This window comes from Pedobacter vanadiisoli (assembly GCF_042684385.1).
Classification (GTDB): domain Bacteria; phylum Bacteroidota; class Bacteroidia; order Sphingobacteriales; family Sphingobacteriaceae; genus Pedobacter; species Pedobacter vanadiisoli.
Genome location: NZ_JBHULL010000008.1, coordinates 173,015 through 288,357, shown reverse-complemented (window position 1 = coordinate 288,357; position 115,343 = coordinate 173,015). Strand labels below are relative to the sequence as shown.

The following is a 115,343-nucleotide window of genomic DNA, read 5'->3' as shown; positions in this document are numbered from 1 at the left end:
CATAAAGTTTTGCCATAGAACCAGCCTGCGTATAAGGCAAGCCCTGATCTTTCAGCCATGCTGCCTTATAAACCAATAACCTTGCGGCTTCGATCTGCGTGGCCATATCGGCCAGTTTAAAGGCAATGGCCTGGTGCTCTGAAATTGGTTTGCCGAATGATTTACGTTCTTTTGCATATTGTGTAGCCAGCTCAAAAGCACCTTGTGCAATCCCCAAAGCCTGGGCAGCAATACCGATACGACCACCTTCTAAAGTTTTCATCGCGAATTTAAAGCCAAAGCCATCTTCACCTATCCTATTCTCTTTGGGTACTTTTACATCATTAAACATCAAAGAATGTGTATCAGATCCACGGATACCCAATTTATTTTCTTTAGGGCCAACTGTAAAGCCTTCCATTCCTTTTTCTACAATAAAGGCATTTATACCTTTATGTTTTAATTCAGGGTGGGTTTGGGCAATAACCAGGTAGGTTGATGCTGTACTGCCATTGGTGATCCAGTTTTTGGTACCGTTAAGTAAATAATAATCTCCTTTATCTTCTGCCGTGGTTCGTTGCGAGGTAGCATCCGATCCGGCTTCGGGTTCGGAGAGGCAAAAAGCCCCAATCTTTTCGCCAGCGGCCAATGGCTTGAGGTATTTTTCCTTTTGGGCTTCGCTCCCATATTTTTCCAGGCCATAACAAACGAGCGAATTATTTACCGATACCACTACAGAGGCAGAGGCATCGATTTTAGACAGCTCTTCCATTACCAATACGTACGATATGGTATCGAGGCCGCTACCGTTATATTTTGGATCAACCATCATCCCCAGGAAACCAAGCTCTCCGAGTTTTTTAACCTGCTCGGCCGGAAATTTCTGGTGTTCGTCTCTTTCAATTACTCCAGGCTTTAATTCCTGCTGTGCAAAATCGCGGGCCGCCTGTTGGATCATTAATTGCTCTTCATTTAATTCAAAATGCATAACATTTAGTATAAAGGGTTAGTAAATCAAATGTAGCATTTCTGTTCTAAATTACTATGGCTGCATAGTAATTTATTTTGAGAATTTTATAAAAGTAAAGCTGGTATATAGTTAATTTCAATAAGTAGATTCTATATTAATTATTGACTTACCAAAGTACTTACTAATTTTTTGTATCAGAAAAATCCTGAACAATAATAATAGATTTCTCCCCACAGTCATTGGTTTTATCACTAGGATCATCTCTATAACTCTTATATAGTCCTGATTCTTTATTGACCATTTTATTTGACAGATGACTTTTAATTGCATTTCCGTATTGTTCAGACATTTTCATACCCAGACCTCTAGAATAACTGTTAACCGTTATCTTTATATTGGGGTTTTTATCCAACTTGCTAGCCAATTCCTTTAATAATTGTACTGCTTCTGTACTTAAAGTTGGCATTCCCTTTTCAAAATAAATGATATAACTATCTCCTAATCCAACTGATTTGCAGATACTATTTTTATTAATTTTTATTTCAATCCTATTTCCGCAGTTATTTCCAGAAAGTGGGACTTCCATCCCAGCGGCTTTTAACCTAGATGCATTTATTCCATTTTTAATAATATAGTTTATAAAAGAATTTGATAAAGCTTTGGCAAGCTGTAACCGGTAAGCTTCCGTGTTACCAGAACTTACGTAAGCTGTAATCTTAACTTCATTGTCGGGATTATCTCTTAGCAATTTCAACAAATCGTCTATCATTTTTTGATCCTCTGCTCTTATATTACTTTTATCCCGGTCAAAATAAAAAGTGTAGCTGCTGCTGGTTTTAACCGATTTACAACTGTTTTGTGGCAAAGTCAGGTCCTTCAGCCAAACTTTTATAATGTTATTATTTTTTTCCGGTAGGCTCAATTGCAATTGATTTATTTTCATGCTCCCAAGTGTAGAATTTCTGACGATTTTCAATATTGCAGTTGCTTTATCTTTATTATCCCGACGATAGTACCTTACCTCATTGTTCCAATCGAATGCACCCATTACATTTTGCTGTACGTAATAACCCACTGCTTCTAAATCTTTTTTCAATTTATCCGCAATCGCTTTTTGGTCAGCAGCATTATATTGTATCTGTACGGTATCAACAGTTCCCTTTATCCAAACCTCTATTTGATTATTCAAAGTAGCATTAACTTTTTCGGCCTTAATATCCTTACGAAAAAAGACGCCAGCCTGTATTGCTACCATATCCGCCCTATTGGCATCATAACCAGCTGAATATCTTACTACGCTTAAATTCGTTTGCTCACGATCCAGATCAGGAGCCACATTATATCCCTCTTTTATCAACTTATCCTGGAAAATTTTCATACTATCCTTCAGCCTTTCCGGGTAATAGCGAAGATAAACCTGATGATTAGGAGGATCATTCGGAACACAATCCGATCTAAAAATCTGCAAATGGCTTTGTAAGCTGTCTATTTGAAAACTTTCACTAATCGTACCTTTCTTTTCTGAAATCAATCTAAACTCTAACTTTTCTCCCTCTACTTTTTCAAAACCGGTTAAGTTAAGGGTATCGACCTTTGTTTTAGAGGTATCTACAGAAACAGCTGTATCAAGTAACACAGTTCCATTTTTTGATAAGATTAACCGTGAAGGGCTAAATTTCAAATAACAGACATTTTTATTTAATAAAACCTTCCAATTGCTAGCATTGCCTGTTACAACCTCCGTTTTAACAAGTTGTGGCAAATTTGGCTTTGTAAATCCGATAAGGACTCCCAAGAACAATAAAACACCGAGTAAAATCAATGGTATTAAGAGGCTATTCCTTATTTTCCTTTTAACATTGTCGGCTTTGGGCAACACGACCTTATTATTATAATAGTGCAACAGCTTATCTCCGTTATCAGAATCTGTTGATAATGGGTTATCCCAATTTTCAGTATTATTTTTAGGATGAACACCCTGTAAGTAAATTTTTAATGGAATATCACCTATTTTTCCATTTTGATAAAACTTTAAAAACTCCTTTTCTTCTTTTCGATATGCCGGATATTTTAGTGGATTATTGCTGTATAAAACAAACTTATTTACGATGAGCTGCATTATTTTTTCGTTATTTGCAAAAGACTCTTGGTCATTTTCAGAATCTTCTTCAAGTAATCTAATTAGCGCTTCCCTCGTTTTAATTTCATTTTCAAGCGTTAGCTTTTTTAACAGTTCCAAACGAATTTTTGTAGGAAAGGCCCCTTGCCGTACCCAATCAATCCTGCACATTTTTAACAGGTTCTGGTACGTTACCAAACCATTATCCAAGCGGTTACCTATAGCAACAATAACTTCCCAATTAATTTTGGGATAAACGGCAATTGCAGCAATCCATTGAAAAATCTGCTCATCATTTACATAGGCTCTTAATTCTTCTATTTCTTCGAATTCGATAAATTTGGAAGAATAGGTTTGATATAAAGATGTGCCTATAATTTTTTGATTATATACCTCGTTAAGTAAAACCTCAAAAGCATTTATCAAACCTATATTATCTGCAGGCAATACATTAAAAAATGAAGCCAGAATTTTCTCGTTAAGCGACCAATCAGCTGCCGCAATAGGCGTAATAAGCAATCGGCTAGACCAATAAGAGAATTCATTTCTGAACGGAATATATACCTCGGCAAATTGATCATCCAAAAAGTTATACCCGTCGCCAAAAACGATCAACACGGATTGATAGTGTCGGTTTTTCAAATAATTAATGCTCACGGTGTTGTGAGCCTGCTTTTGGAAAAGGTTTAAGGGGCTTTTTATATAATAATATACATTCAATTCAACTTGGCTCCCGAGCAGCAAAGAAACCAAATATTGAAAAAGCTTTACCTGTGGACTGCTAACATAACTTTTATCGATTATAACCAGATAACTTCTTTGTATATTTTTGTTTTGTAGAACCGGCGAGAATAAACCAAAATTTTGAATGGTTGCCTTACTTGTTTTTCTCAGATTTAAGACAAACACTTCCGATTCTATCTTTTTCCTTAAATCAAAAGCCAATTTAACAATTGCATCCTTACCACTGATAAATATATCCTTATTAAAAAATTGGATATCGACGGGCATTTTAGTACCCAAAAAAGTCGGTAATTCAGTAGCCTGTAAGTATTCAGCTTGTTTATTCGGAAAGATTTTTTCGTATAGCTTAAGTTGAGCATTTTCGTATATCCTATATAAGAAAGGTGTAAAATAGCAAAGCGAAACACATAAAAACAGAATCCCAATTATCCAGAACAATATATAAAAAAACGAGGTTAGCTCCTTAAATGTTGATGCCTTTAACTTACCTGTTTGTGTATTAATTATTGAAAACTTATCTAAATCTTTTACGTCAATGTTTTTTTGGTTTACGTTATGGGGACAGATCTGATTTAAATATTTTCCACCAATGAGATATGTTTTTACTGAATCAAAATGGTATCGGAGTATATTGTTTCTGGTAATGGTATCACGTCCGTCAATAGTCCATTTAACGGATTTATTCTGATTATTCCCGGCTTTTAATGTTACAGTATCGCCTTTATTAACAAAATCTTTACCCGAAAAACTTATTTCTGGTAGGGAATCGCAAATCAACAGACTGCTACTCTTTTCTATCTTTTTTCTAACATTGGGGATAGAAAACCAGACTTCGATTTTTTTAGTCCCTGGCTTTGCAAACCGGTATTCAACTAAGTTTCTATTATTAAAGGTAGTATCTTGTAAATTCCAAGTGGTTTTTAAACCAGTAGAATCGAATTTGGGCTTAAATAGTTTTTCTATAAATGTTTGTCTGGCTGCAAATTGTTTGTCTTTTAAGAAATCATCGGCAACCGAAATTTTTAACGGCATGCCAACCGCATGATGATCGGAAATGGAATCAAGCTTAAAATCATCTATCGTTAAGCTTTCAGGTTTAAAAACCGGGGCAAATGTCAAAAATAGAAAGATAGCAATAAGCGTAGCAGAAATACCACAATAAACAAATCGCTTTTTCTTTTTGTATTGCCCTTCTTGCTCCAATTTTTGCTTTCTCAAAAAAAATGCCTCATTTTCACTGAAAAAAGAATCGAACAAAGTATAAAAGTGTCGTTGTTCCTCAGCATTCCGACATATTACTGCAGCCAGCGCAACTTTAATCTCACCCAGTGATTCTTTAACATCATCCACTCCCCTAAGTATTTGGGCAGCTACAACATAATCATCAATATCAATAGAAAATCCCTTCCCATTTAGTGCAACGTAAAGGAACTCTTCTACAAGGGCAGGCGTAATGGTATATTGATTATGGATCGGCATTTTGGTAAGTTAACCTCAAACAGTTAAATTGGTTGTCCCCGGAAGTATATTTTTGAATTCATTTAAATCCCCTTTTTTCTTCAACAGGATCGAAAAAGAATTTTCACACTCCTCACGCCCTTTATCAAGCAGTTTATTTTCCTTTAAAAAATTAATCCAATCTATACACTCGGATATAGAAGGTTTTTTTTCTATGTTTTTTGCTTCTGATATTTTAATAAACCAGGCCATTTTTTCATTAAAACCATTTTCTTCATTTGGAGATAATTCTTCAAGCCCAACACTAAGTTTTTTTAATACTATTGTTTTGAGTTCTTTCTCATCCGGAAAATCTATATAATAAAATATACATCTCCTTAAAAAGGCATCAGGTAGATTTTTCTCGTCGTTACTCGTTAAAATGACAACGATATTTTGTTTTTCTTCGTCGGTTAGTTTAATTGATAAATTAATCTCTTTAATCGTAAATGATAGGTTTTCTATTTCATAAAGTAAATCGTTGGGAAAATCTCTGGGGGCCTTATCTATTTCATCAATTAAAACCACCGATTTTGGCTTTAACTCTTCTATTTTAAACTTTAATTGTGATTGCCTGATAATCCTATCCAATTCCCTATCGTTATTTTCGGTCAGTCCTTTTGCACAAACAATAGCAAAACCCAAAGCCGTTAAAGTAATGTAATCGGCAGCTGTTTTATTATTGTCATCTATTGTTGAGCGGCTTATATTGGCATCCCTAAAATGCGAAACGGCATCATACTCATAAAATAGGTCAGAAAAAATAGAGGTTGATTTGGTATTAAACTGTAAAACAGATTTATTGAAATTATTAGTATCCTGATTGGCGAACCAGTGGGCAAATTGCGTTTTACCAACCCCGGGCTTGCCAGCCAATAACAAAGGCCTACCCAATGAAATAGACATATTTAATACTGCAGTTAACGATTTGGAAGGTTGGTAAGTATTAATATCCTGAGCTTGTGTTAATTTTATGATTTTCATAATTATTTAATTAAAATCGTTTAATGCATCTTCCAATGCTTTTTCTATTTTACCTAATCTCGCAGGCAAACTGATGTTTATCAACGCTAAATTTTTTATTGCTTTTGCTTTTATTTTATCCTGGATTAGTACATCCTGATCGGTCAATTCAGTCCACCTATCAAGATGTTCTTCTCTTATCTCACCTAAAACACTACAATTCTTTACTCCAAACCGCTTCTCGAGATGATTAAAGAGATTCGTTTGTTTAGCATTCTGCTCTTCGCACCTAATTAAAAAATATAGAAATATACCGGCACAACTGGGATCGTTGTGATTGAAAAACAGGTTCAGTATTGTAAAGAAATCTTCTAGGTAACTATCCTCGTAAAGGTGTTCGGAGGTAATCCGGAACGGGATGATCTGCCTGGATATTTTATTTGACCTTAATAATTCATATAATCCATTAATGATCTCACGGCTATCGTTATAGTTGTGGCTTACCGGATCAACTAGGCAAAACAGCCTTTTAATTTCTGCTATAAAATTTGCCAAAAGATGCTGCTCGTTATGATAGCTACTTAAAGCATATAAATCGATATAATCATCTTTGGTTGCACTCATATATGAGCTATTATTCCCCAAAGCCTCTTTATCCAATCTGTAATTAAAATATTGCGGCCGGTCGTATTTGTTGCCTTCGTAAAAAAAAATATTGCAATTCCTGATGGGCAGGCCATTTATCATATTTTTAAAACTTCCAAATTCCCTATCCCTGTTAATCTTGGTTTTCAGCAGATCTGGTGCAATTTTGGCAGTTACGATTTGTTTTGCCTTTTTATCCTTAAATTCTGATTTTATAACGTTGTATAGTGTATTTGCAATAAGCCTTATCTGTGCACGGTTTTGCTTATCCATCTCAAATTCCGACTCCTTCATCGGAAACCAGGGCCTGTTATAAAGGCTTATTGCTTGAAAAGACCTTAGCGCATCATAGTTGTCGCATTCAAATATTTTATCATGTAAAATAAAAAGATCTTTACGTTTAATCGCAACTTCAAATTCCTTATGTTTGATGTATTCTGATTGATGAAATTTCTCACTGATCAAAAACAGCACTACCTGCGCACTTTCAATTTCACATTTTATTCTTTCATCCCATTTATCGCCACTTTTTAAAAAGTAAGTATCTAAGGTAAGCTGGATATCAAATTCATTAAATTCTCTAACAATCTCATCAAATTCTGCCTTTAGGGAGTCAGGAATATACAATGTAGTATCTGTGTGCCCATAAGAAATGAATATTTTAATCGGATCGGCCATATTTTTAAACTAAACTTTCATATGCTCAATATTTTTTACAGATTTTTGCGGTTTCAATGTTCTGATCTGCGTCCAATAGGCCATCAAGAGACACTGTGTAACCGTTTGTACATTGCATATTTTATAATTATTTAGCAAACAGCCTTTAAGTCCATCGGCTGTTATAGCTAGGTTCGGGTTAACCATAAGCATTGCAAATTTTTAATGCATCAATTATTCATATTCTTTAATAGCGGTAAATAATGGTTGGATAGTTACCCAGACTGATTAATGGTTACCCCTCCTTACAAGTGTTCAGATGAAAATCAAAAATGCTCATTTAAAACCTTCGAAGCAGCAGCATACCCAATTTCATAAAGCAATCCCCTATTTTTGGCATTACTCATTTCAACTAAACTTGTAACATCTTTTTTGCTAAAATTTTTTGCCAATCCCAAACCATTCAAATCATTTTCGGTAATGGGGAAGTTGTATCTCAGGTATTTCAACAGTGGCTTTCCGCCAATATAATCATCTTTTAATATGCCTATTTCCCGATCAATTGAATGTGCCGTTGCCGAATTGGATAACCATTGTAATATATGTTGATTTTGCCAACTCGCATCCTGCATTAGCATATCGGGTACATTCTGCGCCCAGGTTTTCATCCAGGCTTCTTCTATTTCGCCTGTTTGTTTCTTAAAAATATTATAACCTGTACCAACCGATACAATGGTCAATTTATCTTCGGCCATTTCCCACCCAAAAGGAAAACCTTTGAGTGTTGCTACCATCAGCAGTGTTAGTGCCGGATTATTGGCCATACTTACGCCCCCATCTACAAAGGCAGCCCTATCTCCACCGCCCACATCAACCATTTGTGGGGCAAAATAGGTTGGCGCAGCACTACTAGCCCTAACAGCTTGCCAAAGTGGTATATTTTTATTTTTATAAAAATATTTCCCTCTCGGATGATTGATTAATGGCCAGGTACTATTGGTATCTGCCCGTTTTGCAACAATGCACAATCCGGTCTTAATACGATCACTTTCTAATGTAATGTTACCAAATGCACTCTTTAGGCTTTCTTCAAGAGCCTTATAATCATAAGATGCCTTTAAGAATTTCCAGGTTTCCAAAGGATTCCAAAAACTATGCTTTTGCCCAAATATCTTCCCGCCTAAATCCATATACAGATCCTTGATCTCATCTACAGATTTCCCAATCGCTAAAGCGGCAGCGATAATAGAACCTGTTGAAGTACCACCGATTAGATCGAAATAATCGCAAAGCAATAAATTTTGGTCTTGCTCTTTTTCTCGGAGAACAGTTTCTATTTTTTTTAAATAGCCTAATGTTAATGCCCCCCTTATACCTCCACCATCCAATGATAAAATTCTTTTGGGTCCATTTTCAGGATCAATGTGTTGAGAGAGTGTTCGTTTCATAATATATTCAATTTGTAACATTATTATAAATTCCAGGTGGTTTTTTACTATACGATAGCCCAACACACTAGTTGTTTCAATAAAACAAGAGCTATTAGGATACATATTTTTTCCACTAATACTTACTATTCGGAAATTCACATGTAATGAAGAAAAACTACTTATACCTTATGCACTTAAAATTTAAAACAAAAGCTTGTTGTTGCCTCTTAGCCAAATTACAATTGGCATATAGATGGCATAGACTAGATTAAAACTGGGGAGGAAAAATATTGACATGAGAGGCTAACATATAAAAATCTGTATCACAAGCATTTAATTAAAGATAGAAACTTTAGATTTAAATCACAAGTAATTTCGGCACTAAGTACCTTTTTAAAAGCGCTCCCTAAATGTAAAAAAAGAGGCGACAAGAATAAAACTTCTACCATCAAAAAATCATTACCCCAGAAAGGTATGGTTAACATATCTTTGGCATTAACATAAGATTGTTATTTTTGTTAAATGGGCTTAGGTCAACAAATATTATTTTTCTTCAGTGCGTTGGGGGCATTTAACGGCTTAATCATCGGAACTTACCTGCTGTTGTTCAAAAAACAGAAATCGGTCCCGGCTTATTTTTTAGGTCTTTTGCTTTTATCCATTAGTTTAAAGATCAGTAAATCGCTGCTTTATTATTTTTATCCGTCTTTACCGGGGATTTATATCCAAATCGGCATTTTAGGAAGCTCATTGGCAGGCCCATCTCTGTTTTACTTTATCCGATCGGCTCTGGCTCAATCAACAAAAATAACAGCCCTACAAAAGGCTAATTACCTATTTTGGATTTCGGCAATCATTATCGCCAGCCTCATTGCTCCCTACAGTAAGCTGCCCGATATCTGGGAAAATTATATCGGAAGGATAATTTCCATACAATTCACCATTTACATCTTATACGCTACCTGGTTACTTAAAGACGTTTTTATTAAACTTTTTACCAAAGGAGAAACGGCTTCCACGTCAGAATTGTTATTGGTTTCGGTGCTTATTGGAAATATCATTGTCCCCACTGTATTTAAACTGCCTGTCTTCTCTTTTTTTAATGGTTCATGCATCAGTGGAGCCCTATTTTTCTCCCTCGTTCTTTATTTCAATACTTTTTTATTTATTACAAAGAGAAAAACAGGCGATTTACTTTCAACAGGCCAGCAGGCTATCCGTTATGCAAACAAAAAAATCTCCTTAGAGCAGGCTATGGCTTTAACAGAAAAACTTGAAAAACTTATCCTGGAGGAGGAACTTTACAAAGACCCCGATCTCAAATTAAACGACCTTAGTAAAAAGATCAATATTTCAGGTCATCAGCTTTCGCAGCTGCTTAACGATAACCTGGGCAAAAGTTTTGCAGCCTACATTAATGGCTTCAGGATAAATGAAGCCTGCAAACTGATCATTAACGATAAAAGTATTAAACTCGAAGCCATCGGTTACGAGGTGGGCTTTAATTCCAAATCTACATTTTACACGGCTTTTAAAAAGCATAAACAAACCACTCCTACCCTTTATAAGGAACAACTTTCTGTTGCTACACTGTAAACCTGTCCGGTTTTATAATTCCGAACTCCCAAATCTGAGATTTAAAACCACGTCATAATACTCGCCTTTTAGTTTTGGTCCATCATAACCAAACACATAAAAGATGAAGTATATCTTATTATATCTGCTCCTAACAGCTGAATTGTTAAATGCGCATACCATTACCGGAAAAATTATCGATAGTAAAAGCAACCAGGGCTTGCCTTCAGTGAGTTTGATATTAACCGATCAGGATCATCCAGCGATTATAAAATATTCCAGCAGCGATACTTCGGGTTTCTTTCAGTTTAACGATATACCACAGGGCAGATACACTTTATCGGTTAGCTTAATGGGCTATCAAAAGGCACAAAAAACATTTACGATCGATAAGTCAAGTACAACGATATTACCGTTAGGCAATATTTTAATTGACGAAGACATCAACCTGCTCAACGAGGTGACTATTGTTGGCGGTGTACCTGCGTTTAGCTCAAAGCAGGGACAGATTACGGTCGGTATTGCCAACAATATCTTATTTAAATCGGCACCTAACCTACTCGAGGTTTTCAGAAAGCTGCCGGGCCTACAGGTTAACCAGGACGGAACAATGCAATTGGCCAGCAGGGCAACCCCAACCTTATTTGTTGATGGCAGGCCGGTAAACATGGGGAATGATGAAATTTTCACCTATTTAAGCAATTTATCGCCTGATATGGTCGAATCAATCGACATCATCAATCAACCATCCTCGAAATACGATGGAGAATATCAGGGCATTATCGATGTTAAACTGAAAAAAAACCTGGCTCTGGGCTTAAGGGGTTCCTACAATGCGCAACTTCAGCAAAATAACTATAGCTTATTCGATCAAAATTTATCGCTGATTTTTAAAACGGCCCGTTTTACTTACGATTTAAAGCTCGGCCAAACCTTAGGAAGTTCATTTTATAAATATTATGCACTGCAATACCTTCCCAACACCAATGGGCTAACTACCGATACGCGAACGGTTACCAACAACAGGAATTTTAATGCGCAGGCAAGGCTCACTTACGAAATTAAAAACGGGCAAACCGTTGAAGCATTTTTACGCAGCTATCAGATCAGGCGGAATGCAGTATCGGGCAGTCAATTGGTTACCCAAACAGCAGATTTAAAGCAAAACATTGCCCATGTAAAAAGTGATAATGATGCACATCCGAAACAATACAATTATGCAGGCGGCATTAATTACGATGCTAAATTCAAAAACAGTGAGTTTCATATTGTTACCTCATTGGCACAGATCGACAACAGGCAAACGGAAGATATACAAAGCCGGAATGTATTTAACAGCGAACTTCAAAATTATTGGATAACCAACTCAGCAAACAACATTACAATACGTGCTGCACAGGCAGACTATATGCAGAATATAGGGAAAGGCAAATTGGAGTTCGGGGGCAAGCTTACCAACAATAGTACCGATAATAACTTACGTTACGATACGCTCGGCAATACGGGCTTTATCTTAGATCCCAAACGCAGCAACCAATTTGATTATCACGAATATATACATGCTGCTTACGTTTCTTTCAATAGCCAATGGAACAAAATTAATTATAGCCTGAGTTTAAGGATAGAAAACACCCGTACCCTGGCCAACTCGATAACCACTGGTACAGTTACAGAAAGGAAATACCTGAAATGGTTACCTAGCATTAATTTAACTTACAATGTTAACGACGCAGATCAGATCAGTCTCAGTTATAGCAGACGGTTAACACGGCCTACTTTTGCAGCGCTAAATCCTTTTCGGTTTTATTACAGTCCGCGACATTACTGGATAGGAAACCCCTATCTTCAGCCTTCAACAACCAATCTTATATCCTTATCTTATAACAAAAAGGTGATGAACATTGCGCTGAATGCAGGCCGCGAAACAGATGTGATTACCCGCTATCCGGAATATAACCCAACAACAAATGAGCTCATTTTCCTGGGCCGAAACATCCCCTACCGGAACTTCGCCAACCTAACAGTAAGTTCACCGGTTAAAATAAACAAATGGTGGCGGATGAACCATAACATCGTCTTCTCCTATAACAGGGAGTTGATGCCCTACTTTGATCAGACCTATAAAATTGCTGTTTACGATTACAAAATTAATGGCAGCCAGGTTTTTACCTTAAAAAACTGGTTATTAGACATTAGTTACCTGTATGAATCGAAAAGCGGCAATGGCCTCTATATTTTCGCGCCAGTTTATGGTATTGATTTCGGCCTGCAGAAAGCATGGTTCAAGAATAAACTTAATACCAAGATTGTGCTCTATGATGCTTTCGACAATATTAAAAGAAGATTTATTTTTAGGGAGAAAAGTATGATCAACAACGATTTCTATCATTATTTCGCTTCCAACAAACTGGCCTTTAGCTTAACTTATAACTTCGGAAATTCTACTTACAAGGCTAAGGAAAACAAGAGAAATGAGGATGAAAACAGAGCTAATTAACTGGATTTTACCGCATCTGTTTTTTTAAACAAAATACAGCTTAAACTAAAACCGCCCAATACCAGGATGAGCAAAACCTGCGAAGAATGGATAATGGTTGAGTAGGCTAGCCCATCCTTAAACGAAATACCGTAAAGCACAAGCGATTGGGCAACCATCCAGTGGAAAACGCCTATACCACCCTGTACCGGTGCTGCCATGGCAAAGCCCGAAAACACAATTGCAGTAAATGCGGCATTAAAATGCAGACCGGCTGTAGCCTGTATTGATGAAAAGGCAAAATACATGGAAAGCGAATAAAAAATCCAGATCCCCAGGGTATAGGTTAAGAAGATGCCTTTTTGCCTGAGCTTCCCATAAGAACCAAAACCCTGGCGCAGGCTCACAAAAATGCGCAGGAATTTTTTACTGAATTTTTTCCGCAGGAAATAAACCGTTATTAAAACCGACAATAGTATGGCAATAGTTAAGCCAACAAGCCACCAATAATTTAAATTGTCCAGTTTTTTAAGAAGATTCAGATAAATGGTATCGTATAAAAAATCCGAAACAATATCGTACTGAAAGGTAACCATGGCCAAACTGGTGAAGAAAAGCATCAGCACGTCAAAAAGCCTTTCGGTAATTACGGTGCCTATGGAGGCAAACATAGGCACTTTTTCGGCTTTATGAATTACCGAACAACGGCCAAGCTCGCCAAAACGCGGCAATGCAAGGTTCGCCAGGTAGCCAATCATTACCGCATGATAGGCATTCCAGAAACTTACTTTGTAATGGATAGACTGATAAAGCATCTGCCAGCGCAATGCCCTTAATACATGGGCAATCCAAACAGCAAAAGCTGAAGTGATTACCCAAAAATAATCTGCGGTTTTAATTTCCTGCCAGATCTTTCCTAAATCCTGACCCCGAAAAGCTAAATATAGTACCCCTATCCCGATTAAAAACAGGATGATGTATTTTAGCGCTGTTTTGAGGTCGAAGGTCACAATTTATTTTAGCAAGTGGTTGTTATCGTCAGGAAAAACAAGGATGGGATTGTATTTTTTGGCTTCTTCTATAGGCAATGCACCGTACGACATGATAATCAGAATATCGCCAAGTTGTGCCAAACGCGCTGTAGCACCATTTAAACAGATGGTTCCGGTACCGCGTTCGCCCTTAATCACATAAGTTTCAAAACGTGCGCCGTTGTTATTATTTACGATCTGCACCTTCTCATTCGCAATAATGTTAGCTGCATCCATTAAATCTTCATCGATCGTAATACTGCCTACATAATTCAATTCGGCCTGTGTTACCCTAACACGGTGTATTTTCGATTTTAATATTGTGATAACCATTTGGCAAAGTTAGTAATAAAGCACTGGATGAAAAAAATGTAAAATGTAAGTGCGATGTAATATGGGAAATGGATGATAGTTAGTATTAATAAAACGGATAATGGTTTATTGTTGAGAACTAACAAGCAGGTTATGAGCTAAACGCCACCATTATCCATCTTACTATTATTTTATAATCATATTATCAATCAGCCTGGTCGAACCTACCTTAGCCGCAACTAAAGCAACCAGGTTGTCTTCATCTTTCGATTTTGCTGGTTCAAGCGTATTACCGTTTGCAATGGTAAAATAATCGAGGACAACACCTTCAACATTGTCATATAGTGCTTTGGCTTTACTTTCGAGCTCAGCGAGTGTGTATTCTTTAAAATGGTCGACTACAAATTGCAGCGATTTACTCAAAACCAGCGAGTGCTTCCGGTCTTCGGGGCTTAAATGAATATTTCGGCTGCTCATGGCCAAACCATCGTCTTCCCTGATAATTGGGCATACAATAATGGTAATGGGCAGGTTAAAATGCGCCAGCATATTCTTAATCATCAGCACCTGCTGAAAATCTTTTTGCCCAAACATGGCCACATCGGGTTCAACCGCATCAAAAAGTTTTTTTACAATCTGGGTTACGCCCTGGTAATGTCCTTTCCTGAAAGCGCCCTCAAGCAAAAATTCGGCACTTCCCAAATCGATATGCCATTTTTCGTTGGCACCATCAGGGTACATTTCCTCCACATTGGGCATAAAAACGCCGTTGCAACCGGCATCCTGCAGCATAGCCAGATCGTGCTCAATCGGACGCGGGTATTTTTCCAGGTCCTTCGGATCGGTAAACTGGGTAGGATTAACAAAAATACTGCAGATAATGATATCGGCATGTTGCTGGGCCAGCTTTATCAGTGAGATATGGCCATTATGCAGCGCACCCATTGTGGGCACTAGTGCTATTTTTTTAGCAGATGCTTTTAATGGCTGTAAAAAAGCCTTAAGTGCTGCTTTGGTTTTAAATATTTCCAATTTGGACAATCTAAATTAAAGCCGTAAAGGTGTAAATTAATCTAAACGAAACCAAACAAATGCTTGCTATATTGATAAATAGTATTATTATGCTTACCTTTGCAGCTCATTATCTTTTATTTAACTTAATATTTTCTTAGAATATGGAGATGGCAAAAACGAAGCTGCTGATTGTTACACACGAAATGTCGCCTTTCCTCGAGCTTACTAAAATTTCTGAAATTACGCGCCAGTTACCACAGGCTATGCAAGAAAAAGGATTCGAAATCCGTATCTTGATGCCAAAATTCGGTAATATCAACGAGAGAAGAAATCGTTTACACGAAGTAATACGCTTGTCTGGAATGAACATCATTATTGATGACAATGATAATCCCTTAATCATCAAAGTAGCCTCCATCCCAGCTGCACGCATGCAGGTTTATTTCTTAGACAATGAAGAATATTTCCAGCGCAAGCAGGTATTTAGAGATGCCAGCGGAAAATTTTTCGACGACAATGATGAACGTACAATTTTCTTCTGCAAAGGCGCATTAGAAACCGTTAAAAAATTAGGTTGGGCACCAGATATCGTTCACTGTCATGGCTGGATGAGCGCATTAGTACCTGCCTACATCAAAACCACTTATAAAAACGATCCTACTTTTAAAAATTCTAAAGTAGTATATTCTATTTATGAGGATGGCTTTACAGAAAAACTGAATGCTAATTTCGCCACTAAAGCAGTAATGTCAAATATGACGGAAGATGACACTAAAGCCTTCTTACCAGCTGATTGCGATAGCATGCACATTGGCGCGGTAACGCACTCTGATGCAGTAGTTTTAGCAGACGAAAACCTGAATAAAGATGTGTTAAAATTTGTTAAAGATTCCAATAAGCCAACATTAGCTTTTAACTTAACCGAGAATTTTGAAAACTTCTATACTTTTTACGAGGAGATTTCGAATGACGAATTGGTTTCAGTAGCTTAATCAGGTATTATTATTTAAAATATGAAATTTACAAAACAAGACTTATTAACCCTGTTGATAGGTCTTTTTCTTTTTGCATCGTGTAAAAACCCCGACGGTGTTGGTTTGGATGTTGATCCGAATGCTGCTATTACCGGAACATTGGTAGTATCTCCTGTTAGCACACAATTGGTTGCGGAAACTGCTGCAAATACTTTAGGACAGCCCCGTTATCCGTTAGGCTACATGGTTGATCCTGTTTTTGGCAAAACAGAAGCTGGTATAGCCATGACGGTATATCCAGTCGTTAACACTGATTTTGGAACCGCTCCTCAGCTTGATTCAGCTGTTTTGGTATTAAAATTCGACGAATCAAGCGCTGTAACTAAATTTTATGGCGATACCATTAATTCCAAATACAGCATTGATGTATTCCAATTGGCTAATAAAGTAACTACCTATAAAAGTTCAGATGTTCAAGCCATTAACAATACTTTATTAGGGAATTTCACAGGCAAATTAGCCCCGAATACAAAAGCTAAAGTATACGATATTGTTACCGGCAAAGCTGATACTTTAAAAACAGTACCGGCACAGGTGAGGATTCCGCTTAACAAAACATTCATCCAGAACAACATTTTAAACCTGGGCACAGCCGGCACTTCATCGAATGCAAAATTTATAGATGCTTTTAAAGGTCTATACGCACAGGTAAACAAATCTTCGGCAACAGGTACGGGCGGCATTGCTTTTTTCAGCTTCTCGGGAACGGATTCTTATCTGCAGTTGGTTTGGAAAAAAACAAATTCATCTAACGGAGTTGATACCGCTACTGTAAACTTTCCTATTGGCGCACTAAACACAAGTGGTCAAATTAGCGGTGTGGCCGCAACTATTAAACACGATTACGTAGGTACTGAAATACAAAAACAAATTGATGTTCCGGCGCCATCAGATCCCACTCAACAATACAACGTAACTTATTTACAGGGGCTGGCTGGGGTTAAAACCAAAATCAGCTTTGATGGACTGACATCTTTTAGAGGCAGTTATGGAAAAGTAGTAGTAAATAAGGCTGAGTTGGTTATAGAGCTTGCCGGGGGTGCACCTGCGTACCCTTTTAACGCCGCACAACGGCTTTCTTTGTACCGCTGGGATATTGCACACCAACCATCTAACATTCCCGATTACACGAATTTTGCTTTAAGCTCTTCAGGTATATCTGCGGCAGGAGAGGCGCGTTATGGCGGATACTTCGATTCAGTTAAAAACCGTTATATCTTTATAATAACCAATTATGTTCAAAGCTTAATTGATGGCACCATAAAAGACGAAGGCACATTTTTAGCGCCAACTTCTTTTAATCTTTTCCAAACCGTGCCAACAGCAATTTCAGCAGAAAGGTCAATTATTGGAACTGGTAATACAAGCACAAATAAAATGAAACTGAATATCTATTATACCAAGATTAATTAGGTATTGATACTATCGATTTCGAAAACTCCTGTTCTTAAAAAAGAGCAGGAGTTTTTTTATGTATACAACGGAACCTATTTAAATTGGATTATTATCAATGACGAAGGCATTCGTCTCGACCAAGCCCCTTATGTAATTCTGAACGCTGTGAAGAATCTTTTAATCGTGGAAGGCCTTACACGGGCCAATCAGCGGCTTGTTTCAGGGAAAGTAAAGATTCTTAGTTGTACTCAGAATAACAAATTTAAATGTGATATTAAACCCGCGCTTCCAAACAAAAAAAGCCGCCATTTGGCAGCTCTCTGAATTTTATTATTTTTTATATTAAAAAGGCAAGTCTCCGCTTTCGTCGGAAGGATCAATGGTGAATTCATCCTCAATTTTAGCTTCGGAACTTTGATTTGCCGGTGCAATTGGACTTTGTTCGAAATCACTTTTTCGGCCTAACATGGTAAAGTTTTCGGCCACAATTTCTGTTACATATTTTTTAACCTTTTCCTTATCTTCAAAGGATCTCGTTCTTAATTTACCCTCTATATAAACCAGTTTACCTTTCTGAAGGTATTTGGAAGCTACTTCCGCTAGGCCACGCCATAACACAATATTGTGCCACTCCGTTTGTTCTACTCTTTTTCCGTCTTTGTTGTATGTTTCAGATGTAGCTAATGGAAAACTGGCTACTGTTACGCCACCATCTAAATGTCGCACTTCAGGGTCTTTGCCTAAATGGCCTACTAAAATAACTTTGTTAATCCCAGACATAAATATTTTTGGTTAGTTGTTTCGTTTTCTAGATGCACACTGAAAAGATGGTAATTATTCCATTTTATCACTACAAAAATATTCCTGAACAAAATCATGGATTACTTTTGGCTGCGGCAGCTCATCTAATTTACTTAAAGAAACCCAATTAAGTTCCTTTTGCTTACTAAAGTTAAATATATAATTTTTTAATGCAAAAAATTGAACGTGGATTATTTGGTGGGTTAATACGTGTTTTTTTGTGCTGATCAGCTCAAAACCTGAAGCGTTTCCGAAGTTTTTTTTCACTAAAGCCGTAAACAGGCTGTTGTCTGCATCTCTAGGCGCGAGCATTTCTATGCTTGGAAAATCGTATAAATGCTGCCAAACATCGCCAGCCTGCCTTTCTCTTACCAGTACCCGTTCGCCATCAAAACAAATAAAATAATTAATATAACGGTGCTTCTGCACCGCTTTTTTTAGCTTAACAGGTAACTCATTTACCATTTTATGGCTAAAAGCGTAACAGGTTTGGTTAAGTGGGCAAATGCTGCAGTTAGGCGATTTAGGTTTGCACTGCATTGCCCCAAATTCCATTATTGCCTGATTATACAGCGCAGGATCCTCCTGGTAAAGCAGCTCGTTTGCCAAGGTAAAAAACTCCTTTTTCCCCGCAGGCGAATTGATTGGGGTATCAATACCATAATACCTGGAAAGCACCCGGAATACGTTTCCATCTACCACGGCTCTTGCTTCACCGGATGAAAATGAAGAAATAGCAGCAGCCGTATACTCGCCGATTCCTTTTAATTTTATTAGCTCATCATGCAGATTTGGGAAGATTCCGTGGTAATCGTTCATCACAGTTTGAGCGGTTGCATGCATATTCCTCCCTCGCGAATAATAACCCAAACCTTGCCAAAGTTTTAAAACTTTAGCTTCGGTAGCCTTGGCAAAATCGTTTACGGTTGGAAAATTCTCTAAAAACTTATTGAAGTAAGGAAGGCCCTGCTCTACCCTTGTTTGCTGTAATATAACCTCTGATAACCAGATGGTATAAGCATCATTGGTATGCCTCCAGGGCAAATCTCTCTTGTTTATCTGGTACCAATTGATGAGTTCATTTTGAAATGTCATTACTGCAAATTACGATCTATTTCTTTGATTTAAAAAAAACTTGCAATTGCCTGATAAGTCTAACGATAAAAAAATCATCTTTTATTTCCCTATCTCATTAAAAAGCAATACTTTTGCAACCCCAAATCAGTAGTAATATTAAAACATAATAATATAATAAATAATAAAATATGACTAAGGCAGATATTATTTCAGAAATATCAACAAAAACCGGAATTGAGAAGGTTGATGTACAGGAAACAGTTGAGGCATTTTTCAAGGTTATCAAAACCAGCATGATTGGCGGTGAAAATGTATACGTTAGGGGCTTCGGAAGCTTTGTTGTTAAAAAGAGGGCGCAAAAAACTGCGAGAAATATCTCAAAAAACACTGCAATAATTATCCCAGAACACTTTGTTCCTAGCTTTAAACCGGCAAAAGTATTTGTTGATAAAGTGAAAAGTAATTCAAAAAAAATTAAGGTAGAAGCCTAAGTCTTATATATGGATAGCAACATCAGATCAAAACAAACCATTATTATTGGAGCGATTGTATTGCTTGTTGCATTCTTATTTACAAGAGACATAAAGGGTTTGGTTAAACCAACGGAAGAAAATGGGAAAATGCCTTCAAGTGGCAGTATGGCTGGAACAGCTTCTCCATCAACAACCTCGTTACTAAACCTCGAAACTTCGTCTACTGCTGCAAAGAATGTAATCAACAAAAATTTGGCTACAGATATTACAGCTTTAGAAAACAGTTACAAAGGCGCAAAGGGTGCAGAAAAGATTGAACTGGCTAAACAACTGGCTCAGAAATGGGACGATGTTGAACAGATTACTCCATCTGCCCTGTATTTAGAAGTTGTAGCCGAAAACGAACCATCAGCAAAATCGTGGTTAGCGGCCGGTAATCAATTTATAAAAGCTTTTGAAAGCACACAAGATAGCATCGCGCAGCCTGCTTTATTGCAGAAAGCAAATGCATCTTACAAAAATGCATTAGAGAAAGACTCTACAAACATTGAAGCTAAAACAGGCTTAGGGGTAACAATAGTAAATGGCTTAGGCGCACCAATGCAAGGTATTGCAATGTTGCTGGAAGTTGTAGCTAAAGATCCTAAAAATGTAAAAGCGAACATGAATTTAGGATTGTTCTCTATTAAATCAGGTCAGTTTGATAAAGCAATTCCCCGTTTTAACACGGTAATTGCCGCTGCTCCAACCCCTGAGGCCTATTTTTATTTAGGCACAGCATTAGAAAATTTAGGCAGAAATAAAGAAGCAGTAAATGCTTACCTATCAAGCAAAAAATTAGCGGCTAATCCAACCTTATCATCTTTTATTGATAAGAAGGTAGCTGAACTAAAGAATAAAAATTAATTAACAGATTAATAAAAACATTTAAAACTTAAAACTATGCCAAGCGGTAAAAAAAGAAAAAGACATAAAATGGCTACTCACAAACGTAAAAAACGTTTAAGAAAAAACAGACATAAGAAAAAATAGTTTCTTATTTTGATAAAGCCGGTTAAACCTCATAGTAAACGCTATGAGGTTTAAACAATTTATATGATTTTTTTATTGTATAGGTTTTGGGCTATATCACTGTTTTTATTTACTATCCATTTGTTAATAGGCGAAAGCCTTAAATCTGTAGCTGTTGGTAAAAGAATTAATTATCAATTCGACTCCTGCCGGAGTTACCATAGCGTTGATTGAAGACAAACAACTTGTTGAGCTTCACAAAGAACAAATCAATACCAACTACGCTGTAGGCGATATTTATTTAGGCCGCATTAAGAAAATTATGCCCGGCCTGAACGCTGCTTTTGTGGATGTTGGTTATGAAAAAGATGCTTTTTTGCACTACTTTGATTTGGGCCCTCAGGTGCAATCTTTAATTAAGCTAACTAAGATCAAGCGTAATGGCTCGGTTACAGGCACATTATTAGATAATTTAAAGCTGGAAGCCGATATTAACAAGGCAGGCAAAATTTCTGATGTGCTCAGTAAAAACATGCTCCTACCTGTTCAAATTGCCAAAGAGCCAATTTCTACAAAAGGACCGCGTTTAAGTTCCGACATTTCGATTGCCGGCAGGTATGTGGTACTGGTGCCATTCTCCAATACCATATCTGTATCAAAAAAAATAAAAAGTAATACAGAACGTAATCGGTTAAAAAAGATTATCGAAAGTATTAAACCTCAAAACTTTGGGGTCATTATCAGAACTGTTTCTGAAGGTAGAGGAGTTGCCGAAATGCAGAAAGATCTTTTGGATCTGATTGCTAAATGGGAAAACTTCATTAAAAAAATACCTTCTACCGAACCTTCAAAAAGAGTTTGGGGAGAAATGGACAGATCATCAACGTTAATCCGTGATATTCTGAATCCTGATTTTACAAACGTTTATGTAAGTACACCAGAGCTGTACGATGATATCCGTTCTTATGTTCACGATATTTCTCCCGAAATGGAAAAGATCGTTAAACTGTACAAACAAAAAGAACCGATCTTCGATCACTTTGGGATAGAAAAGCAGATTAAAAATGCTTTCGGAAAAACAGTAAACTTACCTGGTGGCGCATACCTTGTTGTAGAGCACACCGAAGCACTGCACGTAATAGACGTGAACAGTGGAAACCGTACTGCCAGTAAAGAAAATCAAGAAGAAAATGCTTTACAGGTAAACAAAGAGGCGGCTAAAGAAATTGCCCGTCAACTGCGCTTGCGCGATATGGGCGGTATTGTGGTAATCGATTTTATCGATATGCACAAACCAACAAACCGTAAAATGCTATTCGATTATTTGCGTGAGCTGATGTTATTGGATAGGGCCAAACATACCATTTTGCCTCCAAGCAAATTTGGTTTGGTGCAGATTACCCGGCAGCGTGTTCGTCCGGAAATGAACATTGTTACGGTAGAAAAATGTCCGACCTGCGATGGGACGGGAGAAATTAAAGCGAGTATCGTTTTAATGGATGATATTGAGAACAACCTTAATTATATTTTAAGAGAGCAGAATGAAAAAGGAGTTACACTTTGTGTACACCCTTACATTGAAGCTTATATTACAAAAGGCATTTTCAACCTTCAACGCCGTTGGTTCTTCAAGTATGGCCAATGGATCAAAGTTAAGGCACAATCATCGTATCACTTAACCGAGTTTCACTTCATCTCCTCAAAAGATGAAGAGATTAAATTATAACTCAAAACACGTTTAACAGAAAGCCTGGATTTAAAAATCCGGGCTTTTTTATTTTGCGACAAACCCCAAAGGTTTTTGAAACCTGCGATATTTATCCGCAAGAAAGGTTAAATTCGTAATCTAAAATTTTAATCAATTGGCAAAATCAAAAACCGCATATTTCTGTCAGAGCTGTGGCTACGAATCGGCAAAATGGCTGGGTAAATGCCCGTCATGTAACCAATGGAACACCTTTGTAGAAGAAATTGTAGAAAAAAGCCCAGCTTCTGTTCCGACCTGGAAAAGCGATACGGCCAACCGTAAACTAAATAAGCCGAGCAAGGTTGACGAAATACAATCATCAACAGAACGTAGAATATTAACAGGCGATAAAGAATTAGACCGTGTTTTAGGCGGCGGATTGGTAGAAGGATCGTTAGTGCTCATTGGGGGCGAACCGGGCATCGGAAAATCGACCTTGATGTTGCAACTGGCTTTAAATTTAAAGGGCAAAAAACTGCTCTACATCTCTGGCGAAGAAAGCGAACAACAGATTAAAATGCGGGCAGAAAGGATTCAGGAATCGACATCATCCAACTGTTACATTTTAACCGAAACTTCTACACAGAATATATTTAAACAGATCGAAATCCTCGAACCTGAAATTCTTGTTGTAGATTCTATCCAGACTTTGTATTCCGCTCATATCGATTCAACACCGGGCAGTGTATCGCAGGTAAGGGAATGTACTGCCGAATTGTTGCGTTTTGCAAAAGAAACCGGAGTGCCTGTTTTCTTAATTGGCCATATTACCAAAGATGGAGCCATTGCAGGGCCTAAAATACTCGAACACATGGTTGATACGGTTTTACAGTTTGAAGGCGACAGGCATCATGTTTACCGCATTCTTCGTTCAATTAAAAACAGATTTGGAGCCGCAGCTGAACTGGGCATTTACGAAATGCAGGGAAGCGGCCTCAGGGAAGTCTCCAATCCATCCGAAATCTTACTCTCGCAACGGGATGAGGAATTAAGCGGAATTGCAATAGCCGCAACCTTAGAAGGTGCAAGGCCCATGTTAATTGAAACACAGGCTTTAGTAAGTCAGGCTGCGTATGGAACCCCTCAACGTTCTGCAACAGGCTTTGATACCAAAAGAATGAACATGCTATTGGCTGTTTTAGAAAAACGCTGTGGTTTTAGGTTGAGTACACAAGATGTTTTCCTCAATATCGCTGGAGGAATCAGAGTAGAAGATCCGGCAATTGACCTGGCAGTGCTGATTGCCATTATCTCTTCGCACCAGGATATTGCCATTTCCTCGAAAAACTGCTTTGCTGCCGAGGTGGGTTTATCAGGCGAAATAAGGGCCGTTAACCGTATAGAACAACGTATCGCCGAAGCAGACAAACTGGGTTTCGAAAGCATTTTCATCTCTAAATACAACCTGAAAGGAATTGCTACAGAAAAATACAAGCTTAAGATTAAAGCTGTAAGCAAAATAGAAGAAGTATTCAGCATGGTTTTCGGATAAATAAAAGTGGGGAAAATGCTCAACAAAATTCCACAGTAAGAAGATAATATTCTACGCTTCTATCATATCATTGGATATTGGCAGATCTAGCCAAAAATAAACAATAGTCTGAATATCAAAATATTAACAACAAACAAAATAAAATTTAAACTTTTGGATTTTTGTTTGCCTATAAAAACCAGGATGTGCATAATAAAATGACATCTACACAATTATAGGGATGATTTTCCTCGTTAACGGATGTTAACGAGGATTTTTTGTTTTCACTACTTAAAGAAATTTTAAATAACTTTGAGTAGATCATAACCGGATAATTATAAAAATCATGAAAAAAATCATTCTAAGTTTGGGCTTTTGCCTGTTTACGGCATTTTCATTTGCCCAAACCGCATATAGTGGTCAAAAATTTGGAGAAGAAGTTAAACCAGGTGATGTAAAACCAGCTGCAAAAATGGAAGCTGCCATGGGAGATAAAAAAACTGTCGACATGAAAATCGAGGGCAAAGTGGTAGATGTATGCAAGAAAAAAGGATGCTGGATGACTTTAGAAATGCCTAATGGCGATCCAATGCGGGTAACTTTTAAAGATTATGCATTCTTTATGCCGATGGACATTGTCGGCAAAAAAGTAATTTTAGATGGATTAGCCAAAAAACAAACCATATCAGTAGAAACTTTACGTCACTATGCAGAAGATGCTAAAAAATCTCCTGAAGAAGTAGCCAAAATTACTGAACCTAAAAAAGAACTTGCCTTCGAAGCGAAAGGTGTAGTGATTTTGGATAAGTAAGATATCTTCCTCCTATCCGTCACCCTGAACTTATTTTACAAGTAGAAGTAGTTTTTTCAATTGCCTTGTAGCCACTTCGTGGTCAGGGTCCTTATAGCATGAAAGATGCTGAAATAAATTCAGCATGACGATAATACAAAAAAAGAAACCCCGATACAGAATATGCATCGGGGTTTCTTTGTTATAAAGTTTCAGGTTACAAAACCCAGTTCCACCCAAACTCATCAGGTGCTAAACCATAACGGATATCGTTCAGTTTTTTAGCAATGCCATTAGAAATATGTCTTGTTGATGGATCAGTTAATTTATAAGTCTGACCGTTGTAGCCCAATTCGCCAATATGCGTTACCGTTGCAGCAGTACCCGCGGCAAAAGCTTCGGTTAAACTACCATCTTCAATGCCTTCGATTACTTCTTTAACTGAAACCCTGCGTTCTTCAACTGCTACACCAGCTTCTTTAGCCAGTTTGATAATGGTATCGCGTGTAACACCATCTAATACCGTACTGCGTACCGATGGCGTTATCAATTTCCCATCGATCACAAATAGGAGATTAGCGGTTCCGGCTTCTTCAATAAACTCATGTGTTACCGAATCCGTCCAGATCAATTGATCATAACCTTCTTTTTTAGCCTGTTCGAAAGGATATAATGAACGGGCGTAATTTCCCGCAGTTTTGGCAAAACCAACACCACCATCGTCAGCACGTGTAAATTCAGTCTCGATTTTAACTTTTAATGCACTGCTGTAGTATGGCCCCGTTGGAGTGGTTAATAAAGCAAATTTATAAGTATCAGATGCCTTAACGCCTAAATAAGGATCCATTGCAAACATTACCGGACGGATGTATAAAGAATAATCCTTCTGGTTAGGTACCCATTTCTCATCAACATTGATCAATGCAGCCAAACCTTGCATAAAAATTTCTTCCGGAATGGTTGGCATCGACATTCTAGCGGCCGATTTATTAAAACGTTCGAAATTTTTATCGGCACGGAATACACTGATCCTTCCATCAGGCTGACGATAAGCTTTTAGTCCCTCGAAAATTGCCTGGCCGTAATGAAGTGCAGAAATTGCAGGGCTCACCGGAATCGGACCATATGGAAGAATCTGTAAATTTTTCCATTCGCCGTCTTCGTAATCGGCAGTAAACATGTGATCGGTAAAAACCTTACCGAAAGGTAATTGCGAAAAATCAGTAACAGTCAAGCGTGTTTCGTTCGCTTTAGTGATTTTTATATCTAATGTCTCGGTCATTGTATTTGAATTTTGAATGGGTAGATGATAGAATAATTGGGTATTTTGCCCGCTCATTCCCTAATTTAACAACTCACTCATTCTGTCATTAACTATTTCGTGCAAATTAATAAAAAAGAGGCTTTTTTAATAGTTTTTTCCAATATTATTCTTTGTTTTTGAGTGTTTTAAGTACACTAAGCACCCATCCTTTTCCCCATTCTTCCATCTGTTCATCTGTCCATAGGAACGGATAAAAAATTCTTTTCTGAAAACGCGGGGGTAGGTATTTCTGCCAGTTGGTTCCGCCTGTTGCGGCAACATCGACGGGATCTTTCTCTAAATAGCGTACGGCCGATTTATAGTGTGATAAAGGCCACTCCACATTCACATACAGATCCAGCTTGCGTAATTCTTCAGCAAGTGCTGAAACGTCGGCTCCTTTGCGTTGCAGTTCATGATATAGTGCCGAAAAATTGTTTAAGGACCTATCTTTTGCTAATTGTAAAAACTGGGCAGCATATTTCTTAATAAACTGTTTCAAAGTGAGGGTCTGTTTGCCCGAAGCCAGTTCGGTCGCCCCAAATTTCCAATAAATATGTTCGAACTGCTCTTCGATAGTGGCTGTACTTAATTCTTCCCGTTTGGATTTATCTACCAGGCGGATAAAATCGGTAGCACAGATCTCGATCATCCTGTATTGGCCGGACTGGAATCCACTGGCAGGCAATAAAGACATCCGGAATTTTAAAAACTGCTCCTTCTCCATTCCATCAACCATTACATCGAACGAAGTGGTTAAAGCATTAAAATAAGAATTGATTCTTTTTACACGTGCGGTAAAAAACTCTACGGTTAAATTTTCGTGCTCTGCCAGCTGTTTGCATTCGTGTAAGGCGAGCTTAAAATAAAGTTCCGTAATCTGGTGGTACATGATAAAAATTTCTTCATCCGGAAACGGCGTTTTAGGGCTCTGCAGGCTCAATAAGGTATCCAAATGGATATAATCCCAGTAGGTAAGGAAATCGGCATATAACAAGCCGTCTAGGTACGATGCCATATCCTGACCCATCGCCATGTATTTTTCCTGTAATCGGTTTAGTTTGTCTTTTATTTCTGGTGTGAAATCCATGGTTTAAAGTTAGCTGTACAAAGGTGATAAAGATTTTGCAACAAATAACTAAATTTTATACATTTGAAAAGATGGCGATGGGGTGCCGCCAAAACCGCCCGAACAGGCTGATGACTCCTACGATTTTTATTAAAATTGATTTTAAATGCCTGTTAAAAACATCACAGAAGGGTTTCTTCTGTCTATTAAAGCCTTTATTAAACACGATTTCGGCTTACTTTTAATCAGCTCCGTTAAGTGGCTTTGTGTCTCCTGCCTGCTTGGTGGGATTATTGGCTCGACCTCTGCCCTATTTCTAAGTACCTTAAACTGGGCAACAGACTACCGTGAGCAACACGTCTGGATTATCGTTTTTTTGCCCCTGGCCGGTGTAATGATCGGTCTGGCTTACCATTATTGGGGCACGGCTGTAGTAAAAGGGAATAACCTGTTAATTGAAGAACTACAGTCGCCAAAAAAAATAATCCCCATTATTATGGCACCGCTCATTTTTACAGGTACAATTATTACCCATTTATTCGGTGGATCGGCAGGTAGAGAGGGTACGGCGGTACAAATTGGAGGTGCTTTTGCCGATCAGTTTACGAAATTGTTCAAACTAAAGGCAAGGGACAGAAAAGTTATCCTTATTTGCGGCATCAGTGCCGGTTTTGCTTCTGTTTTCGGCACGCCTTTGGCCGGTGCGGTATTCGGGCTTGAGGTTTTCGTAGTAGGGAGTTTAACCTATAGTTCCATTCTGCCTTCATTTATTACCGCAGTTGTTGCAGATTATGCCTGTAAGGCCTGGGGGGTTGGCCACACACATTATACCATATCCATTATACCCGAAATGGATTGGGTTAACCTTTTACTATCATTGGGCGCCGGCATATTATTTGGCCTTGCCGCGAGGAGTTTCTCTGCTTTAAATCATGCACTATCCAGTCTTTTTTCGAAGATCAAATACCCTCCCCTGAGACCTTTTATTGGCGGGATCATGTTAATTGCAATCATTTACCTGATCGGCAATACACGCTACATCGGGTTAGGTATCCCGGTTATTTCTGAAGCCTTTACACAGCAGGAAGCGTATTATACTTTCGCCATCAAATTATTCTTAACGGCCCTTACACTTAGTGCGGGTTTTAAAGGTGGCGAAGTAACGCCACTTTTCTTCATCGGGGCTACATTGGGAAGCTTTTTAAGTTTCTTTATCCCCTTGCCTTTTGGCTTGTTGGCAGGAATGGGATTCGTAGCCGTATTTGCAGGGGCAGCCAATACCCCCCTGGCCTGTATTTTTATGGGCGTTGAGCTCTTTGGTACCGCACCTGGCATTTATATCGCACTGGCTTGTGTTACGGCTTATTTATTTTCGGGCCACACCGGCATTTATAAATCGCAAATGATCGGGGCGCCAAAACATTTGTTGCTGAAAAGGCGTTAGGCAATAATTGGCTGCTTTGACAACCTTTTAGTGCATTGCAAGGAAGGTTGTCAAAGCTTTCAAAACCACACTATTATTAATACAACACCCTGAATTTTATCGTCTGCTCAATCTTTTTAAGCGATTTAAACAGCTGTTTATCATACTGGGTATTAATATCGGTAATGGCGTAACCAATTTCAGAATTGGTCATTAAAAATTGGCTTACGATATTGATATCGTGTTTGGCAAAAACAGTGTTGATTTTTGCCATAATCCCCGGCACGTTTTTGTGGATATGGATTAAACGATGTGATTTCTCGATTTTTGGTAATTGCAGGTTCGGGAAATTACTGCTCAAATAAGTAGCTCCGGTATTCATAAAATCGGCCACACGTTTAGGGATAAAATCGATATTACGCGGATTGTTTTTTGGATCGTCAAAAACCACAATACCTTGCTTGGTGCAGAGGTTCAGGTCTATTTTATTTTTTGCGCTACCTAAATAACCGATGGTTTTCAGTTTAGCGGCGTTTTTTAACTGCTCTCTATCTATTTTTTCGCCATTAGCCAAAAGGATAATCCCTACATCCTTTACATATTTTTCTTCAAAAGAGGTTTTATGACGGATGGATAAACCATCGTTTTTAAGGATAGAAATGGTTAAAGGATCAACCTCCCCTATTACCAGGCAAAGAATCCTGTTTTTGGGATAAGAAATGGCCCTCGGCAGGTCATTTACATATAAAAACTCGTCAAAACTTGGTGTAACATGGTCGGCTTTTGAAACAATGCTCTCGCGGGCAATATTTTCTGTAAACGCAAAAAACTTATTAATAATGCCACTTTCGCGCAATTGAAAATCAGAGTAACCGTCGCCGATGCCAAATAATTCTCCTTCCAGTTTTAAATGCTGCAGCAGTTTTACTTTTCCGCCTTCTTCACTTAATGGATTGGCATGGTCATAATCAATAATTTTACCATCGCCTGTGGTTACAAAGGTATTGGCGTAGATATTTTCCTTTTTAATGTGATATTGGCTCACTACGGGTGTAATAAATTCTTTAAATCCACCTGAAACAATCAAAACCTCGTCGGCATGTTTTTTAAAGAACTCGGCATTACGTGAGAAAGAGGTTGAAACTTTCTTTTTTAAATGCTTAATGAGCTGTTTTAAGTGATCTTCATTTGCTTCGAGCAGCTTAACCCGCTGTGCTAAACTTTCAGAGAAGGACAGTTTTCCTTCCATGGCAAAATTGGTATAATCTTCTATTTTCTGGAAAATCGCTTCTTTATCGGGGTGGTTCTTGAGCGAAATCCTGGCAAGTTCATCAAGTGCTTCGACCTGCGTAAAGGTACTATCAAAATCGATGATGTAATAGGCTTTTTGTTTGGGCATTATCTTAAATGTTGGGTAATTTCTTTTATGCTTTCGGCAACAGGCTTAAAAACTATTCCAGTTTCCGATTTTACTTTATCGTTGTTATAATAACTTAAGGTTACACTACTTTTTGCGGCATCTTTTGTAATGGAGGGCTCTTTTCCTGTAAAAACAGACACAAATTTCAAGGCACGCCAAGCTATCCCAAGCATCCATGGCTTTGCTTCTTTGGCAGGTGCCTTAACCCCAAAACCCTGTGCAATTTCGCTGAAGAGGGTCTTGTAATGGTAATCATCGGCAGAAATGATATACCGTTCTCCTGAAACCGATGCATCCATTAATAAAATCATTACTCTGGCAACATCTTCAACATCAACAAAACCCGATGCCCCATCGGTATAAAAAGGGAAACCACCCTTTACCAATTTAAAAATGGCACCACTTCCTTCAAAACCTGCATTTTTACCGATAATTACCGATGGATTAACGATGATGGCCTCTAAACCTTCGGTTATGCCGCGCCAAACTTCCATTTCGCCTTCATATTTGGATAATCCGTAGGCATGGGCATTGGCATCGTACTCCCAAAAGTCTTTTTCATTTATTTTTTGACCTTTTTTAGCATTACCGAGCGCAGCAACCGAACTTACATGCAACAACCTGCAATTATTTTCTATACAAAGGTTAACGATGTTCGAGGTGCCTTCGATATTGACGTGAAAAAGCTGTTTTTTATCTTTAGGATTAAAGGATACAAATGCGGCACAGTGATACACTTTGGTAATCCCCCCAAAGGCGTCTTCTAAAGCAGCGGGTTCATTGATATCAGCCACGAACCATTCGATCAGCGATATATTTTGGATCAGTACTGGAATTTTAGAATTTTCCCGCCTTAGCGCCCGTACAGCTAAACCTTTATCAGTTAACTGTTTAATTAATTCAGATCCTAAAAATCCAGTTCCTCCGGTTACCAGTATCATTTTATTTTTTTCGGGCTATATGTGGAAATACGCATTCAAAAATAGATATTTGAGCCGAGAGTTTTAAATATATGTCATTAACGGATTTCTTTTCCCCAATAAACCCCGATCGTTTTACACCCAAACAAGGATTTTTTACAAGTCAGTTGGGGTTAAAAGCACATATTTACACCGAATCGTTTCCCGATTTTGAGGAACACACCTACGATTTGGCTATTTTTGGGGTGCTTGATGGAAGAGGTGCCGTTAATAATGAAGGCACAGCTCTTGCACCAGATTATTTCAGGGAAAAATTTTACAAACTCAATGAAGGTGCTTTTAGCAGCAGGATTGCTGATTTAGGCAACATTAAACATGGTGCTACCATTGCCGATACCTATATCGCTATTAAAATGGTGGTTTCTGAACTGGTCAAAAAAAATATTATCCCGATTATTATCGGTGGTGGGCAGGATTTAACCTACGGCCAGTACCTGGGTTATGAAGATTTGGAGCAGAAGGTGGACCTGGTGGTTATTGACAACCAGTTTGATATAGGCGACGATGACCATGAAGGCATTGCTACCCGATCTGACTGTTACCTGAACAAAATTTTTCTGCACCAGCCCAATTACCTGTTCAATTTTAGCAATGTAGGCTACCAAACTTATTTTGTAAATCAGGAAAGTTTGAGCGTAATGGATAAATTGTATTTCGATGTACACCGTTTGGGCGAATTTGCACAGGATATTACTTTAACAGAACCCATTATACGCAATGCAAACATGATCAGTTTTGACATGGGCGCTATCCGCTCTGCCGATGCTGCAGCAAATGCCAATACTACGCCAAACGGTTTTGACGGGGAAGAAGCCTGCCGGATTGCCCGTTATGCGGGTATGAACGACAAACTAACCTCAATTGGCTTTTATGAATTTAACCCTGCTTACGATAACAACGGACAAACAGCTTTTTTACTTGCCCAAATGGTATGGTATTTTGTTGAAGGATTTTACGCCCGCAAAAAGGATTTCCCATTAACACCAAAATCGCAGTTTATGATTTACCGTACCAGCTTAAAGGATGGCTCGGGAGAGATGATATTTGTAAAGAGTAAGAAATCAGACCGTTGGTGGATGCAGGTTCCTTATCCATCAGGGCAATCTAAAAATGAGCGCTACCACCTGGTGCCCTGCAGGTACGATGATTATCAAACCGCTGTTAACGGAGAAATGCCCGATCTGTGGTGGCGAACCTACCAAAAATTAAACTAAACCCATGCAATTTCAAAGTTAAGCTATGTAATTTCAAAGTTGGCTTTTCGGCATTTGAAATTAAAGCAACGCAAACCATTACATCTGATTTATTCAAAAATCTTGATAAATTTGAGTTAAATGCCAGCCCCCAGAAAGTAAAAAAACATTAATTTATGGTGGCTTGGAGGACCAAAAACGTAGCCAGTATAAAATATTTAAGCTGGAAATCGATAGTATAACAAACTAAAACGGTATAATAATTATGAAAGTGATGTTCTGATACAGAATCTATTATAATTTTACATAGCTATATGCGTTTAAGCGGTACAGATTTCTATATTTGGAGAACGATTAACTTATCCCACATGAAAAAAATATTATTATCAGCAATGGCTTTATTGCCACTTGCAGCATTGGCCCAGAAGCCATTTACAGTTAATGGCGACATAAAGGGCCTAAAAACCGGAGATAAGGTTTACCTTATTTATCAGACAGAGGGAAAAAGCATTACCGATTCGGCAATTGTAGCAAATGGTGCTTTTGCTTTTAAAGGAACGCTTGCTGGCCCTGCTCAAGGAAGTCTTTTCTTAAATAAAAACCCTTACGTAAACCGCCCCGCACAAGGTGAAAAATTAGACGCTTTATCATTATATGTGGAGCCAGGAAATATAAAACTGGCTGCAGCAGATTCTTTAAAGAAGGCAACAATTACAGGTTCTATTGTTAATGATGACGCAAAAAAGTTAAAAACATTAACAAAACCTGTAGCAGATAAACTTGCTGCAATTAATGCAGAATATGCAGCTTACACGCCTGAGCAAAAACGAGATAAAACCGTTATGGAAGCCTTGAGTGCTCGTTATGAAAAAGAAGCCGCAGCGATGCCTCCATTATTACTACAGTTTGCCAACAGCAATCCAAAGTCATTTATCAGCTTAAATTCAATTAACCAGCTGGCTTCAGATCCTGATCAGGCGGCCGCAGCAGAGAAAGCTTTTGAAGCACTTTCGCCTGAGCTTAAAGCCTCTTACACAGGCAAAAAAATTGCCCAAATATTTGAGGCGGGAAGAAAAACAGCTATTGGCGCACTAGCGATGGACTTTAAACAGGCTGATACTACTGGTAAACCCGTAAAATTATCTGATTTTAAAGGTAAATATGTATTGGTTGATTTTTGGGCCTCATGGTGCGGTCCATGCCGTCAGGAAAACCCAAATGTGGTAGCCGCTTACAATAAGTTTAAAGATAAAGGCTTTACTGTTTTAGGCGTTTCGTTAGATCGTCCGGGTAAAAAGGATGCCTGGTTAAAAGCAATTGCTGATGATAAATTAACATGGACACATGTTTCTGATTTAAAATTTTGGGATAACGAGGTAGCCCAAATGTATGGCATCCGCTCAATCCCTGCCAATTTCTTAATTGATCCAACAGGTAAAATTGTTGCTAAAGACTTAAGAGAACAAGCTTTACAAAATAAACTTCAAGAATTATTAGGCAGTAAATCGAAATAAGAATTATTATTAAGATGCCACCCCTGATAAACAGGGTTAACTGGATGAAAATAACAAACCCGCTGATTTTAATCGATCAGCGGGTTTCTTTTATAAACACTTTGGTTAAATCAAATCAAAGCCGATATCTTCCCTGAAATATTTCCCATCGAAATAAATCCGGCCGGCATCAGCGGTTGCCGATTGTAAAGCAGTAAACAGATCTTTTTGTAAACTGGTAATGGCAATTACCCTTCCTCCGTTTGTTTTCACCACATCATTTTCTAACAATGTTCCGGCATGGAATGCATTAGAATGACGCAGGTTTTCGATTCCTGTAATGGCTTTACCTTTTAGGTAATCGCCCGGATAGCCACCTGCTACAATCATTACGGTAGCTGCAGTCTGCTCAGAAATAACCAGATTAACCTGGTTTAACTGTTTGTTAGCCGTAGCTAAAAATAGTTCTACCAAATCGTTCTCGATCCTAGGGATTACACTTTCGGTTTCAGGATCGCCCATACGCGCATTGTATTCGATCACAAATGGTTCTTCTCCAACTTTGATCAGACCAAAAAAGATGAAACCAGTATAATCAATATTATCTTTCTTTAAACCTTCTATTGTTGGTTTAATAATGCGTTCTTCTACTTTGGCCAAAAATTCAGGTGTAGCAAAAGGAACAGGAGAAACCGATCCCATACCCCCGGTATTTAGGCCGGTATCGCCCTGGCCGATCCTTTTATAATCTTTAGCAGAAGGCAGCGTTATATAATTTTCGCCATCAGTTAAAACAAATACCGAAAGTTCTATCCCGCTTAAAAATTCCTCAATAACTACTGTTGCGCCAGCTGCACCAAATTTACCTCCAAGCATCAATTTTAATTCTTCCTGGGCTTCGATAGTTTCGGTACATATTAATACTCCTTTACCAGCTGCCAAACCATCTGCCTTTAAAACAACCGGCAGGGCATGGTTTTGCAGATAAGCCAGGCCATCTTCCAAAGTTTCGGGGGTAAAAGATCTTGAAGCCGCCGTAGGAATGCCATGACGCTCCATAAATTGTTTAGAAAAATCTTTACTTCCTTCTAAAATGGCACCTTCTTTTTTAGGTCCGATTACGGGAATGTGTGCGATTTCTTTATCTGCAAGGAAAAAATCGTGAATACCATTTACCAAAGGCTCTTCGGGACCTACTACAACCAGTTCGATGTTTTCGGTAAGTGCTACTTTTTTAATGGCATCAAAATCATTTACATTGATATTAATATTTGTACCATAAGCTCCTGTACCACCATTACCTGGAGCAATTATTAGTTTATCACAGTGCGAAGACTGGCTTATTTTCCAAGCGAATGCACTTTCCCTGCCGCCTGAACCTAAAAGTAAGATATTCATACCGGCAAAGATAGGATTAGTGTTGGAATGTTGAAATTCTGAACGTTGAAATGTTACAGGTTGAAATGTTGGAATATTTACTTCGCGCTTCTCGTCATTTGCTCGAGCATATCCCACATTTCATTAGGAATAGCTTCCAGGCCGTTCATTTGGCCGGCCCCCTGTAGCCATTCTCCACCATCAATGGTAATGACTTCCCCATTAATGTAGCTCGAAAAATCGCTAACCAGGAATGCAGCTAAATTAGCCAGTTCCTGATGATCGCCAACCCTTTTTAGGGGCACACGGTTTTTAAAATCGAATTTTTTGGCCAGGTCGCCTGGTAATAAACGTTCCCAAGCGCCCTTTGTAGGGAATGGTCCTGGTGCAATAGCATTGGTACGGATACCATATTTGCCCCATTCAACCGCTAACGATCGGGTTAAAGCCAAAACGCCGCCTTTTGCACAAGCAGATGGCACAACATATGCCGAGCCTGTAAAAGCATAAGTAGTAATGATATTTAAAACTGTGGCAGCCTGTTTTTCCTTAATCCAGTGCTTGCCAAAAGTGAGTGTACAGTTAACCGTTCCCTTTAATACAATATCGATAATAGATGAAAATGCATTTGCAGATAAACGCTCAGTTGGGGAAATAAAATTTCCGGCTGCGTTATTCAACAATACATCAACCGAACCAAATCTGTCTAAAGTTTTTGCCAGTACGTTTTCTACCTGTCCAATCTCCCGCACATCGCAAGCTACAGCCAATACTTTGCCGCCGGTTTTTTCTTCCATTTCATCGGCAGTTTTTTGTAGTACATCCTGTTTACGGCTGGTGATCACTAAATTAGCGCCTAACTTCAAAAAATAAACGCCCATTGCTTTCCCAAGTCCGGTTCCACCACCTGTAACTACGATGGTTTTTCCCTTTAAAGCATCCTCTCTGAGCATTGGTGAATTATAACTGAACATAATATTTGATTAACTGGTTAGTTGTTGAAATCGGTTAATTGTGTGAGCGGGTTAATCAGTTAATTATTGAAACTGTTTACCGTTCATGCGAATTGCCAGCTGTTAACACCGGGTTTACTTCCGCTGCAGGTTGGCTAAAATGGTTTTTAAAATATTACGCGTTGCAGGAGACCACCATTGGGCCAGCATTTTTTCTAAAGCAGCAGATTGGTCAGCAGAAGCCGCAGCAATGAGTTCTTCGCGGATATTCAATTTGCTTTGCGACCAGGTATTGCTTTCCTGTTCCATGTATTTTTTTATTTTACGTTCGGCCGCAGTTAACAAACTCTCGTTCTTTACGTGTTCATCTACCAAACCCACTTTTAAAGCTTCTTCGGGATTATACAACCTGCCAGAAAGTAAGCTGCGGGTGGCTTCGGCTTTACCAATCCAAAAGGCATACAACTGAAAAATACTATTTGGAACAATAATCCCTACCGGCACTTCATTTAAGCCAATAATGTACTGCCCTTCGGCCATAATACGGTAATCGCAAGCCAAAGCCATTACACAGCCGCCTGCAGGGCTATGCCCGCTTATTGCGGCTACCATTGGCTTTTTAAAGGAAATCAGATTGGCAATGAAGCCTAAAAATAACTCCCAAAACGATTTTGTTTCTTCTTCATTATAGTTATATAGTTCTATCAGATCTAACCCGGCAGAAAAAAATGGGGAAGTTCCTGTTAAAATTACGCCGCCGATATTATCATCGGCTGCAATATTTTTAAGCATATCATCCAGCTCGGTAATCAATTCGCGGTTTAAGGCATTCGATTTACCCCTGCTTAAGGTAATAGTTGCCAAACGGTCTTTAACACTTACTTTTATTGTATTCATAGTTAAATAGCATCAAGATTAAGGTATTTTAGTATCAAGATATAAAATATATCAAAGCATAAACTATGCATGCATACTAATTCAAATTTATCTATTTTTCTCTATTTAACATCATAAGTATACACTTTTCTTGCTAAATGACCTGCTGCATCTATTCCTTCTATTACTACACGGTAGGTTCCAGGCTCATCCGCACTATAAAATTCGAATTGTGCTTTCCCATCCTTATCTGTAACAACCTGTGGATTCCAATAAATAGTTGTTCTTAAATCAGCCCTGCTACTATTTGAGTTTCCTGCATCATATTTTGGCGAATAAAACTCTCTTGAAACCGTAAAACCTTTTGGGTTAAAGGTTACAATACCAGGAGCATAGCGAGCAGTACTTGTACCCCCATCGCCACGTTTGGTGGTAATGATAATTACACCCCCACTACCCTGCGAACCATAAATTGCAGTATTGCCTATATTTTTTAAAAGCTCTATAGATTCTACATCGTTTGGAACAACATTATCTAAAAAATCGGCTTCCATGCGCATACCATCAACAATAATACTCATGGGTATATTCTGACTGCGCATTAAATAAGGTACATTTCCTCTGAAAATTACACCGGGTAAGCGGCCCTGCAAGCATTGGGATAAAGTAACACAGGTAGATAACTGATCGGCTGTCAATATAAAATCGGCCCTACCGGCTCCATTTAAGTTGGAAGAGTTTTTAGCCGGATTTTTCTTTTCGGTAATGGTTACTTCGTCAAGTTTAATAGTCCGCTCTAGTAAACCTAAACGGGTCATCTCGTTAAAATAATTGTCGCTTTCTTTGATATACCTCATCAGGCTATTGTTCACGTTAATGTCGATATCAGCCCCGTTTTTATTTTTAGTTACAATCTGCCCGGGCACCACGTCAAGGTTAATATCTACAAACTTACGTTCTGTTTTCGTCCTCGCCTGTACCACAAACTTGGTACTATCTCCAAAACTTAAATTATCGAAAACAAATTTTCCTTCTGCATTGGTTACGGTATCTAAAATATACACGGTTCCTTTCGTAGCCATAAGCATTACTTTGCCGCCAGGCACAGGTTTATTACCTTTTGTTACCGTTCCGCTAATGGTAATAGATTGCTCGGGCTTAAAGGTAATATTGGGGCCAACATCGTTGATGATGTTTTTCCAAAGAAATCTTCTCCATCCCTGCGTAAGCATCAGGTTATCGAGTTCCTTTTGCGTTTGAAGATCATCCTTTAAAAAATAATGATTCGGTTTTTCTACATACCCGGTCAAATCAGAAGTGAGTAACAGCGAGGTAAGAATATTCGACTCATTATTTTCATCAGGCGTTACTTTTGCGGTATTGGTTACCGCAACCGAAAAACTACCTAAAACAGGTTTGCTATTATTGGTGGCATCGAAAGTAAAAGCAGACTGCCCTCTTTTTGAAGTAGAAACTCCTGAAGCATTGAGCGATACATCAATTAAATCGGCCTTGTTTTTAATAAAAACCAATCGTTCTGCCAAAGGCTGGTTGCTGCTCGAAAATAAAGTAAACTGAACAATACCGGTTGGCAGGTTTTTTTTGGGAATATTGGCCATTAGTACCTGTTTATCCATTTTAGCCTTCGAAACATAGTATACATTACCTCCACTTTGAGCAACAACCTTAAGTTCATTGCCATTAACAAGATCGGCGCCGGACATAATTTTAGCCACCACCTTACCCGTATCTAAAGCATTTACAGAAAGTGCATAACCACTTTTTACGGCTACAGGTAACTTCAATGTTTTTTCCGATCCATCCTTAAATTTAACCTTTGCCGAATATAGCTTCCCAGCCTGATTGTTAAACACAAAATTTCCCATGCCCAGATAACTGGTTGCAAAGTTGGTTACCTCATTTCCGCTTTCATCCACTATAGCTCCTTCTACATCTTCGCCACGACCATCGGCATTAACAGCTTTAATGGCAACTTTTTGTGGCAGTTCTTCAACAAGCGTCCCGCCTTCAGGCATAAACTGTACATCAACATTGTTAGATGTAGAAGTGATCGGGATAGATTTGATCACTTTTTGTTTGTTGGGTAGCGTGATGTTAGCAATAATTTTCCCTGATTTATTTAGGAAAGACTGGTTATTGGTAAAACTGATCACGGCATCGCCGGTTAAACTGGTTTTTACCTTGCCTTTGGCAACCGAACGATAATCTAGCTGTACGTCGTAACTTACCTCGTTTTCACTATAGGCTATGCCGTTTTTATCTTCGAAATGAACCGTAGCCGTAACTTTATCGGCATTGTTCTCTTTTGTAAAGTTATAAGTGGTTTTTGTAAAAACTTTGTTAGCCCAGCTATTCCCGATCTTAATTGTCTTATCGTAAAAGAAATCGGTGCCAAAATTTCTCATGTAATTGGTATAGGCCCTAATCCTATAATTGCCCTCGCCAAGCGAATCTGTCAACTTAAAATCGCCCCAGGTAATCCCTCCCATAATGGGCAGTTTAACCTGTTTTTTTATCGAATCCTTTTCATTGATCAGTTCTACGTACAGTATTTTACTGATATTTGAAGGTGCTGAGGTTTTGGTATTCACGACATAGGCTTTAAACCAAACATCGTCTCCAATAGCATAATAAGGTTTATCTAAATGAAAGTGAACTTTTTCTTGTGGATATTTGCTGGTGTAATCTTCGAACTTTTGTAAGAGCTGAGCAAAAGGCTCATCATCCATTTTAAATGCAGCAAAAACAATAAGTAGAGATAGAAAACTGATTGCGAGAGTAATTTTGAGTTTCATGTGGTTAGGTAACAAGTAAATACACGTCAAGGTACAAAACCTAAGGCATATTTTTATGAAGATACCGTGAAATTTAGTCCGACTTCTAAGTTTTTAGTTAACCATGCTAAAAATGCTTCAATTTATTAAATGGTTGGGCTAAAGCAATCTTTCATTTCCCCTAAAGAAAGTATCAATGTTTTGGAAATGAACAGTCAGTAATACTTGGCAACATCAGCCCCGCTTTGCGCTTTACTTCGTTGCACTCCGTGTTCGCTACAATCGGGTTTAGGAACAAAGGTTTGTGCACCCTGCAATCCTCAAAAATGAAATGCTGTTTTGGCCACTTAGCCCCGGTGAAGCGTTACCCTGCAGCGACGAGGAACGAGGAAGCGAAGCGTATAAGCGTAAAACGGGAAGAAACTTGCTGTTTTGCACTAGCATTCCGCTCCTTATAAAAAAATAATTTTAGGATTGAGAAATGAGCGGATTGTAGTTCTTGGCGGTGTGCAGCCCCGATTAAACAAATTTAAAACTTATTCTTCCACATCATGCTTTCAACCGGCCTGGTAGTTTTATTGTTGTATTTAGCATTACCTTTCGAATTGTACATCGTTTCGATCTTACCCTCAACAACAAAATAAATCAACTGGCCAATGGGCATCCCGGCATAAACCCTTACCGGTTGTGCTACCGATATTTCTAACGTCCAGGTATTGCAAAAACCAACGTCGCCTTTACCGGCAGTTGCGTGGATATCGATACCTAAACGGCCCGTACTGCTTTTACCTTCTAAAAAAGGCACATGCCCATGCGTTTCAGTATATTCTACGGTAACACCAAGGTATAGCGTACCCGGATAAAGCACATAACCATCTTTAGGAATTTCGAAATGTTCGATTTCGTTGTGCGCCTTGGCATCAAGCACACGACTTTTATAAGTAGCCAGGTATTTCCCTAAATGAACATCATACGAGTTGGTTCCTAAACATTCGCGTTTAAAAGGCTCAATGATGATGGTACCCTTCTCAATTTCTTCTAATATCCTGCTATCAGATAATATCATTTTTATGCGTATTTTTGGCCTAAATTATCATTTATTTAAGATAATTTTACATGTAATCTCCAATTTAATCAATGCCAATTGTTTACAATAAAAATATTGACCAGCATTCCGTTTTAGCAATCTGGAAAATTGAGGAAACAGAAGAGGAACTATTGGCCGGATTGCAGCTTAAGCAGCATGAACGCGATATCATATCTTCATTAAACAGCGGAAAAAGACTACTGCACTGGCTAAGCACGAGGCTTTTGTTGAGAACAATGCTTAACACCAATGAATACATAGATTGCCAGTTTGATGAACATGGTAAACCTTACCTGGTTAATTTCGATTATCATATTTCGTTAAGCCATTCTTTCGATTATGCCGCTGTAATGATCAGCAAAGACCATCCTGTTGGTGTGGATATTGAGCTAATCAAACACAAAATAAAGAGCATTAAGCATAAGTTTCTGAGCGACGTGGAACTTGCTCAAAAACAGATTGGCGATAATACAGAAGGTTTATATGTAGCCTGGTGTGCCAAAGAGGCCATTTATAAATGGCATGGCAAAAAAGGGCTTGAATTTAAGCAGCATATCCACATCAAACCTTTTAAACTTAAAAAAGAAGGTTCTTTAAATGCCATAGTTGAGCTTCCTAACGGCACCCGTGAGCTCAGCGTAAATTATTTTAAAACCAAAGATGGCTACATGTTGGGTTATGTAGCAAGCAATTCTTAAAACATACCGCGATGAACGAGACAGCAGAAAAAGTGATTGCAGCAGGTTTAATACCTACCAATTTTATCGATTGGGGCTTAACCGATTACCAGGAAGCCTGGGATAAGCAGGAAGCCCTATTGAATAAAACAGTGGCCATTAAAACCGAAAACCGGGTAAACAACACCCAAAACCCTACGCCTAACCACCTTATTTTTTGCGAACATCCGCATGTGTATACCTTGGGCAAAAGTGGTCACCCAGAGAATTTATTGTTGGATGAACAGGGTTTAAAAGATAAAGAGGCTACCTATTACAAAATAAACCGTGGCGGTGACATTACCTACCATGGTCCGGGGCAGATAGTAGGCTATCCTATTCTTGACCTTGATAATTTCTTTACCGATATCCATTTATACCTTCGCACCCTGGAAGAGGCCGTAATCCTTACCTTAAAAGATTATGGCATTCAGGCTGGCCGTTACCCGGGATATACAGGTGTTTGGCTAGATGCCGACAATGAAAAAGCCCGTAAAATATGTGCGATGGGCGTTCGCTGCAGTCGGTGGGTTACCATGCACGGTTTTGCCTTTAATGTAAATGTAGATTTAGATTATTTTAAAAATATTGTTCCCTGTGGTATTGATGACAAGGCGGTAACCTCTCTGGCAAAAGAATTGGGTTACAAACCGGATATGGAGGAAGTGAAAGGCAAGTTGAAAAACCATATTGCCGAACTTTTCAAAATGGAGCTGACTTAAATGAACAAACTTACCTTTATACTGGCACTAATTACTACTCATGTTTCTGCGCAAAACCTAGATGGAGTAATTGAATTTATCAGGAATAATCCTAAAAAAGCTTCGATTGTACTTATTGAGAACAGTAAGGAAGCACTCAATTTTAATGGCAATCATCTAATGCCGTTGGCTAGTGCAGCTAAAACAATTATTGCAATCGAATTTTCTAATCAGGTAGCTGCCAAAAAACTTAATGCAAACCAAAATATAGCAATAAGCGAACTAAGCAAATACTATATTCCATTTACCGATGGCGGTGCACATCCGGCATGGCTTAAATCTTTAAGAAAGACAAAGGCTGACAGCGTTTCTTTATTGCAGGTTGCCCAAGGCATGATCAGGTTTAGCTCAAATGCCAATACAGAATATCTTGAAGATTTATTAGGCCTAGCAAATATTAACAGGAATATTAAAGCACTAAAACTTCAGCAACATAGTCCGTACTACTATTTTACTGCCGGAGCATTGATGACCTGCCTTAAGCCTACAAATATTGATGAGGAAAAATGGATAGCGAAATTGGAGGCCATGTCAACGAAGGAATATATAAAACGATGCGAAGCCAATCATATCAAATTAAAAACAGACTCAACGTTTATCAAAACGTTCCATGCCGCAAACTTGTCATTCGGAATTCAAAAAGTATGGTCAGACAGGTTGGTCGCTTCAACTACTGCTGATTATGCAGGCATAATGCAGAAAATTAACAGTAGAAATTATTTCGAGCCAAATGTCCAAGCTATATTAGACCAGCTAATGGAATGGCCAATGGCATATCCAGGTAATCAAGCGGCTTTTAAACATTTAGGACAGAAAGGTGGATCAACGGCTTTTATCTCAACGGATGCCTTCTATGTCACAGACAAAAACAACGCTCAATTATCCTGTGCATTTTTCTTTAACAACCTAACCGAAAAAGAAAATGTAATGATTGGTCGCAATTTTGGAAATTTTGAAGCCAGCCTAATCACTGATGCTTCTTTTAGACAAAAATTAATTAGTGCCCTAAAATAAAACTAAGTTCAAGACTACTTCGTAAGTTGACATATGAAGATCTTATTAAGTGCTATTTTATTTTCTTTATTAACTTCGGGCTGCACAAAACAAGCGCCCATGATTAACGAACCGACAATCAATCCAGCCACAAATCCATCAAAAACAACAGGAAATTTCACCTATTTAGCCCTTGGCGATTCTTATACCATTGGCGAATCGGTAAAACAGGCAGAGTCTTTTCCTTATCAGCTTCAGAATTTATTAAAAGCTAAAGGCAGTGAAGTGGCCAATCCTAAAATTATTGCAACTACAGGCTGGACAACCGACGAGCTCCAGGCTGCCATTAAAAAAGAAAATTTAAGCGGCACCTTTAGTTTTGTTACGCTTTTGATTGGCGTTAACAACCAGTACCGTGGTTATCCGATCAGCACATATAAAAAAGAGTTTGCAGAATTGTTGCAAACAGCAATTACTTATGCAGGCGGTAATAAAAACAGGGTTTTTGTGGTATCTATCCCCGATTGGGGCGTTACTCCTTTCGGAAAGAACTCAGGGAGGCCACCAGAAACTATTGCCGCTGAAATTGATAGTTTTAATGCTGTAAATCAGGAAATCACGTTTGCTGCAGGTATAAGCTATACCAACATTACACCAGCATCCAGAAATGCAGCTACGGATATTTCGCTGATCGCTGCTGATGGCCTGCATCCAAGTGCTAAAATGTACGGACAGTGGGCCGAAACTTTGTTTCCAAAAGTGGCCAATGTATTGAAATAATTACCCCTTATTTATCTTGTTTTTAAATTAAAAAAATTACTTTAGTTTAACTATTTAAATTAATCACCTTTAAAAACAGTTAAACTATGAATGAGTACGAATCAAGCGGAGTAGCCGCGGGCATTGGTGTAGTAGCCGGCATTTTTTACCTGGCAATCATTGTTCTTTTAATTGCAGGAATGTGGAAAACATTCGAGAAAGCAGGCAAACCAGGGTGGGCAGCTATTATTCCTATTTACAACTTAATTATTTTGCTTGAAATTATTGGTAAACCAATGATCTGGGTATTATGGTTGCTTATTCCTTGCGTAAACATTGTATTTGGGATCTGGGCCACCAACCTATTAAGTAAAAGTTTTGGTAAATCAGAGGGTTTTACTGTTGGTTTGGTTATTTTCCCATATATTTTCTGGCCAATTTTAGGCTTTGGTCCAGCAACATACTTAGGCCCATCTGCAGCAGAAGCGCAAAACGGGGGTTTTGGGAATAATCCTTTCAATAACCCAAATAATCCGTTTAACAAACCATTCGGCAATCAAAATAATCCAAATGACACTCCTCCACCGGTAGTTTAATCCAGGATGTTTATCATATTTACATTTTGCAGCGCAATCAACCTGTTTGATTGGCTGCAAAATCATTTAATCACCTGCCCATTTAAAGCCTTAACTGGCTTCGATTGCCCTGGATGTGGCTTTCAAAGATCATTGATTGCCCTGATGCAGGGCGATTTATCCAAAAGCTGGTCGCTTTACCCGCCAACTATCCCATTGTTGTTTCTGTTTCTATCCGTTGGTTTGTTGTATCTGTTGAAGGTTAAACAGCATTCCCTGATCTTTAAAATACTGGTCATCGCAGTGGGTAACTTTGTCATGCTCTCCTACATACACAAAATGTTTTTCAGCTAATGCTTTTAAACGGTTATACTGGCTGTTAAGTAGTTGTAATCTTTTAACACCGTTTCTAAAAACTGCAGCTCGTTCATCTCACTCGGGAGTGTTACAGCAATATGTTCTTTGGTTTTAGCCGCCATGGCATAAATCAGTTCGGCATTTCCCGTCTGGTAATAGCCCGTTAATACTTCGTGGATCAATTCTATATCCCGATCGTTTAAATGGAGCACTTCTTTAAACTTTGGTTCGTATTCTTCAGGCAGGTTAAAGCTAAAGGCTACATTTGAAAACCCGGTACGCGGCTTTGTTTTAATCAACGTGGTTTTGGCCAATATATCGCCCAATCGCTGATGATTTTTGGTTACAGCTACCGAAACCAGTGCTACAACACCCCAGCCAAAAGGAAAGCCGAAATCGATCATCCTGAATAACCACCTAAAAATATACTGGCCAAAAGTGGGTTGTGTGCCATCTATGCTGATTACTTTTATTTTTAACACCTTTTTACCAAAGGTTTGCCCATCCATGGTGATCTCGCAAACCAGGTCGTAAAAAACAAAAATCGCTAAGAAAACAAACAGGACAACCATGCCCGCACTACCTGACATACTTGCTGATACAGCGCCCATCACAATAAGTGTAATTACAGCAATTACCAGAAATCCGGCAAGGTCGATGCACCTCGCAGCGATACGCTCCCCAAGTCCGGCAATTTCATAATCAATATCAATATTTTGAGCAGTGCTAATCCTGATACTATCCATATTCAAACATAATTTTTTTTAAAGATAGTTCGATACATCAACTGGTAATTTTTTACACCTAATGTTTTCTTCTATATTTAAGCTTAAATGGTGCATCTGCAATCTGATTTGTTTTACAGACAAGGTATACCTGGGTTTTATTTCCATAAAAAATTAACTATTTTAACGCCAGATTTGGTAACGCCTTTAAATGAGAGAAGCATTATTTGTTAAACAGAATTCGGAGAAATGGCAGCATTACGATTCCATGCAGCAAACAAATCCTGATGAGGTAGCCAATCAGTTTATCGAGATTACGAACGATTTGGCTTATTCAAAAACGTTCTATCCAAATTCTAAAACAACGGCCTATCTTAATGGCTTAGCTTCTAAATTACACCAGTCTGTTTACAAAAACAAAAAGGAAAAATCAAACCGGTTTATCCATTTCTGGAAAACTGAACTTCCGTTAATATTTCTACAGCATAGAAAACAGGTATTTTATGCATTTGCATTTTTCCTAATTTCATGTGCCATTGGTGCATTATCAGCCAAATACGATGATACCTTTGTGCGATTAATTATGGGCGACACTTACGTAAACATGACCAATGAAAACATCGCTAAAGGCGACCCTTTTGGGGTTTATAAAAAGGATAACGGGTTTATGATGTTTATGCAGATTGGCGCCAACAATATTTATGTTGCCCTATATACTTTTGTTTTGGGTATTATATTTTCATTTGGTTCTATTGTCTCATTATTCAGAAACGGCGTGATGCTCGGCTCCTTCCAATATTTCTTTTTCAGTAAAGGTTTGGGCCTTCAATCTGTCCTGGTAATCTGGATCCATGGAACGCTCGAAATTTCTGCTATTGTTTTGGCTGGCGCTGCCGGTTTAATTTTGGGCAATAGCTTTTTATTCCCCAAAACCTATACCCGCATGGCTTCAGTTTTAAAAGGGGCCAAAGATGGATTAAAAATTGTAATCGGCCTGATCCCGATTTTTATTGTTGCAGCATTTTTTGAAAGTTTTGTCACAAGGCATACCGAAATGCCTTTGTGGCTGAGTATAATCATTTTATTATCTTCAGCTGCTTTCATCATATGGTATGTCATTATTTACCCTATTAATATCCACCGTAAATTACCTACACTAGATTAACATGACCGGGAAATTAGAATTTAGAAAAAGAAGAGACTTTGGACAGGTGATTAACGATACTTTTACCTTCATTCGTCAAAACTTCAAACCCCTCATTAAAGTATATTTTACATTTTGTGGTTTGTTCGTACTGGCCAGTATGTTAACCATGTTATTGCAGCAATACAAAATGGTTAACATCATCAATACCATTGGTAATGGAGCAAACACCAAAGGTTTAGGTTTTTCAACTTTATATGGAATAGAGTATTTCTTAGCTATTTTATTCTCTTTGGCAACCTATGCCAGCATGAGTGTTGCCATACTTTCTTATATTGCCATATATGTACAGAAAGGGAACCAAACACCAACCACCGACGAGGTATGGGGATTCTTTAAGTATTACTTTTTCCGGATTTTTGGCAGTTCCATCTTATTACTTATCCTGGTAGGTGTTGCCTTTTTATTCTGTCTTGTACCGGGCTTTTGGCTATTTCCATATATCGCCATGATATTCCCCATAATGGTCATCGAAAATGGCGGATTAAATTATTCATTTAACAGGAGCTTCAAAATTATTAAAGATAATTTTTGGATTACCTTCGGTACACTAATCGTGGTGTGGATTATCGTTTATGCCTGTATGAGCATGGTCATTTTACCTACAAGTTTATTTAATATGATTGGTATGTTTACCCATAAAACGCCACATATGTCTTTAGCACTTACCATGATCACAACTGTTTTGCAGTCATTGTGCCAGGTATTTACCATTATACCGATCATTACCATTTCTCTAATGTATTTCAGTTTGGTTGAACAGAAAGAAAACCCCGGACTACTGGACCGCATTTCCAATTTTGGCAATACCGAAAAACCTATAGATACCAGACCTGAAGAATATTAAAATGCAACGTGTTTTTGTCCGATATCTGTTCGTTTCTCTTTTGTTTTTTATCCCGGTAATCAGCAATGCACAAACGGTTAAGCCTAAACCTGTGGTTAAGGAAGTCAGGATTGACAGTATTAAAATTACACCATCAAAATTTGATAAAGATTCCATCAGCATTTATAAAGAGCAGAAAGAATTTCAATATGATGAAGTTGGCCGTCAACAGCTATCATGGTGGGATAAATTCTGGATGTTGTTTTGGAGATTAATCGGTTCATTGATTCAAGGGGCAGCCTCCAATTTAATTTCGAGGTATATTTTTATTGGTTTGGGCATAGCACTAGTCCTCTATATCGTGATCAAAAGCATTGGGACCGAGAACATATTCAGAAAAAAATCAAAAGAAACCTTTCTTCCCTATGATGTAATTACCGAAAACATCCATGAGATTGATTACGAACAGGAGCTCCAGCGATTGGTTGCCGAAAGGAAGTTCCGACTGGCCGTCAGGCTTTTATATTTAAGGGCATTAAAAAAATTAAGTGATGCCGAAATCATCAATTGGCAGCCTAACAAAACCAATTACAATTATTTGATGGAAATCGATAAACCGGAACTTAGAAATGATTTCAGTAAACTTACCCTTCAGTTCGATTACATCTGGTATGGCGATTTCCCTATCGATGAAGTAAAATTTGACCCTATTAACCAATCGTTTAACCAGTTTAACAACCAGATTAAATGAAAGGTTATAAAACATATCTGATTATTGGTTCTATCCTGGTCATCTTTTATTTAGTTGCCCAATATAACAAACCCACCCCAACAAACTGGGCGCCCACTTATGCTGTAAAAGATAAAATCCCGTACGGGACCTATATTTTGTACCATAGAATAAAGGATATTTTACCAAAAGCCAATGTCAAGCAATCTAAAACTGCCATTTATAATACTTTAAAGGACAAAAACTTTAATAAAACAGTCTATCTGATCATTACCCAAAGAGCAGAGATCAGCAAAACGGATTTCGACCAGTTGGTTAACTATATGAAGGTCGGTAACGATGTTTTTATTGCCAGTTACGACCTGGGAAAAATAGAAAAAAACCTTAAACTACAAGCAGCTAGCGCCATGTCGGCCGAAGGCAGCACACTGAATTTTACCAATCCAAATCTAAAAACGGAGGCAAATTATGGTTTCGAAAGGGGAATTGGCAGTCAATTTTACAATAAACTTGATACCAATAAGGCTACTGTACTCGGTGTAAATGGAAATGGCAAGCCTAACTTTATCCGTTACAGTTACGGAAAAGGGTATTTATACCTGATTGCAGAGCCGGGATTTTATACCAATTTTAACCTATTAAATAAATATGGGGCAGAATACGCCGCAAAAACCCTTAGTTACCTGCAGGGCAATACCCAGGTAATTTTTGACGAGTATTTTTCTCAACAGGAAAACGTAACAACCGATGTATTGCGGGTATTTTTTAAACACCCGGAACTTAAATTTGCTTATTATCTGAGTATTTTCAGCCTGATTATTTTTGTACTCTACGATATCAAGCGCAGACAGAGGATTATCCCCATAGCCGATCCGCTTACCAATTCGTCATTGGCCTTTGTTAATGTAGTTGGCAGCGTGTACTACAATGAACGTAACAACCTCGATTTGGCCCTAAAAAAAATCAACTACTTTATGGAGCACCTGCGCAGCAGGTATTACCTTAAAACCAACGATATTGACAGTGAATTTGCCCAATTATTAATGGATAAAACAGGAATTAACGAAACCCTGTCCAAAACATTAACCAAACATTTTATACAGACGCCCACAATGGGCAATCTGAGCGACACACAATTGATTAATTTAAACGAAAGCATAGAACAGTTTTATAAAATTACGCAAAGCAATGGAACAAGAACAGTTTAACCCCCGTACCGATTTAAGCGCCTTACATACAGCTGTAAATCAGATTAGAACCGTACTTGGAAATATCATAATAGGCCAAAAACAGGTGATCGATTTTTTGATTGTTGGTTTGCTTGCCGATGGGCACATCTTAATTGAAGGCGTTCCGGGTATAGCAAAAACGTTAAGTGCCAAACTGCTTGCCAAATCAATCGATGCCCAATTTTCGAGGGTACAGTTCACGCCCGATCTGATGCCTTCTGATGTATTGGGAACACCGATTTTTAATACCAAAACCGGCGATTTTGAATTCAGGAAAGGTCCGATTTTCGGAAATATTATTCTGGTCGATGAAATTAACCGCGCACCAGCCAAAACGCAATCTGCACTTTTCGAAGTGATGGAAGAACGCCAGGTAACCATTGATGGGCAAACCTATCTAATGGACGAGCCCTTTATGGTATTAGCTACTCAAAACCCTATCGAACAGGAAGGGACTTACCGTTTGCCTGAAGCTCAGTTAGATCGTTTTCTTTTCAAAATCGAGGTTAAATATCCTTCATTGGAAGAAGAAACGGCCATTTTAACCGCGCAACATGCTTTAGTGAATAAAACGCTGTTAAACGAGGTAAAACCGGTATTGTCTATACAACAGATCCAAAACGCAAGGGCCATTATCCGCAATTTATTTGTAGAACCGAAGTTATTGGAGTTTATCGCCAAAATCGTAACCGAAACCCGCAACAATTCCTCCCTTTACCTGGGCGCTTCGCCCAGGGCATCGCTGGCTATTGTACACAGTGCAAAAGCTTTTGCTGCGATACAAGACCGTGATTTTGTGACACCAGAAGATATTATTGCCGTAGCCGCACCAGTGCTGGCACATAGAATTTTATTGTCGCCCGAGAAAGAAATGGAAGGATTAACTACAACCGATATTGTAAGCCAGATTATTAAAAAAATTGAAATACCGAGGTAAGTCAGTTTGCAGTTGCCAGTTTGCAGTTAACCGATTTAAGGAATTGCTAATGATCAGATCACAATGTTCAATCTAGTGATCGGTTTAGCCATCAAAAAAATTAGCAATTGCCATAACAGTTAACCATTTCAAATAATTAACCGATTAACCCGCTTTGAAAAAATTCTTTCAGCAATATTATACCAATCTATTTCTAACTGACCGTTTATTTACGGCTTTAGGCTTCTGTATTGTGCTCTTTTTGCTTAAGTTCTTTTTTGCCTGGCTGGGCGATATCCCTGAAATTGCAACCGGAACAATAGCGGTTTTGTTTTTTATTGATCTTTTTATCCTGTACCGGAATGGCAATTGGATTGAGGCAAAAAGATTTACAGCAAAGCGTTTGAGCAACGGTGATGAAAACCCGATCCAGATTGAGATCGCAAACCGTTATGGTTTTGGGGTAAATGTGAGGGTAATTGACGAAATACCTTTTCAGTTTCAGCTGCGCGATAAAGATTTTAAACTCCATTTAAAACCGGCAGAAATAAAATCCATCCATTATAATTTACGTCCAACCAAACGTGGTGAATATGATTTCGGATTTATCCGGACTTATGTCAGTTCGCCATTGGGTTTAATCAGCCGGCGTTATAATTTCGATGGTGCAAAAGTTCTTCCTGTTTATCCTTCATTTATCAATCTGGGCCAGTATGAATTGATGGCCGCTTCGCGTTATTTAACTGAGTTTGGCATAAAAAAAATCAGAAAGCTTGGACAAAGCAGTGAATTTGACCAGATTAAAAACTACGTAGGTGGCGATGATATCCGTACAATCAACTGGAAAGCAACCGCCAGAAAAGGCGGCTTAATGGTAAACACCTATACAGATGAGAAATCGCAAAATATTTATTGCATCATTGATAAATCACGTGTGATGCGCATGCCTTTTGAAGGTTTAAGCCTGCTCGATTATGCCATCAATGCAAGTGTTGCCCTTGCCAAAGTAGCCATGCTTAAAGAAGATAAAGCAGGTTTAATTACCCTGTCTGAAACGATCGGATCGATAGTGCCTGCCGATCGTAAAGCCTCACAGCTGGGCAGCATCATGAACGTACTTTATAAAGAGAAAACAAGATACCTGGAAAGTAATCTTGAAGCCCTCTATGCTACTGTCCGTTCGGTAGTAAAACAACGCGGGCTTTTGATTTTTTTTACCAATTTCGAAAGTTTATCGGCACTGCAACGTCAGCTACCGTATTTAAAAAGAATTGCGAAATACCACTTATTGCTTGTTGTATTTTTCGAAAATACCGAACTCAAAGGTTTAAGCACCGATCCGGCTAAAGATGTGGAAGGCATTTACCATAAAACCATTGCAGAGAAGTTTATTTACGAAAAAAAGCTGATGGTTAAGGAATTGAATACACATGGCATTTTGGCTATTCTTACACCGCCACAAAAGCTTACGGTAAATGTGATTAACCAATACCTGGCCCTTAAAGCCCAGCAGCGCATTTAGTCCACAGTCTTGAGTCTTAAGTCCATAGTCGACTTACGACTCAAGACTACTGACTCAAGACTACTGACTCAAGACTAACCTACGCTTCTTCCCTAAAATACACCTTGTAAAAGTTCATCGATTTATCATCATCGTAACCTTTCTCTATCATATCCTTATTTCCATGGATATAAATGTGAAAGTTTTTATCCAGTTTTAACACGCTTTTGTACGCTCGGGCCTGTTTTTTAACGGCCGACTCAGCAATCTCAAAATGATCGGCAATAGGGCTCTCGAATTCCTCTTCGTAGTTTTTCTTATAGTTTTTAAACGATTCGATCCCTTCGGCATTACCAATCACTTCATTCCCGAATTCTTCAATATCAAAGGTTTCCTTCTCTTTAAAATACTTCATCGAACGGTTTAACAGATCAATCTTGTCTGCTTTGCTGATTTCGTACTCATCATCGAGTTTCTGTGTGACGAAGTTTTTATAAACCCCCAGTACGTTATTGGTCTGGTTATAACTATCGTTTCTGATTTTCAGTTTTAAGAACTCATCTTTCCAATAAACGGCAGAGTCATTGTTGCTTTTTGCCTGATCCAGTACCACCACTTTATAGCCTTCTTCTCTTTCTACATTAAAAATCAGGCAGCCTTTATCCAGTTTATTAATGCTGATGGCCTCTTGTTCATAACTGACATTAAAGCCATCCTGTTCGGGATACACTTTTAAGTAGGTATCTTTAGTTTCGGATTTAAAAATTCCAACAACATCCAACTGTTCGCCTTCTATCTGAACCTTTTCGAAATAGGCAACATACAGCTCACCGGATTTAATTTTAGGGTGATTGGCTACGTCATATAAATGTTTGGCCAGTTGTTGTGAATCTTCGTGAAAAAGCGCGTTGTTTTCGAAAATTTCATGAACGAAATGGAATACTTCGTTCAATTCTAAATTATCGTTAGGGTGATAAAAACGATATACCTCATTAACTTTTTCGAAAGGTTTTAAGAAATACTGCAACAGCAGGTTTCCCAACATTTCATCGTCTATTTTTAAAGGTGCATCAGATAGTTTATAATACTCTTCAAGCAATTTATTGCCTGTATGATGGATAGAAAGTTGCTTAAGAGAAGCCTCAAAGAATGAAATCATGGCAGCAAAAATAGCAAAATGATCGGTTAACCTTACTCAAAATCCACTCATTCCATCCGGCACTGGCACAATCATTTATTCATATAAGCTTCGGCCCTTTGCAAAAAACTTTTCTCTTGCAGTGCAGCTTCTACCTCATTTATGGCTTTCATCAGGTTATTTTCTGTATTTGTAATCTCTTCAGTGGCCTTAACAATCACCTGCCAAACCGGCTCCATGGTTGATAACAGCGTTTTGCCCTTTTCAGTAAGCTCTACCAGGCGTTTCCGGGTATCGATTTTATCTTTCTTAGAGCGGATAAGTTTCTCTTTTTCCAGTTCTTTTAGCAAACTGATGGTAGAAGGGTGCGCATAACCGATCTCATCAGAAAGGGAAACCACGCTCATGGTCGATTTTTTATATAAAGTATACAACACAGGAAACCATTTGGGCTGAAAATCGATGCCGAAGGCTTTGTAAATCAATAGGCCATCCTTGCGGATCTGGTCGCTGAGCCTTTGTAAACGCGTAGAAATGGCCAGTAAGCCAGAAGCATCAATTACATTTTGTTCCATTAAACAGGTTTTAAATCCAAACCATAAAACACATTGTCTACAGCCATGCGGGGAAAATAAACCGGAAGATCTTCCATCCTAACCTGTTTAAATCCATTGCGTTCGTAAAATCGACAAGCCGCCTGCAATATATCTTTGGTACCCAAATATACCTTATTCAGGTTATTATCCCTGCAATATGCTATAAGGGTTTTTAACAGAGCCTGTGCTATACCCAGGTCTTTCCCCCTGAATTCTTTTTTAACAAACATCTTTCTGATGGCTCCGGCATGGTGTTCTGCCTGTGCAATCAGAGCAATGGTGCCAATAAGCTCACCGTTTAGTTTGGCACCCCAGAATGCACCTCCTGTTCCATCGTAATGTTTTTCAATATCCAGCAGATCGGGTTGTGCAGCCAGATCGATATCTACATTAAACTCTATTTGCTGTATGGGCAAAATCAACCCGATAATCGCTTCGCAGAATTGATTATCCAACCGTTCAATTTTAAATTCGTTTTGCATTGACAATGATTATAAAAACAAATATATGTAGTTAACTACATATATAGCAAAACAAAAGTCATTCCTTCATCAAATCTGATCGAGTATTTTAGAAAAGTTTCAGATTGGCAGGAGCTATCGACTATTTTTTAGTTTACGGATGAAATCAATGACCTTTTTATCGGCATAATTTGCTACACCTTCATGTTTGAAAGATAACCTGCCCTGCTTATCAAAAATGACCGTTGTAGGCAGAGCACCGGCAAATACTTTTTCCGGAATATCGCTTTCTACTTTGTAGATGGGCATTTCATATTTACGGTCGGACATAAATTTGCCCGATTTGGCAAAATCACCGTCAGCATCAGCAAAAATGAATACAATATCAGTATCGTCTTTAAATTGCTTATAAAGCTTGTTAACAGAAGGCATTTCGGCCCTACATGGCGGGCACCAGGTTGCCCAAAAGTTGAGAAAAATAACCTTGCCCTTTAAATCGCCAAGATCAACAAGGTTTCCTTTTACATCTTTAAACCGGATCCCGTCAAGGCCTGCAACACTTTCTCCTGATGTTTCAGTATTGGGTTTATAAAAACCGATCTCCATTAAGCCCTTAAGAAAAAATGCTTTTGCATCAGGAACAAAAACAATTATCAATATGAAAAGGACAAATAAAGCGTTAAATATATTTTTTCGGATAAATTTCATTTACTGGTTGATTTTCTTTCCTTAAACAATAACAAAGCCTATTACAATTGGCATATCAATAATTTGTTAAGTCATCCCTTTGTTAAGCAAATTAAACTATTTATTAAAACCCGGGTCAATAACACTATAAATACAATGTTACTTTGTAAATATATATAATTGCTTAGGAATTACTACTTTTGCCGTGTTGAAAAAGCATAGACAAAATATTCAGAAATATTTATCAGTATTTATGCTGATTGTGTTTGCTATTGCTTTAACTCCATGGAGTGTTCTTCACCACCACACTCCTCTTCCTGTTGTGCAGAAAGAGGTCAACTGTAAACATGTTAGCCACGTACAGGCATATGGCGAAACCTGTTTAATCTGTAATGCAAGTTTTGAAAAAAACTATGTCCAAACCCACAACATTTACAGGATATTCTTATCAGCCAAAATCTTTAACCGTACCGAACCTACATTAAAGAATGCCTTTACCGAAATAAAGCGCACCTGCTTACGCGGTCCCCCCTTAGCTTAATTTTTTCTCCGAAAGCGCAGCTGCGCTCAATCAATTTTATTACACGAAACTTATTCACAGCTTCTAATTAGCTATGCAATAAGCTTTTCGATCATTTTTATTTATACACAACACATGAAAAAATTACAGCTTATCGGCTTGGTAATGCTATATACGTTATTAAGCAGCACTGTTTTTGCTGCCGCTTTAAAAAATATAAAAGGTAAGGTTATCGATGCCAGCACTAAACAAACGTTGCCAGGTGCAACTATTTTTATTCCGGATTTAAAGGTTTCGGCCGTAACTAACAATGATGGAGAATTTACATTGAATAACCTTCCTTCAAAAGGAAGTTACCTGGTTGAGGTACACTATATAGGCTATAAAACGGCTACTCAAGTGGTAAACCTTGCCAATGCAGACGGATTGGCATTTTCTCTACAGCCCACTGCGATAGAAACCAAGGAAATCGTAATTACCGGAAGTTTAATCAGTAGTACCAGTAAAAGAAACAGCGCCTCATCAGCGGTAGTGGGTAAAGATCAGCTTTTGCAACCTTCTACCAATTTAATCGATGCGTTGAGCAAAGTGCCTGGTGTATCGCAGATCACCACGGGTCCGTCTATCTCTAAACCTGTAATCAGGGGTTTGGGTTATAACAGGATTGTAACTTTAGATGATGGGGTAAAACAACAGGGACAGCAATGGGGTGATGAACACGGTATCGAAATCGATCAGTTCAAGTCAGACCGTATCGAGGTTTTACGTGGTGCAGCATCATTAATGTATGGATCAGACGCTCTTGGTGGTGTTATTAACCTTTTAGAGCCAAGTACCGCACCTGAAGGACAAGTAAAAGGTGAATTTATCAGCAATTACTCAACCAATAACGGACTTACCGCTAACTCATTAATGTTAAACGGTAACGAAAACGGCTTTGTTTGGAGGGCTCGTGGCACCTATAAAAATGCCTATTCTTTTAAAACACCAACAGGGTATTTCCCTAATTCGGGTTTTAACGAAACCGATTTAAGTGGTATGATAGGTTTAAATAAAAGCTGGGGTTATACACACTTAAACGTTTCTAATTTCCATAACAACATTGGTTTTTATGACCCAAATTTAGATGCGAATGGAAATTTTGTTAAAGATGACGGTAGTGCATTTACCAACGATGATTATAAAAACCGTACTTTAGAATTTCCACGCCAGGACATCAGGCACTTTAAAATTGCTCTGAACAACAATTTCATTATCGGTAATGGCAATTTAAAGGTTGATTTAGGTTATCAGCAAAATCAACGTCGCGAGCTTGACGAGCCAACCCCAGCTTTGTTTTTCGATCTTAAAACATACAATGCCGATCTGAAATATTATATCCACGAAACTAACGGATGGCAGCCTGTTTTTGGTGTAAGTGTTGATGACGGACACAGCCAAAATAAAGGAACAGAATTTTTAATCCCGGCTTACGATACCTTTGGTTTAGGTGCTTTTGCTTATGCAAAGAAAAATTGGGAAAACAGTACTTTTAGTATTGGTGCGCGTTACGACTTCAGGAAAAACAACGGAAAACAATTAATTGTAGATGACGAAGAGCAATTTGCACCATTTAAAAATCAGTTTTCTAATGTGAGCGGTGCCTTAGGTTTTACGCATCAGTTTAATGATGAGCTGAACTTTAAAGCCAATGCAGGTTCGGCTTTCCGTGCACCGAACCCTGCAGAGTTAGGCTCTAACGGCGTACATGAAGGCACATTTAGATACGAGATCGGTAATGCAGCTTTAAATCCTGAGCGCAGTTACCAGGTTGACGCTGCTTTAGAATATGAAGGCAAAATTGTAAGTGCCAGTGCGAGCATTTACAACAACTATATTCACAATTACATTTATGCATCGAATAATGGCGAACAAAGGGTAGCAGACGGCACCCTTTATGACGTTTTCCGTTACGGACAGGTAAATGCAAACCTTTACGGTGCCGAGGCCAGCTTAACCATCCACCCGGTTCCGTTTATCCACTTCGAAAATACATTTGGGTATGTGCATGCACAGAACATTACCTTAGACAGGCCACTTTCATTTATTCCTGCCGGAACATTGAGAAATGAATTGCGTTTTGAACCTAAACTTAAAGGTACAAATGATGCATATCTTTCTGTAGGTATCAACTCGGCATTTAAACAAACCCGCGTTGATGATGTTTTTGAAACACCAACCAGCGGTTATACTTTGTTAAACGCAGGAATAGGTGCTACGTTTAATTTGGGCAAACAACCGGTTAAATTATCGGTATCTGCTAATAACCTGTTAAACCAGAAATATTATGATGCCCTAAGCAGGTTTAAACCAGGCCGTTTTGACCAGGAGAACCCGAGTTTAGGCGTTTACAACCCTGGCCGGAACATCACTTTCGGATTGTATATTCCTTTTACAGTGGTTAAATAAAATTCACTGATCATATTTACAGAACAAAAAAGCGGAGCTGATCGATGAGATCACTCCGCTTTTTTGTATAATCGTCATTAATGCAAGAACACTTATTACATATCTATCTTTTAGCCCTTACATATTGATTTGGCCATTCCACATCATCGCCAAGAACCTGTGCCGCATGGGTTGGGAAATAAGCATCGCGCAGCGATTCGCGCGCAATAAAAATTAAATCGGCTTTGCCTTGTTCTAAAATTTCTTCTGCCTGTTCTGCTTCAACAATCACACCTACTGCACCTGTATAAATGCCAATTTCATTCCTGATTTTATCGGCGAAAGGCACCTGGTAGTTTGGTCCGGCCGGGATGAAAGCATCAGGTACATTTCCTCCTGATGAAGTATCAATTAAATCTACTCCTCGATCTTTTAACACGGCCACCAATTGTAACGAATCATTTTCGTTCCAACCGCCTTCTGTCCAGTCTGTTGCAGAAATACGAACGAATAACGGCAGATTTTCAGGCCACACCGATTGTACCGCTTCTACCACATCAATTACTAAACGGATCCGGTTTTCAAAACTTCCACCATAAATATCTGCACGTTTATTGCTCAACGGACTAAAAAACTGATGGAGTAAATAACCATGCGCAGCATGTATTTCTACTACTTTGTAACCTGCATCGAGTGCCCGTTTTGCCGCTGCCCTGAACGCAAAAACAATATCCTGAATTTCCGAAATCGTTAATTCGTGTGGCTCCACCTGTCCTGGTTTAAAAGGAATTGCCGATGGTGCAACGGGTTTCCAGCTATTTTCACCTTCAACAATCTGCCCGCCACCATCCCAAGGCACTTCGCAGCTGGCCTTTCTGCCTGCATGTGCCAATTGGATGCCTGCAACAGCACCGTTATTATGGATAAAGGAAACGATCTGTTTCAGTTTTTCTACATGTTCATCTTTCCAGATGCCCAAATCGGCATAAGTAATTCTGCCATCAGCAGTAACTGCAGAAGCTTCCTGGATAATTAAACCTGCACCGCCAACTGCGCGACTGCCTAAATGCACCAAATGCCAATCGTTGGCAAAGCCATCAACAGCCGAATACTGGCACATCGGCGAAATCACAATTCTATTTTTTAAGGTTACATCCTTTATGGTAAAAGGAGAAAATAATTTAGACATATCTTTTTAATATTTTAACCACTGAAGGCAAAGAGAATACACAGAGCACACTGACGTGTAATCTGTGGTTATATTACCATTAAAAACCAGCGTGCTGTAATTCGGTATTGATTAGCTGAATTTCTTCGGCACTTAATTTTACATTTATTGCGGCTGCATTCTGTAAAGCCTGTTTTTCATTTCTTGCACCAACCAAAGCAATGGTTATGCCCGGGCGTTCAACTGTCCAACGCAATACCAATTGAGATAAGGTGGCATTTTTCTCGTCGGCCAATGGTTTTATTTTAGCCAGAAATGCATTTGTTTTTTCGATGCTTTCTGGTGAGAAAAATTTATTCCCCTGGCGGTGATCACCTTCTTCAAATTTATAATCGGCTGTCATTTTACCGGTTAATAAACCACGCTCCATTGGACTATAAGCTAAAACCGATTTATTTTTTTCGATGCAATAGGGAACTATTTCCTCTTCAACACCGCGGTTTACCATGCTAAATGGAATCTGGTTAGAAATAATTTCTAAAGTCTGATCTGCTTCTTTTAATTGTGCCACATCATAATTACATACCCCGGCATAACGTACTTTACCCTGTTCAATTAACCTGCTTACGGCTTCGAAAGTTTCGCTTATCGGTGTTGTTGTATCCGGCCAATGGATCTGGTAAAGGTCTATGTAATCGGTACCCAGGCGTTTTAAAGATTGCTCACATTCATAAATCACGCTTTCTTTTCCGGCATATTTATAAATATCGATCTCTTTCCCCTCGTTGTTTTTGCTCTTAAAGCCAAAATCGCCCTTGGCCAGGTCCCAGCGCATCCCGAATTTGGTTACCAGTTGTAATTTATCGCGTGAGATGCCTTTTATTGCATCGCCTACAATTTCTTCACTATCTCCCTGACCGTAAATTGGTGCGGTATCAATCGAAGTAACCCCTAAATCGTAACCGGCTTTAATTGCGTTAATTGCATCGTTTCTATCTGTGCTTCCCCACATCCAGCCACCGGCTGCCCAGGCGCCGAATGTGATTACCGAAAGTGCTAAATCTGAATTTCCAATTTTTCTGTATTCCATAATTATTTTTTAATGATTTTGTCAACCGCATAACTGTTATGCGGCAGGTAAGCGAGTAGTACCGATAAAAATGCGACATGGATAAGTTGAGAAGGCAATGCGTCCCAATTTTCAATTACCGTTGTTCCGAAAATCAGGGCTAACGAAATCACTCCGGCAAATAATAAACCTTGCCTGGTAAATAAGCCCAATATGATCATTAAACCCGCTATAAATTCGGCAAACGGTAAAATATAACTAAAGGGAATAATTAATGCATCAGGCAAAAATGATTTCGAAAACTGCCCAACCATCCAACTACTAAAACCGGCAAGTTTTGGCAGACGCACCAAGCCATGCCCGAAAAAACTTAAACCAATTGCTAAGCGACTAAGCAGATATGCCCATTTTGTATCCATATTCTATCGATTTACTACAAAAATACAATCTCCATAGTAAGGATGTTTTAATGCAACAATTATTAAACTGATATTTTACCTTTCAATGGCTAAGGAGAAAGAGCAGAGAACGAGGGTGCGTTAGGTGTCTGGCGTGCAATAAAACGGCAATCGCAGCGTGCTAAACGCTAATCTCGATTTTTTTTATTTAAAAATTTGGAGATAACCAGACAAGATCATACTTTAGTGTATTATTTAACTAATACAGTAGATATGATCAACATTAACAATCTTAATTTTGGCTACAGTAAGCATAAGCCATTATTTAAAAATATGAGCATGCAGTTAAGCAACGGCCATATTTATGGTTTGCTCGGTAAAAATGGAGCCGGCAAATCAACTTTATTAAAAAACCTCGCCGGTTTGGTGTATGCGCAGAGCGGTACATTGGATGTAATGGGCTATGATCCTGCAAAAAGACAGCCTGCACTTTTAGAACAGATCTGTTTTATTCCGGAAGAATTTTATTTGCCGTCGGTAAAAATTGATGCGTATATAAAGGCCAATGCCCCATTCTATAAAAATTTCGATTACAATTATTTCGCTGATCTGATCAAAGAATTTGATATTCCGGTTGAACAGAAACTCATCAACATGAGTTACGGGCAGAAGAAAAAAGTAATTATCGCCTTCGGTCTGGCTACCCAGGCAAAGCTGGTGATTATGGATGAGCCTACCAATGGTTTAGACATCCCATCGAAGGCACAATTCAGGAAAATTATGGCTTCTGCTATGACGGATGAGCGTTGCATTATCATTTCTACCCACCAGGTAAGAGACCTGGATAACCTGATCGACACGGTGATTATGCTTGATGAAAACGATATTGCTCTTAAAGCTACTGTAGAAGAAATTACCGCAAAATTAACCTTTAAAAAAGTAAAAGAAATTGATGACAGCATTATTTATGCTGAGCCATCCCTCTCTGGTTATAACGCTGTAATGCCGAACTACCACCAGGAAGAAAGCAAATTAGATATGGAACTCCTTTTCAATGCCATACTTTCAGAAAAAATCAAATTTAAACCTTTATTCAGTTAAGCGATGAACAACACATTTAATATTAATCGATTTGGCTTATTGCTGAAAAGACAATGGTTAGATTTTGGGAAAATTTATTTAATCAGTTTTGGTGTATTAATTGGCGTTCTGGCCTTATTTTATAGCATAAGCTTAACAGATAATAATTTAAAATACCTTTCATCTAACACATTAAACTTTAGATTTCCTCTATTTCTGATTACGGGCTTTTTATTTGTAAGCATTATAGCGAGCAGTTATTTCATGCACTTAGGACAAAAACCTAAAGCTATCATTAACATTTTAGTACCTGCATCGAACATTGAAAAATTTTTATGCGCTATATTCTACACCTTAATCATTGGAATACCCAGTTACTTATTATGCTTTTACTTAATCGATCTTTCCTTTATTTCTTCTGTTAGGGCAACACATACTTTAACAGGAAGTTATACCGATTATCAAGGCAAAAAGGTAATTATAGATTATTTAACTTATTTTTTCTCAACCGGAACCGTTAAAGACTTTTACCAGTTTTATTATGTGCCGTTATTGATCAATAGTATTTTCCTATTGGGCTCTATATTTTTCCAAAACTTCCACTACATTAAAACAGCAATTTCTATAATGGTATTTGGGGTGCTTTGGGTTACTTCAACAATTTTTATACTGCAAAAACTAACCAACAATACCGTTTGGGTTGGAAACCACTACTGGCAAGACGAGAGTAATATCTTTTTCATAATGAGTTTAGTTGGCATATTATTAACATTGGCATTCTGGTTTATCTCATTTATACGTTTAAAAGAAAAGGAGGCTTAAAATGGAATTTAACAATAACAAGGCCATTTACCTACAAATAGCTGAATACGTTTGCGAGCAGATATTATTGGGTAAATGGAAAGCCGACGAAAAAATTCCATCGGTAAGGGAAATGGCAATAGACATGGAAGTAAACCCTAATACAGTAATGCGCACATATGAGTTACTACAAGGCAAGAACATCCTTAGCAACAAAAGGGGAATCGGTTTTTTTCTGACAGATGATACCATCGATCAGGTAAAACAATATCGGAAAACTAGTTTTATCGAAGACGAACTACCAAACCTATTTAGAAACCTTTACCTCCTGGAAATTGATTTCGATGAGCTAAAATCCCGCTATCAAACTTTTGTATCACAAAACTTTAACGCCTAAAAAAATGAAAACAAGCAATAAATTATTAACAGGGCTGGCAATTACCCTGCTTATTATTCCATTAACAATCATGATCTTGATTGCCAAAGCAAACCGGATCGATAATAAAACCTATGATAAAATGTTATCGGGAGCCGAAACTGCAAATAGTGATGTAGAGCGGTTTATCACAAATTATCCTGTTCAGGCATTTCAACATGTGGTAATTAACGGCTCAGAATCATCTTTCCTAAATGTTAAAATAATTTCCAACGATCAGTTTTTGTTTAAAGCAACTAATGATCTTGCACCTTATATCGAATACAAGGTAGATAAGGATGGTAAACTAAATATCTCTTTAAAAGAAGAACGTAATTACCAGCATGGAACATTGTTGATTTTTTCGCCAAACTTAAAAGGAATTACCTTTAACAATGTATCTGTAGATGGTTTAGCCGTAAATACGGATAGTTTAAATCTAGAAATCACCAAAGGTGTAAACTTCAGATTTGGTGAGGATATGAAAATTAAAAATCTGCACCTAATCAAGAAGCCTATATACCAAGAAAAAGATGTGGTGATACCTGGGATTACGATTGAAGATGCAAAAATTGAAAACTTGCATGCCGATATCAATGCGGGGTATTTAACTGTAAATAACACGCCACTACTAAATGTTGACCTCAAAATGAAAGATGCAAAAGCAGAATTCAAAAATGAAGAAAATAAGAATATAAGCCCAATAGAAACCCTTTCATTAAATAGCATGGGGAAAAATGACGTAAATTTTCAGCACATTAAGATTAACAAAGCAAGCGGAAACCTTTCTGACGAAACAAGCATCCAGATACCTACTGTTAATTTAAAGCAATTGATTAAATAACATTTTAGAGTATCCAAACGATACTGATCTTTATCGATTATTCTGATTTTGTAAAAAAGGGCATGATTTTTAAGCTAGCTAATTGGCAAAAGTATAACTTGGGCCAATTAGTTTAGTTTTTACATCAATACCTGATTCATGAAGAAGTTTTTCTTGTTGTTTACCCTTTGTTTCTTCGTTCTTAGCCAGCTTAAAGCACAAAAAACAGATACCCTATCCATTACCCTAGATAATGTAAAATACCCTTATCCGGTTAAATATTTCCCGATCAATACTGAAGGACAAGACATTAAAATGGCCTATATGGATGTTGTACCTACTGCAAATGCAAACGGTAAAACAGCAATTCTATTCCATGGAAAAAATTTTGGCGGTTACTATTGGACAAATGTTATTAAAGCCCTAACCAACATTGGCTACCGCGTTATTGTCCCCGACCAGATTGGTTTTGGCAAATCATCAAAAGCATTTATCCATTACAGTTTCCACCAAATGGCTACCTGGAACAAAAGGCTTTTAGATACACTTGGCGTTCAGAAAGCCGTGGTTTTGGGCCACAGCATGGGCGGTATGCTGGCTACACGCTTTGCTCTAATGTATCCTGAAACAACCGAAAAACTCTTGCTCGAAAATCCAATCGGCTTAGAAGATTACAAAACATTTATTCCTTACATTAATACCGCGCAACAATACAAAACCGAACTTAAAACCACCGCAGAAAGCGTTAGAAAATATTATCAGGGTTCTTATTTTACCCATTGGAAACCCGAATATGAATACCTGGTTGATATAGCTGGGGGTGTAACCAATAGTGCTGATTATCCGCGCTGGGCTAAAGTAGCAGCATTAACCTACACCATGATTTATGAACAGCCTGTGTTATACGAATTTCAAAATTTAAAGGTCCCTACTGTTTTATTCATCGGTAAGGAAGACAAAACCATTGTGGGCAAAGGATTGCTTACGCCAGATCAGCAGGCATTACACGGCCAATACAAACTTTTAGGCAAGCAAACGGCCGCAAAAATTATAGGCGCAAAAATTATCGAATTTGATGCCTGTGGCCACATTCCGCACATCGAAATCCCGACTGAATTTTTGGTGGCATTAACTGGTAGTTTGTAATATAAGTATTTTTGAGCGATCGTCATTCTCGCGCATGCGTGAATCCTAAAGCTTATGATAAGCACCGTTATAAAGCATTAAGATTCCCAATCAAGTTGGGAATGACGACAACGCTAAACTTAATTAACCTCTTTTCCTATAATTTTATTAATACCCTGCATTTCAAAATCAATGTCCTGCCCCATCGATTTCATTTTACCATAGAGTTCTATGCGGAGGTGGCTGTTTAATACAACTCCGGTTTTAATATCAATTGATGTTTCGCCTGAGTTGGTCCCTTTTAAATCAGTTTCCATTTTATTGCCCATTACTTGAAAATCCCCTTTTGAGATCAAAGTACCTTTTACTCCCAATATGGCAACGTTATCTTTTACTTCTTTTAAAGTGTATTGCGTAATCGTTTCAATGGGCATGCTCATTTGCATTTTGGTATCAACAGACCAGCTATCGCCTATTTTAACGGCTTTATCAGGGTAAATTTTAAATGACGACTCCATGGTTTGCTTCACCACCTCGTTGCTAAATTGTTTACTTAGGGCATTTTTAATCTGTTTAACCTGACTGGTATCTTTACTCATCCTTGCTGACATATTATCGAGCATTTTATCAATACCAGCAACAGTTTTAATCCCTCCGTTTGGGGTTACCGTCATATAAAAAGAAGCCCCTTTTATACTGCGAAGAGGGTTCTTTTTGGTACTATCCTGGTCATCTGAACTAAGTGTCAGGGCATTCCCCATTGCAGTCGATTTCATAAACGATCTGTTGTAGGTTACCTTTATATCTTTATCGCCATTGCGCCCTTCGGCGATATCAAAAGTGTAATCGGTTTCTATAGTTTGCGTTGAGTTAATACTCTTTCCGCTAATTTTCTGGTTGATCAGCTGATCTGAAATAAATGAGAAATTATACCTATTGCCTGTTGGATAATTTTGCCTAAGCAAGTATGTTTTTTGTCCCCATGCACTAATTGTTAGCAAACTGCAAAGCAAAGTAATTATTATTTTCATCTTCTTTTTAATAAAAGTTATCCGGCAGGTTGCTGGGCAAAAATGCGGCTTAACTGAAAATACAACTCAGGGTGTTTATCTTTTAACAGCTCAGGTTTTTCAAAGAAATATTCAGAAACCACAGCAAAAAATTCGGCCTGATTGGTGAGGGCATAAGGATTGATATCTGACTTGTTATCCTCAATTTTTTCCATTTCCTCATGCATCATTTTAATCCATGGCAAAGTATATTCATGTGCCAGTAAATTCTCTGGAATACCATCTGTTGCCCCATCAGATTTGTCCAGAAGGTGTACAAATTCGTGTATTGCCGTATTTTCTTTGCCTGCACTTTTCGAAAAACCATGGCGCAGTGCCGAACGCGATAAAATCATCTGTCCGTTCATATAGCCGGTACCCACCATCCCCATAATATTCCTTTCGCCACCCTCGAACTGAAAATCCTTGTTAAAAGTATCAGGATATAGCAAAACGCTGGTTAAGTTTTTGTATTGCCAATCGTCAAAACCAAAGATGGGGATAACGGCACTCGAGGCGATCAGCAATTCGTCTAAAGTGGTCATTTCTAAACCCACCGGCTCGATTTTAACCGTACTGAAAAATGTGGCCACCTTTTCTTCAAATCTAATTTTATCGGTCGAATCAAGATTGTGGTAATAGCTCACATAATCGTCGAGTATTTTTTTGTCAACGTCGGTTAAGGGTTCTATCGCAACTTTCTTTTTCTTCAGAATTAAATAAAGGGCAATCAGGAAAATTGGAATCAGGTATGCAAATGGAAGAGAATTCATGGTCAGGGTTATGCGGTTACCGGGCTTTCTATAATTTCCATCTGTGTTAAAACATCCTCCCGTGTTACCGGATATGGTTCTTTATTGCTTATTGCCTGGTAAACGGCTTCGAAAAGCGGCAGATAACTTCCTGCTTCTGATGGAATGATCTCCTCCGTCTTCTTTCCGTCGGCATCAATGGTGGTTAATAAACCGCCTTTATCAGCAGCCTCAACGCCATAACCCGGATCGGTTAATTTCATCCCTGCCAACAACTGTTCTTCCTGAATATCGGTTCTTTGCTTAATAAAGCTGCCTTTTACACCATGTAAAACAAACCCAGGCTGTGGGTTTACTACCAGCATGCTCGAGGTAACGAAAACATTTACGCTATCAGGATAACTCAAATGGATCGAGAAATAATCGTCAACCAATGTACCTACCCTATTTTTACCCAAAATTTTATGAAAACTTAAGGGTTTGCCGAATAAACTGATTACCTGATCTAAAAGGTGCGGACCTAAATCATATAACAAACCACTGGCCTCTATTGGGTTTTCTTTAAATGCCTTTGGGCCAATTACATTGCGGTAACGATCGTAACGCAGGTGCATCTCGTTCAACTTACCCAGTTTACCACTATCCAGTACCTTTTTTACTGAAATGAAATCACTGTCCCAACGGCGGTTCTGGTAAAAGAAAATCTGTTTGCCAACGCTGTCGGCCAGTTCGAAAAGTGCTTTGGCCTGCGCAGTGGTTGCGGTAAAAGGTTTTTCGACCAGAATATGCTTATGTGCATTTAATGCTGCTTTCGAATGTTCGTAATGAAAGTTATTGGGGGTATTAATCACCACCAATTCAATTTCTTCATCATTCAAAAGTTCGTCAACATTGTTGTAACTTATAATATTAGGGTAATCCTTAACTGCATTTTTATTGCTCCGCTCTACCACGGCCTTTAAATCGAAGCCTTTGTGCGCGTTTAGAAATGGGGCATGAAACACTTTTCCAGACATGCCATAAGCCAATAAACCTGCAGTAATTGTTTTATTAATATTCGTATCCATAGGTCATAAATGTAACCAAAAATACCATTACCATTCAAGCTAAAGTGTTAAAAAGCCTAAACGTTTTACTTAAGGCTTACACGTTTTTACACTATCTTTGCAGGATATGAAACCATCGGAGATTAATGCCAAATGGAAAATTTTACAGGAAAGGATTTCTCGGGAATTTAACTCCGAATTTCCTGATTTAAAGGTGATGCTTTTTCTCATTGGCGTTCAGGAACTGGGCAAAGGTCCAAAGAAATACAGTAAACGTCAGAAAGAAGAACTGATGCATATTGCTACCTGCCGCTTATTGAGCGAAATGGGATTCTATGAACTGGAGGGATTGGACCAGGATGGCTGGCCACATTGGAAACTGGTAAAAGCAATCCCGCCTTATACCATGCTGGAGCAGGAAATGCTGATGAAATCGCTCGTGGTGAATTACTTTGAGGATATTTATTCAGCAGATTAAACCCGGTGGTGTCAGATAGAAATATCTGACACAGCGCTACCTAGTCAGGATGGCATTATCAGGCTGCGCAGTATTCATAATAGTGCTGGATGTTCTCATCCTGCACAAACCTATTCAAAGATTTTTTAAATGTTTTGTGCAGGAAAGATGCTGATCAAGGCTAACACAAGCTTGTATATTCTTATAGTTTTTTGAAAAGCAGGTTACTGTGGTGATCGGTTCCGATAGTCCCGCCATTCGCTTTACCTCTCTGCGCTCGGTGTCCGCTGCTGTCGGGTTTAGCTAACCCGGGGCAGTAGTTCTTAGGAAGGGTTGGATTACCGCGCTGGCTTGGACAAAACTTCGTAAGTTTTTCTAGCACATCTGCAACCCTGAATAGCTGCACCAGCCTCCAAATTTAAACGGGATTGAAGCGGCATCCTCCGATCCGATTTTCCATCGGAATCGGAGATATAGCGAAAAGCCCGGCTAACATAAAAAAAAGCAAGAGACCCTGCTTTCCCAAAATAGATCCTGAAACAAATCTGGATGACGACCGTTTATGCAATTTATTGTGCTATATCAGATACCACAAAAAAGCCCCGGTGGATGTACACCGGGGCTGCATATATAATGACCTCATAGGTAGAGGGAATCTGCAATATTATCCTTGTTTTTGTGCTGTAGCTTTTAAGGCATCGTTAGCAACGATTACAATTTCAACACGACGGTTGGCTGCACGACCTGCATCAGTCTCATTATCAGCAATTGGCTCAGAAAAACCTTTACCAATGGTTACCAGTCTTGATGCCGGAACTCCTTGCGAAACTGCATACGCTTTAACAGCTGCCGCTCTTCTTTCTGAAAGGCCCATGTTATATTGTTCGGTACCACGGCTGTCGGTATGGCCAATAATTTTGATATCGGTATCAGGGTATTGGTTTAATGATGATGCTAAACTCTGAATATTGGCTTTAGCTGCATCTTTTAAAGCTGTTTTATCGAAATCGAATAAAATACCGCTATCGAATTTTACGATAATACCTTCCCCTTCACGAATAACTTCTGCGTTAGGAATAGCTTTCTGAATTTCGGCAGCCTGCCTGTCCATTCTGCGGCCGATAAAAGCCCCTGCCGTACCTCCGATAGCACCACCAATTAAGGCGCCAACTGCTGTATTACCTGCTTTTTTACCAATTAAAGCTCCAATTACACCACCGGCTGCGGCACCAATACCAGCACCTTTTTGTGTTTTAGTTAAACTATCACAACTTTGGAACGCCATAGAACCCACGGCTAATCCTATACTTAGTGTTGCTATTCTTACTTTTGAAATACTCATGATATGCTAGATTTATAATTTCCACCCGACATGTTCAAACACAATGCCAAAAACTAATGAAACTGTATTTTGGGTTCATTTTGATCAATTTTCATTAAAAACAACAAGCTTGTTTATAAAAAAAGAGTCCCGATAAATCAGGACTCCTCTCGCATATTGTATCATTCTTAGTACAAAAACTAAGCAGAGAAATAACTCTCCAGCTCTTTCAACGTATTTTCGTCGGTTTTAAAATCTTTGATTACCTGCCCTTTTTCTACCAGCACAATGCGGCTACAAACATCGGTAACGTGGTTTAAATCGTGACTGGATATAAAAGTAGTCATACTTCCCGCCTGCTCCTTTAACAGTTTCTTTAAACGGATTTGGGTAGTTGGGTCGAGGTTGGCAAAAGGTTCGTCGAGAATTAATATTTCGGGCTTTTGCATCAAGGCTGCAGCAATACCTACCTTAACCTGGTTACCCTTGCTAAAATCGCGTATATATTTACCGCTGTTCAGGATTTCGCCATTAAAAAACTCCACGTATTGGTTAAGGTATTCGGAAACATCTGCAACGCTTAAATTGTGTAAGCTACCGATAAAAATAAAATACTCTTCGGGTGTTAAATAATCGATCAGGAAACCTTCATCCAAAAAAGATGCAGTATAATTTTTCCAGTTATCGTTTTGCATTACATTTTCACCTTTCGATAAAACCTCGCCTGTAGTCGGGCGGATCAGGTCTAAAAGCATCCTAAAGAAAGTAGTTTTACCAGCACCGTTATTTCCTACCAATCCTACGGTTTCGCCGGCTGCAATCTGTAGGTCTTCGATGTTTACAACAGTTTTATCGCCGTAAACTTTTTGTAATTTCTTAACTTCTAAAATCATAATTATTCTCTAAAGCCTTCGGCTATTTTATATCGTTGTTTTTCAAGTCGTTTTGCAATATAGTTTACCCAAAAGCCCCTTAACAGTAGCATGGCTAAACCGAATATGCCTACTACAGCCAGTCCCCAGTAAGGTTTATTCAATATGCCGAAAGGCACATACATTAAAATGGGGGTAAGTGCGTAAGGGAACATTAAAAGCCATTGGGTTGCGCCGGTTCCCTGGTAGTTAAAGCTTGCAGCTTTGGTAATATCAAGGCGTTTATAATTTAAGGTGGCCAGGTAAAGCACTACAACGGTTCCAAAACCGATGTTATAAAAATAAGCGGCTAAATGCAGGAGCAACAATTTTGGGCTTAGAAAACCGTAAAAACTGGCCAATATCGTAATGATGGTACAACCAATGGTAAATAGCAAAAATTTAGCCTTGATGTAATCTTTAAAGTCGATTTTATTAGCCAATATGCCGTCGAAATGGGCACTTTGCCAGGCAAACATAAACTGGCCATAAATAATAATGGAAATACCGGTCATAAATATGGCGCCAAACATCATCTGACCGAAGGCATCGCTATTGATTGCTTTTTCCTTGTAAAAAATAAACCCATAAAAAAGGAAAAAGAAGCCCATAATAACTGCTGAACGCGGGCGCTTATGGCGAAGGATTAATTTTAGCTCTAAAGCAGCCAGTTCGCCAACTTTACCAAAGCGGTTAAGAAAAGCGTAATCGGTACTGCCTTTTTTCTCCTGTTTCTTACTCAGTTCCTCTACATACAGGTTTTTACGTAAGAAACCGGAGTTGAAATAAAATATAGCTATCGCAGCCAGGGTAAATGCAAAGGCATAATAAGGATGTGCAGCAATGGCACGGAACACAAAATCGGATCCGGCCATAATTGAAATAACTTTATAGTATTCCAATGCGGCAAAAGCCGCAATTATAACCAATCCGACAAAAGTATAAAGTGTATTGGTGATTGATTTCCGCTTGATGTACAACACAAAATAATTGTTAAAAACCATAATTGAAAATATCGAAACGATATACATAATGGTTGTAACAGCGCCTAGTGTCGGCGCAATTTTAATAAAACAGAAAGGCAGAAAAATGAAAAACGGCCAAAGGTTAAATGCCGAAAAAAGTGCTTTAACATTTAAAAACCTGATGATTTTATTCCTCGAAATCCTTAAATGCAAGTAAGGGATAATGCTTAAGGTTGGTAATTCCTGAAATTGCAATCGCATAATAAAGTCGAATGCGAAATAATAAAGAATAATACCGTTGAAACTTTTAATTACATCTTGATTTGGGAAAAAGTAGGCCAATAGGTGCGACATGCCAATACCGGCCCCGAGTGCCAAAATAAAAAAATACAATAAAAAGAAGCCCAGAACAATCTGGCCGGCAATGCTACTGCCCCTGTTCCGCGAACGCCAGAAAGATTTTCTTTGATGGCTTAAAAAAGTACTCAGCATATATAGTTTAAGTATTTGATTTTAGTTAATATCTCTATTAGTATACATTCAGCCTAAAATGTTACACTAATAGTTGTATTTGTCTTTCCAGTTCTGCCTAAGTTTTTCGCGCAATTTCTCTTCTGCGGGGTTTTTACCCGGATCGTAGAGTTTCGTACCGCTTAATTCTTCCGGAAAATACTCTTGAGGCGAAAAATTACCTTCGTAGCTATGTGAATATTGATAATCTTTTCCATAGCCGATATTTTTCATCAGTTTGGTAGGTGCATTGCGGATGTGTAAGGGCACAGGCAGATTACCGGTTTGCCTAACCAATACCTGCGCCTTGTTAATGGCCTCATAAGACGCATTGCTTTTTGGCGAACTGGCCAGGTAGGTTACACATTGCGACAGTATAATACGGGCCTCCGGATAACCGATTACATTTACAGCTGTAAAACAGTTATTGGCCAATAAAAGGGCATTTGGATTGGCGTTGCCAATATCTTCCGACGACAAAATCAGTAATCGACGGGCAATAAATAAGGGGTCTTCTCCCCCTTCTATCATCCTTGCCAGCCAATAAACCGCCGCATTGGGATCGCTGCCACGGATTGACTTAATAAAGGCCGAAATAATATCATAATGCTGTTCTCCGGCTTTATCATAAAGCGCGAGGTTCTGCTGCGCATGGGCCAGTACATTTTCGTTCGTAAGCACGATTTTGTTGCCACCTATACCATTAATGGCAATTTCGAGTACATTTAAGAGTTTCCGCGCATCGCCACCCGATAAACGGATTAAAGCCTCATGTTCTTTAATCGAAATTTTCTTCTCAGCAAGAACCGTATCTTTTTGAATCGCTGTTTGCAACAAACCCACCAATTCTTCTTCTGTGAGCGATTTTAAAATGTAAACCTGGCAACGGGATAGCAAAGCGGAAATGACCTCGAAAGATGGATTTTCTGTTGTAGCACCAATTAAAGTAACCAATCCCCTTTCTACAGCCCCCAATAAACTATCCTGTTGCGATTTACTGAAACGGTGGATCTCATCAATAAACAAAATGGGTAAACCTAAAAAGCTGTCTTTTAGTTGTGCTGCCCGGTCAATTACCTCGCGTACGTCTTTCACGCCACTATTAATGGCGCTTAAATTAAAAAATGGCCGGTCTAACGCCTGCGAAATAATGTAAGCCAAGGTCGTTTTTCCTACTCCGGGCGGACCCCAAAAAATCATAGATGGCAGCTGGCCGCTTTCAATGGCTTTGCGCAGTACTGCTCCTTCTCCTACTAAATGCTGCTGACCAACATATTCATCTAGGTTATGAGGGCGCATACGTTCGGCTAAAGGGGGCAGGTTTTGCATAATGGTAAATATATAAAAAATGATTACTTTGTTCGTTGATATCTGCTAACCAAATGTCAGGATTATAAAGTCCTTTTAAAACAAAAGGATAAATGCTTTAGTTCTAATTTATTATTATGGACATTAAAAACTTAGATCATCTTGTACTCACTGTTGCCAATCTAGAAAGTACATGCAGGTTTTACAGCCTTGCTCTGGGAATGGAAGTTATTGAATTTGGCGAAAACCGGAAGGCACTGAAATTTGGCAATCAGAAAATCAACCTGCACCAATATGGATCAGAATTTGAGCCAAAAGCATTTAAACCCATGCCCGGAACGGCCGATTTATGTTTCATCACTGATTTTCCGCTTTTAAAGGTAATGCAGGAACTGAAAGAAAAATGTATCGAGGTGGAAGAAGGACCTGTAGAACGTACGGGTGCAAATGGTAAGATTATTTCAATCTATCTCCGCGATCCGGATATGAATTTAATCGAGGTGAGTAATTATCTGTAACCAACTGTCTTTTGCAACGGAAACTGTTTCAGTATGCTTCAAAATAGCCCCAGAAATAACTTTCAGGGCGACGAGTTAAAAATCAATCCTCAATCTTCGAATGGTGCTTTGTATCTTTCATGGTAGTATACAAAATCAAGGAAATTAAAATACAGCCGGTTACATACCAGTAGAAATAATGCTCGTGACCGATATTTTTAAACCACAGCGCAAAATATTCTGCCGTTCCACCGAAAATGGCAACAGTTAATGCGTAAGGCAGCCCTACGCCCAAAGCCCTGATTTCGGCAGGAAACAGCTCAGCTTTAACCACAGCATTAATACTCGTATAGCCGCTTACAATAATCAAAGCACCTATCATCAATAAAAATATAATGGTGGTATTGGTTTCTTTAGCTAAACCAGTCAATATTGGATAAGTACATAAGGTCCCCAATACACCGAAACCAATTAACAGGGGTTTTCTGCCGATCTTATCGGATAACAGGCCAAATAAAGGTTGCATAATAGCAAAAACCAGCAGCGAAATAAATGATAATGTTGTAGAGGTTTCTTTGCTCAGGTGAACCGTATTTACCAGAAATTTCTGCATATAGGTACTAAATGTGTAAAAGGCGATGGTTCCGCCTAAGGTTAGCCCCACCACTGTAAAAACTTCTCTCGGATATTTCAACAATACGGCGATGCCGCCTTTTTTGTCTTCCTCATTTTTACTTTTAAAGGCTGCCGTTTCATCGATATGCCTGCGCAGGTACAGTGCAATAAAAGATAGAACGGCCCCGATAAAAAAGGGAATCCGCCAGCCCCAGTTGTGCAATTCGGCAGGGGTAAGCAACCAGTTCTGCAAGATCAGCTGAATACCTAAAGCCAATAACTGTCCGCCAATGAGGGTTACATATTGAAAGCTTGAATAAAATCCACGGTGTTTTTTTGTGGCCATTTCGCTGAGGTAAGTGGCCGAAGTTCCATATTCGCCGCCAGTGCTCAGGCCCTGGATCAATCGGGCAAAAACAAGCAATAAGGGGGCTGCAATTCCAATCTGTTTGTAACCTGGGGTTATGCCGATTATTAACGATCCTATGGCCATTATCAACACAGAAAGTGTCATAGAGCGTTTTCGGCCAAGTTTATCGGCAATGCTTCCAAACAGCCAGCCTCCAATGGGGCGCATTAAAAACCCCACAGCAAAAATACCTGCGGTATCCAACAGCTGGGCGGTTTGATTACTGTTGGGGAAAAAGACAGGAGAAAAATAAAGGGCAAAGGCAGAGTAAGTATACCAATCGTACCACTCAACAAGGTTGCCAACCGAGCCACCAAATATAGATTTCAGCCGGTATTCGACATCCTTAGCGCTGTGCTGTTTTAATGCTTTTTCCATATCATATAGAATAACTGAATGTTGGATACTGAATGAAACCTAACTCCTATAGCAGTTGTTTATCAAAAATATAATAATTTTATAAAGAAAGTGCGGAGATGTTTTCCATCATACAAAATCCAATCATTTATCCCTATGAAAGATAACTTTTCTACCCAATCTGCCGATTACGCCATATACCGACCAACTTACCCAAAGGAATTATACGATTACCTGTTGGCACTGGTAAAAAACAAGGAAAGGGCTTGGGATTGCGCCACGGGAAATGGACAGGTAGCCCGGATATTGGCCCAGCATTTTGATGCGGTTTACGCAACAGACATTAGCGAAAACCAACTAAAAAACGCTTTGCAATTGCCCAATATCACTTACAAAGTAGAGCCTGCAGAACAAATATCGGCGGGTAATGCCAGCTTCGACCTGATTACGGTAGCGCAGGCTATCCATTGGTTTAACTTCGAAGCCTTTTATGCAGAAGTAAAAAGAACATTAAAACCAGGTGGGCTTTTTGCTGCTATTGGTTATGGGCTTATGTATATTGATAAAAAAGTGAACAAGGTTATTTATAAGCTTTATGAAGACATACTGGGCAAATACTGGGACAACGAACGCCACTACATCGAAGAAGGATATAAAACCATCCCATTTCCTTTTGAAGAAATTATTGCCCCACATTTCCAGATTAAAACTACCTGGCATTTTAACCAATTAATTGGCTATTTGAACACCTGGTCTTCATTGCAGCATTACAAAAAAGCCAATGAACGTAATCCGCTCGAATATATATTTACAGAGCTAAAGGAAGCCTGGGGTGATGATGCGGAGAAAGACGTCCATTTCCCTATTTTATTGCGAGTTGGACGATAGGTTTAACCACAAAGAAAAGAAGAAATCTCATCTAGTTTCGTCATCCTGAACTCGTTTCAGGATCTACTTAGCTAAAGCCAGGCTATCCTTTTGAATCGTTTCTTCAGGATGATGTTTAACCACACAGGCAGAAGAGAAAAGGCACAGAGCACACTAAGTAAGACCTGTAATTTGGTCTCTGTTTGCTCTGTGAAAGCTCAGCGAGCGCTGTGGTTAATTAAGCCTTATTTCAACAACTCCAGTATAGCTAAAACTGTTAATTTTTTCTGCTCGCCGCTTTGCATATCTTTTAGTGTAAGTTCTCCGTTGGCAATTTCGTCACCACCGATTAATATTACATAAGGAATATTCTTGGCATCTGCATAGGCCATTTGTTTTTTCAGTTTCGCCGAACTTGGATATAACTCTGTAGATATACCTGCATTTCTAAACTGCTGCACAATCGGCAAGGCGTATTTTTCGGCTTCTGCATCAAAATTACTGATCAACACCTTAGTTCCAACCTCTGCTGAGGCTGGGAAAAGGTTTAGTTCTTCCAGTACATCGTAAATGCGATCTGCACCAAAAGAAACACCCACTCCGGTTAAGCCTTTTAAGCCAAACATACCAGTTAAATCATCATAACGGCCACCGCCGCCAATGCTGCCCATGGCTACTTCGTTGGTTTTAACTTCGAAAATGCAGCCGGTATAATAATTTAATCCACGGGCTAACGTAATATCCAGCTCTAATTTGGCTGTTAAAGGTAAACCATAGGCAATCAGGCTTTCTACATAGTCAAAAACCTGTTCTATTTCTGCTATCCCTTTTAAGCCAGTTTCAGATTGCGCTAAAACTTCTTTTAAACTGGCCAGCTTTTCTTCGTTAGTTCCTTCGAGTAAAATTACCGGACGGAGTTTTTCCAGATCAGCTTCGGTAAAACCTCGTTCCAGAAGTTCTTTGCTTACTCCATCCAAACCAATTTTATCCAGTTTATCGATGGCAACCGTCATATCAATAATTAAATCAGGTTTACCGATAATTTCAGCAATACCAGACAAAATTTTCCGGTTATTAATTTTGATGCTGAAATCTTTCAATCCTAATTTGCTTAAGGCTTCATTGTAAATTAAAATAAATTCGGCTTCATTCAATAAACTTTCTGAGCCTACCACATCTACATCGCACTGATAAAACTCACGATACCTGCCTTTCTGCGGACGATCGGCGCGCCAAACCGGCTGCACCTGAAAACGTTTAAAGGGCAAAGTAATATCGTTTTGATGCATTACTACATAACGGGCAAAAGGCACGGTTAAATCGTAACGGAGTGCTTTTTCAGAAATTAAAGGGATTAGTTTGTTGCTATTATCTTCTTCAGCAAAATCAAACGATTTCTTTTTTGGATCTTTAAGAAATTCGCCGCTGTTTAAAATTTTAAAAATCAGTTTGTCGCCTTCATCGCCATATTTTCCGGTTAGGGTAGAAAGATTTTCAAAACTTGGTGTCTGGATTTCGGCGTAACCATATTTCCTGAAAACCGTTTTAATGGTATCGTAAATAAAGTTGCGCTTTACCATTTCAACCGGAGAAAAATCGCGGGTACCTTTTGCTAATGAGGGTTTAATAACTGACATAGCCGCAAAAGTACAAAAATGTAAGATAATGTTTAAACCTCGCAGGTTTTTGAAACCTGCGAGGTTTAAAATGTCATTTCCCCAACACCTCTTTCACCAATTCCCGATTTGTTTTAGATACCGGGATTTTATCGCCATTTTCCATTAAAAGCGTCCCACCATCTTCCTTAAGCCAGCTTTTTACAAACCGGGGATTAATTAAATGGCTCTGGTGGGTGCGGATAAAACCATGTGGTTTAAGCAGATCTGAATATTCTTTTAACGATTTTGAAATGAGCATTTTATCACCTCCGCTAAAAAAGAAGTTGGTATAATTGTTATCCGCCTCACATCTTACAATTTCATCAGTATTAACATACCTGATTTCGTTCTGTTGAGGCAGGGCAATCCTGCCATTTACCTTAATGGGCTCTTTCTTATCCGCCCCTCCATCCACCAGTGGATTTTGATATGCTATGGGAGGTGCAAAATTTATGGCAACGGTATTTGGCGCTAAATTCGGAGATGTATTTCTACTTTTTTTGATTAAATAGTAAATCAGCATAAAAATGCCACCAAAAAAGCCAAAAAAGAGCAGACCTGCCACTAAAAGCATAATGATTTCTGGAGTTCCCATATTTAAAAATTCAGCATGGGCAATCTGAACCCCATAACCGAGGATAAAAACTAATCCGAAGATTATCTTATTTTTCATTTTTAGCAGGCCTAATGCGTTTAATTAAGTATAAACATAAAAAAATAATCCCTATAACAAAGGCCAAAGCAAAAAAGCCTGTTATCAGAAGCAGAATTATCTCTGCCGCACCAAGATTCAAAAATTCTGCATGAGCAACCTGCAAACCAAAAGAAATAACAAAAAATAATAAGAAGAATAACCGTTTCATATTGATTGATTTAAATGTTTAACGAAAGTAGTTTCGCTACATACATTTAAAAACCAATATTGAGGATTGAGTAGGTTTTGATGAGGATTAAACGCTGTGATTTTAGTATTTTGCGAGATCAGATATTGCTTAGGAGAAACGGCAACTGCCCTGACTTTTGGGGAAGCAATCATCTATACCTGTGATGTAATAAAAAAGATCCACCAACTACGCTCGGGATAACACCTCTTTTAAATTTAACTATAAATTAATCTCATTAATGCTAGCCTCCGGCCTTTTTCACTTTATAGCCGTCTTTTTGTAAGATGCCCATCACCTTATCCCGAACATCACCCTGGATCATGATTTCGCCATCTTTAACCGAGCCACCAACCCCACATTTCGTTTTGAGCATTTTGCCCAGTACCTCTAAATCTTCCGAACGGCCTCTAAAACCTGTAATTAAGGTCACTGCTTTACCCCCACGGTTCTTTTTATCGAGCATTACCCTTAAATCCTGCTGACTGTTTGGTAAGGTAATGGTATCATCAACTTCTTCTTCGTATTCGAAATCGGGATTGGTAGAATACATAATTCCGCCAAGATCGCTTAAACTATTTTTCTTTTGTTTCATTTTTTATAAAAAGTTCATTCGTTCACTGGCCATTGGTAAATGGCTGATGGTTTAATGGCCTATAGTTGGATTTCTCTAAACTCTAAACTAAGCTACGGCACGATCACTTTTAACGACAGTGGATTCACTATTGCTTCAATCTCAGTTCCCATCTGCAAAGGTTCACCATCTACGTGCACCGCTCCTGCCATTTCTCTTGTAATTCTGATATTTTTCCCTTTGATGATTTCGATCATATCGGAATTTTCTGCCTTAGCCCTCAACATTACATAACCCAAAACCGGCAATTTTATTATCGGGAAAGGCTTAATGATGCAAACATCCAGCAATCCGTCCTTTACCGAAGCATTTGGCGCGATATAAACATCGTTTCCGTACTGCGATGAATTGGCAATGCTGATAGCAAAGGCTTTGCGGGTATAAGCAGTGCCATCTATATTTAACTGATAAGTTTGCGGTTTATAATTAAAAACCTCTTTAAAGCCCAATTTTACATAGCCTGATAATCCGCGCTTTTTATCTTTTGAAAAAACAGAACTCAGGTGGGCATCAAATCCCATACCTGCCAGATTAAAAAAACATTTATGGTTAAACTGAGCGGTATCTACACAATCGGTTTTAAAATTATTGATCAGGCCCAAAGCATATTTTAAATTTTTAGGGATTTTGAGGAACCTGGCCAATCCATTACCCGAACCTAAGGGTAAAATGCCTAGTACTTTATCGTGTTTAAGCACTTTGGTGGCTACTTCGTTAATCGTTCCATCACCTCCGGCAGCCACAATTACATCAAAATTTTTGCTGGCTGCTTCGTCGGCCAGCTCACCGGCATGCCCTACATATTCGCTGAATACAAAGTTTGCATTAAACTTTTCCTTGTCCAGGTATCGATCTATAAAATCGGGGATACGCAGCTTTCCTCTCCCACCCGAAATGGGATTGATGATAAAGAGGATATTGATCTTTGTGTGCAAAGTGTAAGATTGAGTGCACAAAATAATCTATAATTTTTGAAATAAAGAAAATATGCTAATTTTGCGGCAGTAAAAAAAGTGGATTGATTTGCTATCCCGATACCCCGGGACCGGATTGCAACCACTTAAAAAAATTGCTAATGCCTCCTTTCAATCATTTAACCACCTGTTTTCAAGGGGTTTGGCAATTATAAATTTGTTTATTTATCATTAATTATTTAATAAATGTCATATTTATTTACATCAGAATCTGTTTCTGAAGGTCACCCAGATAAAATCGCCGATCAAATTTCGGATGCTTTAATTGATAACTTTTTAGCTTTCGATCCGGAATCAAAAGTAGCTTGCGAAACTTTGGTTACTACGGGTCAGGTTATTTTGGCAGGTGAGGTAAAATCTAAAACCTATTTAGATGTACAACAGATTGCCCGCGATGTAATCAAGAAAATCGGTTATACTAAAAGCGAATACATGTTTGAGGCCAACTCTTGCGGTATTTTATCGGCCATACATGAGCAGTCGCAAGACATTAACCAGGGGGTAGATAGAAGCAGCAAAGAAGAACAAGGCGCAGGCGACCAGGGAATGATGTTTGGCTATGCAACCAACGAAACTGAAGATTACATGCCATTGGCATTAAACCTATCTCATAAGTTATTACAGGAACTTGCCGCTTTACGCCGCGAAAATAAAGAAATTACTTATTTACGCCCGGACGCAAAAAGCCAGGTTACTTTAGAGTATGATGATAACAACAAACCCATTCGCATCGATGCTATTGTAATTTCTACACAGCATGATGATTTTGATGAAGAAGCAGCCATGTTATCGAAAATCAAAACAGACCTGGTTAACATCCTCATTCCAAGAATCATCAAAAATAACCCGGCTTACGCACATTTATTTAACGATAAAATTGAATACCACATTAATCCGACCGGTAAATTTGTAATTGGGGGTCCGCATGGCGATACAGGTTTAACAGGTAGAAAAATCATCGTTGACACGTACGGTGGTAAAGGCGCTCATGGTGGCGGAGCTTTTTCGGGTAAAGATCCAAGTAAAGTAGATAGAAGTGCGGCTTATGCTACACGTCATATCGCTAAAAACCTGGTGGCGGCAGGCATTGCTGACGAAATTTTGGTTCAGGTATCTTATGCTATCGGTGTTGCAAAACCAATGGGTATTTACATCAACACTTATGGAACAGGTAAAGTAGGTAAAACCGATGGCGAGATCGCTAAAATTGTAGAATCAATTTTCGATATGCGCCCTTACTTTATTGAGCAACGTTTAAAGTTAAGAAACCCGATTTATAGCGAAACTGCAGCTTATGGACACATGGGCCGCACACCAGAAACCGTTACCAAAACTTTCAAAACACCAAACGGCGAGGAAAAAACGGTTACGGTTGACTTGTTTACCTGGGAGAAATTAGATTACGTAGATCAGGTTAAAGCTGCTTTCGGCATTTAATCTATCAGGATAAATTTAAGAAAGGCGTTTTGCAGCAATGCAGAACGCCTTTTTTGTTGTGCCCAGCGCAAAACTTACGAAACTTGCCTGGGGCCAATGGCAGGGGCTGACTTCGTAAATTATCAAAACATTTTTTTGGAAAGCAAGGTCCTGTACCCAGTCGGTTCCGAAAGTCCTGCCATCCGCTTTACCTCCCGGCGTTCGGTGTTCGCTCCTGCCAGGTTTAGTTAACCTGGGTAGGTGGCTTCTTAGGCCGAAGAAATCTCCTTAAGAGTAAATACTTTGCAACTTTGCAGTTTTCCGATAATAGGAGTACAGACCTGATGTATTTAAACCTGATTGACGCGAAAATCTTTTTTGTCGCACTGAGCGCAGTCGAAGTGAAAGGCAAAAAAGATTGTAGCAAAAAGCAGGACGAAACCTTAAAAAGAGCCGCTGCAATTGCTTTCCTAAAAACGATATAAAATATTTTCCCTACGCGAAACTTACGAAGCCGGCAAGGGCCAAGGGCTATGGCAGACTTCGTAAGTTATCCTACCTTAAGCCAAATGATATTTGAGCTCCTGGTGGCTGCCCTGTTCTACAACCACCCCCTTATCCAATACAATAATTTTATCGGCATTATTCAGCGTGCTCGACCGGTGGGTAATTACAATTACGGTTTTATGTTCTTCTTTTAACAGCGCGATCATCCGTTGTACATGCTGTTCCGAAACCGAATCAAGCGAAGAAGTGGCCTCATCTAAAATCAGGATTTCAGGATCGCGGTATAAAGCCCTTGCTATGGCAATACGCTGCCTTTGTCCGCCTGATAGAGATGTTCCGTTTTCGCCCAAGTAAGTCTGAAAGCCTTTGGGCAGAGCCTCAATAAAACTGATTAAACCCAGTTTAGTGGCAATATCAATGATCCGTTGCATATCGGGTTCTTCTTCGCCAATGGCAATATTCTCGATTACATTGCCTGCAAACAAATCAATCTGTTGAGGTACTACCGATACCATTTTACGGAGCGAGGAATTGGTAATGTATTTTAGATCATATTTACCAATACGTACATTACCGGCTTGTATCGGATAAATATTTTGCAGGATCGACATTAATGTCGATTTTCCGGAGCCGCTTTCGCCCACAATGGCCGTAAACTTACCCTGAGGGATGGTTAAGTTCAGGTTTTCGAAAACGGGTAATCTGGCACCATAACGGAAAGAAACATTTTCAAAATGGATATCGCCAATTTTATCGATAGTCAATTCAATTTGATTTTCACTTCTTTCGCGCTCCAGGTCCATAATTTCGAATAAACGGTCGGCAGCTATTACTGCATCCTGTACGGTTTTATTCATCCCGATCAGGGAAGAAACCGGTCCTGTAAAATAACCGATCAAAGTATAAAATGACAACAACTCTCCCGGAGTAATCGAATTACCTAATACATAACCTGCACCAACCCATAGCAAAACAATGGTAATCATCCGCGAAACAAATTCGGTAGATGTACCTGATACCACCGCATTAACATTCGATTTAAAACCGGTTTGAAGTAATTTGATAAACCGGGTTTCGGTTTTTTCGTTGGCATGATCTTCCAGTCCGAAACGTTTAATGGTCCCCACAGCATTTAAACTTTCTACCAATTGCGATTCGAGCTCAGCAGCATCCTCCATCAGCCTGCGTTGCGTGCGTTTATTGAACCGATCGGTGATCATATAAATCACAAAGTATAATGGAATAACGGTAAGGGTAATGAGTGCCAGTTTCCAGTAATAGGTAAACATCATGATAAACGAAAAGAAGACGATAAAAATGTTCACCACAAAATTTACGCATACATCGTTTAAAAAAGTCCTGATTTTTACCGCATCGTTTATTCTCGAAATAATTTCACCTACCCGCATGGTATCAAAAAACTGTTGCGGCAAACGGAGCAGATGCTTATAATACCCTAAAATGAGTTGCGAATCAATTAGTTGCCCGGTTTTTAAGGTAAAAACTGTTTTGGCCGAGCCGATAAATAGCTGTACCAGCAAAATTACCATCATGGCAATGCTCATCAGGTTAAGCAGGTTATGATTGCCATCAACCAGCACAAAATCGACCAGTTTCTGAACAAAAATAGAGGTGGATAAACCCAATACAGTATAAACAATAGCACCAAATAAAACTTGTGTCAGAATGCCTTTATGCGGTTTAATCAAATTCCAGAATCTACCTTGGATTGATTTTTTTTCATTGCCGATCTGGAAGTCTTCAGATGGCAATAACAAGACTAAAGCACCAGTCCATTCCTTTTTAAATTCATCGTGTGTTTTACGGTGCACTTTCCCATCTATAGGGTCCATCACCTCTATAAACCTATTGCTTACCTTATAAATTACTACATAATGCTGAAGGATATCATTAACAATGATATGTGCTATAGCAGGAGTAGGTATTTTAAATAAACTATCAAAAGGCGCCTTTACCCCTTTCGCTTCAAATCCTAGTTTTTGAGCTGCTTCTACCAGCCCTAAAACGGTTGTACCTTTTTTATCCGTTCCGGCAAGTTGCCTAATCCGGGCAACAGCCAGATCCAATTTATAATGAGCAGCTATAGAAGCCAGGCAAGCCGCTCCGCAATCTGTTATATCCCGTTGTTTAACCTTCGTACTCATTACCTTTTATGTTTTTTGGATTAAGTTTGGATTAACCCAATCATCTACCTTATCGTAAAGCAACTGGTATAAACTCCGGTTGGTTACTTTAAAACGGGCCGTAAAATTCATTCCTTTTTTTAGGTAGCCTTTATAACCGTTTTTTAGCATCAGGAAATTTTTATCCATTAAGCACTTTACCTTAAAGGCAGGTTGGTTATTATTTATTATAACGATATCGTCGGATATATCGATTACTTTACCCACAGCCAAACCCCATTGGTTGTAGTTGTAGGCATTGATCTGAAAATGCACTTCCTGTCCTTTTCTGATGAGGCCAATATCAGCCGGGTTGATATAACAGTATGCAGCCAAACCTGCATCAGGCGAAACTTCTCCTACTTTTTGATTGGCAAATACATAAGCCCCGTGCTGCAAACCCACAAGATTTTGCACTGAACCATCAATCGGGGCGCGTAATACGTACTGCTTTTTTTGTTCGTTCAGTTCGGCCTGTTGACTTGAAAGCTGGCGCAGTTCATTACGGAAACCACTGGCCTCTGTTTGCCATTGGCTTTTATATTTGGTACGTACCATTAAATAAGCCGATTCAGCCTGTTCCAGTTCGTATCTGTACTTTTCATATTCTGATTGCGTAAGCACTTTATTTTGATAAAGTTTATTGTAGCGCGCAAATGTGCTGGCTGCCTGCCTTTTTGTGATTCCGGCATTTTTTAACTCCTGCACATACTGTTGCCACGAAGCGGCGTACTGACCGGTTTGTAAATTGGAACCGCCATTAAACGACAAGAGGGCATTAATATCATGCAAAAATTGGGTAATCTGGTTTTTACGGGTCTCCACCAGGGCATCTTGCTGTTTAGGCAGACCTGCATCGATGGCCAGAAGCGTATCGCCTTGTTTAAGCCTTTTATTATCTGAAAGCCTATATTCAATCAGACGGCCATTAACCGGCACAATCAATTCTGTTTTTTCGATAGTTGATTGCAAAATGCCCGTACCATTTATACTAATGGGGATTTTAATAAAGGGAAGAGCAATTAAAACCGTTAAAATTACGACTACTGTAACGATGTATATTAACTGGTTTGATTTGCTGATTCGAGAGCGGTAAACAAGAGCGCTATTCGAAATTCTTTCGGTAGAGTAAGTAGTTAGCGCCATAGAGAGATAGATATAAAAGCAATAAAAGCACCTACTGCCCTGCAAACCAGAACAGTAGATGCGATAAATTTAATTATAGACTCCAAATAAGTTTCAAAACATTGGTTACTGTTTTGCTTAAGAATACTGAAGTATCTGCACCAACTGCATTTAAAGTTCCTGCAAGAGAAGTTAAAAGTTCGTTTAATGTATTGTTGATAATACCACCACCTTCAACTTGAGACATTTCAGTTGTGTTCATTTCTTTAACACCAAGATTTTTTAATTCTAAACTTTTCATACTAGATTTTTTTTGAGTTTTAAGACCCCTACTCTTTTGAAGGCTTTTCGGGACTGCGCCTGATGCTTGGCCAAACACTTCGACGAATGTAATCATATTAGCTATACAGATGTAGTATTAAACATCTAACGCTAGCATAACAATTCCATAATAAACTCAAAAAACACCTCTAAAGCAGCTAAAAACAAGGTATTTAACAGGAGCATAGTGTATAATTTACGCTATTCAATTTATTCATTAGCATTAAACCGCGTGGTATTCTTTTTATTCGCTCATTTACCGTTCTTAATACTCAAAAATGAGTAGTATTAAAGCTGGTTGTTTTTCATAAATGTTAACTCTTTTTCAGCGAAATGATCATCATCTATGCTATAAGATTTAATGGCTGCGATTTTCATTTCATCAACAACATCAACAAAATTCTGAAACCTGGCGGTTTTACCCGGTTTGATAATCACGATCATGTATTTATCAGGTTTATCTCGGTGTGTTGCTGCCACCAATAACTTATTTGCCCTAATTTCTTTTTGAAGATCGGCTACAGCAATAACTTTCATATTCGCTTTTTCGATAGTCCCCATGTACGAAACGGCTTTATTATCTTTCCCCAGTACGATGGTCATGGTACGCGATTCGGGAAAAGGGTCAAAATCACTTACGTCTTCTTTAACAGGTTTAGCAATATCGGCTGCATTTAAAGTGCTCAAGGAAGTCGTGAGCATAAAAAATGCAGTTAATAAAAACATCAGATCTACCATTGCAGTAAGATCTACCCTCGGGGTTGCTTTTCTGGTTTTTCCTTTTACGGCCTTGCCGCTTTGAGATTCGTTTAGAGTTGCCATAATAATTTAGGTTTTTAATGATGATGACAACCCATATCAAATTGCATAAAAAAAGCGGTTAAAAATTTAACCGCCTTTTTCCATTCTGATGTCACACTGAGCTTGTCGAAGTGCATTAATCATTTCAAAATAAAGAGTCTTCGACAGGCTCAGACTGACACGCAAAGCATGCAAATTAATTGTAAGTTCTCTACTTCACCGCCTCAATTACACCGCAGCCCACCCTTGGCCCCGAATTTCCGGTTGGTTGTGTGGTATAATCATCCGTGCCACCATGTACAATAATACCCCTGCCGATAATATTTTTAACATCGCCATCTTTAACGCTCCACCTATCGGTAGTAACCGAAAGTGTAGCATGGCCTTTGCCATCCAGCTTTATATTGCCAATATCGCCACTGTGGTAAGCGGCCGATCCCCATTTGCCATGTGCTTCTTTAGTTGGGTTCCAGTGGCCATGGGTATTTTCACCCATATTGCCGCAATCGCCATGTTCGTGAAAATGAACAGCCACATTGCTATCTGCCCGTGCCGCAAAATTCATCTCAATATCCATTCTGATTTTCCCATCGCTCAGTTCGTAGAATTTAGCCGTTCCAATGGTTTTGGTATTATCGGCGGTTTCAGTTAAAGTTGCCCGGGCAATTTCTTTATTGGTTTTGGTACAGGCGCTTACAAATGCTATCGTTGCAATAGCCAGGCCTAAAAAAATATTTTTCATATCAATAAAATTTAGTTTTATATAAAACAGATTGACAATCATTTAGTTTGCTTAAAACCACCTGTTGGCAAAACCATTTCAAGCACCACTTGTTTAATCAGTATAAAATCGTAAAACTATGGAACAGCCAACTGCAATGAACACTTTGAGTCAAATTTTGGAGAAATTAAGGCTGAAAGGAAAAGATAACGAACTAAAAATATCCGACCACGGTAAGATGCAGAGTAAATCGCTTGGAAAAATTTATAAACCCGAAGATTTAACCATTGTTAAAACCTATCGCTTTGAGGGGGATTCAGATCCTGCAGATAATTCTGTATTATATCTTCTGGAAGATCAGGATAAAAACATCGGATACATATTGGACGCCTATGGTACCTATTCTGATAACGATGGTCCATCGTTTGATGATTTTTTGAAAAAGATCCCTACCGAACACCGTGACGAACAGGAATTATTTAGTTAAACGGAGAATTAAAGACTTTAAATGGAGAATTGGTGTAATCTGATTCTCCATTTTTTATTTAAAAAAATTTACCCGGCCACAATTTCTTAATTTTGCATTCCTTTAGCATATCCCGATGAAAAGCAAAATTAATATTCCACCCATCCCGGCTGTCTTATTATCGATAATCAGTGTGGAATGCGGTGCGGCCATAGCAAAAGCGCTTTTTCCACAAATCGGGGCAGCAGCTACTGCATCCTTGCGTATCGGCTTATCAGCTGTAATCTTACTGATCGCTTTCCGTCCAAACCCGTTTAAATTAACGGCCAAACAGTGGAAATATACTATATTCTACGGGGTTTGTTTAGGGGTAATGAATATGATTTTTTATATGGCCATTGCCAGAATCCCGATCGGTTTGGGGGTAACACTCGAATTTGTTGGACCTTTGGTTTTAGCCATCTTCGGCTCAAAAAAAGCGATAGATTTTATCTGGGTAATACTGGCTGCTACAGGCATTATACTCATCACCCCATGGACGGGTACGGGATTAAATTTAGTTGGCGTATTACTGGCCTTACTGGCCGGCGTTTTTTGGGCGGGTTATATTATCCTGGGCGGCAGGATTTCGAAAATCATGAAAGGAGGCGAGGCCGTTGCCATTGGGATGATATTTGCCACGTTGGTCATCCTTCCATTTGGCATTATGGGCGGTGGTTTAAGCAATTTAACCCCCCGATTACTGGGCCAGGGAGCAGCACTTGCATTATTATCAAGCGCTATTCCCTTTACCCTGGAAATGAGGGCTCTTAAGCAGCTCCCTGCCCGGACTTTCAGTATTTTAATGAGCCTGGAACCTGCTATGGCTTCGTTGGCAGCACTCGTATTTTTACAGGAATACCTCACATTGAAAGAGTGTTTTGCTGTGGCTTTTATGGTAATTGCTTCAGCAGGTTCTTCCTTAACGGCCAGGCGTGCAAAACTGTAATCAGGCCAGTTTTTCTGTTTTATAGATTATAATATCTTCTGTCAACTTATCAGCCTGTGCCACAAAGGCTAAAATATAAGGCTGCTTATTGTGCAGATCCAAACCTACCTGATCTTTCCATTCCTCCTGAAAAATGAAAGTATGATCGCCTGCTGATTCATGCAGGTCGTACTGAATGCAAGCTTCTTCCTTTCGCGAATTTGCAACCATATCCAGCAGCATGGTTCTTAATGCCGCCGTGGTGTCATGTTTGCTTTTAACTATTGCCGTTAAATAAATGCTCATATATTTCTGTATTTAAAAAATTTTGGGTTAAATGTTCCCGGTACAATTTAAGTGCACTCCTAATATCTGCATTCTTTTCTACATCATGAAAATGGATACCCTCTATTTGTTCCATTCCGGTAAAGGCATTCATTCTGTGGAAACCGAATAATACGCCGTCATCCACACTGGTTTCCATAAAAAATTCTCCGGGTAACGTAAATGCTTCTTTTGGGGCATTCCAAGATGATGTGACCATATATTTCCGTCCGTGCAACATACCACCTGTACCATAATTCCGGGTTGGATTATCAGCCTTACGCCCATCACTAATGTAAATTCCTTTTTTATGACCTTCTGTAAATACCAAATCTATATATTTTTTAAATGCATGTGGCAACTGGAACCACCATATCGGGGTATGGTAAATGACAACATCTGCCCAAACATATTTTTCCACTTCTTCCTTTGGGTCATAATCGTGGTTAATATTGGTTGTTTTTACCTCAAATTCTTGCAATGAAGAGAAAAAATCGACAGTAGCATCGGCTATTGTTTCGTTAAACCTGCCACCAGAATGGCCAAATTTTTGTCCTCCGTTAATAATGAATATTTTTTTCATTTCGTTTTTCTATTTGATAACCCAAAATTACAGCGCTCATATCTATTATTAAAACAAGTTAATTCATAGCTTTGTATCAGAATTATAATACTATAATGATGGTAAATTTAGAATGGTACAGAAGTTTTAAGGCGATTTATAAAACAGGAACCCTAACCGGTGCCGCAGAAAACCTGTTTATTTCGCAGCCCGGGGTAAGTTTGCATTTAAGCTCTTTAGAAAGTTATGTGGGTTATAAACTGTTCGAACGAACCGGCAGAAAAATGATCCCTACTGAAAAAGGAAAAGTATTGTATAATTTTATTGTGGAGCCACTGACCAAACTCGAGGATGCCGAAAAACATTTTCAGAAAAGCACAGAGAAGCACACCCCAACCATTAGTGTAGGCATGTGTTTCGAAACTTTTCAGATTACGCTTGAACAATATATCTCTACCCTTCCGTTTAATGTTATTATCCGTTTTGGTGAATATCCCGAAATGCTTGATCAATTGGACAAAGGTATTTTAGACCTTATTATCACCCCACAAAAGGGCAATTCGCCCAATGTGGAACATGAAGCGTTTTCTTCCGAAACCATTGTCCTGGTAGGCGGCACAGAAACTGACGGGCAGACTTTTGATTCGTTGGTAACAAAAAATGACCTGGCCGGAATGGAGGCCTGGTTAAAACAGCAAAAATGGTATGGTACCGCAGGCGATATGGAGCACCTTTTACGTTTCTGGCAGCTAAATTTTGGCAAGCGTGCCGATTTCCGTCCAAACTATATTGTGCCTAATCTTAATTCCATTGTACGCTGCTTATCTGGTGGGAAAGGATTAGCCATTATACCCGATTTTCTTTGCAAAAAAGAAGTTGAAGAAGAAAAAGTAAAGGTAATTTGGGAAGGATTCTCAAAGCTTACCAACACTTTATATTTTGGTTGTAGAAAAAATACACAATATGCATCAGAAATTCACATCATTAAAAACCTTTTTAAGGAGGTTATGGTTAGTATATAGTTTCTGTTGAAAATAATCATGTTTAGGTTAATGATTTAAATTTTCTGTGAAACGTAGTTAAAATATAATTTTAAATCATTCCTTAAACCGCAACATGAGTCGATCAAACCTTTTTTTAAGCCATGAGCAATTATTGGATGTTTTTAATCTAACCCATACTGCAACCGCAATACACGTTGGCGAAACGGCTATAATTCAGATGGCGAACGATGCAATGCTCAGAATTTGGGGAAAAGACAGGAGCGTGATCGGGAAATCGCTAGAAGAAGCATTGCCTGAACTTAAAGGCCAACCTTTTATTGATATGTTCCGCAGGGTATGGTTGGAGGGCCTGGTGATTTCTGGCAAGGATACTGCTGCGGACCTTATTATCAATGGGGAACTGAAAACCTTTTATTTCGATTTTGAATACCGGGCCATAAAAGACGACAAAGGCAAGACTATCTGCATTCTACATACCGCGGTTGATGTAAGCGACCGGGTGCTGAGGAAAGAGGCCATAGAAAGGGCACAAGAGAAGGATGAAGCATTACAGCGCGAACAGGTATTGAACGAGGAACTTGCGGCCACAGTGGAAGAACTTGCCGCTACCAATGAAGAACTGGTGGCCACCAACGAGGAATTACATGAAACACAGGAATCACTGCACCTTTTAAACAACGACCTGGAATTAAGGGTTGCTGAGCGCTTTAACCAGCTTTCGGAAAGCGAAAAGCGTTTTAAAACCATGGCCGAAGGAACCGACATTTTTATTACGGTTGGTGATGAAAATGGAAATGCTATTTATTTCAATAATCTGTGGACAACCTTAACAGGAAGGTCGATGAATGATCTGCTTGCTTTTGGCTGGGCTGATCTGATCCACCCTGAAGACCGCGACAAGTATCTGAACATTTACCTTTCGGCGCTGGCAGAGAAAAAACCATTTACCGGTGAATTTAGGATCCTGACCAAGAAAGGAGATTACCGTTGGCTGTTGGCCAATGGTCCACCACGTTTCCATGCAGATGGTTCTTTTGCAGGTTATATTAGCTCGTGCATTGATATTACGGAAAGAAAATTAATAGAATTGGAAAGATTGAATTTGAATAAACTCATCGAAGCCAGTTCAGAATTTATAGCTTTAGCCGGTTTAGATATGACCATCCAATATCTGAACCCCGCAGCATTAAAAAAATTAGGTTGGGTCAACATTGCCAACAGAAATATATTAGACTGTGTTTTCCCTGCAGACAGGCCTGCGGCTCAAAAACTTTTACCCAGCATTTTGCAGCGCTTCAATTTCAGGCAGGAAATCCGTTTCTGGAACGAAAAAACAGGAAATCCTTTCTGGATTGAGTGGAATGGCTTCGCAATAAAAGATCAGGAAACAGGTAAAGTAACTGCCATTGCTACGGTTAGTCCAGATATTACCGAGCGGAAACTTTACCAGGAAGAGCTTCAGGCAATTAACATGGAAATGGCTGCGGCAAACGAGGAGCTGGCCACCACCAATGAAGAGCTGGCCCAAACACATGAAGGCCTGATCCAATACGCCAAGAAGTTAGCCGATAGTGAAGAGAGGTTACTACAGGCCATTGATACCGGTAGAATGGGGACCTGGAGCATTAATCCTAAAACACTCGAAATCACTGTATCTGGGTTTGTTAAAAACTTACTGGGCCTGCCTTTAAATGAGCCTGTTAGTATGGACCTTGTTATGAGTGCCATTAATCCCGATTACCATGAAATGTTGAATAAGGCTTTAACAGAAGCATTAAAAAACCATTCGCCAAGTGATAATGAATATTCGATCAATAATTTAATTACAGGCGAAGAAAAGTGGATCAGGGCAACCGGAAGAGTGTTTGTTGATCACCATGGTAACGCAACAGAATATTCCGGGCTCTTTATAGATATTACAGAACAAAAACTGGATGAGCTCCGAAAAAATGATTTCATCGGCATGGTTAGCCACGAATTAAAAACACCTTTAACGGCCATAAATGGCTTTGTTCAGGTTTTGCAGCGCAAGGCCAGAAAGGATGAAGACAATTATGCGATGACTGCCCTTGATAAAGCATATAACCAGATCAGAAAAATGACTACCATGATTAATGGTTTCTTAAATGTATCGCGTTTGGAATCAGGTAAGCTATTAATCGAAAAAACCGATTTTAACCTGGATCAGTTACTGAAGGAAATCATTGAAGAAACTTATATTTCTCAGTCGTCACATCAGATTATATTTAACCCAACCTGTGAGGTAACCATCCATGCCGACCGGGATAAAATTGGCAATGTAATTTCTAACCTGATCAGCAACGGAATAAAATATTCAGATAATAACACCCGGATAGAAATAAGCTGCAATATACATGGTCAGGAGGTTGAAGTTCAGATTAAAGACGAGGGAATGGGCATAAATCCCGAAGATATTGATAAGCTTTTCGAACGTTACTACCGTGTGAAAGGCAACCATACCATTTCTGGCTTTGGCATAGGACTTTACCTAAGCGCCGAAATAATAGAAAGGCACGGCGGCAGGATATGGGCTGAAAGTGAGGAAGGTAAGGGCTCTGTTTTTCATTTTACCCTGCCATTGAGTTAATTTATCATAACTTTTTACTGCAAAGATCACAAAGGTTTTCTCATAGTGCGCCAGGTTTTTTCAGGAAAAATTGTCGTTACAGAACCTATAGGATCTATTAGTTTGTCATTCTTAGGGATAATTTATTGTATAAAAATCAATATAAATGACATTTAATTATTGGTCTTGTGCGATATTTAATTCCCCTCTTTCGGAGGGGTGTCTGCAGGACGGGGTGTTTTATTAGTCATAGCCGGGTTTAAGTGAAACGGAGATGCTGTGCTATGGCCTAGCGGGGCGGAAATGCAGGCACCAAGGTAATGTGTCAAATATTAATGAGTTACCGAATAAGGTCAATGATAGTGAAACGAAGAATCTTTCAGTATGCATGAAAAGATTCTTCACTGTGTTCAGCATGACAAAAAGCATTTTTCTTTTATAAAACCTTAATCTATCTTTAATCCCTCCAAAACCTTGTCATCAACCAGGTGCGGCAGCGTAATCTTCAAAGTATCAGTACGCGCCATTTCGCGCTGTATTGCAAAGCGGGCTTCTTTATTGCGTGCCCAGCTTCTCCGAGCAATTCCATTGTTTACATCATAAAAAAGCATGTTTTGTAGTTTTTCTGCAGCTTGTTCGGTTCCATCAAGCACCATCCCAAAACCACCGTTTATCACTTCGCCCCAGCCTACTCCGCCACCGTTATGGATCGAAACCCAGGTTGCACCTCTAAAACTATCTCCAATTACATTATGAATGGCCATATCGGCAGTAAATCTGCTTCCATCATAAATATTGCTCGTCTCCCTAAAAGGCGAATCCGTTCCGCTTACATCATGATGATCCCTGCCCAAAATTACAGGGGCCGATAATTCTCCGGTTTTAATTGCCTCATTAAAGCGCAGAGCAATTTTTGCCCTTCCCTCGGCATCAGCATATAAAATCCGGGCTTTTGAGCCCACAACCAACCTGTTTTCTTTGGCTGCAGTAATCCAGTTGATATTATCCTGTAATTGCTGTTGTATTTCTGTAGGTGCGGTAAGTTTAATTTCTTCCATCACTTCTTTTGCGATGCGATCGGTTAAATCGAGATCCCTTTCATCACCCGACGCGCAAACCCATCTAAACGGACCAAAGCCGTAATCGAAACATAATGGTCCTAAAATATCTTCAACATAAGACGGGTACCTGAAATCTATTCCATTGGCCGACATTACATCGGCACCTGCCCGGCTGCATTCCAATAAAAAGGCATTTCCATAATCAAAAAAGTATGTTCCCCTGGCAGCATGTTTGTTAACACTGGCCGCATGCCTCTTCAGCGAATCCTGAACCTCAATTTTAAACTGTTCAGCTGCATTTGCCATCATTTCATTGGCTTCATCAAAACTTAAACCTACAGGATAATAACCGCCGGAATAGGGGTTGTGGAGCGAAGTTTGGTCAGAACCAATTACCACTTCAATATTTTCCTCATCAAAACGTTCCCAAACATCTACTACATTACCAATGTAAGCCAATGATACGGTTTGTTTTTTGGTTTGAGCCAATAAAACCCTTTTCACCAGATCATCTAAATTATCAATCAGCTCATCTACCCAACCTTGTTGGTGCCTTTTTACTGCCGCCTTCGGATTCACTTCAGCACATACCGTGATGCAACCCACAATATTACCGGCCTTAGTTTGTGCACCACTCATTCCGCCCAGTCCGGCGGTAAGGAAAATTTTACCGGTAGTATTCTTCCCATAAAAGCCTTTTTTACGGAAAGCATTCATTAAGGTAATTGCCGTACCATGAACAATGCCCTGAGGCCCGATATACATATACGAACCAGCGGTCATCTGCCCGTATTGGGTAACGCCTAAAGCGTTGAATTTTTCAAGATCTTCAGGCGAAGAATAATTCGGTACCATCATACCGTTGGTTACTACTACCCTGGGCGCCGCTGCACTTGATGGAAATAATCCCTGCGGATGACCACTATAAATATTCAGCGTTTGCCGATCGGTCATTGTAGCGAGGTATTGCATGGAAAGTAAATATTGGGCCCAGTTTTGGAATACGCTGCCATTACCACCATAGGTAATCAGTTCTTCAGGGTGTTGTGCTATTGCCGGGTCTAAATTATTCTGGATCATAAGCATAATTGCAGCCGTATGTGGCGTACGGCAAGGATACTCCGCTATCGGCCGGGCATAAATGGCATAATCGGGCATAAAACGGTACATATAAATGTGTCCGTAATTTTCCAGCTCATCTAAAAACTCTTGCGCAAGCTCCTGGTGCCATGCTTCGGGGAAGTAACGCAACGCATTTTTGATGCTCAGTTTTTTTTCTGCAGCATTTAACACTGCTCTCCTTACCGGCGCATGGTTTAATTGCTCATTTCTTGTTTTTTTTGCGGGTAAAACCGATGGGATACCTGCAAGTAGCTGTACTTTAAAATCCATTTTGTGCAATTTTAACTCTTATAAATCCTGTTCGGCCTGAATTGTAGCGGCAACAATTTTACCCTGTTGTACCATTTGGATAGCATTTTCCATCCTATCGTACATGATCTGATCTTCTTCAAAATGATCAATTTCTGAACGGACAAAACCATGTACCTCAGCCAGTATTTTACCGGGCTTTAAAGGGTAATGATAATCGATAGCCTGTGCCGCACAGAAGAGTTCTATCCCAAGTATTTTTTCTACATTTTCTATGACCTGCAAAGCTTTACGCGCGCCAATGGAACCCATACTTACGTGATCTTCCTGACCCAGTGAGGTGGGAATACTATCGGCACTGGCCGGGAAACAAAGTCCTTTATTTTCGCTGGCCAAAGCTGCCGAGGTGTATTGAACAATCATAAAGCCTGAATTTAACCCCGTTTCTTTCATCAGCAATTTTGGAACACCGGGCGTATTTCCTTCTAAAGAAAGGTAAATCCGCCTATCGCTGATATTTCCGATTTCTGATGCGGCCAAACAGGCATAATCAAGCGGTAAAGCCAGTGGCTGACCGTGAAAATTACCTCCGCTGATGGTTAAATCATCATTAAATATGACAGGATTATCGGTTACAGCGTTAAGTTCGATTTCTAAAGCTTCTTTTAAATGTAACCATGCCGTTCTGGAAGCACCATGTACCTGTGGAATACACCTTAAAGAATAGGGATCCTGTACTTTAGCACAGTTGGCATGCGATTTCATAATTTCGGAACCTTGCAACAGTTTCCTTACCTGCGCAGCCACTGCAATATTTGCCGGATATGGCCTTAACTCATGAAGCTGTGCTTCAAAAGGTTTTTCTGATCCCTGTAAGCCCTCAATCATCAATGCCGCAATAATATCGGCAGATGCCAGCAAATTTTCCAAACGCTGAACTACTTTAACGGCATGTGCAGCGATAAACTGCGTGCCATTGATCAGGGCCAACCCCTCTTTGGGGCCCAAATGCAAGGGCTGTATATTGTATTTTTTTAAAAGCGCTGCTGTGCTGATTATTTCGCCTTTGTAATGCACTTTTCCGAGTCCGATTAATGGCAAAAACAAGTGGGATAATGGAGCCAGATCGCCTGATGCACCAACTGAGCCCTGCTTTGGAACAACCGGTATAGCGCCTGTTTCCAAAAACCAGATCATCCGCTCAAGGGTTTCAATCCTGATACCCGAATAACCCTGGGCTAAGGCCTGCAGCTTTAAAACCAGCATCAACCTAGAAATTTCCTGATCAATGGGTTCGCCAACGCCTACGGCATGGCTTTTTAATATATTTTCCTGCAGTTTCCTGGTATCTGCAGCCGAAATCATTTCGGTACAAAGTGGCCCGAAACCTGTATTGATTCCATAAACGGCCTTGCCAGAAACCGCAATACGCTCTACTACCGCACTACTTTCGATTACCTTTTGCCGCGCGCTTTCGCTAATTACCCCTTTGGTTTCGCCCCTGCTGATGGCCAGTGCCAATTCAGCCGTTAAATGATCTGTACCATAGTTAAAAATCTGTTGCCCACTCATAATCTTAAAGGTTTTACACAAAAATAAGCGGTATATTTGATACCTATAAATACCAATTACATCATCATTTAATAACCATGAGTTATCAGATAGAATTGCGCCATTTAAAGTATTTCCAGGTGCTGGCCGAAGAACTGAAATTTAGGAAAGCTGCAGACCGCCTGTTTATTTCGCAGCCTGGACTAAGCCGGCAGATTAAACAGATGGAAGAAATTTTTAATGCTCCATTGTTCGATCGTAATAAGAAAAAGGTAACCCTTACCGAAGCAGGCATTTACCTGAAAGAAGAGGTTGATTTCTTGTTCGGGCATATTGAAAACATCAAAAAACAGGTAGCCAATATAGCAGAGGGCAAACAAGGTGAACTCCGGATTGGTTTTTTAGGTTCTGCGGCGCAGAAAATTGTTCCGGAAATTATTTTTAAACTCAACAAACATTTTCCGGAAATCAGGACCAACCTGGATGAGATGCCCAATAAGCTACAGATGGAGTTATTGGAAAAGGACATGCTGGATATCGGCTTTGTGCGGATACAGCAATTTAAGGCTGGTATTTCCAAATACATGATCCACCAGGATACTTTTTCATTGGTGTTACCTAAAAGCCACCCGATGAAAAAGGCCAGCTTTGAAGCGGTGAAAAAACTGGGCGACGAACCTTTTATCTTTTTCTCCAGTGATGACAGTCCCTTTTATTACGACCTGATGATGAGCATCTGTGAGGACCATGGATTTAAACCCAAAACCTATCATAAATCGGTTAATGCCTTAACAATTTATAAATTGGTTGAAGAGGGTTTGGGGATTGCCATTGTGCCCACAGGCCTGCAATACGGCTATCAGGAAAATGTGAAGTTTATAGAGCTGACCCATATCCCGCAACGAACGGAACTGTACATGACCTGGAAAGAATCGAACCGTAACCCTGCGTTAAAGAACGTCATTAAATTATTGCTAAAGGATAAGGTTTAGTGTAGATCCTTTAGCAATTTTTACCATCATTTTTATTTTTCCAAAATCCGTTTTTCCAGTTTTTGGGTGGTTTCATCCAATGGAACGGGCAGCTTTTGTGCTATAAAAGGCAGAAAATCTTTTAATAGTGGATGGGTAATAAAATCAATCGGCAGGCCCTGTTGTGAACGCAATTGCAGGAGTGTTATAATTTCTATCGGAAAATATTGCCATCTTTCGCGATTGAAAGGCCGAGTTAAATCATCTTTGCTATTTGCTACATGAAAATCAGCCAAATCATTAACCCATTTATTTACTACTAGCGAATCTGTAGCATATAAATTTTTGCCTGCAAACTCATATGCTTCGTCTGTTGGTTTTAGATGATGGTTAATCTCTTTAGAAATAGCTGAGTGACCCGCGTTATTAAGTAAAACGGACGTTAAATACAAAGTGCTTTTAAAACCAAAATCTAAATTTTGAGGATAAATCTCCAATTTGGCTTTATTGGATTCGAGAAAATTCAATAAATGCTTAGCTAAAACTTCGGTTTTATCAGGGAAATAACCCAATGACAGAAGTGTACTTAATGCCAAATCGGTATGTAAAACACTGTTAACGAACTGATTGACTTTGTAAGCATAAGTTTGAACTAATAGATCAGTAAAATATGATTTTAATAATACGACAAAGGCGTCTTCATTATTTTTCTCAATAAAATTTAATATTCCTTCCGGAATTTTAAATCGATATGAATAAGAAGAGAGTACATACAATAAATCATAATCCACTACCTCTTCTTCGTCCCACACAACCATTTTCTTTTGAAAAGTTCTAGTGTTTTTATGAATGAAATCTTCAATAAACTCTACTATGAACGGCTCTTCATCACGAGACGATTGGAGCACTTTTTGAAAAAAATTTTTAAACCCTTTTGTATTATGCATAAACTTTTTTTATTAATGGCAAGTACCACGAGCTTTTTGAGTGCGAGAAACTTCATCCCAGTCTGATACCAACGCGCTTTTTACTTTGAATCTACCTTTCGGTCCACGGCCAACAAATACATCCACAACTCTTTTATCTCCAATATTATTTAATATACTATTAGCCTGCTGCCGAGATAATCCAAAATCAGTAATATTATCTTTTTGAAGTATATCCTTGATAAAATAATCAGAATCTAATTGTCTAGCTGATAAATCCCCAACATTACCTGAAATGTTGGTTTTTACCTCAAAAATATCAAATTTTCCATCATGGCGCATCCCCACTACATCAATACCGTGGCCGGATGCATTTTGAACTTGAAATACACGTGAATACCTGTTCGAATTTTGTAAAGCCTCTTTCACCCATTTTTCGCCGTAATCGCCCAATGCCTGCTGAAAGGTCTTTAAGCCAAATACATCTACTTCATAATTACTATTAAATACATAACCGTAAATTGAAGGATTACCGCCCCATAAACCGATCGGATCCTGAGAAATGTAATTTCCCTGCTCCGGGTCGTAATACCTAAACCGATTATAATACAGCCCCGTTTCTACATCCTCATACTGCCCCTGGTACCTAAAGGGTACAAACTCCCTATTGCCACTAAGTTTACGTATTTTTCCATAAATATCAAGTTCGCAATCCCATACTTTTTTCCCCTCATCATCATAAGCCTGTACAGGCGTACCCATATAATCGCTGATAATAGAATAATACTGCCCGTTAACGATTTTGGCACTTGGCGTAAATTTAACCTGATCGTAAACCCAGGTAATCAGATCGTTGCTAACTGGTTCCGTTTTATCGTAACTAAGCAATCCATCTTCATTAACCACCAGGTTGGGTCGTTCGCTTAAAGGGTAATTCCATTCGTGGAGCAGTAAATTACCGTCCCAAACGTAGCGATAAATAACCCCTTCGCTACCTTTAAGCGATGAGCCATGAACAATTTTAGCTTTCCTCCTGCCTAAAGCATCATACTCAAAACTGATAAGCTTACCATGTGGGTTCTTAATGGCCTTCAGCATGCCGGTTGCTGCCCAGGCATAAGCCCAATCGCCCTCTTTCCATTCTGGCAAATCGGGTTCTGCATCGGCTAAAATATCAAGCGTTTCGGCTTCAGGAAGATCGGGGTTGGCCATTGCCCAATTCAATTTTTTACCAAATAAACTATTCTCTTCGGGTTTAGCTGCTGCTTCTTTTGCAAGCCCGATAATATTGCGTTTGCTTTTGTGTACCAGGTTACCCCTGGCATCGTAACGATAATACCATTGATCATCTTTAAGCAGTTTACCTCCTTTATCGTAACGCCTGTCGCTACGCCCGGTTGTTTTGTATAAATTACCAATTTCATCAGGATTTTTATGGATCACTTTGCCATCATCACTGTAACTAGCCGATGACAGACTGCCAAAAGTATCGTACCTGTAATTGATGCTACCTCCCGTAATGCTATTTAAACAGCCATTAAGCTTATCGTTCGCCCCCCAGGTATATTGTTTAAAGGCGGTAACAGAGCCATTGGTTTCAACTCTTTGACTAATCGGATGGCCCTCGTGGTCATAATCGAAAGCAGCTTTTACTCCACCACTTAAACTGCGGCTGATTTCCTGTCCGTTTGTATTATGGGCGATGGCTGCAGCCCATTGTGCCGACCGGCCACTTTTTGCAGCAATGCCTTTCAGATATCCTATTTCATCATAATCATATTTGATATCAGCGCCTAATGAACTAGTTAAACTCGTCAGATTGCCAAAAACATCATACTGATAATTGATCTGGTACCCATCCTGTATTTCCTGAGTAATCAGACCCAATGGGTTCCGCTTAAAATTAACCGAAGAAAGCTCGTTTTCTGCGGTTATGAGCAAACCCAGTTTATTGTACTGGAAAGCTTCGTAAGTGCCATCTTCATAGCTACTGTACACCAAACGGCCACTTAAATCGTAATTGTGGTAAACGGCTTTACCATCGGCCTGTATCGTTTTGATGATCTGCCCATCCTGGTTGCGGATATATTGCTGCTCTTGTCCATCGAAGCCAATTTCTTTCACCACATCATCATTGGCATTTCTTAAAAAGATATATTCTTCGCCTTTTTCATTGGTAATGGCTTTTAAATTTTCCCATTGATCATAAGCAAAGTGAAGGGTTTGGGTATTTTGTTTCGATACCTGATTACTTCTTCGCTGCATTTTTAAGCTCCCCATTGGGGTATAAGACATATGCCATTCTTCATGGCCGTCGGTAGCATAAACAGGCAGATCGTAGGCATCATATTCGAAACGTAAGGCTTCTTCTCCAAAATCCTTTACCATGGTTACCCGTCCCATTGCATCACGCTCCCAAATAGTAGTTTGATCCCCATCCGGGCTAAAACGGACCAATCGGCCGTAATCATCATAAGTCCAACGGCGGTTGCTGCCTTCGTTCGTGGCCGATTTGATTAACTGGTTTAGGGCATTATAGGTCCAATGGACCTCATTTCCATCCTGATCGCGACAGAACACAGGTAGCTTCTGTCCTTCTTTATAATAAAAATCAATTACACGGTTATCTTTTTGAACGTGTTGAAGCAATTGGTTCTGATCATTATACAGCCAGGTTTCGTTCGATCCTGCCGGGTCACTTCGCAAGATCAGGTTATTGTTTTCGTCGTAAGCATAGTGATACTGCTCGCCATCTGCGGTATGGTAAGTGGTAATATTGCCCCGATCATTGTATTCGTAGCCGATTACCCTACCCTCAGGGCTGGAAACCATTTTTTCTTCGTTATAGCGATCATGTTCATACCAGGTTTCGCCGCCCAGTGCATCTACTTTTTTGTATACCAGGTCGTTTTCATCATAATAATAACGCTCTATTTTGCCATCACGATAATACACCTCATTAAAACCTTCATCCGGGAAATAACTTATCGAGCCGCTCATGATACCGTCTCTGCCTTCGGTATGGATTACACGGCCTTCCTGGTCATACGCCCAGAAATAAGCCATTCCGTTTCGGTTGGTTCTTTTTACCACACGGTTGTTATCATCGTACTCAAAAATGATGGCTTTACCTGCCCGATCGTATACTTTGATCATATTGCCACGCTCATCATACTCGTAACTCACCAACAGATCGCTGGTATTTTTGTAATGATAATAAACTGCTTTAATGGCTGTACCTTTATCATTATGCTCCATTTCGAGCACGCGTCCAGAGTTTTCTACAACCCGGGTTAAGAGCTGTTTTTTATAATAAAATGTAAGATTGGTACCAACACTGTACTCAATATGGCTTATGCGGTAAATATCGCCATCTGCTCCTCCGCTAAACAGCGCGTAGGTATAGATGTTCTGATCGATGGTGAGTACCCAGGTATTTTCATCGGGTCTTTCCATCCAAAGCTTCTGCGCACGATCGTATTGTTTGCCCGAATATGCTTCGATATAAGGTAAAGGCATTACCATATTTTCAGTTGGATGGCTAAATCCTACAATACCTGCTTCCGGATCGGGGTAGATATAAAGATCGTAATTGTTATATACCTGATTGCCCAGCATGCCTGCATAGGGCTTATCGCTACGCCATACATTGCTCCATGCGAGTGTTTGTCCTCCGGGAAGTTCGAAATCGGTCCACTCAAAAAACATCGCCCCGGTAACAAAATTAACAGGCTCCAATCCCCAGTGGCAAAGCTTTTTCGATATGGGGTTATTTTTAAAAAGCCCCCGTAATACTTTATTCACTCCCTTTAAGGCCGCTTTAGATAAGGCACTTCCCAATTTGGTAAGCCCACGCATTATACCAATAGCGGCAAAACGCATTAAATATTCTTTAAGCGTATAATTATGCGGAGCAAATGTACCTCCAACCAATACGGGTTTTCCGGTATTAATCTGCACATACATGCTCAATAAATCACTGTAAAACGCGAAATAAGCCAATGGGTTTTTCTTTAATTTACCTGGTACCGTTGGTAAGGGTTTTAAGCCCATAGGCGGGCACCAGCAGGTAAGTACCTGCCCAGGATTAGAACCACTCATTTCTGCGCCCTGCCCTTTTACCGTTGTTGATCCCCAATATACTTCGCCCTCGTGCGGCGAACCGGGTATGTTTACAATAAAATAAACAGGTAATGAGGTAATGTGCCTGAAAGGAAGTAAAACCCCCATTACACTGGTGGTGGTTGTGGCTTTATGCCTGCCATGCACAAAAATAGAGCCTCCCATCGGTATACTGGCTGCACCGATTAAACCCTGCGCAAATTTCGGAACCGGAATAGTAAAACGCAGATAATCCATCGGATCGAAAACCATTCCAATAAAGGGATGGGGTAATGGCAGCGGAATAAACCCAAAAGATGGCGGAATGGGAATGGTTGTCCAGTGAAAATCGATGGCCAGCACCACATCAAAATGTTTGCTTACATGCTGCACTGCGGTATTGGCCATTGCAGGCTTTTGAGCTTTTAAAAGCTTAAGCGAACTTTTTGCTGCAGGTGGGTTGCTTCCGGCAGCCACACCTCCCCCGCTACCAACCGCTTTAGGTTCGGCTTTGGTTAAGCTTGCTGATAGGCTAATCGACCTATCGGTAGCCATATTCGGTTTACTTGCTTTTACTTTTTTCATCCGTATATTTTTTATGATAATGGATTGGCGTGGTTTTTTGGTACTTCAGCCATCGATTTCCAGTCTTCCCCATAGTCCCGCTGCATATCCATATCTAATTTTTTACCTTCTGGACTATCTGCGCCATATTTTTTTAACATGATGAATGCTGTATAGGCCATTGAACTCTGCCGACGTTTTTCGATCGGCATTTTCTTCGCTATTTCCAGGCATTTTACATAATACGCCATCGCCTTTGCCGACCCTGTTATTTTGCTTTCCGAAAGCTGTCCGAGCAAACGGGTACATTCCATGGCTATAAAATCATTTCCCAACATTTCGGCAATCTTTATGGCCTTTTCAAAGTACTTTTTAGCTTCTTCTTTACCAGCTTGGGCAAGTAAAAAACTGCCATAACTCATATGAATGTGCGCACTCAGTTGTGAGTGTTCACCGGCCCTTACCAAAGCCATTTCATATTGCTGGCGTGCTTCATTTTTTTTGTTTTTTACGGCTAAACTCTGTGCAAGCATAATCCTGGCGGCAACCACTGCCTCGTGTAATCCCTGTTTTTGTGCAATTACGATTGCCCGTTCCAAAACGGCATTTGCCTGTTCGTGTTTTCCCTTGCTTAAATAATTACTGGCCGTTAATATCTGCTGTTGGTAATCTGCTTCGGGATTACTCTTTTCGCGGTTGGTATGCGCCGCAGCATTTTGCATCAACCTGCTCACATCGATATTGAGTCTAAAATCTATTCCCTGTTTTATTTTTTTTAACGTACGGTGTGTATGGTGCTCAGTATAAACCAGCTTAATATTTTGGTTATTTGCAGCTTTAACACACTTGCAACATTCATTTATCCATTCAGAAAGTCCAATAACATCATCAATAACGGTTGGTGCGAGCTGAATGTAAATTTTTTTCAATTTCAACTCCGGATAAAGATCACAAAGCCTTATCAGGGCCATTACGGGAACATAGGCATCAGTTTTATACTCTTTTGCATATTCAGCTGATTCGACATCCCAAATAATACCCTTACCAGTATCTTTCTGCCATAAATCAAAGATCTCCTTCCATTCCTTAACCAAACTTCTGCCATAGTCGTTTTTGTTCTGAAAACCCTGGTAATGGAGCAGGTATATATCATCGGTTCTGCTTTCTTCAGTTAACTGGTATTTAAAATATGCTTCAAATAAATTTACCTCATGGCGCTCACCTAAGCAGAAAAACAGGGTTTCGGTTGGATGTTTCCTCACTACTTGCAGCCACTGTTTATCTATTTTAAATAATTCGAGTTGTATAGGGTTCATCGGAACTTTAATCGATATTAATTCAGGTTAATCGTTCCACTACTGATATTCGTTTCGCTTTCGCCGCCAACATTGATCTTTTTCGATGCCAGGTTAGCTTCAGTTTCGCCACTCATGGAAAGTGTTTTGGTGCCAATATCCAAGGTTTGTGCCTCTATGCCAATGCCCGAAGTTGGTGTTCCATCTTCCGGCCCTACTCCAATGCCGATACTGGTTGTGGCCGAATTTCCAATATTTTCACCCAGGGTTAGAATATCTTTCCCCTTAATAATGATCTTACCTGTTTTATCCATAAAAATGCTGCTTTCGCCACATTTAATCAGTATGGATTCTTTGGTCTCGAAAACCGCTTTACCCGCTCCATCAAGCTCAATAAAATTGCTGTCTTTATCGCGCATAATCATACCTGCACCATCATCCATGGTTAAAGTATGTCCACTTTTTGAAGTTAAACTTTTGCTATTATTACTCGCACTGCCCCCACTTGCACTTTTCCCATGAAATACCGAGCCTAATACAATCGGGCGAGCAATATTTCCTTCTTCGAAAGTTAATGCTACCTGATCGCCTATTTCCGGAATGAAGACAAAACCTCTGTTTTTACTCACCTTATCGCTGCTTCCGGCATCCGGTGTAATTACCCGCAGCCACTCGGTTACATCATTGGTTTTACACTCCCATTTAAATTTCACTTTAATTCGGCCCTGGCCCTGCGGGTCGGCATTATCAATTACATCTGCCAACTGCATATCGGGACTTGGCTTAGTATAGTTTTTCACTGAAAGCCGTTCAGTAGTGGCTACCAAACCCTCAAATGTATTGTGGTATTTTCCTGTCCCATCAATATTGTGGTTGATATTCGTAATGAGGAATTTACCCAGGCTCTCTGTCGCAAAAGATAGTTCCTGCCTGATGCTCATGGTAATTTCGGCAATGTTTCCAATGCCCAGAGTGGCATTATCGCCACTGGCATGTACTTTTAACAGGTTACTGATCTGTGCTTTTTCTTCATTTTGCACCTGGGCTTTGATGTCGCTATTGTTATCCACCCTGACCGGCGAAGGCTGATTGAAAGTTTTGCTATACATTGCATTAGAAACCTGTATGGCATGGGCCAGATCTGGCGATCCATCGCTTTGCCCTCCGCTCTCGCTTTGCAACATTTCATCCTGTTTAGGATTATAGGCGAAGCGTTTATTTTTGATCGGGGCAATTTCCATAGCATATTGAAGGTTCTGCACATCGCGACCATAAACCAAAGCTACTTCTTGCTGATTGTCGGGTTTACCGAAATTCAATTGCTTGCCATCATAATAAAACCATTCATAATATTCGGCCGATAACCGGTTGAGAAAAGAGAAATCGCTTTCACGGTACTGGATCAGGTAATCGATAGGTTCTTTTCTTGCCGCATTAGCTACAATTTTTAAATCGTTGGAAGGAACTTCGTCTGTAGCGAGGTTTACAATTGCATTCAGATCTTTATCGAGATAGGAACCTAAATCCGGACCTCGGTCGATCAAAATCGTCGGACTGTAGCCGCTTACGATCAGTACCCCGTGGTAACCATGGCTCTGAGCCAGCTCTACCTTGGTTACCAGGCCCGAAAATTCCTGTAAACTGCCGGTATCGTAGCCAAACGAGGCTGTAAGGGTTTTCCCCACAAAATCGCGGCTCTCATTTAAATTGATCATGCCCGGTGCACCCATCTGATCGTGGTTAAACCTCAACTCAAAATAGTGGTGTTCGTTAAAAGCCTGCTGAAGGCTAAATGACGCAAAATGCGTAATCGTTTTGCCTTCTATATTAATTTCGGTGATTAGTTTTTTTTCCATACTAACTTGGTGTTAGGTGATCACTACTTAAACACTCCGTCACGAAAAGTGAGGATATTTCTTTTCCCATTGAAAAAAGCTCCGGTTTTACTTTCGCTTACTTCAGGATAGCTGATGGTTTTATCTGTTGGGTTATAGGTGATAGCCAATTGAGCAAGAAGCTTTTCTTTATCCTGGTCTTCTTTTAATTCTGCAGAAGCAAACAACTGTGTATGATCCGATTTTCCTACCTTAAACAAAGGTTGGTTAATACTAAAACCTGAACCTTTGATCACTAAGGTATGGCTTACGCTGTAGGGTTCAGTTCCGCTCATCTGCCCGTATCCCGTAAAAAGATAAGTTTTCTGGGGTAAGGTAGTTAAAGCATAAATGTGGTCAAAAAACGGTGTTGGGCTTCCCTCATCATCCTTATCTTTATAAAGGCTGTTAAAAGCAACGGCCCTTAAGGTATTGTTTTCATCTTTATACTGGATGATGTTCTGTACATGCCACATGGAACCCGAATAAGGCGAAAGCCAATAGAAAAGCCTCAGTTTCTGATCGTCAGCCTTTAATATATTGATCTCGTATTCCCTTAAACCTGCAAAGTCTTTTTCAAAAGCCCCTGGCTTTTTCAGCTGTTCGATTAATGCTTTAATAAAGATACCTTCTGCCACTGTACTGCCATCTTTAATATAGGTTTCTCGCGAGGCTACCATGTTTGCCGCTAATTTTTTAAGTGAATCGCTTTCGGCAGAGGTGGCTTTCTGCTGACTACCAATATTGGCTGAGTCGGTAACGTAAGGGCTAGACTGCCGCTCATTTTCGTGTTTTGCCCCACAGGAGAAAAAAAGGAAAACCGACGGAATAAAAAAGAGAATGGCTGTTTTCATGTTATTGCCTTGGTATGTTGATTAAACCCCTGTTTTCCATCGCTTTTAAAATAACGGCTGTTCCAATCTGTTTATTTACATAATCGAGACTAAAGACATGATCTCTTGGGAAACCACCTTTAGTATACAGATTGGAGCCGCCCCATAGATAGGGCGAGTTGATGTGATTTTTTTCATAGGCTTTGGCTATACCATTATATTGCTCTAAACGCAACAAAACTTTGGGCAGTGACCAAACCGTTTCCTTATCCAGGCCTCGCAACTTTAAAGCATCAACAGCGCTTTCTTCGAAAGTAAAAGGCGGGCCATGGCCAATTTTTGGACGGTTAGCAGGATGCTGCCGGGTAAAACCACTCAGCGGATCGCCATTATGCAGGTGCTTGGTAAAATCGGAACTGCTTTCGCGGTAATGTACACAGGCGATAAAGTACCATGGTATACCTGTGTTTCCGGAGAAAAGACCGGTACCGGAAAAAGTCCTGCTAAAAGTGCTATTGGCAATTTTAGGATTTCGTTTAATAAAATTATCGTCGGGCTCGGTCAGAAAACAGGCACTGCGATAAGTATATTCGTTCAGATCGAGCAGCTTATTCCTTACAGCCTCATACCGCGGCTTATTGTTTATGATTTTATCATCAATAATCCGGTTAATCCTGGCGGTTTCTAAAGGGGATATTGTGCAAGAATTAAACAGGGTAATGTATTCTAAATCGGTAGCCATAGGTAGCTCTTTTTTATCACACCTCACAAAAAAACATTATTAACTGCCGACACTGCGCAGCAGTTAATAATATTCTATACCAGATTAAGCTTTTGGCCAATCATTTTCATGTTCTGCATTGCCCAGTTTTAGTTTACGGGCCGATACTACGAAACTTAAAGTCATCGGTGTATTGTCGTTTACCGCAATACCCTCGCTATATTGAATGATGTAGGCATCTTCAAAAGAAAGCTCTTTCATCTTTGCGTCTTCTTCGCCTTTTTTGAAAACGATGTTACCTGAAAGCGGTTTGTATTGGTTATTAACCATTGATTCGATTACCGAAGTATCTTCGGTCGATTCGATTTCGATGTGGATGGTACCACCATAAACTCCTGATGATGGACGGCCTTTTGCGTCAACATCTCTATTTAATGAAAAGCTGCACTGTAGTACATCAAATTCTTTTGATCCTAAGTTTAAACGGGTTTTGAATGCCATTGTAGTAATGTTTTAAATGTTTTTGAAAAATGAAATAGTTTTTTGCTGAGTGCATGGCGGCTAGCGTTTTATTTACCTAACCCCTAAACTCTCCTCTCTAAACTGCTTAGAGGTTAGTTGGTTAGCGGTTAGTATTTCCTTAAACCCCAAACCTTACGCCTTAAACCTAACTAAGCCTTTGGCCAATCGTTAAGGTGTTCCGCGTTTCCTAACTTGAGTTTCCTCGCTGAAATCTGGAATTTCAGTGTCATCGGGTGATCGCCAACAATGTTTATCCCTTCGGAATATTTAACAATGTAGCCATCCTCGAAGTTTACTTCTTTCATTTTGGCATCTTCCTCGGTTTTCTTGATCAGAAGTGTTCCGGTAATGGGTTTGTACTGGTTGTTTACCATCGCTTCGATGATTGAGGTGTCTTCGGTTGATTCGATCTCAATGTCGATGGTACCGCCATAGACTCCGGAAGAGGGTCTTCCTTTAGCATCTACATCACGGTTTAACGCATAGGCACAATGAAGCACATCGTACTCCTTGCCTGAAAAGTTTAATCTAGCTTTGAAAGCCATAGTTTTAAAATTTAAAGGTTAAAAATTTGAAATTTTGTAGCCTCCGCTACCGGAACGATTAAAACAAATATCAGACCAAATAACAGCCCCGTGATTTTATTAAAGGATAATAAATAAAAATCCAAAAAAATAGCGCTTTCATTTTATCGCCTAAAAACACAGTTATACTAATTATTTTTGCGGTAAATACGGGAAAAACTACCAACGTATCTTTTACGTTACATTCTGAATGACTCTAGGCACACATCATACAACTGTAGCAATTTACCCCAAAATGTAGCATTTTAGGACAATGTTTAATAGTGCAATACTGATATCAGTTGATATGCAGAAGGTCAGATCAGCTGGGCGCCAAATTTTTCCATCTTATTCAGCCATTTCTGGCTGTAATGGTTTTCAAGCGAGTGCAACTCTCCTATGGTATTGGTAAGCACCGGACTCATTCTACATTTTTCGAATACTGCTTTTTTAATGGAAAGGTAGGTTGTTTTTTTATTGGCCTTCCATTCCTTAAAAGTTGCTTCGTCCAATATGGATACGATTCTTGCCGAGCGGCCGCTAAAATTATTATTGATGTTCTGCTGTTGTGTGTTAAAAATCTGATCGGGCATAAAGAGGCGATCAAAAAAGCCTTTAATTTTTGCCGGAATATGATCTACGTATACCGGGCAAAAAAGCACAACATGGTTGCTTTGCCTAATGGCTGTTAAAGCTTTTTGGAGGTCGGGCTCCAACTCTGCAATCTGCCTATTATTGAACAACTTATTGGAGTTGAAAATCAGGTCGATAATGGCCAGCTCTCTCACTGTTGCGCCAACGCTTTCTGCCCCTTGCTTATAGGCATTAATCAGGAAATTTGTAGATGCGTTTTTTTCAATATCCCCATTCAGGATAAGTACTTGCTTCATTTTTTTTGATTAATCTGATCTGGCCGATGCGTTACAAAATTATAAAGAATTTGTTAAGTGTACGCATATCCCATAAAAAAACCCAACGCAAGTGTTGGGTTTTTATTTCAGTTATCAAAAAATTACTGCTGATTATACTCCGAACTCCAGGTTGTATTTTCATCTTCTCCTTTATGGCCATCGAGTTTTACCACGAAACTCTTAGCCGGGAAATAAGGGGTAATATGAATATCCAGGTGAATCCTGTCTTTCTGTTGTTCATCTCTTTCGAAACGCATGATTTTGAACCTTTCTATCAAACGGTCGGCGCCTTGGATACCATCCAAGAATTTTACGATCTGACCGCGAAGATCCTGTTCGGTTTTAGAAGTCCAGTTTTCAAAGGCTCTTCTGTTCAAGAAATCGAACAATACTTTGGTTATATAATCGAATACACGTACTACTGAATAGGTTTGTAAGCCAATGTTGTCGCCGTTGAACAATGTTTTAGCAGAGAATGCCATTACTTTGCCATACTCGTTTACCATAGGCACCAAACCAACCCTTTCCAAATGAGAAATTTCGCTTTTCTTTAAATCGAACTTAACTCCATCTACTTCGTTAATGGCACCGTGTTTTTTACCGGCTGTAACCTGCGACATCAGGGTATAGTACATTTTTCCGGCAAGAGCAGCAGAACCCGGTACGGTAAGATCATCTTCTTCGCCAACTTCGGCAATTTTACCACGGCCTACCAACCAGTTACAGGTCATGATTACGTTAGACCTGAAAGCATCACCACCAGTGAAATTGGCTGCTGTAAACAAGTCGAGTACATCATCAGGTTGATCAAGATCGGCGAAATCGGTTACAAGCATTGCTTTATTGTTGTGCGCAATTTTTGCCCATCTCTCCAATACCTTATTAGACCCCATATAACCAGGCACCACCATTAGTGAGTAGTTATTACGAAGATCCAAACGATCGTAATTCTGCTTTAACTCATCATCTACATACTCGATGAAACGTGGGTTATCCAAGTCCTTAATCTGATCCATTGACGCATTTAACAGCACCACATTTTTAAGTTTATCAGATTCGGTATTTTTATAGAACAAATGAACCGAGCGGTAAGCCTGCTCCAATTCTCTTGTACTTTCTAAGGCTGTTGCAATATTTTTATTTAGATTTTCTTCGGCAGCGTTCAGTTTTGCTGTACTTTTTTCTACCATATCAGCCACAGAGCTTGAAGATTCGAGTACGTCAATCCAAAGCTGGATTTTCTTTTTCAACTCTTCGCGTTCTTTCTTTTTCTCATCGCCAGTTAAAAAGATCTGCTTACGCGCTTTCCTTTCAGGGTTTAGGTTCTGAAGACCATCAACCGTTGCTTCAAGCAGATCGAAACCGCCAACACGGGCCAGTTTTTCCAAGTTATCTTTTAGCGCAGTTTTTTCAACGGTTCTTGTTTCAGCAGGTTTAAAACCGGCCTGGGCTGTATTTTCTTCTGTTTTTAATTCTTGAGGATTTGACATGTTTTTCAGCGTTTAGATTATTTATTCTGCTCCAATTCGTCAACAAAGTTTTTCAAAGCGCTGATAAAGGCAGTTTTGGTTTCCTCATCATCAAGCGTAGCTTTTAGGGTTTTGTTTGATTTTAATTGCTTTATCACATTGAGAGACATTTCTCTTTCGATGTTTACATTGGTAAGGTAGTTGCTTTGGTTGATGATGTTTTTCACACCAAAATCGCCCAGATCGTTAAAGTTGAGCGTTTCGCCAACTGTAGATCCATCCTGTTTCTCGAAAGCTACTTTCACATTGGGTTTATAATGTTCAAATACTTCCTTTACTGTTTTAAGTCCTTCAACTTTCTCTGGTTTGATGGGATCATTATCAGTAAGTTTTTGTACAAAAAGCGTTTTATTGTGGGCTATTTCTGCGAAAGCTTCTGAGGTGTCAATTTTTCGCTCGTTACCACCAATTTCATAATTAAACATAGTATGTAGATTTAGGTTTACGATTTATTTTTTTATAATATAATAATAATTAACGTTTTAACTCAATTTTTGTTCTAATATTGCCGTTTCTGGCTGAATAATACTCCATTCGAGCTGATCTTCTTCAGCATGTTTGCTTACTACAATCTTCGAACCTTTTTTAAGCTCGCCCGAAATGATGTATTTCGAAATCGGACGACGAAGCAAGTTACGGATTACTGCAGATAACTGCCTTGCACCATATTTAGGTGTAAAACCATCCAGTGCAATCATTTTCTTGGCATCCTCGGCAATTTCAAATTCGATTCCCATTTTATTCAGCGACTGTACTAAACTGCTTAGCTGGATCTCGAAAATACGCACGACATTGTTTTCATTAATTGGCGCAAAAGGAACGATTTCGGATATCCTAGCCAAAAATTCCGGTCTGAAATGACCTGCCATTACTTCCATCAGCTGGTTGGAAGCAGGAATAACACCTTTACCAATCTGTTCTGCAATCCATTCGCTACCGATGTTTGAGGTAAACAGAATGAGCGAATTGCTGAAATCTCCTTCTTTGCCCAAACGGTCGTGCATGTGTCCTTCATCCAGAATCTGTAAAAAAGTATCAAAAACCGATGGGTGAGCTTTTTCAATTTCATCAAAAAGTAAAACGGAATACGGCTGTTGCCTGATCTTGTTTACCAGTAAACCACCTTCTTCGTAACCTACATAACCCGGAGGCGCTCCATAAAGCAATGCCGCACTGTGTTCTTCTTTAAACTCAGACATATCAAAGCGGATCATGGCCTTTTCATCGTTAAACAAAAACTCGGCAATTGATTTGGCAAGCTCGGTTTTACCTGTTCCGGTTGGTCCCAGTAAAAAGAACGAACCAATTGGCTGTCCTTTTTTATTCAAACCACTACGCGATTCCAGAATGGCATCAGATACGGCTTTAAGTGCCTGATCCTGCCCTACTACACGTTTCTTTAGGTATTGCTCCATATTGAGCAACTTTTCCTTTTCGCCCGCCTGGAGTTTTCCCATTGGGATTCCCGTTTTATAAGCCACTATAGAAGCAATATCCTGCCTGGTAATTCGCTCGCTTTTTTCGGATGCATATTTCTTTAGCTCCTGAAGATTGCTATCGATATAACCCTCGTATTCATCAGCAGTTTCGAAAGTGTCGGTTTGCGTTTTGTCAGTTAAACGGCCCAACAGTACCGGGCTTAATTTATTCTGAAGTAAAGCATAAAGCCACTTGTATTCTGCAAATTTCTCCGTTTCTGATTGTTCGGTATTAGCCTTTAAACTGGTTAAATCTGCTTCCAGGCTCTCAATTACCTGATCAGAAGTATCGTTCATCATTTTCATGGCTGCCATTGTCCTGTCGAGCAGATCGAATGCAGAATCTGGCAACCGCCTGTCTTTCATATAACGTTTGGCAAGGCGTACACATTCGCCAAGTGCATCAGGCTCAATACTCAGGTTGTGGTGTTCCTCATATTTTACAGCCAGTTTCTGAAGCATCTTTGTGGTGCTTTCTTCATTTGGCTCGTTTACCTGCAACACCTCGAAACGCCTGCTAAAAGCCTGCTCCGGCTCGATAATTTTACGGTATTCATCAATGGTTGTGGCACCGATTACGGTTATTTCGCCACGAGCCAGTTCTGGTTTTAGTAAATTACCGATACCTGCACCCAATGGCCCTTTGCTATCCAGCAAGGTATGAATTTCATCAATAAAGAGCACCGCTTTTTCAAACTGCTTAATTTCTTTGATTATATTTTTAAGGCGGTCTTCTATTTCTCCCTTATACGAGGCACCCGCGATTAAAGAACCGAGGTCGAGCTCAAAAAGCTGAACGGGTTTTAAACTCTCCGGTACACTCTGATTTACAATATCAATGGCAAAGCCATCTACCAAAGCTGTTTTTCCTACACCTGCATCACCGGTAAGAATTACATTGGGCTTGGTACGGCGACAAAGAATTTCCATCATTTGCCTGGTTTCCTTGTCCCGTCCGATAATCGGATCGGTTTTACCTTCGCGTACCATCTGTAAACGATCGAGACAATATTTATACAGCGCATTGCCTGTACTTTTATTTTCGGTGGCCGACGCACTTTTTTCAGGTGCAACAACCCTCGAAATTTCTTCGTCTTTTACATAAAGGTCTAAAATTTCGCGTTCTTTAATCGGGAACGATTTTAACTGATCGGGTTGGAATCCAACGCCAGGTTTTGCCAGCGCGGTTAATACACAAACCGGAGTGATTAAATCAAGGCCAAGCTTAATGCGCACATTATCTGCTTCTTCAAATATGACGGCAATTTCTGGCGCCCCGCTTACATTATCGCTTATACCTGCTGATTTTGACAGTTCATCAATACGTACTTCTGCCCATTCGCTGATGTACTCTTCATCTTTTCCTATAGAAGCAATGAACGAGCGAAGCCCTACATCCTTATGCATCAACCCCTTGAGCAGATGCGCTGCAGAAAAAACTTCGTTTCTGTATTCTTTAGCCAGCGACTGTGCAATGTGCAGGGCTGTTTTTACCGATTCGCTTAAATTTGTTACTGCCATATCCCTTAGTTGGTTGTAGGCAACACTGCCGAGTTAAAATTGTTTTCGGTGATGTAATAATATGTCTTACCGTTTGATACAAACTGCTGTTCAATCTGTGTTGCCCTTTTGATCTGTTGTACCGCCTGGTTCAATAATTTAATATAGTTCTCAAACTGATCTAAAGGCATTTTTGA

The 115,343-nt window shown here is 39.3% G+C and carries 101 protein-coding genes and 1 riboswitch (2 of these 102 running past the window's edge); of the genes, 39 read left to right on the top strand and 62 right to left on the bottom strand.

Annotated elements, in window-relative coordinates:
• From ACFSR6_RS09860 to ACFSR6_RS09840, 5 genes are all read right to left on the bottom strand, one after another.
• A protein-coding gene (locus tag ACFSR6_RS09860; RefSeq protein ID WP_183766080.1) for an acyl-CoA dehydrogenase crosses the window boundary here: on the bottom strand, window positions 1-967 show its 5' portion. The gene continues 173 nt to the left of window position 1, outside the view; only the first 967 of its 1,140 coding nucleotides appear in the window; its start codon is at window positions 965-967; its stop codon lies beyond the left edge, outside the window.
• Between the two features lie 163 nt (window positions 968-1,130).
• Window positions 1,131-5,291 (bottom strand): OmpA family protein, encoded by a 4,161-nt coding sequence (locus tag ACFSR6_RS09855; RefSeq protein WP_379078219.1) that lies wholly within the window; start codon window positions 5,289-5,291, stop codon window positions 1,131-1,133.
• A 15-nt stretch (window positions 5,292-5,306) separates the two neighbouring features.
• On the bottom strand, window positions 5,307-6,293 hold the full coding sequence (locus ACFSR6_RS09850; protein ID WP_379078217.1) for an AAA family ATPase: 987 nt from the start codon (window positions 6,291-6,293) through the stop codon (window positions 5,307-5,309).
• 6 nt (window positions 6,294-6,299) lie between these two features.
• A complete protein-coding gene (locus ACFSR6_RS09845) occupies window positions 6,300-7,595 on the bottom strand; it encodes a toll/interleukin-1 receptor domain-containing protein (RefSeq protein ID WP_379078215.1) in 1,296 nt (431 codons plus the stop codon).
• A 305-nt stretch (window positions 7,596-7,900) separates the two neighbouring features.
• Window positions 7,901-9,022: a patatin-like phospholipase family protein gene (locus ACFSR6_RS09840; RefSeq protein WP_379078213.1), complete on the bottom strand. Its 1,122-nt coding sequence runs from the start codon at window positions 9,020-9,022 to the stop codon at window positions 7,901-7,903.
• A 504-nt stretch (window positions 9,023-9,526) separates the two neighbouring features.
• Between ACFSR6_RS09840 and ACFSR6_RS09835 the strand changes: the two genes are divergently transcribed.
• A complete protein-coding gene (locus tag ACFSR6_RS09835; RefSeq protein ID WP_379078211.1) occupies window positions 9,527-10,600 on the top strand; it encodes a helix-turn-helix domain-containing protein in 1,074 nt (357 codons plus the stop codon).
• 103 nt (window positions 10,601-10,703) lie between these two features.
• Complete coding sequence (locus ACFSR6_RS09830; RefSeq protein ID WP_379078209.1) at window positions 10,704-13,076, top strand: TonB-dependent receptor domain-containing protein; 2,373 nt, start codon at window positions 10,704-10,706, stop codon at window positions 13,074-13,076.
• Here the strand turns inward: ACFSR6_RS09830 and ACFSR6_RS09825 are convergent.
• The 3 genes from ACFSR6_RS09825 to panC all read right to left on the bottom strand — a co-directional run bounded on the left by ACFSR6_RS09825 (window position 13,073) and on the right by panC (window position 15,430).
• Window positions 13,073-14,065, bottom strand: a complete 993-nt coding sequence (locus ACFSR6_RS09825; protein ID WP_379078207.1) for a lysylphosphatidylglycerol synthase transmembrane domain-containing protein — start codon at window positions 14,063-14,065, stop codon at window positions 13,073-13,075. The two genes, ACFSR6_RS09830 and ACFSR6_RS09825, sit on opposite strands and share 4 nt — an antisense overlap.
• 3 nt (window positions 14,066-14,068) lie before the next feature.
• On the bottom strand, window positions 14,069-14,419 hold the full coding sequence (gene panD, locus ACFSR6_RS09820) for an aspartate 1-decarboxylase (protein ID WP_090769374.1): 351 nt from the start codon (window positions 14,417-14,419) through the stop codon (window positions 14,069-14,071).
• A 165-nt stretch (window positions 14,420-14,584) separates the two neighbouring features.
• Window positions 14,585-15,430, bottom strand: coding sequence for a pantoate--beta-alanine ligase (gene panC, locus ACFSR6_RS09815; RefSeq protein WP_379078204.1), 846 nt, complete (start codon window positions 15,428-15,430; stop codon window positions 14,585-14,587).
• A 149-nt stretch (window positions 15,431-15,579) separates the two neighbouring features.
• Between panC and ACFSR6_RS09810 the strand changes: the two genes are divergently transcribed.
• Window positions 15,580-16,404, top strand: a complete 825-nt coding sequence (locus tag ACFSR6_RS09810; RefSeq protein ID WP_379078202.1) for a glycogen/starch synthase — start codon at window positions 15,580-15,582, stop codon at window positions 16,402-16,404.
• A gap of 21 nt (window positions 16,405-16,425) precedes the next feature.
• On the top strand, window positions 16,426-17,859 hold the full coding sequence (locus ACFSR6_RS09805) for a DUF4270 domain-containing protein (protein ID WP_379078200.1): 1,434 nt from the start codon (window positions 16,426-16,428) through the stop codon (window positions 17,857-17,859).
• A 324-nt stretch (window positions 17,860-18,183) separates the two neighbouring features.
• On the opposite strand, the gene ACFSR6_RS09800 is transcribed toward ACFSR6_RS09805, so the two are convergent.
• Window positions 18,184-18,621: a single-stranded DNA-binding protein gene (locus tag ACFSR6_RS09800; protein ID WP_379078198.1), complete on the bottom strand. Its 438-nt coding sequence runs from the start codon at window positions 18,619-18,621 to the stop codon at window positions 18,184-18,186.
• Window positions 18,622-18,675: 54 nt separating this feature from the next.
• Window positions 18,676-19,737 (bottom strand): A/G-specific adenine glycosylase, encoded by a 1,062-nt coding sequence (gene mutY, locus ACFSR6_RS09795; protein ID WP_379078196.1) that lies wholly within the window; start codon window positions 19,735-19,737, stop codon window positions 18,676-18,678.
• 170 nt (window positions 19,738-19,907) lie between these two features.
• Here mutY and ACFSR6_RS09790 point away from each other — a divergent pair, with 170 nt between their 5' ends.
• The 5 genes from ACFSR6_RS09790 to ACFSR6_RS09770 all read left to right on the top strand — a co-directional run bounded on the left by ACFSR6_RS09790 (window position 19,908) and on the right by ACFSR6_RS09770 (window position 25,232).
• Window positions 19,908-20,210, top strand: a complete 303-nt coding sequence (locus ACFSR6_RS09790; RefSeq protein ID WP_055909222.1) for an HU family DNA-binding protein — start codon at window positions 19,908-19,910, stop codon at window positions 20,208-20,210.
• Between the two features lie 9 nt (window positions 20,211-20,219).
• Window positions 20,220-21,098, top strand: a complete 879-nt coding sequence (locus ACFSR6_RS09785) for a tetratricopeptide repeat protein (protein ID WP_379078195.1) — start codon at window positions 20,220-20,222, stop codon at window positions 21,096-21,098.
• Between the two features lie 280 nt (window positions 21,099-21,378).
• Window positions 21,379-22,929 carry an Rne/Rng family ribonuclease gene (locus tag ACFSR6_RS09780; protein WP_183766098.1) on the top strand — a complete coding sequence of 517 codons (1,551 nt, stop codon included), beginning with the start codon at window positions 21,379-21,381 and terminating at the stop codon, window positions 22,927-22,929.
• Between the two features lie 136 nt (window positions 22,930-23,065).
• Window positions 23,066-24,442, top strand: a complete 1,377-nt coding sequence (gene radA, locus ACFSR6_RS09775; protein ID WP_379078193.1) for a DNA repair protein RadA — start codon at window positions 23,066-23,068, stop codon at window positions 24,440-24,442.
• A 325-nt stretch (window positions 24,443-24,767) separates the two neighbouring features.
• Entirely contained in the window at window positions 24,768-25,232 is a 465-nt protein-coding gene (locus tag ACFSR6_RS09770) for a DUF4920 domain-containing protein (protein ID WP_379078191.1), read from the top strand.
• 196 nt (window positions 25,233-25,428) lie between these two features.
• Here ACFSR6_RS09770 and ACFSR6_RS09765 read toward each other — a convergent pair whose 3' ends face one another.
• Together ACFSR6_RS09765 and ACFSR6_RS09760 are read right to left on the bottom strand one after the other, a co-directional pair.
• Window positions 25,429-26,493 carry a branched-chain amino acid aminotransferase gene (locus ACFSR6_RS09765; protein WP_379078189.1) on the bottom strand — a complete coding sequence of 355 codons (1,065 nt, stop codon included), beginning with the start codon at window positions 26,491-26,493 and terminating at the stop codon, window positions 25,429-25,431.
• Between the two features lie 145 nt (window positions 26,494-26,638).
• Window positions 26,639-27,604, bottom strand: coding sequence for a tryptophan 2,3-dioxygenase family protein (locus ACFSR6_RS09760; RefSeq protein ID WP_379078187.1), 966 nt, complete (start codon window positions 27,602-27,604; stop codon window positions 26,639-26,641).
• A gap of 64 nt (window positions 27,605-27,668) precedes the next feature.
• A riboswitch (Fluoride riboswitch) is annotated at window positions 27,669-27,731 on the top strand.
• Window positions 27,732-27,749: 18 nt separating this feature from the next.
• Between ACFSR6_RS09760 and ACFSR6_RS09755 the strand changes: the two genes are divergently transcribed.
• The gene (locus ACFSR6_RS09755) at window positions 27,750-29,027 is read left to right on the top strand and encodes a voltage-gated chloride channel family protein (protein ID WP_379078186.1); all 1,278 of its coding nucleotides are present in this window, start codon (window positions 27,750-27,752) and stop codon (window positions 29,025-29,027) included.
• 76 nt (window positions 29,028-29,103) lie between these two features.
• On the opposite strand, the gene ACFSR6_RS09750 is transcribed toward ACFSR6_RS09755, so the two are convergent.
• Complete coding sequence (locus ACFSR6_RS09750; protein ID WP_379078184.1) at window positions 29,104-30,405, bottom strand: HAD-IB family phosphatase; 1,302 nt, start codon at window positions 30,403-30,405, stop codon at window positions 29,104-29,106.
• The gene (locus tag ACFSR6_RS09745; protein WP_379078182.1) at window positions 30,405-31,367 is read right to left on the bottom strand and encodes an NAD-dependent epimerase/dehydratase family protein; all 963 of its coding nucleotides are present in this window, start codon (window positions 31,365-31,367) and stop codon (window positions 30,405-30,407) included. The genes ACFSR6_RS09750 and ACFSR6_RS09745 overlap by 1 nt, the downstream gene beginning before the upstream one ends.
• Before the next feature lie 71 nt (window positions 31,368-31,438).
• On the opposite strand from ACFSR6_RS09745, the gene ACFSR6_RS09740 reads away from it, so the two are divergent.
• Together ACFSR6_RS09740 and ACFSR6_RS09735 are read left to right on the top strand one after the other, a co-directional pair.
• Window positions 31,439-32,620 carry a formimidoylglutamase gene (locus ACFSR6_RS09740; protein WP_379078180.1) on the top strand — a complete coding sequence of 394 codons (1,182 nt, stop codon included), beginning with the start codon at window positions 31,439-31,441 and terminating at the stop codon, window positions 32,618-32,620.
• Between the two features lie 347 nt (window positions 32,621-32,967).
• Window positions 32,968-34,113: a redoxin domain-containing protein gene (locus ACFSR6_RS09735; protein WP_379078178.1), complete on the top strand. Its 1,146-nt coding sequence runs from the start codon at window positions 32,968-32,970 to the stop codon at window positions 34,111-34,113.
• 105 nt (window positions 34,114-34,218) lie between these two features.
• Here the strand turns inward: ACFSR6_RS09735 and purD are convergent, their stop codons facing one another.
• From purD to dcd, 5 genes are all read right to left on the bottom strand, one after another.
• On the bottom strand, window positions 34,219-35,490 hold the full coding sequence (gene purD, locus ACFSR6_RS09730; protein ID WP_379078176.1) for a phosphoribosylamine--glycine ligase: 1,272 nt from the start codon (window positions 35,488-35,490) through the stop codon (window positions 34,219-34,221).
• 77 nt (window positions 35,491-35,567) lie between these two features.
• A complete protein-coding gene (locus ACFSR6_RS09725; RefSeq protein ID WP_379078174.1) occupies window positions 35,568-36,443 on the bottom strand; it encodes an SDR family oxidoreductase in 876 nt (291 codons plus the stop codon).
• A 114-nt stretch (window positions 36,444-36,557) separates the two neighbouring features.
• Window positions 36,558-37,319 (bottom strand): enoyl-CoA hydratase/isomerase family protein, encoded by a 762-nt coding sequence (locus ACFSR6_RS09720; RefSeq protein WP_379078172.1) that lies wholly within the window; start codon window positions 37,317-37,319, stop codon window positions 36,558-36,560.
• A gap of 101 nt (window positions 37,320-37,420) precedes the next feature.
• Window positions 37,421-40,114, bottom strand: coding sequence for a carboxypeptidase-like regulatory domain-containing protein (locus ACFSR6_RS09715; protein ID WP_379078170.1), 2,694 nt, complete (start codon window positions 40,112-40,114; stop codon window positions 37,421-37,423).
• A gap of 508 nt (window positions 40,115-40,622) precedes the next feature.
• A complete protein-coding gene (gene dcd, locus ACFSR6_RS09710; RefSeq protein ID WP_183766116.1) occupies window positions 40,623-41,159 on the bottom strand; it encodes a dCTP deaminase in 537 nt (178 codons plus the stop codon).
• Window positions 41,160-41,230: 71 nt separating this feature from the next.
• Here dcd and ACFSR6_RS09705 point away from each other — a divergent pair, with 71 nt between their 5' ends.
• The 6 genes from ACFSR6_RS09705 to ACFSR6_RS09680 all read left to right on the top strand — a co-directional run bounded on the left by ACFSR6_RS09705 (window position 41,231) and on the right by ACFSR6_RS09680 (window position 45,338).
• Window positions 41,231-41,878 (top strand): 4'-phosphopantetheinyl transferase family protein, encoded by a 648-nt coding sequence (locus ACFSR6_RS09705; RefSeq protein ID WP_379078168.1) that lies wholly within the window; start codon window positions 41,231-41,233, stop codon window positions 41,876-41,878.
• A gap of 11 nt (window positions 41,879-41,889) precedes the next feature.
• A complete protein-coding gene (gene lipB, locus ACFSR6_RS09700; protein ID WP_379078166.1) occupies window positions 41,890-42,618 on the top strand; it encodes a lipoyl(octanoyl) transferase LipB in 729 nt (242 codons plus the stop codon).
• Window positions 42,619-43,671: a serine hydrolase gene (locus ACFSR6_RS09695; protein WP_379078164.1), complete on the top strand. Its 1,053-nt coding sequence runs from the start codon at window positions 42,619-42,621 to the stop codon at window positions 43,669-43,671.
• A gap of 99 nt (window positions 43,672-43,770) precedes the next feature.
• Window positions 43,771-44,430: an SGNH/GDSL hydrolase family protein gene (locus ACFSR6_RS09690; RefSeq protein WP_379078162.1), complete on the top strand. Its 660-nt coding sequence runs from the start codon at window positions 43,771-43,773 to the stop codon at window positions 44,428-44,430.
• Between the two features lie 86 nt (window positions 44,431-44,516).
• Complete coding sequence (locus tag ACFSR6_RS09685; protein ID WP_379078161.1) at window positions 44,517-45,005, top strand: DUF5684 domain-containing protein; 489 nt, start codon at window positions 44,517-44,519, stop codon at window positions 45,003-45,005.
• A gap of 6 nt (window positions 45,006-45,011) precedes the next feature.
• Entirely contained in the window at window positions 45,012-45,338 is a 327-nt protein-coding gene (locus ACFSR6_RS09680) for a DUF2752 domain-containing protein (protein ID WP_379078159.1), read from the top strand.
• 5 nt (window positions 45,339-45,343) lie between these two features.
• On the opposite strand, the gene ACFSR6_RS09675 is transcribed toward ACFSR6_RS09680, so the two are convergent.
• Window positions 45,344-46,087, bottom strand: a complete 744-nt coding sequence (locus ACFSR6_RS09675) for an RDD family protein (RefSeq protein WP_379078157.1) — start codon at window positions 46,085-46,087, stop codon at window positions 45,344-45,346.
• A 190-nt stretch (window positions 46,088-46,277) separates the two neighbouring features.
• On the opposite strand from ACFSR6_RS09675, the gene ACFSR6_RS09670 reads away from it, so the two are divergent.
• The 6 genes from ACFSR6_RS09670 to ACFSR6_RS09645 all read left to right on the top strand — a co-directional run bounded on the left by ACFSR6_RS09670 (window position 46,278) and on the right by ACFSR6_RS09645 (window position 52,493).
• Entirely contained in the window at window positions 46,278-47,231 is a 954-nt protein-coding gene (locus ACFSR6_RS09670; protein ID WP_379078155.1) for a stage II sporulation protein M, read from the top strand.
• Window position 47,232: 1 nt separating this feature from the next.
• Window positions 47,233-48,117, top strand: coding sequence for a hypothetical protein (locus ACFSR6_RS09665; RefSeq protein ID WP_379078154.1), 885 nt, complete (start codon window positions 47,233-47,235; stop codon window positions 48,115-48,117).
• Between the two features lies 1 nt (window position 48,118).
• The gene (locus ACFSR6_RS09660; RefSeq protein ID WP_379078152.1) at window positions 48,119-48,847 is read left to right on the top strand and encodes a DUF4129 domain-containing protein; all 729 of its coding nucleotides are present in this window, start codon (window positions 48,119-48,121) and stop codon (window positions 48,845-48,847) included.
• On the top strand, window positions 48,844-50,034 hold the full coding sequence (locus ACFSR6_RS09655) for a DUF4350 domain-containing protein (RefSeq protein ID WP_379078150.1): 1,191 nt from the start codon (window positions 48,844-48,846) through the stop codon (window positions 50,032-50,034). Before ACFSR6_RS09660 ends, ACFSR6_RS09655 begins: the two co-directional genes overlap by 4 nt.
• The gene (locus ACFSR6_RS09650) at window positions 50,015-50,992 is read left to right on the top strand and encodes an AAA family ATPase (protein WP_379078148.1); all 978 of its coding nucleotides are present in this window, start codon (window positions 50,015-50,017) and stop codon (window positions 50,990-50,992) included. Before ACFSR6_RS09655 ends, ACFSR6_RS09650 begins: the two co-directional genes overlap by 20 nt.
• A gap of 154 nt (window positions 50,993-51,146) precedes the next feature.
• Entirely contained in the window at window positions 51,147-52,493 is a 1,347-nt protein-coding gene (locus ACFSR6_RS09645; protein ID WP_379078146.1) for a DUF58 domain-containing protein, read from the top strand.
• A gap of 79 nt (window positions 52,494-52,572) precedes the next feature.
• Here ACFSR6_RS09645 and ACFSR6_RS09640 read toward each other — a convergent pair whose 3' ends face one another.
• From ACFSR6_RS09640 to ACFSR6_RS09625, 4 genes are all read right to left on the bottom strand, one after another.
• Window positions 52,573-53,631 (bottom strand): nucleoid-associated protein, encoded by a 1,059-nt coding sequence (locus ACFSR6_RS09640; protein WP_379078144.1) that lies wholly within the window; start codon window positions 53,629-53,631, stop codon window positions 52,573-52,575.
• 71 nt (window positions 53,632-53,702) lie between these two features.
• On the bottom strand, window positions 53,703-54,185 hold the full coding sequence (locus ACFSR6_RS09635; RefSeq protein ID WP_379078142.1) for a transcriptional regulator, SarA/Rot family: 483 nt from the start codon (window positions 54,183-54,185) through the stop codon (window positions 53,703-53,705).
• The gene (locus tag ACFSR6_RS09630) at window positions 54,185-54,688 is read right to left on the bottom strand and encodes a GNAT family N-acetyltransferase (RefSeq protein WP_379078140.1); all 504 of its coding nucleotides are present in this window, start codon (window positions 54,686-54,688) and stop codon (window positions 54,185-54,187) included. The genes ACFSR6_RS09635 and ACFSR6_RS09630 overlap by 1 nt, the downstream gene beginning before the upstream one ends.
• A 114-nt stretch (window positions 54,689-54,802) precedes the next feature.
• A complete protein-coding gene (locus ACFSR6_RS09625; RefSeq protein ID WP_379078138.1) occupies window positions 54,803-55,375 on the bottom strand; it encodes a TlpA family protein disulfide reductase in 573 nt (190 codons plus the stop codon).
• 634 nt (window positions 55,376-56,009) lie between these two features.
• Between ACFSR6_RS09625 and ACFSR6_RS09620 the strand changes: the two genes are divergently transcribed.
• Entirely contained in the window at window positions 56,010-58,322 is a 2,313-nt protein-coding gene (locus tag ACFSR6_RS09620) for a TonB-dependent receptor (RefSeq protein ID WP_379078136.1), read from the top strand.
• A gap of 103 nt (window positions 58,323-58,425) precedes the next feature.
• On the opposite strand, the gene namA is transcribed toward ACFSR6_RS09620, so the two are convergent.
• The 3 genes from namA to ACFSR6_RS09605 all read right to left on the bottom strand — a co-directional run bounded on the left by namA (window position 58,426) and on the right by ACFSR6_RS09605 (window position 60,957).
• Window positions 58,426-59,490 carry an NADPH dehydrogenase NamA gene (gene namA / locus ACFSR6_RS09615; RefSeq protein WP_379078134.1) on the bottom strand — a complete coding sequence of 355 codons (1,065 nt, stop codon included), beginning with the start codon at window positions 59,488-59,490 and terminating at the stop codon, window positions 58,426-58,428.
• 79 nt (window positions 59,491-59,569) lie between these two features.
• Window positions 59,570-60,559 carry an aldo/keto reductase gene (locus ACFSR6_RS09610; RefSeq protein ID WP_379078133.1) on the bottom strand — a complete coding sequence of 330 codons (990 nt, stop codon included), beginning with the start codon at window positions 60,557-60,559 and terminating at the stop codon, window positions 59,570-59,572.
• A gap of 2 nt (window positions 60,560-60,561) precedes the next feature.
• Window positions 60,562-60,957: a DoxX family protein gene (locus ACFSR6_RS09605; protein ID WP_379078131.1), complete on the bottom strand. Its 396-nt coding sequence runs from the start codon at window positions 60,955-60,957 to the stop codon at window positions 60,562-60,564.
• Between the two features lie 252 nt (window positions 60,958-61,209).
• Between ACFSR6_RS09605 and ACFSR6_RS09600 the strand changes: the two genes are divergently transcribed.
• The 5 genes from ACFSR6_RS09600 (at window position 61,210) to ACFSR6_RS09580 (ending at window position 65,201) form a co-directional block, all read left to right on the top strand.
• Window positions 61,210-62,037, top strand: coding sequence for an ABC transporter ATP-binding protein (locus ACFSR6_RS09600; protein ID WP_379078129.1), 828 nt, complete (start codon window positions 61,210-61,212; stop codon window positions 62,035-62,037).
• A gap of 3 nt (window positions 62,038-62,040) precedes the next feature.
• A complete protein-coding gene (locus ACFSR6_RS09595; protein ID WP_379078127.1) occupies window positions 62,041-62,838 on the top strand; it encodes a hypothetical protein in 798 nt (265 codons plus the stop codon).
• A 1-nt stretch (window position 62,839) separates the two neighbouring features.
• Window positions 62,840-63,214, top strand: a complete 375-nt coding sequence (locus tag ACFSR6_RS09590; protein WP_379078125.1) for a GntR family transcriptional regulator — start codon at window positions 62,840-62,842, stop codon at window positions 63,212-63,214.
• Window positions 63,215-63,218: 4 nt separating this feature from the next.
• A complete protein-coding gene (locus tag ACFSR6_RS09585; RefSeq protein ID WP_379078123.1) occupies window positions 63,219-64,076 on the top strand; it encodes a hypothetical protein in 858 nt (285 codons plus the stop codon).
• A 138-nt stretch (window positions 64,077-64,214) separates the two neighbouring features.
• Window positions 64,215-65,201, top strand: coding sequence for an alpha/beta fold hydrolase (locus ACFSR6_RS09580; protein ID WP_379078121.1), 987 nt, complete (start codon window positions 64,215-64,217; stop codon window positions 65,199-65,201).
• A gap of 119 nt (window positions 65,202-65,320) precedes the next feature.
• Here the strand turns inward: ACFSR6_RS09580 and ACFSR6_RS09575 are convergent, their stop codons facing one another.
• From ACFSR6_RS09575 to ACFSR6_RS09565, 3 genes are read right to left on the bottom strand one after another with little or no spacing between them, the layout of a single operon-like run.
• Window positions 65,321-66,211, bottom strand: a complete 891-nt coding sequence (locus ACFSR6_RS09575; RefSeq protein WP_379078119.1) for a DUF6263 family protein — start codon at window positions 66,209-66,211, stop codon at window positions 65,321-65,323.
• Window positions 66,212-66,228: 17 nt separating this feature from the next.
• A complete protein-coding gene (locus ACFSR6_RS09570; protein WP_379078118.1) occupies window positions 66,229-67,002 on the bottom strand; it encodes a M90 family metallopeptidase in 774 nt (257 codons plus the stop codon).
• 8 nt (window positions 67,003-67,010) lie between these two features.
• On the bottom strand, window positions 67,011-68,048 hold the full coding sequence (locus ACFSR6_RS09565) for a Gfo/Idh/MocA family oxidoreductase (RefSeq protein WP_379078116.1): 1,038 nt from the start codon (window positions 68,046-68,048) through the stop codon (window positions 67,011-67,013).
• Window positions 68,049-68,154: 106 nt separating this feature from the next.
• On the opposite strand from ACFSR6_RS09565, the gene ACFSR6_RS09560 reads away from it, so the two are divergent.
• A complete protein-coding gene (locus tag ACFSR6_RS09560; RefSeq protein ID WP_379078114.1) occupies window positions 68,155-68,505 on the top strand; it encodes a hypothetical protein in 351 nt (116 codons plus the stop codon).
• A gap of 643 nt (window positions 68,506-69,148) precedes the next feature.
• On the opposite strand, the gene ACFSR6_RS09555 is transcribed toward ACFSR6_RS09560, so the two are convergent.
• The 4 genes from ACFSR6_RS09555 to ACFSR6_RS09540 form a co-directional block, all read right to left on the bottom strand.
• Window positions 69,149-69,826, bottom strand: a complete 678-nt coding sequence (locus tag ACFSR6_RS09555; RefSeq protein ID WP_379078112.1) for an OmpA family protein — start codon at window positions 69,824-69,826, stop codon at window positions 69,149-69,151.
• Between the two features lie 179 nt (window positions 69,827-70,005).
• Window positions 70,006-70,698 (bottom strand): ABC transporter ATP-binding protein, encoded by a 693-nt coding sequence (locus ACFSR6_RS09550; RefSeq protein ID WP_379078110.1) that lies wholly within the window; start codon window positions 70,696-70,698, stop codon window positions 70,006-70,008.
• Between the two features lie 2 nt (window positions 70,699-70,700).
• Window positions 70,701-72,173, bottom strand: coding sequence for a DUF5687 family protein (locus tag ACFSR6_RS09545; RefSeq protein ID WP_379078108.1), 1,473 nt, complete (start codon window positions 72,171-72,173; stop codon window positions 70,701-70,703).
• 66 nt (window positions 72,174-72,239) lie between these two features.
• Window positions 72,240-73,520 (bottom strand): replication-associated recombination protein A, encoded by a 1,281-nt coding sequence (locus tag ACFSR6_RS09540; RefSeq protein ID WP_379078106.1) that lies wholly within the window; start codon window positions 73,518-73,520, stop codon window positions 72,240-72,242.
• 116 nt (window positions 73,521-73,636) lie between these two features.
• On the opposite strand from ACFSR6_RS09540, the gene ACFSR6_RS09535 reads away from it, so the two are divergent.
• Window positions 73,637-74,017: a VOC family protein gene (locus ACFSR6_RS09535; RefSeq protein ID WP_379078104.1), complete on the top strand. Its 381-nt coding sequence runs from the start codon at window positions 73,637-73,639 to the stop codon at window positions 74,015-74,017.
• Between the two features lie 82 nt (window positions 74,018-74,099).
• On the opposite strand, the gene ACFSR6_RS09530 is transcribed toward ACFSR6_RS09535, so the two are convergent.
• A complete protein-coding gene (locus tag ACFSR6_RS09530; protein WP_379078102.1) occupies window positions 74,100-75,398 on the bottom strand; it encodes an MFS transporter in 1,299 nt (432 codons plus the stop codon).
• A gap of 135 nt (window positions 75,399-75,533) precedes the next feature.
• Between ACFSR6_RS09530 and ACFSR6_RS09525 the strand changes: the two genes are divergently transcribed.
• Window positions 75,534-76,265, top strand: coding sequence for a class I SAM-dependent methyltransferase (locus tag ACFSR6_RS09525; RefSeq protein WP_379078100.1), 732 nt, complete (start codon window positions 75,534-75,536; stop codon window positions 76,263-76,265).
• 224 nt (window positions 76,266-76,489) lie between these two features.
• Here the strand turns inward: ACFSR6_RS09525 and hisS are convergent, their stop codons facing one another.
• The 5 genes from hisS to ACFSR6_RS09500 form a co-directional block, all read right to left on the bottom strand.
• Entirely contained in the window at window positions 76,490-77,881 is a 1,392-nt protein-coding gene (gene hisS / locus ACFSR6_RS09520; protein WP_379078098.1) for a histidine--tRNA ligase, read from the bottom strand.
• A 73-nt stretch (window positions 77,882-77,954) separates the two neighbouring features.
• Window positions 77,955-78,575 (bottom strand): LytR/AlgR family response regulator transcription factor, encoded by a 621-nt coding sequence (locus tag ACFSR6_RS09515; RefSeq protein ID WP_379078096.1) that lies wholly within the window; start codon window positions 78,573-78,575, stop codon window positions 77,955-77,957.
• A complete protein-coding gene (locus ACFSR6_RS09510) occupies window positions 78,565-78,765 on the bottom strand; it encodes a hypothetical protein (protein ID WP_183766197.1) in 201 nt (66 codons plus the stop codon). Before ACFSR6_RS09510 ends, ACFSR6_RS09515 begins: the two co-directional genes overlap by 11 nt.
• 262 nt (window positions 78,766-79,027) lie before the next feature.
• The gene (locus ACFSR6_RS09505) at window positions 79,028-79,378 is read right to left on the bottom strand and encodes a translation initiation factor (protein ID WP_379078094.1); all 351 of its coding nucleotides are present in this window, start codon (window positions 79,376-79,378) and stop codon (window positions 79,028-79,030) included.
• A gap of 92 nt (window positions 79,379-79,470) precedes the next feature.
• The gene (locus ACFSR6_RS09500; protein WP_379078093.1) at window positions 79,471-80,352 is read right to left on the bottom strand and encodes a diacylglycerol/lipid kinase family protein; all 882 of its coding nucleotides are present in this window, start codon (window positions 80,350-80,352) and stop codon (window positions 79,471-79,473) included.
• 225 nt (window positions 80,353-80,577) lie between these two features.
• Between ACFSR6_RS09500 and metK the strand changes: the two genes are divergently transcribed.
• A complete protein-coding gene (gene metK, locus ACFSR6_RS09495; RefSeq protein ID WP_379078091.1) occupies window positions 80,578-81,828 on the top strand; it encodes a methionine adenosyltransferase in 1,251 nt (416 codons plus the stop codon).
• A 539-nt stretch (window positions 81,829-82,367) separates the two neighbouring features.
• Here the strand turns inward: metK and ACFSR6_RS09490 are convergent.
• The 5 genes from ACFSR6_RS09490 to ACFSR6_RS09470 form a co-directional block, all read right to left on the bottom strand.
• Window positions 82,368-84,479, bottom strand: a complete 2,112-nt coding sequence (locus ACFSR6_RS09490) for a peptidase domain-containing ABC transporter (RefSeq protein WP_379078089.1) — start codon at window positions 84,477-84,479, stop codon at window positions 82,368-82,370.
• Between the two features lie 6 nt (window positions 84,480-84,485).
• A complete protein-coding gene (locus ACFSR6_RS09485; RefSeq protein WP_379078087.1) occupies window positions 84,486-85,643 on the bottom strand; it encodes an HlyD family secretion protein in 1,158 nt (385 codons plus the stop codon).
• A gap of 73 nt (window positions 85,644-85,716) precedes the next feature.
• Window positions 85,717-85,923: a bacteriocin gene (locus ACFSR6_RS09480; protein WP_379078085.1), complete on the bottom strand. Its 207-nt coding sequence runs from the start codon at window positions 85,921-85,923 to the stop codon at window positions 85,717-85,719.
• Between the two features lie 308 nt (window positions 85,924-86,231).
• Complete coding sequence (locus ACFSR6_RS09475; RefSeq protein ID WP_379078083.1) at window positions 86,232-86,765, bottom strand: ExbD/TolR family protein; 534 nt, start codon at window positions 86,763-86,765, stop codon at window positions 86,232-86,234.
• Between the two features lie 190 nt (window positions 86,766-86,955).
• Window positions 86,956-87,486 (bottom strand): superoxide dismutase family protein, encoded by a 531-nt coding sequence (locus tag ACFSR6_RS09470; RefSeq protein WP_379078081.1) that lies wholly within the window; start codon window positions 87,484-87,486, stop codon window positions 86,956-86,958.
• Window positions 87,487-87,604: 118 nt separating this feature from the next.
• Here ACFSR6_RS09470 and ACFSR6_RS09465 point away from each other — a divergent pair, with 118 nt between their 5' ends.
• Window positions 87,605-87,952, top strand: coding sequence for a hypothetical protein (locus tag ACFSR6_RS09465; protein WP_183766215.1), 348 nt, complete (start codon window positions 87,605-87,607; stop codon window positions 87,950-87,952).
• Between the two features lie 115 nt (window positions 87,953-88,067).
• The gene (locus ACFSR6_RS09460) at window positions 88,068-88,919 is read left to right on the top strand and encodes an EamA family transporter (protein WP_379078079.1); all 852 of its coding nucleotides are present in this window, start codon (window positions 88,068-88,070) and stop codon (window positions 88,917-88,919) included.
• Here ACFSR6_RS09460 and ACFSR6_RS09455 read toward each other — a convergent pair whose 3' ends face one another.
• Together ACFSR6_RS09455 and ACFSR6_RS09450 are read right to left on the bottom strand one after the other, a co-directional pair.
• Window positions 88,920-89,204: a putative quinol monooxygenase gene (locus tag ACFSR6_RS09455; RefSeq protein WP_379078077.1), complete on the bottom strand. Its 285-nt coding sequence runs from the start codon at window positions 89,202-89,204 to the stop codon at window positions 88,920-88,922. It abuts the gene before it with no gap.
• Window positions 89,176-89,805 (bottom strand): NAD(P)H-dependent oxidoreductase, encoded by a 630-nt coding sequence (locus ACFSR6_RS09450; RefSeq protein WP_379078075.1) that lies wholly within the window; start codon window positions 89,803-89,805, stop codon window positions 89,176-89,178. The genes ACFSR6_RS09455 and ACFSR6_RS09450 overlap by 29 nt, the downstream gene beginning before the upstream one ends.
• Window positions 89,806-89,900: 95 nt before the next feature.
• Between ACFSR6_RS09450 and ACFSR6_RS09445 the strand changes: the two genes are divergently transcribed.
• Entirely contained in the window at window positions 89,901-90,806 is a 906-nt protein-coding gene (locus ACFSR6_RS09445) for a LysR family transcriptional regulator (protein ID WP_379078073.1), read from the top strand.
• A gap of 94 nt (window positions 90,807-90,900) precedes the next feature.
• Window positions 90,901-93,396, top strand: coding sequence for a PAS domain S-box protein (locus ACFSR6_RS09440; protein WP_379078071.1), 2,496 nt, complete (start codon window positions 90,901-90,903; stop codon window positions 93,394-93,396).
• A gap of 425 nt (window positions 93,397-93,821) precedes the next feature.
• Here the strand turns inward: ACFSR6_RS09440 and ACFSR6_RS09435 are convergent, their stop codons facing one another.
• A complete protein-coding gene (locus ACFSR6_RS09435; RefSeq protein ID WP_379078069.1) occupies window positions 93,822-95,828 on the bottom strand; it encodes a urocanate hydratase in 2,007 nt (668 codons plus the stop codon).
• Between the two features lie 18 nt (window positions 95,829-95,846).
• Window positions 95,847-97,379, bottom strand: a complete 1,533-nt coding sequence (gene hutH / locus ACFSR6_RS09430) for a histidine ammonia-lyase (protein WP_379078068.1) — start codon at window positions 97,377-97,379, stop codon at window positions 95,847-95,849.
• A gap of 77 nt (window positions 97,380-97,456) precedes the next feature.
• Between hutH and ACFSR6_RS09425 the strand changes: the two genes are divergently transcribed.
• Window positions 97,457-98,350, top strand: a complete 894-nt coding sequence (locus tag ACFSR6_RS09425) for a LysR family transcriptional regulator (RefSeq protein WP_183766227.1) — start codon at window positions 97,457-97,459, stop codon at window positions 98,348-98,350.
• Between the two features lie 32 nt (window positions 98,351-98,382).
• On the opposite strand, the gene ACFSR6_RS09420 is transcribed toward ACFSR6_RS09425, so the two are convergent.
• The 13 genes from ACFSR6_RS09420 to tssR form a co-directional block, all read right to left on the bottom strand.
• Window positions 98,383-99,276, bottom strand: coding sequence for a hypothetical protein (locus tag ACFSR6_RS09420; protein WP_379078066.1), 894 nt, complete (start codon window positions 99,274-99,276; stop codon window positions 98,383-98,385).
• A gap of 12 nt (window positions 99,277-99,288) precedes the next feature.
• Window positions 99,289-103,941, bottom strand: coding sequence for an RHS repeat-associated core domain-containing protein (locus tag ACFSR6_RS09415; protein ID WP_379078064.1), 4,653 nt, complete (start codon window positions 103,939-103,941; stop codon window positions 99,289-99,291).
• Window positions 103,942-103,952: 11 nt separating this feature from the next.
• Window positions 103,953-105,236 (bottom strand): tetratricopeptide repeat protein, encoded by a 1,284-nt coding sequence (locus ACFSR6_RS09410; protein WP_379078062.1) that lies wholly within the window; start codon window positions 105,234-105,236, stop codon window positions 103,953-103,955.
• A gap of 17 nt (window positions 105,237-105,253) precedes the next feature.
• On the bottom strand, window positions 105,254-107,071 hold the full coding sequence (locus ACFSR6_RS09405) for a type VI secretion system Vgr family protein (protein ID WP_379078060.1): 1,818 nt from the start codon (window positions 107,069-107,071) through the stop codon (window positions 105,254-105,256).
• Between the two features lie 23 nt (window positions 107,072-107,094).
• On the bottom strand, window positions 107,095-107,943 hold the full coding sequence (locus tag ACFSR6_RS09400; RefSeq protein WP_379078058.1) for a hypothetical protein: 849 nt from the start codon (window positions 107,941-107,943) through the stop codon (window positions 107,095-107,097).
• Between the two features lies 1 nt (window position 107,944).
• Window positions 107,945-108,664, bottom strand: coding sequence for a hypothetical protein (locus tag ACFSR6_RS09395; protein WP_379078056.1), 720 nt, complete (start codon window positions 108,662-108,664; stop codon window positions 107,945-107,947).
• Between the two features lie 84 nt (window positions 108,665-108,748).
• The gene (tssD, locus tag ACFSR6_RS09390) at window positions 108,749-109,144 is read right to left on the bottom strand and encodes a type VI secretion system tube protein TssD (RefSeq protein WP_379078054.1); all 396 of its coding nucleotides are present in this window, start codon (window positions 109,142-109,144) and stop codon (window positions 108,749-108,751) included.
• Between the two features lie 170 nt (window positions 109,145-109,314).
• Complete coding sequence (gene tssD, locus ACFSR6_RS09385; RefSeq protein WP_025141859.1) at window positions 109,315-109,710, bottom strand: type VI secretion system tube protein TssD; 396 nt, start codon at window positions 109,708-109,710, stop codon at window positions 109,315-109,317.
• 335 nt (window positions 109,711-110,045) lie between these two features.
• Window positions 110,046-110,618 (bottom strand): NAD(P)H-dependent oxidoreductase, encoded by a 573-nt coding sequence (locus tag ACFSR6_RS09380; protein WP_379078052.1) that lies wholly within the window; start codon window positions 110,616-110,618, stop codon window positions 110,046-110,048.
• A gap of 122 nt (window positions 110,619-110,740) precedes the next feature.
• Window positions 110,741-112,129 (bottom strand): DUF5458 family protein, encoded by a 1,389-nt coding sequence (locus tag ACFSR6_RS09375; protein WP_379078050.1) that lies wholly within the window; start codon window positions 112,127-112,129, stop codon window positions 110,741-110,743.
• A 17-nt stretch (window positions 112,130-112,146) separates the two neighbouring features.
• The gene (locus ACFSR6_RS09370; protein WP_183766261.1) at window positions 112,147-112,593 is read right to left on the bottom strand and encodes a hypothetical protein; all 447 of its coding nucleotides are present in this window, start codon (window positions 112,591-112,593) and stop codon (window positions 112,147-112,149) included.
• 57 nt (window positions 112,594-112,650) lie between these two features.
• Window positions 112,651-115,167 carry an ATP-dependent Clp protease ATP-binding subunit gene (locus ACFSR6_RS09365; protein WP_379078048.1) on the bottom strand — a complete coding sequence of 839 codons (2,517 nt, stop codon included), beginning with the start codon at window positions 115,165-115,167 and terminating at the stop codon, window positions 112,651-112,653.
• A 5-nt stretch (window positions 115,168-115,172) separates the two neighbouring features.
• Window positions 115,173-115,343: the final stretch of a type VI secretion system protein TssR domain-containing protein gene (gene tssR / locus ACFSR6_RS09360; RefSeq protein ID WP_379078046.1), read on the bottom strand. 2,205 nt of this gene lie beyond the right edge of the window; 171 of the gene's 2,376 nt are visible here — the last part of the coding sequence; its start codon lies beyond the right edge, outside the window; its stop codon occupies window positions 115,173-115,175.

Bases quoted from the DNA above. Each gene is read 5' to 3' on its own strand.
- ACFSR6_RS09855 (WP_379078219.1), bottom strand. From the start codon at position 5,291: ATGCCGATCCATAATCAATATACCATTACGCCTGCCCTTGTAGAAGAG.
- ACFSR6_RS09850 (WP_379078217.1), bottom strand. From the start codon at position 6,293: ATGAAAATCATAAAATTAACACAAGCTCAGGATATTAATACTTACCAA.
- ACFSR6_RS09845 (WP_379078215.1), bottom strand. From the start codon at position 7,595: ATGGCCGATCCGATTAAAATATTCATTTCTTATGGGCACACAGATACT.
- ACFSR6_RS09840 (WP_379078213.1), bottom strand. From the start codon at position 9,022: ATGAAACGAACACTCTCTCAACACATTGATCCTGAAAATGGACCCAAA.
- ACFSR6_RS09835 (WP_379078211.1), top strand. From the start codon at position 9,527: ATGGGCTTAGGTCAACAAATATTATTTTTCTTCAGTGCGTTGGGGGCA.
- ACFSR6_RS09830 (WP_379078209.1), top strand. From the start codon at position 10,704: ATGAAGTATATCTTATTATATCTGCTCCTAACAGCTGAATTGTTAAAT.
- panD (WP_090769374.1), bottom strand. From the start codon at position 14,419: ATGGTTATCACAATATTAAAATCGAAAATACACCGTGTTAGGGTAACA.
- ACFSR6_RS09810 (WP_379078202.1), top strand. From the start codon at position 15,580: ATGGCAAAAACGAAGCTGCTGATTGTTACACACGAAATGTCGCCTTTC.
- ACFSR6_RS09805 (WP_379078200.1), top strand. From the start codon at position 16,426: ATGAAATTTACAAAACAAGACTTATTAACCCTGTTGATAGGTCTTTTT.
- ACFSR6_RS09800 (WP_379078198.1), bottom strand. From the start codon at position 18,621: ATGTCTGGGATTAACAAAGTTATTTTAGTAGGCCATTTAGGCAAAGAC.
- mutY (WP_379078196.1), bottom strand. From the start codon at position 19,737: ATGACATTTCAAAATGAACTCATCAATTGGTACCAGATAAACAAGAGA.
- ACFSR6_RS09790 (WP_055909222.1), top strand. From the start codon at position 19,908: ATGACTAAGGCAGATATTATTTCAGAAATATCAACAAAAACCGGAATT.
- ACFSR6_RS09785 (WP_379078195.1), top strand. From the start codon at position 20,220: ATGGATAGCAACATCAGATCAAAACAAACCATTATTATTGGAGCGATT.
- ACFSR6_RS09770 (WP_379078191.1), top strand. From the start codon at position 24,768: ATGAAAAAAATCATTCTAAGTTTGGGCTTTTGCCTGTTTACGGCATTT.
- ACFSR6_RS09765 (WP_379078189.1), bottom strand. From the start codon at position 26,493: ATGACCGAGACATTAGATATAAAAATCACTAAAGCGAACGAAACACGC.
- ACFSR6_RS09760 (WP_379078187.1), bottom strand. From the start codon at position 27,604: ATGGATTTCACACCAGAAATAAAAGACAAACTAAACCGATTACAGGAA.
- ACFSR6_RS09755 (WP_379078186.1), top strand. From the start codon at position 27,750: ATGCCTGTTAAAAACATCACAGAAGGGTTTCTTCTGTCTATTAAAGCC.
- ACFSR6_RS09750 (WP_379078184.1), bottom strand. From the start codon at position 30,405: ATGCCCAAACAAAAAGCCTATTACATCATCGATTTTGATAGTACCTTT.
- ACFSR6_RS09745 (WP_379078182.1), bottom strand. From the start codon at position 31,367: ATGATACTGGTAACCGGAGGAACTGGATTTTTAGGATCTGAATTAATT.
- ACFSR6_RS09740 (WP_379078180.1), top strand. From the start codon at position 31,439: ATGTCATTAACGGATTTCTTTTCCCCAATAAACCCCGATCGTTTTACA.
- ACFSR6_RS09735 (WP_379078178.1), top strand. From the start codon at position 32,968: ATGAAAAAAATATTATTATCAGCAATGGCTTTATTGCCACTTGCAGCA.
- purD (WP_379078176.1), bottom strand. From the start codon at position 35,490: ATGAATATCTTACTTTTAGGTTCAGGCGGCAGGGAAAGTGCATTCGCT.
- ACFSR6_RS09725 (WP_379078174.1), bottom strand. From the start codon at position 36,443: ATGTTCAGTTATAATTCACCAATGCTCAGAGAGGATGCTTTAAAGGGA.
- ACFSR6_RS09720 (WP_379078172.1), bottom strand. From the start codon at position 37,319: ATGAATACAATAAAAGTAAGTGTTAAAGACCGTTTGGCAACTATTACC.
- ACFSR6_RS09715 (WP_379078170.1), bottom strand. From the start codon at position 40,114: ATGAAACTCAAAATTACTCTCGCAATCAGTTTTCTATCTCTACTTATT.
- dcd (WP_183766116.1), bottom strand. From the start codon at position 41,159: ATGATATTATCTGATAGCAGGATATTAGAAGAAATTGAGAAGGGTACC.
- ACFSR6_RS09705 (WP_379078168.1), top strand. From the start codon at position 41,231: ATGCCAATTGTTTACAATAAAAATATTGACCAGCATTCCGTTTTAGCA.
- lipB (WP_379078166.1), top strand. From the start codon at position 41,890: ATGAACGAGACAGCAGAAAAAGTGATTGCAGCAGGTTTAATACCTACC.
- ACFSR6_RS09695 (WP_379078164.1), top strand. From the start codon at position 42,619: ATGAACAAACTTACCTTTATACTGGCACTAATTACTACTCATGTTTCT.
- ACFSR6_RS09690 (WP_379078162.1), top strand. From the start codon at position 43,771: ATGATTAACGAACCGACAATCAATCCAGCCACAAATCCATCAAAAACA.
- ACFSR6_RS09685 (WP_379078161.1), top strand. From the start codon at position 44,517: ATGAATGAGTACGAATCAAGCGGAGTAGCCGCGGGCATTGGTGTAGTA.
- ACFSR6_RS09680 (WP_379078159.1), top strand. From the start codon at position 45,012: ATGTTTATCATATTTACATTTTGCAGCGCAATCAACCTGTTTGATTGG.
- ACFSR6_RS09675 (WP_379078157.1), bottom strand. From the start codon at position 46,087: ATGGATAGTATCAGGATTAGCACTGCTCAAAATATTGATATTGATTAT.
- ACFSR6_RS09670 (WP_379078155.1), top strand. From the start codon at position 46,278: ATGAGAGAAGCATTATTTGTTAAACAGAATTCGGAGAAATGGCAGCAT.
- ACFSR6_RS09665 (WP_379078154.1), top strand. From the start codon at position 47,233: ATGACCGGGAAATTAGAATTTAGAAAAAGAAGAGACTTTGGACAGGTG.
- ACFSR6_RS09660 (WP_379078152.1), top strand. From the start codon at position 48,119: ATGCAACGTGTTTTTGTCCGATATCTGTTCGTTTCTCTTTTGTTTTTT.
- ACFSR6_RS09655 (WP_379078150.1), top strand. From the start codon at position 48,844: ATGAAAGGTTATAAAACATATCTGATTATTGGTTCTATCCTGGTCATC.
- ACFSR6_RS09650 (WP_379078148.1), top strand. From the start codon at position 50,015: ATGGAACAAGAACAGTTTAACCCCCGTACCGATTTAAGCGCCTTACAT.
- ACFSR6_RS09640 (WP_379078144.1), bottom strand. From the start codon at position 53,631: ATGATTTCATTCTTTGAGGCTTCTCTTAAGCAACTTTCTATCCATCAT.
- ACFSR6_RS09635 (WP_379078142.1), bottom strand. From the start codon at position 54,185: ATGGAACAAAATGTAATTGATGCTTCTGGCTTACTGGCCATTTCTACG.
- ACFSR6_RS09630 (WP_379078140.1), bottom strand. From the start codon at position 54,688: ATGCAAAACGAATTTAAAATTGAACGGTTGGATAATCAATTCTGCGAA.
- ACFSR6_RS09625 (WP_379078138.1), bottom strand. From the start codon at position 55,375: ATGAAATTTATCCGAAAAAATATATTTAACGCTTTATTTGTCCTTTTC.
- ACFSR6_RS09620 (WP_379078136.1), top strand. From the start codon at position 56,010: ATGAAAAAATTACAGCTTATCGGCTTGGTAATGCTATATACGTTATTA.
- namA (WP_379078134.1), bottom strand. From the start codon at position 59,490: ATGTCTAAATTATTTTCTCCTTTTACCATAAAGGATGTAACCTTAAAA.
- ACFSR6_RS09610 (WP_379078133.1), bottom strand. From the start codon at position 60,559: ATGGAATACAGAAAAATTGGAAATTCAGATTTAGCACTTTCGGTAATC.
- ACFSR6_RS09605 (WP_379078131.1), bottom strand. From the start codon at position 60,957: ATGGATACAAAATGGGCATATCTGCTTAGTCGCTTAGCAATTGGTTTA.
- ACFSR6_RS09600 (WP_379078129.1), top strand. From the start codon at position 61,210: ATGATCAACATTAACAATCTTAATTTTGGCTACAGTAAGCATAAGCCA.
- ACFSR6_RS09595 (WP_379078127.1), top strand. From the start codon at position 62,041: ATGAACAACACATTTAATATTAATCGATTTGGCTTATTGCTGAAAAGA.
- ACFSR6_RS09590 (WP_379078125.1), top strand. From the start codon at position 62,840: ATGGAATTTAACAATAACAAGGCCATTTACCTACAAATAGCTGAATAC.
- ACFSR6_RS09585 (WP_379078123.1), top strand. From the start codon at position 63,219: ATGAAAACAAGCAATAAATTATTAACAGGGCTGGCAATTACCCTGCTT.
- ACFSR6_RS09580 (WP_379078121.1), top strand. From the start codon at position 64,215: ATGAAGAAGTTTTTCTTGTTGTTTACCCTTTGTTTCTTCGTTCTTAGC.
- ACFSR6_RS09575 (WP_379078119.1), bottom strand. From the start codon at position 66,211: ATGAAAATAATAATTACTTTGCTTTGCAGTTTGCTAACAATTAGTGCA.
- ACFSR6_RS09570 (WP_379078118.1), bottom strand. From the start codon at position 67,002: ATGAATTCTCTTCCATTTGCATACCTGATTCCAATTTTCCTGATTGCC.
- ACFSR6_RS09565 (WP_379078116.1), bottom strand. From the start codon at position 68,048: ATGGATACGAATATTAATAAAACAATTACTGCAGGTTTATTGGCTTAT.
- ACFSR6_RS09560 (WP_379078114.1), top strand. From the start codon at position 68,155: ATGAAACCATCGGAGATTAATGCCAAATGGAAAATTTTACAGGAAAGG.
- ACFSR6_RS09555 (WP_379078112.1), bottom strand. From the start codon at position 69,826: ATGAGTATTTCAAAAGTAAGAATAGCAACACTAAGTATAGGATTAGCC.
- ACFSR6_RS09550 (WP_379078110.1), bottom strand. From the start codon at position 70,698: ATGATTTTAGAAGTTAAGAAATTACAAAAAGTTTACGGCGATAAAACT.
- ACFSR6_RS09545 (WP_379078108.1), bottom strand. From the start codon at position 72,173: ATGCTGAGTACTTTTTTAAGCCATCAAAGAAAATCTTTCTGGCGTTCG.
- ACFSR6_RS09540 (WP_379078106.1), bottom strand. From the start codon at position 73,520: ATGCAAAACCTGCCCCCTTTAGCCGAACGTATGCGCCCTCATAACCTA.
- ACFSR6_RS09535 (WP_379078104.1), top strand. From the start codon at position 73,637: ATGGACATTAAAAACTTAGATCATCTTGTACTCACTGTTGCCAATCTA.
- ACFSR6_RS09530 (WP_379078102.1), bottom strand. From the start codon at position 75,398: ATGGAAAAAGCATTAAAACAGCACAGCGCTAAGGATGTCGAATACCGG.
- ACFSR6_RS09525 (WP_379078100.1), top strand. From the start codon at position 75,534: ATGAAAGATAACTTTTCTACCCAATCTGCCGATTACGCCATATACCGA.
- hisS (WP_379078098.1), bottom strand. From the start codon at position 77,881: ATGTCAGTTATTAAACCCTCATTAGCAAAAGGTACCCGCGATTTTTCT.
- ACFSR6_RS09515 (WP_379078096.1), bottom strand. From the start codon at position 78,575: ATGAAAAATAAGATAATCTTCGGATTAGTTTTTATCCTCGGTTATGGG.
- ACFSR6_RS09510 (WP_183766197.1), bottom strand. From the start codon at position 78,765: ATGAAACGGTTATTCTTCTTATTATTTTTTGTTATTTCTTTTGGTTTG.
- ACFSR6_RS09505 (WP_379078094.1), bottom strand. From the start codon at position 79,378: ATGAAACAAAAGAAAAATAGTTTAAGCGATCTTGGCGGAATTATGTAT.
- metK (WP_379078091.1), top strand. From the start codon at position 80,578: ATGTCATATTTATTTACATCAGAATCTGTTTCTGAAGGTCACCCAGAT.
- ACFSR6_RS09490 (WP_379078089.1), bottom strand. From the start codon at position 84,479: ATGAGTACGAAGGTTAAACAACGGGATATAACAGATTGCGGAGCGGCT.
- ACFSR6_RS09485 (WP_379078087.1), bottom strand. From the start codon at position 85,643: ATGGCGCTAACTACTTACTCTACCGAAAGAATTTCGAATAGCGCTCTT.
- ACFSR6_RS09480 (WP_379078085.1), bottom strand. From the start codon at position 85,923: ATGAAAAGTTTAGAATTAAAAAATCTTGGTGTTAAAGAAATGAACACA.
- ACFSR6_RS09475 (WP_379078083.1), bottom strand. From the start codon at position 86,765: ATGGCAACTCTAAACGAATCTCAAAGCGGCAAGGCCGTAAAAGGAAAA.
- ACFSR6_RS09470 (WP_379078081.1), bottom strand. From the start codon at position 87,486: ATGAAAAATATTTTTTTAGGCCTGGCTATTGCAACGATAGCATTTGTA.
- ACFSR6_RS09465 (WP_183766215.1), top strand. From the start codon at position 87,605: ATGGAACAGCCAACTGCAATGAACACTTTGAGTCAAATTTTGGAGAAA.
- ACFSR6_RS09460 (WP_379078079.1), top strand. From the start codon at position 88,068: ATGAAAAGCAAAATTAATATTCCACCCATCCCGGCTGTCTTATTATCG.
- ACFSR6_RS09455 (WP_379078077.1), bottom strand. From the start codon at position 89,204: ATGAGCATTTATTTAACGGCAATAGTTAAAAGCAAACATGACACCACG.
- ACFSR6_RS09450 (WP_379078075.1), bottom strand. From the start codon at position 89,805: ATGAAAAAAATATTCATTATTAACGGAGGACAAAAATTTGGCCATTCT.
- ACFSR6_RS09445 (WP_379078073.1), top strand. From the start codon at position 89,901: ATGATGGTAAATTTAGAATGGTACAGAAGTTTTAAGGCGATTTATAAA.
- ACFSR6_RS09440 (WP_379078071.1), top strand. From the start codon at position 90,901: ATGAGTCGATCAAACCTTTTTTTAAGCCATGAGCAATTATTGGATGTT.
- ACFSR6_RS09435 (WP_379078069.1), bottom strand. From the start codon at position 95,828: ATGGATTTTAAAGTACAGCTACTTGCAGGTATCCCATCGGTTTTACCC.
- hutH (WP_379078068.1), bottom strand. From the start codon at position 97,379: ATGAGTGGGCAACAGATTTTTAACTATGGTACAGATCATTTAACGGCT.
- ACFSR6_RS09425 (WP_183766227.1), top strand. From the start codon at position 97,457: ATGAGTTATCAGATAGAATTGCGCCATTTAAAGTATTTCCAGGTGCTG.
- ACFSR6_RS09420 (WP_379078066.1), bottom strand. From the start codon at position 99,276: ATGCATAATACAAAAGGGTTTAAAAATTTTTTTCAAAAAGTGCTCCAA.
- ACFSR6_RS09415 (WP_379078064.1), bottom strand. From the start codon at position 103,941: ATGAAAAAAGTAAAAGCAAGTAAACCGAATATGGCTACCGATAGGTCG.
- ACFSR6_RS09410 (WP_379078062.1), bottom strand. From the start codon at position 105,236: ATGAACCCTATACAACTCGAATTATTTAAAATAGATAAACAGTGGCTG.
- ACFSR6_RS09405 (WP_379078060.1), bottom strand. From the start codon at position 107,071: ATGGAAAAAAAACTAATCACCGAAATTAATATAGAAGGCAAAACGATT.
- ACFSR6_RS09400 (WP_379078058.1), bottom strand. From the start codon at position 107,943: ATGAAAACAGCCATTCTCTTTTTTATTCCGTCGGTTTTCCTTTTTTTC.
- ACFSR6_RS09395 (WP_379078056.1), bottom strand. From the start codon at position 108,664: ATGGCTACCGATTTAGAATACATTACCCTGTTTAATTCTTGCACAATA.
- tssD (WP_379078054.1), bottom strand. From the start codon at position 109,144: ATGGCATTCAAAACCCGTTTAAACTTAGGATCAAAAGAATTTGATGTA.
- tssD (WP_025141859.1), bottom strand. From the start codon at position 109,710: ATGGCTTTCAAAGCTAGATTAAACTTTTCAGGCAAGGAGTACGATGTG.
- ACFSR6_RS09380 (WP_379078052.1), bottom strand. From the start codon at position 110,618: ATGAAGCAAGTACTTATCCTGAATGGGGATATTGAAAAAAACGCATCT.
- ACFSR6_RS09375 (WP_379078050.1), bottom strand. From the start codon at position 112,129: ATGTCAAATCCTCAAGAATTAAAAACAGAAGAAAATACAGCCCAGGCC.
- ACFSR6_RS09370 (WP_183766261.1), bottom strand. From the start codon at position 112,593: ATGTTTAATTATGAAATTGGTGGTAACGAGCGAAAAATTGACACCTCA.
- ACFSR6_RS09365 (WP_379078048.1), bottom strand. From the start codon at position 115,167: ATGGCAGTAACAAATTTAAGCGAATCGGTAAAAACAGCCCTGCACATT.